The organism is Micromonospora sp. CNZ322 (assembly GCF_007827755.1).
Genome location: NZ_VITD01000005.1, coordinates 1 through 111,190, shown reverse-complemented (window position 1 = coordinate 111,190; position 111,190 = coordinate 1). Strand labels below are relative to the sequence as shown.

The 111,190-nt window shown below is 72.4% G+C and carries 113 protein-coding genes and 4 pseudogenes (1 of these 117 cut by a window edge); 60 read left to right on the top strand and 57 right to left on the bottom strand.

Annotated features, from left to right (window positions below; all coding sequences use genetic code 11):
* Nucleotides 1-1,785 carry the 3' portion of a molecular chaperone HtpG gene (gene htpG, locus FB453_RS14455; RefSeq protein WP_145790571.1) on the top strand. It extends 144 nt beyond the left edge of the window, so 1,785 of the gene's 1,929 nt are visible here — the last part of the coding sequence; its start codon lies off the left edge, out of view; it ends in the stop codon at nt 1,783-1,785.
* Between the two features lie 55 nt (nt 1,786-1,840).
* Here the strand turns inward: htpG and FB453_RS14450 are convergent, their stop codons facing one another.
* Nucleotides 1,841-2,494, bottom strand: a complete 654-nt coding sequence (locus FB453_RS14450) for a response regulator transcription factor (protein ID WP_145790569.1) — start codon at nt 2,492-2,494, stop codon at nt 1,841-1,843.
* Nucleotides 2,494-3,612 carry a sensor histidine kinase gene (locus FB453_RS14445; protein WP_486480266.1) on the bottom strand — a complete coding sequence of 373 codons (1,119 nt, stop codon included), beginning with the start codon at nt 3,610-3,612 and terminating at the stop codon, nt 2,494-2,496. Before FB453_RS14445 ends, FB453_RS14450 begins: the two co-directional genes overlap by 1 nt.
* A gap of 109 nt (nt 3,613-3,721) precedes the next feature.
* Here FB453_RS14445 and FB453_RS14440 point away from each other — a divergent pair, with 109 nt between their 5' ends.
* Entirely contained in the window at nt 3,722-5,134 is a 1,413-nt protein-coding gene (locus FB453_RS14440; protein ID WP_145790564.1) for a nitrilase-related carbon-nitrogen hydrolase, read from the top strand.
* On the opposite strand, the gene FB453_RS34590 is transcribed toward FB453_RS14440, so the two are convergent.
* Nucleotides 5,079-5,405, bottom strand: a complete 327-nt coding sequence (locus FB453_RS34590; RefSeq protein WP_486480290.1) for a nitroreductase family protein — start codon at nt 5,403-5,405, stop codon at nt 5,079-5,081. The two genes, FB453_RS14440 and FB453_RS34590, sit on opposite strands and share 56 nt — an antisense overlap.
* 139 nt (nt 5,406-5,544) lie before the next feature.
* Nucleotides 5,545-5,769 (bottom strand): annotated as a pseudogene (locus FB453_RS34860) (nitroreductase family protein); the annotation flags it as partial.
* Between FB453_RS34860 and FB453_RS14430 the strand changes: the two are divergent.
* Nucleotides 5,754-6,464, top strand: a complete 711-nt coding sequence (locus FB453_RS14430) for a ThuA domain-containing protein (RefSeq protein WP_145790562.1) — start codon at nt 5,754-5,756, stop codon at nt 6,462-6,464. The pseudogene FB453_RS34860 and the gene FB453_RS14430 sit on opposite strands and share 16 nt — an antisense overlap.
* A gap of 69 nt (nt 6,465-6,533) precedes the next feature.
* Here the strand turns inward: FB453_RS14430 and FB453_RS14425 are convergent, their stop codons facing one another.
* From FB453_RS14425 to FB453_RS14415, 3 genes are all read right to left on the bottom strand, one after another.
* A complete protein-coding gene (locus FB453_RS14425; protein WP_145790559.1) occupies nt 6,534-6,899 on the bottom strand; it encodes a hypothetical protein in 366 nt (121 codons plus the stop codon).
* A 122-nt stretch (nt 6,900-7,021) separates the two neighbouring features.
* Entirely contained in the window at nt 7,022-8,209 is a 1,188-nt protein-coding gene (gene dinB, locus FB453_RS14420; protein WP_145790557.1) for a DNA polymerase IV, read from the bottom strand.
* Between the two features lie 57 nt (nt 8,210-8,266).
* Nucleotides 8,267-8,737, bottom strand: coding sequence for a VOC family protein (locus FB453_RS14415; protein WP_222431350.1), 471 nt, complete (start codon nt 8,735-8,737; stop codon nt 8,267-8,269).
* 61 nt (nt 8,738-8,798) lie between these two features.
* On the opposite strand from FB453_RS14415, the gene FB453_RS14410 reads away from it, so the two are divergent.
* A complete protein-coding gene (locus tag FB453_RS14410) occupies nt 8,799-9,776 on the top strand; it encodes a helix-turn-helix transcriptional regulator (RefSeq protein WP_145790555.1) in 978 nt (325 codons plus the stop codon).
* Here the strand turns inward: FB453_RS14410 and FB453_RS14405 are convergent.
* From FB453_RS14405 to FB453_RS14390, 4 genes are all read right to left on the bottom strand, one after another.
* The gene (locus FB453_RS14405) at nt 9,668-10,264 is read right to left on the bottom strand and encodes a GNAT family N-acetyltransferase (protein WP_145790552.1); all 597 of its coding nucleotides are present in this window, start codon (nt 10,262-10,264) and stop codon (nt 9,668-9,670) included. The two genes, FB453_RS14410 and FB453_RS14405, sit on opposite strands and share 109 nt — an antisense overlap.
* A complete protein-coding gene (locus tag FB453_RS14400; RefSeq protein ID WP_145790550.1) occupies nt 10,261-10,785 on the bottom strand; it encodes a GNAT family N-acetyltransferase in 525 nt (174 codons plus the stop codon). The genes FB453_RS14405 and FB453_RS14400 overlap by 4 nt, the downstream gene beginning before the upstream one ends.
* A 225-nt stretch (nt 10,786-11,010) precedes the next feature.
* Nucleotides 11,011-12,585: an FMN-binding glutamate synthase family protein gene (locus FB453_RS14395; RefSeq protein ID WP_145790548.1), complete on the bottom strand. Its 1,575-nt coding sequence runs from the start codon at nt 12,583-12,585 to the stop codon at nt 11,011-11,013.
* A 90-nt stretch (nt 12,586-12,675) separates the two neighbouring features.
* Entirely contained in the window at nt 12,676-13,806 is a 1,131-nt protein-coding gene (locus tag FB453_RS14390) for a peptidoglycan recognition protein family protein (RefSeq protein ID WP_145790546.1), read from the bottom strand.
* Nucleotides 13,807-14,002: 196 nt separating this feature from the next.
* On the opposite strand from FB453_RS14390, the gene FB453_RS14385 reads away from it, so the two are divergent.
* Nucleotides 14,003-15,115 (top strand): mechanosensitive ion channel family protein, encoded by a 1,113-nt coding sequence (locus FB453_RS14385; RefSeq protein WP_145790544.1) that lies wholly within the window; start codon nt 14,003-14,005, stop codon nt 15,113-15,115.
* Between the two features lie 245 nt (nt 15,116-15,360).
* Nucleotides 15,361-16,698, top strand: a complete 1,338-nt coding sequence (locus tag FB453_RS14380) for an MFS transporter (protein WP_145790541.1) — start codon at nt 15,361-15,363, stop codon at nt 16,696-16,698.
* A gap of 46 nt (nt 16,699-16,744) precedes the next feature.
* On the opposite strand, the gene FB453_RS14375 is transcribed toward FB453_RS14380, so the two are convergent.
* From FB453_RS14375 to FB453_RS14360, 4 genes are all read right to left on the bottom strand, one after another.
* Complete coding sequence (locus FB453_RS14375) at nt 16,745-17,131, bottom strand: VOC family protein (protein WP_112602490.1); 387 nt, start codon at nt 17,129-17,131, stop codon at nt 16,745-16,747.
* Nucleotides 17,128-17,853, bottom strand: coding sequence for a hypothetical protein (locus FB453_RS14370; protein ID WP_145790539.1), 726 nt, complete (start codon nt 17,851-17,853; stop codon nt 17,128-17,130). The genes FB453_RS14375 and FB453_RS14370 overlap by 4 nt, the downstream gene beginning before the upstream one ends.
* Nucleotides 17,854-18,041: 188 nt before the next feature.
* Nucleotides 18,042-18,458, bottom strand: a complete 417-nt coding sequence (locus FB453_RS14365; protein ID WP_112676644.1) for a YchJ family protein — start codon at nt 18,456-18,458, stop codon at nt 18,042-18,044.
* A gap of 24 nt (nt 18,459-18,482) precedes the next feature.
* On the bottom strand, nt 18,483-19,250 hold the full coding sequence (locus FB453_RS14360; protein ID WP_145791053.1) for an SGNH/GDSL hydrolase family protein: 768 nt from the start codon (nt 19,248-19,250) through the stop codon (nt 18,483-18,485).
* Between the two features lie 89 nt (nt 19,251-19,339).
* Here FB453_RS14360 and FB453_RS14355 point away from each other — a divergent pair, with 89 nt between their 5' ends.
* The gene (locus FB453_RS14355) at nt 19,340-20,050 is read left to right on the top strand and encodes an MBL fold metallo-hydrolase (RefSeq protein ID WP_112587719.1); all 711 of its coding nucleotides are present in this window, start codon (nt 19,340-19,342) and stop codon (nt 20,048-20,050) included.
* Nucleotides 20,051-20,069: 19 nt separating this feature from the next.
* Here the strand turns inward: FB453_RS14355 and FB453_RS14350 are convergent, their stop codons facing one another.
* The 4 genes from FB453_RS14350 to FB453_RS14335 form a co-directional block, all read right to left on the bottom strand.
* The gene (locus tag FB453_RS14350) at nt 20,070-21,170 is read right to left on the bottom strand and encodes a magnesium and cobalt transport protein CorA (protein WP_145790537.1); all 1,101 of its coding nucleotides are present in this window, start codon (nt 21,168-21,170) and stop codon (nt 20,070-20,072) included.
* Nucleotides 21,171-21,349: 179 nt separating this feature from the next.
* The gene (locus FB453_RS14345) at nt 21,350-21,961 is read right to left on the bottom strand and encodes a class F sortase (RefSeq protein ID WP_145790535.1); all 612 of its coding nucleotides are present in this window, start codon (nt 21,959-21,961) and stop codon (nt 21,350-21,352) included.
* Between the two features lie 86 nt (nt 21,962-22,047).
* Nucleotides 22,048-22,533: a hypothetical protein gene (locus FB453_RS14340; RefSeq protein ID WP_091406610.1), complete on the bottom strand. Its 486-nt coding sequence runs from the start codon at nt 22,531-22,533 to the stop codon at nt 22,048-22,050.
* A gap of 310 nt (nt 22,534-22,843) precedes the next feature.
* Complete coding sequence (locus tag FB453_RS14335; protein ID WP_145790533.1) at nt 22,844-23,677, bottom strand: metalloregulator ArsR/SmtB family transcription factor; 834 nt, start codon at nt 23,675-23,677, stop codon at nt 22,844-22,846.
* Nucleotides 23,678-23,821: 144 nt separating this feature from the next.
* Here FB453_RS14335 and FB453_RS14330 point away from each other — a divergent pair, with 144 nt between their 5' ends.
* The 3 genes from FB453_RS14330 to rnhA are packed head-to-tail and all read left to right on the top strand — an operon-like array spanning nt 23,822 to nt 26,910.
* A complete protein-coding gene (locus FB453_RS14330; protein ID WP_486480265.1) occupies nt 23,822-25,090 on the top strand; it encodes an MFS transporter in 1,269 nt (422 codons plus the stop codon).
* 55 nt (nt 25,091-25,145) lie between these two features.
* The gene (locus FB453_RS14325; RefSeq protein WP_145790530.1) at nt 25,146-26,426 is read left to right on the top strand and encodes a lycopene cyclase family protein; all 1,281 of its coding nucleotides are present in this window, start codon (nt 25,146-25,148) and stop codon (nt 26,424-26,426) included.
* A gap of 10 nt (nt 26,427-26,436) precedes the next feature.
* Entirely contained in the window at nt 26,437-26,910 is a 474-nt protein-coding gene (rnhA, locus tag FB453_RS14320) for a ribonuclease HI (protein WP_091406604.1), read from the top strand.
* A gap of 7 nt (nt 26,911-26,917) precedes the next feature.
* On the opposite strand, the gene FB453_RS14315 is transcribed toward rnhA, so the two are convergent.
* On the bottom strand, nt 26,918-27,154 hold the full coding sequence (locus FB453_RS14315; protein WP_091406602.1) for a preprotein translocase YidC: 237 nt from the start codon (nt 27,152-27,154) through the stop codon (nt 26,918-26,920).
* 39 nt (nt 27,155-27,193) lie between these two features.
* Nucleotides 27,194-28,414: an MFS transporter gene (locus FB453_RS14310; RefSeq protein ID WP_145790528.1), complete on the bottom strand. Its 1,221-nt coding sequence runs from the start codon at nt 28,412-28,414 to the stop codon at nt 27,194-27,196.
* A 5-nt stretch (nt 28,415-28,419) separates the two neighbouring features.
* Between FB453_RS14310 and FB453_RS14305 the strand changes: the two genes are divergently transcribed.
* Nucleotides 28,420-29,019, top strand: a complete 600-nt coding sequence (locus tag FB453_RS14305; RefSeq protein WP_145790526.1) for a MarR family winged helix-turn-helix transcriptional regulator — start codon at nt 28,420-28,422, stop codon at nt 29,017-29,019.
* Here FB453_RS14305 and FB453_RS14300 read toward each other — a convergent pair.
* Complete coding sequence (locus FB453_RS14300; RefSeq protein ID WP_145790524.1) at nt 28,964-29,845, bottom strand: pentapeptide repeat-containing protein; 882 nt, start codon at nt 29,843-29,845, stop codon at nt 28,964-28,966. The two genes, FB453_RS14305 and FB453_RS14300, sit on opposite strands and share 56 nt — an antisense overlap.
* A 72-nt stretch (nt 29,846-29,917) precedes the next feature.
* Nucleotides 29,918-31,015 carry a DUF5919 domain-containing protein gene (locus FB453_RS14295; RefSeq protein WP_145790522.1) on the bottom strand — a complete coding sequence of 366 codons (1,098 nt, stop codon included), beginning with the start codon at nt 31,013-31,015 and terminating at the stop codon, nt 29,918-29,920.
* A 181-nt stretch (nt 31,016-31,196) separates the two neighbouring features.
* On the opposite strand from FB453_RS14295, the gene FB453_RS14290 reads away from it, so the two are divergent.
* Nucleotides 31,197-31,805 carry a hypothetical protein gene (locus FB453_RS14290; RefSeq protein ID WP_145790520.1) on the top strand — a complete coding sequence of 203 codons (609 nt, stop codon included), beginning with the start codon at nt 31,197-31,199 and terminating at the stop codon, nt 31,803-31,805.
* Between the two features lie 19 nt (nt 31,806-31,824).
* Here the strand turns inward: FB453_RS14290 and FB453_RS14285 are convergent, their stop codons facing one another.
* Nucleotides 31,825-32,631, bottom strand: a complete 807-nt coding sequence (locus FB453_RS14285; RefSeq protein WP_145790518.1) for an SDR family oxidoreductase — start codon at nt 32,629-32,631, stop codon at nt 31,825-31,827.
* 79 nt (nt 32,632-32,710) lie between these two features.
* On the opposite strand from FB453_RS14285, the gene FB453_RS14280 reads away from it, so the two are divergent.
* Nucleotides 32,711-33,313 carry an MBL fold metallo-hydrolase gene (locus FB453_RS14280; protein ID WP_145790516.1) on the top strand — a complete coding sequence of 201 codons (603 nt, stop codon included), beginning with the start codon at nt 32,711-32,713 and terminating at the stop codon, nt 33,311-33,313.
* Here the strand turns inward: FB453_RS14280 and FB453_RS14275 are convergent.
* Nucleotides 33,286-34,026 carry a B3/B4 domain-containing protein gene (locus FB453_RS14275; RefSeq protein WP_112726292.1) on the bottom strand — a complete coding sequence of 247 codons (741 nt, stop codon included), beginning with the start codon at nt 34,024-34,026 and terminating at the stop codon, nt 33,286-33,288. The genes FB453_RS14280 and FB453_RS14275 overlap by 28 nt on opposite strands.
* Before the next feature lie 7 nt (nt 34,027-34,033).
* A complete protein-coding gene (locus tag FB453_RS14270) occupies nt 34,034-34,645 on the bottom strand; it encodes a LysE family translocator (protein ID WP_145790514.1) in 612 nt (203 codons plus the stop codon).
* A 62-nt stretch (nt 34,646-34,707) separates the two neighbouring features.
* On the opposite strand from FB453_RS14270, the gene pdxR reads away from it, so the two are divergent.
* Entirely contained in the window at nt 34,708-36,180 is a 1,473-nt protein-coding gene (gene pdxR, locus FB453_RS14265; protein WP_145790512.1) for a MocR-like pyridoxine biosynthesis transcription factor PdxR, read from the top strand.
* A gap of 41 nt (nt 36,181-36,221) precedes the next feature.
* Nucleotides 36,222-36,932 (top strand): helix-turn-helix domain-containing protein, encoded by a 711-nt coding sequence (locus tag FB453_RS14260; protein WP_145790510.1) that lies wholly within the window; start codon nt 36,222-36,224, stop codon nt 36,930-36,932.
* On the opposite strand, the gene FB453_RS14255 is transcribed toward FB453_RS14260, so the two are convergent.
* From FB453_RS14255 to FB453_RS14220, 8 genes are all read right to left on the bottom strand, one after another.
* Nucleotides 36,914-37,492 carry a dihydrofolate reductase family protein gene (locus FB453_RS14255; protein WP_145790508.1) on the bottom strand — a complete coding sequence of 193 codons (579 nt, stop codon included), beginning with the start codon at nt 37,490-37,492 and terminating at the stop codon, nt 36,914-36,916. The two genes, FB453_RS14260 and FB453_RS14255, sit on opposite strands and share 19 nt — an antisense overlap.
* A gap of 131 nt (nt 37,493-37,623) precedes the next feature.
* Nucleotides 37,624-39,045: a DUF6297 family protein gene (locus FB453_RS14250; protein ID WP_145790506.1), complete on the bottom strand. Its 1,422-nt coding sequence runs from the start codon at nt 39,043-39,045 to the stop codon at nt 37,624-37,626.
* Complete coding sequence (locus FB453_RS14245; protein ID WP_112602474.1) at nt 39,042-39,665, bottom strand: ABC transporter ATP-binding protein; 624 nt, start codon at nt 39,663-39,665, stop codon at nt 39,042-39,044. Before FB453_RS14245 ends, FB453_RS14250 begins: the two co-directional genes overlap by 4 nt.
* Nucleotides 39,666-39,705: 40 nt before the next feature.
* Nucleotides 39,706-42,090, bottom strand: coding sequence for a tetratricopeptide repeat protein (locus tag FB453_RS14240; RefSeq protein ID WP_145790504.1), 2,385 nt, complete (start codon nt 42,088-42,090; stop codon nt 39,706-39,708).
* Nucleotides 42,087-43,853 carry an ABC transporter permease subunit gene (locus tag FB453_RS14235; protein ID WP_145790502.1) on the bottom strand — a complete coding sequence of 589 codons (1,767 nt, stop codon included), beginning with the start codon at nt 43,851-43,853 and terminating at the stop codon, nt 42,087-42,089. Before FB453_RS14235 ends, FB453_RS14240 begins: the two co-directional genes overlap by 4 nt.
* Nucleotides 43,850-45,127 carry an extracellular solute-binding protein gene (locus FB453_RS14230; RefSeq protein ID WP_145790500.1) on the bottom strand — a complete coding sequence of 426 codons (1,278 nt, stop codon included), beginning with the start codon at nt 45,125-45,127 and terminating at the stop codon, nt 43,850-43,852. The genes FB453_RS14235 and FB453_RS14230 overlap by 4 nt, the downstream gene beginning before the upstream one ends.
* Complete coding sequence (locus tag FB453_RS14225) at nt 45,124-45,756, bottom strand: ATP-binding cassette domain-containing protein (RefSeq protein WP_186718276.1); 633 nt, start codon at nt 45,754-45,756, stop codon at nt 45,124-45,126. Before FB453_RS14225 ends, FB453_RS14230 begins: the two co-directional genes overlap by 4 nt.
* Nucleotides 45,757-45,848: 92 nt before the next feature.
* Nucleotides 45,849-46,826, bottom strand: coding sequence for a WYL domain-containing protein (locus tag FB453_RS14220; protein ID WP_145790496.1), 978 nt, complete (start codon nt 46,824-46,826; stop codon nt 45,849-45,851).
* Between the two features lie 44 nt (nt 46,827-46,870).
* Here FB453_RS14220 and FB453_RS14215 point away from each other — a divergent pair, with 44 nt between their 5' ends.
* The 5 genes from FB453_RS14215 to FB453_RS14195 are packed head-to-tail and all read left to right on the top strand — an operon-like array spanning nt 46,871 to nt 50,854.
* The gene (locus FB453_RS14215) at nt 46,871-47,350 is read left to right on the top strand and encodes a hypothetical protein (RefSeq protein ID WP_145790494.1); all 480 of its coding nucleotides are present in this window, start codon (nt 46,871-46,873) and stop codon (nt 47,348-47,350) included.
* Nucleotides 47,350-47,811 carry a hypothetical protein gene (locus FB453_RS14210; RefSeq protein WP_145790492.1) on the top strand — a complete coding sequence of 154 codons (462 nt, stop codon included), beginning with the start codon at nt 47,350-47,352 and terminating at the stop codon, nt 47,809-47,811. The genes FB453_RS14215 and FB453_RS14210 overlap by 1 nt, the downstream gene beginning before the upstream one ends.
* A gap of 10 nt (nt 47,812-47,821) precedes the next feature.
* Nucleotides 47,822-48,352, top strand: coding sequence for an MATE family efflux transporter (locus FB453_RS14205; protein WP_145790490.1), 531 nt, complete (start codon nt 47,822-47,824; stop codon nt 48,350-48,352).
* 59 nt (nt 48,353-48,411) lie between these two features.
* Nucleotides 48,412-49,920, top strand: a complete 1,509-nt coding sequence (locus FB453_RS14200; protein WP_145790488.1) for a flavin-containing monooxygenase — start codon at nt 48,412-48,414, stop codon at nt 49,918-49,920.
* Nucleotides 49,921-49,942: 22 nt separating this feature from the next.
* The gene (locus FB453_RS14195) at nt 49,943-50,854 is read left to right on the top strand and encodes an SDR family NAD(P)-dependent oxidoreductase (protein ID WP_112587671.1); all 912 of its coding nucleotides are present in this window, start codon (nt 49,943-49,945) and stop codon (nt 50,852-50,854) included.
* 7 nt (nt 50,855-50,861) lie between these two features.
* On the opposite strand, the gene FB453_RS14190 is transcribed toward FB453_RS14195, so the two are convergent.
* Both FB453_RS14190 and FB453_RS14185 read right to left on the bottom strand, forming a co-directional pair.
* Nucleotides 50,862-52,043 (bottom strand): low temperature requirement protein A, encoded by a 1,182-nt coding sequence (locus FB453_RS14190; RefSeq protein WP_222431347.1) that lies wholly within the window; start codon nt 52,041-52,043, stop codon nt 50,862-50,864.
* 24 nt (nt 52,044-52,067) lie between these two features.
* Complete coding sequence (locus tag FB453_RS14185) at nt 52,068-52,487, bottom strand: DoxX family membrane protein (protein ID WP_145790486.1); 420 nt, start codon at nt 52,485-52,487, stop codon at nt 52,068-52,070.
* A gap of 185 nt (nt 52,488-52,672) precedes the next feature.
* On the opposite strand from FB453_RS14185, the gene FB453_RS14180 reads away from it, so the two are divergent.
* Together FB453_RS14180 and FB453_RS14175 are read left to right on the top strand one after the other, a co-directional pair.
* Nucleotides 52,673-53,761: an S-(hydroxymethyl)mycothiol dehydrogenase gene (locus FB453_RS14180; RefSeq protein ID WP_091406553.1), complete on the top strand. Its 1,089-nt coding sequence runs from the start codon at nt 52,673-52,675 to the stop codon at nt 53,759-53,761.
* A complete protein-coding gene (locus FB453_RS14175) occupies nt 53,758-54,387 on the top strand; it encodes an MBL fold metallo-hydrolase (RefSeq protein WP_091406551.1) in 630 nt (209 codons plus the stop codon). The genes FB453_RS14180 and FB453_RS14175 overlap by 4 nt, the downstream gene beginning before the upstream one ends.
* Before the next feature lie 96 nt (nt 54,388-54,483).
* Here the strand turns inward: FB453_RS14175 and tsaA are convergent, their stop codons facing one another.
* The gene (gene tsaA / locus FB453_RS14170) at nt 54,484-54,912 is read right to left on the bottom strand and encodes a tRNA (N6-threonylcarbamoyladenosine(37)-N6)-methyltransferase TrmO (RefSeq protein WP_145790484.1); all 429 of its coding nucleotides are present in this window, start codon (nt 54,910-54,912) and stop codon (nt 54,484-54,486) included.
* 59 nt (nt 54,913-54,971) lie between these two features.
* Here tsaA and FB453_RS14165 point away from each other — a divergent pair, with 59 nt between their 5' ends.
* The 3 genes and pseudogenes from FB453_RS14165 to FB453_RS34850 form a co-directional block, all read left to right on the top strand.
* Nucleotides 54,972-55,442, top strand: a complete 471-nt coding sequence (locus FB453_RS14165) for a VOC family protein (protein ID WP_145790482.1) — start codon at nt 54,972-54,974, stop codon at nt 55,440-55,442.
* Between the two features lie 347 nt (nt 55,443-55,789).
* Nucleotides 55,790-55,982: pseudogene (locus FB453_RS34855) on the top strand (hypothetical protein); the annotation flags it as partial.
* 80 nt (nt 55,983-56,062) lie between these two features.
* Nucleotides 56,063-56,503 (top strand): annotated as a pseudogene (locus FB453_RS34850) (hypothetical protein); the annotation flags it as partial.
* Between the two features lie 66 nt (nt 56,504-56,569).
* On the opposite strand, the gene FB453_RS14155 reads toward FB453_RS34850, so the two are convergent.
* Nucleotides 56,570-57,940: a hypothetical protein gene (locus FB453_RS14155; RefSeq protein WP_145790478.1), complete on the bottom strand. Its 1,371-nt coding sequence runs from the start codon at nt 57,938-57,940 to the stop codon at nt 56,570-56,572.
* A gap of 189 nt (nt 57,941-58,129) precedes the next feature.
* Here FB453_RS14155 and FB453_RS14150 point away from each other — a divergent pair, with 189 nt between their 5' ends.
* From FB453_RS14150 to FB453_RS14130, 5 genes are all read left to right on the top strand, one after another.
* Nucleotides 58,130-58,444 (top strand): MazG-like family protein, encoded by a 315-nt coding sequence (locus FB453_RS14150; RefSeq protein ID WP_145790476.1) that lies wholly within the window; start codon nt 58,130-58,132, stop codon nt 58,442-58,444.
* Nucleotides 58,445-59,193: 749 nt separating this feature from the next.
* Nucleotides 59,194-59,778, top strand: a complete 585-nt coding sequence (locus FB453_RS14145) for a hypothetical protein (protein ID WP_145790474.1) — start codon at nt 59,194-59,196, stop codon at nt 59,776-59,778.
* A 401-nt stretch (nt 59,779-60,179) separates the two neighbouring features.
* The gene (locus FB453_RS14140; protein WP_486480264.1) at nt 60,180-61,160 is read left to right on the top strand and encodes a hypothetical protein; all 981 of its coding nucleotides are present in this window, start codon (nt 60,180-60,182) and stop codon (nt 61,158-61,160) included.
* 148 nt (nt 61,161-61,308) lie between these two features.
* Nucleotides 61,309-62,283, top strand: coding sequence for a pirin family protein (locus FB453_RS14135; protein WP_112587655.1), 975 nt, complete (start codon nt 61,309-61,311; stop codon nt 62,281-62,283).
* Between the two features lie 49 nt (nt 62,284-62,332).
* A complete protein-coding gene (locus FB453_RS14130) occupies nt 62,333-63,001 on the top strand; it encodes a hypothetical protein (protein ID WP_112640477.1) in 669 nt (222 codons plus the stop codon).
* A gap of 268 nt (nt 63,002-63,269) precedes the next feature.
* Here the strand turns inward: FB453_RS14130 and FB453_RS14125 are convergent, their stop codons facing one another.
* Nucleotides 63,270-63,935 (bottom strand): DUF1345 domain-containing protein, encoded by a 666-nt coding sequence (locus FB453_RS14125; protein WP_112587653.1) that lies wholly within the window; start codon nt 63,933-63,935, stop codon nt 63,270-63,272.
* 42 nt (nt 63,936-63,977) lie between these two features.
* Complete coding sequence (locus tag FB453_RS14120) at nt 63,978-64,247, bottom strand: DUF2795 domain-containing protein (protein WP_112587651.1); 270 nt, start codon at nt 64,245-64,247, stop codon at nt 63,978-63,980.
* Between the two features lie 155 nt (nt 64,248-64,402).
* Between FB453_RS14120 and FB453_RS14115 the strand changes: the two genes are divergently transcribed.
* From FB453_RS14115 to FB453_RS14090, 6 genes are all read left to right on the top strand, one after another.
* Complete coding sequence (locus FB453_RS14115) at nt 64,403-64,813, top strand: DUF2267 domain-containing protein (RefSeq protein WP_112587649.1); 411 nt, start codon at nt 64,403-64,405, stop codon at nt 64,811-64,813.
* 217 nt (nt 64,814-65,030) lie between these two features.
* Nucleotides 65,031-66,056: a TerC/Alx family metal homeostasis membrane protein gene (locus FB453_RS14110; protein WP_112676498.1), complete on the top strand. Its 1,026-nt coding sequence runs from the start codon at nt 65,031-65,033 to the stop codon at nt 66,054-66,056.
* Nucleotides 66,057-66,131: 75 nt separating this feature from the next.
* Nucleotides 66,132-66,731 carry a sulfite oxidase-like oxidoreductase gene (locus tag FB453_RS14105; RefSeq protein WP_145790472.1) on the top strand — a complete coding sequence of 200 codons (600 nt, stop codon included), beginning with the start codon at nt 66,132-66,134 and terminating at the stop codon, nt 66,729-66,731.
* A gap of 7 nt (nt 66,732-66,738) precedes the next feature.
* Nucleotides 66,739-67,503: a ferredoxin reductase gene (locus FB453_RS14100; protein WP_145791042.1), complete on the top strand. Its 765-nt coding sequence runs from the start codon at nt 66,739-66,741 to the stop codon at nt 67,501-67,503.
* 35 nt (nt 67,504-67,538) lie between these two features.
* Entirely contained in the window at nt 67,539-67,832 is a 294-nt protein-coding gene (locus FB453_RS14095) for a DUF6510 family protein (protein WP_145790471.1), read from the top strand.
* A gap of 34 nt (nt 67,833-67,866) precedes the next feature.
* Entirely contained in the window at nt 67,867-68,286 is a 420-nt protein-coding gene (locus tag FB453_RS14090; RefSeq protein ID WP_145790469.1) for a hypothetical protein, read from the top strand.
* 9 nt (nt 68,287-68,295) lie between these two features.
* Here FB453_RS14090 and FB453_RS14085 read toward each other — a convergent pair whose 3' ends face one another.
* Genes FB453_RS14085 through FB453_RS14075 form a run of 4 tightly spaced genes read right to left on the bottom strand, consistent with a single transcriptional unit; the run spans nt 68,296 to nt 70,183 of the window.
* Nucleotides 68,296-69,225 (bottom strand): alpha/beta fold hydrolase, encoded by a 930-nt coding sequence (locus FB453_RS14085; RefSeq protein ID WP_145790467.1) that lies wholly within the window; start codon nt 69,223-69,225, stop codon nt 68,296-68,298.
* 12 nt (nt 69,226-69,237) lie between these two features.
* Nucleotides 69,238-69,414: a hypothetical protein gene (locus FB453_RS34210; protein WP_186718274.1), complete on the bottom strand. Its 177-nt coding sequence runs from the start codon at nt 69,412-69,414 to the stop codon at nt 69,238-69,240.
* A 23-nt stretch (nt 69,415-69,437) separates the two neighbouring features.
* A complete protein-coding gene (locus FB453_RS14080) occupies nt 69,438-69,845 on the bottom strand; it encodes a pyridoxamine 5'-phosphate oxidase family protein (RefSeq protein ID WP_145790465.1) in 408 nt (135 codons plus the stop codon).
* Nucleotides 69,842-70,183, bottom strand: coding sequence for a winged helix-turn-helix transcriptional regulator (locus FB453_RS14075; RefSeq protein ID WP_145790463.1), 342 nt, complete (start codon nt 70,181-70,183; stop codon nt 69,842-69,844). Before FB453_RS14075 ends, FB453_RS14080 begins: the two co-directional genes overlap by 4 nt.
* A gap of 71 nt (nt 70,184-70,254) precedes the next feature.
* Between FB453_RS14075 and FB453_RS14070 the strand changes: the two genes are divergently transcribed.
* The 5 genes from FB453_RS14070 to FB453_RS14050 all read left to right on the top strand — a co-directional run bounded on the left by FB453_RS14070 (nt 70,255) and on the right by FB453_RS14050 (nt 76,039).
* On the top strand, nt 70,255-71,019 hold the full coding sequence (locus FB453_RS14070; RefSeq protein ID WP_145790461.1) for a globin domain-containing protein: 765 nt from the start codon (nt 70,255-70,257) through the stop codon (nt 71,017-71,019).
* Nucleotides 71,020-71,116: 97 nt separating this feature from the next.
* The gene (locus tag FB453_RS14065) at nt 71,117-71,839 is read left to right on the top strand and encodes a VOC family protein (RefSeq protein ID WP_145790459.1); all 723 of its coding nucleotides are present in this window, start codon (nt 71,117-71,119) and stop codon (nt 71,837-71,839) included.
* Nucleotides 71,840-71,908: 69 nt separating this feature from the next.
* Nucleotides 71,909-72,436 (top strand): GNAT family N-acetyltransferase, encoded by a 528-nt coding sequence (locus FB453_RS14060; RefSeq protein WP_145790457.1) that lies wholly within the window; start codon nt 71,909-71,911, stop codon nt 72,434-72,436.
* Nucleotides 72,437-72,529: 93 nt separating this feature from the next.
* Nucleotides 72,530-74,683: a glycogen debranching N-terminal domain-containing protein gene (locus FB453_RS14055; protein WP_145790455.1), complete on the top strand. Its 2,154-nt coding sequence runs from the start codon at nt 72,530-72,532 to the stop codon at nt 74,681-74,683.
* Nucleotides 74,684-74,737: 54 nt separating this feature from the next.
* Nucleotides 74,738-76,039: an NAD(P)/FAD-dependent oxidoreductase gene (locus FB453_RS14050; RefSeq protein ID WP_091408141.1), complete on the top strand. Its 1,302-nt coding sequence runs from the start codon at nt 74,738-74,740 to the stop codon at nt 76,037-76,039.
* A gap of 59 nt (nt 76,040-76,098) precedes the next feature.
* Here the strand turns inward: FB453_RS14050 and FB453_RS14045 are convergent, their stop codons facing one another.
* The 3 genes from FB453_RS14045 to FB453_RS14035 form a co-directional block, all read right to left on the bottom strand.
* A complete protein-coding gene (locus FB453_RS14045; RefSeq protein WP_145790453.1) occupies nt 76,099-77,193 on the bottom strand; it encodes an AI-2E family transporter in 1,095 nt (364 codons plus the stop codon).
* A gap of 58 nt (nt 77,194-77,251) precedes the next feature.
* A complete protein-coding gene (locus FB453_RS14040) occupies nt 77,252-78,046 on the bottom strand; it encodes a fused MFS/spermidine synthase (protein ID WP_145790452.1) in 795 nt (264 codons plus the stop codon).
* Nucleotides 78,047-78,149: 103 nt separating this feature from the next.
* Nucleotides 78,150-79,127, bottom strand: a complete 978-nt coding sequence (locus tag FB453_RS14035) for a DUF2267 domain-containing protein (RefSeq protein ID WP_145790451.1) — start codon at nt 79,125-79,127, stop codon at nt 78,150-78,152.
* 200 nt (nt 79,128-79,327) lie between these two features.
* Here FB453_RS14035 and FB453_RS14030 point away from each other — a divergent pair, with 200 nt between their 5' ends.
* On the top strand, nt 79,328-79,642 hold the full coding sequence (locus FB453_RS14030) for a hypothetical protein (RefSeq protein ID WP_145790450.1): 315 nt from the start codon (nt 79,328-79,330) through the stop codon (nt 79,640-79,642).
* 73 nt (nt 79,643-79,715) lie between these two features.
* Here the strand turns inward: FB453_RS14030 and FB453_RS14025 are convergent, their stop codons facing one another.
* Nucleotides 79,716-80,048 (bottom strand): STAS domain-containing protein, encoded by a 333-nt coding sequence (locus FB453_RS14025; protein WP_145790449.1) that lies wholly within the window; start codon nt 80,046-80,048, stop codon nt 79,716-79,718.
* Between the two features lie 210 nt (nt 80,049-80,258).
* Between FB453_RS14025 and FB453_RS14020 the strand changes: the two genes are divergently transcribed.
* The 5 genes from FB453_RS14020 to FB453_RS14000 all read left to right on the top strand — a co-directional run bounded on the left by FB453_RS14020 (nt 80,259) and on the right by FB453_RS14000 (nt 84,682).
* Nucleotides 80,259-82,016 (top strand): PP2C family protein-serine/threonine phosphatase, encoded by a 1,758-nt coding sequence (locus FB453_RS14020; RefSeq protein WP_145790448.1) that lies wholly within the window; start codon nt 80,259-80,261, stop codon nt 82,014-82,016.
* Nucleotides 82,013-83,050, top strand: a complete 1,038-nt coding sequence (locus FB453_RS14015; protein ID WP_145790447.1) for a cobalamin-dependent protein — start codon at nt 82,013-82,015, stop codon at nt 83,048-83,050. Before FB453_RS14020 ends, FB453_RS14015 begins: the two co-directional genes overlap by 4 nt.
* Nucleotides 83,051-83,166: 116 nt before the next feature.
* Complete coding sequence (locus FB453_RS14010) at nt 83,167-83,514, top strand: STAS domain-containing protein (RefSeq protein WP_145790446.1); 348 nt, start codon at nt 83,167-83,169, stop codon at nt 83,512-83,514.
* A gap of 85 nt (nt 83,515-83,599) precedes the next feature.
* On the top strand, nt 83,600-84,046 hold the full coding sequence (locus FB453_RS14005) for a response regulator (RefSeq protein ID WP_112587610.1): 447 nt from the start codon (nt 83,600-83,602) through the stop codon (nt 84,044-84,046).
* 114 nt (nt 84,047-84,160) lie between these two features.
* The gene (locus tag FB453_RS14000) at nt 84,161-84,682 is read left to right on the top strand and encodes an ATPase (RefSeq protein WP_145790445.1); all 522 of its coding nucleotides are present in this window, start codon (nt 84,161-84,163) and stop codon (nt 84,680-84,682) included.
* A gap of 27 nt (nt 84,683-84,709) precedes the next feature.
* Here the strand turns inward: FB453_RS14000 and FB453_RS13995 are convergent, their stop codons facing one another.
* The 3 genes from FB453_RS13995 to FB453_RS13985 form a co-directional block, all read right to left on the bottom strand.
* The gene (locus FB453_RS13995; RefSeq protein ID WP_186718272.1) at nt 84,710-85,558 is read right to left on the bottom strand and encodes a hypothetical protein; all 849 of its coding nucleotides are present in this window, start codon (nt 85,556-85,558) and stop codon (nt 84,710-84,712) included.
* 359 nt (nt 85,559-85,917) lie between these two features.
* Nucleotides 85,918-86,343 (bottom strand): OsmC family protein, encoded by a 426-nt coding sequence (locus FB453_RS13990; protein WP_030332593.1) that lies wholly within the window; start codon nt 86,341-86,343, stop codon nt 85,918-85,920.
* A 70-nt stretch (nt 86,344-86,413) separates the two neighbouring features.
* A complete protein-coding gene (locus tag FB453_RS13985; RefSeq protein ID WP_145791038.1) occupies nt 86,414-87,361 on the bottom strand; it encodes a serine/threonine-protein kinase in 948 nt (315 codons plus the stop codon).
* Nucleotides 87,362-87,560: 199 nt separating this feature from the next.
* Here FB453_RS13985 and FB453_RS13980 point away from each other — a divergent pair, with 199 nt between their 5' ends.
* The 5 genes and pseudogenes from FB453_RS13980 to FB453_RS13960 all read left to right on the top strand — a co-directional run.
* Nucleotides 87,561-87,791 (top strand): hypothetical protein, encoded by a 231-nt coding sequence (locus FB453_RS13980; RefSeq protein ID WP_091408172.1) that lies wholly within the window; start codon nt 87,561-87,563, stop codon nt 87,789-87,791.
* Between the two features lie 119 nt (nt 87,792-87,910).
* The gene (locus FB453_RS13975; RefSeq protein ID WP_486480289.1) at nt 87,911-88,651 is read left to right on the top strand and encodes a response regulator transcription factor; all 741 of its coding nucleotides are present in this window, start codon (nt 87,911-87,913) and stop codon (nt 88,649-88,651) included.
* A complete protein-coding gene (locus FB453_RS13970; protein WP_145790442.1) occupies nt 88,629-90,134 on the top strand; it encodes a sensor histidine kinase in 1,506 nt (501 codons plus the stop codon). The genes FB453_RS13975 and FB453_RS13970 overlap by 23 nt, the downstream gene beginning before the upstream one ends.
* A gap of 45 nt (nt 90,135-90,179) precedes the next feature.
* Entirely contained in the window at nt 90,180-90,467 is a 288-nt protein-coding gene (locus FB453_RS13965; protein ID WP_145790440.1) for a hypothetical protein, read from the top strand.
* A pseudogene (locus tag FB453_RS13960) lies at nt 90,398-90,786 on the top strand (glycosyltransferase family 2 protein); the annotation flags it as partial. The gene FB453_RS13965 and the pseudogene FB453_RS13960, both read left to right, overlap by 70 nt.
* 8 nt (nt 90,787-90,794) lie before the next feature.
* Here FB453_RS13960 and FB453_RS13955 read toward each other — a convergent pair.
* The 3 genes from FB453_RS13955 to FB453_RS13945 are packed head-to-tail and all read right to left on the bottom strand — an operon-like array spanning nt 90,795 to nt 93,567.
* A complete protein-coding gene (locus tag FB453_RS13955; protein WP_145790437.1) occupies nt 90,795-91,922 on the bottom strand; it encodes an FUSC family protein in 1,128 nt (375 codons plus the stop codon).
* 56 nt (nt 91,923-91,978) lie between these two features.
* On the bottom strand, nt 91,979-92,353 hold the full coding sequence (locus FB453_RS13950) for a sensory rhodopsin transducer (RefSeq protein ID WP_145790435.1): 375 nt from the start codon (nt 92,351-92,353) through the stop codon (nt 91,979-91,981).
* Nucleotides 92,350-93,567: a D-arabinono-1,4-lactone oxidase gene (locus tag FB453_RS13945; protein ID WP_145790433.1), complete on the bottom strand. Its 1,218-nt coding sequence runs from the start codon at nt 93,565-93,567 to the stop codon at nt 92,350-92,352. Before FB453_RS13945 ends, FB453_RS13950 begins: the two co-directional genes overlap by 4 nt.
* Before the next feature lie 68 nt (nt 93,568-93,635).
* Between FB453_RS13945 and FB453_RS13940 the strand changes: the two genes are divergently transcribed.
* Nucleotides 93,636-95,477, top strand: coding sequence for a glycoside hydrolase family 15 protein (locus FB453_RS13940; protein ID WP_222431346.1), 1,842 nt, complete (start codon nt 93,636-93,638; stop codon nt 95,475-95,477).
* Between the two features lie 4 nt (nt 95,478-95,481).
* On the opposite strand, the gene FB453_RS13935 is transcribed toward FB453_RS13940, so the two are convergent.
* On the bottom strand, nt 95,482-96,330 hold the full coding sequence (locus FB453_RS13935; protein ID WP_486480288.1) for an arginase family protein: 849 nt from the start codon (nt 96,328-96,330) through the stop codon (nt 95,482-95,484).
* A gap of 201 nt (nt 96,331-96,531) precedes the next feature.
* On the opposite strand from FB453_RS13935, the gene FB453_RS34205 reads away from it, so the two are divergent.
* The 4 genes from FB453_RS34205 to FB453_RS13920 all read left to right on the top strand — a co-directional run bounded on the left by FB453_RS34205 (nt 96,532) and on the right by FB453_RS13920 (nt 101,712).
* Nucleotides 96,532-96,681 (top strand): hypothetical protein, encoded by a 150-nt coding sequence (locus tag FB453_RS34205; RefSeq protein ID WP_165947858.1) that lies wholly within the window; start codon nt 96,532-96,534, stop codon nt 96,679-96,681.
* A 17-nt stretch (nt 96,682-96,698) separates the two neighbouring features.
* A complete protein-coding gene (locus FB453_RS13930) occupies nt 96,699-98,129 on the top strand; it encodes a class I SAM-dependent methyltransferase (RefSeq protein ID WP_112698365.1) in 1,431 nt (476 codons plus the stop codon).
* Complete coding sequence (locus FB453_RS13925; RefSeq protein ID WP_145790429.1) at nt 98,122-100,173, top strand: sulfatase-like hydrolase/transferase; 2,052 nt, start codon at nt 98,122-98,124, stop codon at nt 100,171-100,173. The genes FB453_RS13930 and FB453_RS13925 overlap by 8 nt, the downstream gene beginning before the upstream one ends.
* 255 nt (nt 100,174-100,428) lie before the next feature.
* On the top strand, nt 100,429-101,712 hold the full coding sequence (locus FB453_RS13920) for a citrate synthase (protein WP_112587594.1): 1,284 nt from the start codon (nt 100,429-100,431) through the stop codon (nt 101,710-101,712).
* A 407-nt stretch (nt 101,713-102,119) separates the two neighbouring features.
* On the opposite strand, the gene FB453_RS13915 is transcribed toward FB453_RS13920, so the two are convergent.
* Nucleotides 102,120-102,764 (bottom strand): maleylpyruvate isomerase N-terminal domain-containing protein, encoded by a 645-nt coding sequence (locus FB453_RS13915; protein WP_145790427.1) that lies wholly within the window; start codon nt 102,762-102,764, stop codon nt 102,120-102,122.
* Nucleotides 102,765-102,978: 214 nt separating this feature from the next.
* Entirely contained in the window at nt 102,979-104,250 is a 1,272-nt protein-coding gene (locus tag FB453_RS13910) for a glycosyltransferase family 4 protein (RefSeq protein ID WP_486480287.1), read from the bottom strand.
* Nucleotides 104,251-104,730: 480 nt separating this feature from the next.
* Between FB453_RS13910 and glgX the strand changes: the two genes are divergently transcribed.
* Genes glgX through treZ form a run of 3 tightly spaced genes read left to right on the top strand, consistent with a single transcriptional unit; the run spans nt 104,731 to nt 110,877 of the window.
* The gene (gene glgX / locus FB453_RS13905) at nt 104,731-106,848 is read left to right on the top strand and encodes a glycogen debranching protein GlgX (protein WP_145790425.1); all 2,118 of its coding nucleotides are present in this window, start codon (nt 104,731-104,733) and stop codon (nt 106,846-106,848) included.
* Nucleotide 106,849: 1 nt separating this feature from the next.
* Nucleotides 106,850-109,153 carry a malto-oligosyltrehalose synthase gene (gene treY / locus FB453_RS13900; RefSeq protein WP_145790423.1) on the top strand — a complete coding sequence of 768 codons (2,304 nt, stop codon included), beginning with the start codon at nt 106,850-106,852 and terminating at the stop codon, nt 109,151-109,153.
* Complete coding sequence (gene treZ / locus FB453_RS13895) at nt 109,153-110,877, top strand: malto-oligosyltrehalose trehalohydrolase (RefSeq protein WP_145790420.1); 1,725 nt, start codon at nt 109,153-109,155, stop codon at nt 110,875-110,877. The genes treY and treZ overlap by 1 nt, the downstream gene beginning before the upstream one ends.
* Nucleotides 110,878-111,190: the final 313 nt, after the last annotated feature.

The following is a 111,190-nucleotide window of genomic DNA, read 5'->3' as shown; positions in this document are numbered from 1 at the left end:
GACAAGCTCCGGCTGGCCACCCTCGTCGACAAGGACCTCGTCGCCGACACCGACGACCTGCACGTCGCCCTGGAGATCGACCGCGACGCCCGCACCCTCACCGTGCGCGACAACGGCATCGGGATGACCCGCGACGAGGTCGTCCAGCTGATCGGCACGATCGCCAAGTCGGGCACCGCCGAGCTGCTGCGCCAACTGCGCGAGTCCGCCGAAGCCCACGCCAAGCAGGACCTCATCGGTCAGTTCGGCGTCGGCTTCTACGCCGCGTTCATGGTCGCCGACCGGGTCACCCTGCTGACCCGCAAGGCCGGCGAGACCGGCGGCACCCGCTGGGAGTCCACCGGCGAGGGCACCTACTCGATCGAGGCGGTCGACGAGGCGCCGCAGGGCACCACTGTGACGCTGCACCTCAAGCCGGCCGACACCGAGGACAATCTGCACGACTACACCGCCGAGTGGACCGTCCGCGAGATCGTCAAGCGCTACTCCGACTTCATCGCCTGGCCGATCCGGATGAGCGTCGAACGACCCGGCGCCGACGGTGAGGCCGCCACCCGCGAGGTGCAGACCCTCAACTCGATGAAGGCACTCTGGGCGCGGCCCCGCGACGAGGTCGACGCCGCCGAGTACAACGAGTTCTACAAGCACGTCAGCCACGACTGGGCCGACCCGCTCGAGGTCGTGCACATGAAGGGCGAGGGCACCTTCGAGTACGAGGCGCTGCTCTTCCTGCCCAGCCACGCCCCACTGGACCTGTTCTCCCCGCAGGGCCGCCGTGGTGTCCAGCTCTACGTCAAGCGCGTCTTCATCATGGACGACTGCGAGGCGCTGGTCCCGACCTACCTGCGCTTCGTCAAGGGCGTGGTCGACGCGCACGACCTGTCGCTGAACATCTCCCGGGAGATCCTCCAGCAGGACCGACAGATCCAGATCGTCCGCCGCCGCCTGGTCAAGAAGGTCCTCGCCACGGTCAAGGACCTCAAGGCCAACCACGCGGAGCGCTACCGCACCTTCTGGACCGAGTTCGGCGCGGTGGTTAAGGAAGGGCTGATCGACGACACCGACAACCGGGACACCCTGCTGGACATCCTGTCGGTGGCCTCCACCAACGACCCGGCCGAGCCCACCGACCTGGCCGGCTACGTGTCGCGGATGAAGGACGGCCAGAGCGACATCTGGTACGCCACCGGCGAGTCCCGGGCCGCCATCGAGAACTCTCCGCACCTGGAGGCGTTCCGGGCCAAGGGGCACGAGGTGCTGCTCCTCACCGACCAGGTCGACGAGGTGTGGGTCGAGCGGGTCGGCACGTACGACGGTCGGCCACTGCGCTCGATCGCCAAGGGTGAGATCGACCTGGACACCGACGAGGAGAAGCAGCAGGCCGAGGCCGAGCGCGAGCAGCAGCGACAGGAGTTCGCCGGGCTGCTCGACTGGCTGGGGACCACCCTCACCGACAGCGTCCGGGAGGTCCGCCTGTCGTCGCGGCTGACCACCTCACCGGCCTGCGTCGTCGGCGACGCCCACGACCTCACCCCGACCCTGGAGAAGATGTACCGGGCGATGGGGCACGAGATCCCCACGACCAAGCGGATCCTGGAGATCAACCCCGGTCACCCGCTCGTGTCCGGGCTGCGCAAGGCCCACGAGCAGGGCAGCGACACCGCCGCCCTGACCGAGACCGCCGAGCTGCTCTACGGCCTGGCGGTGCTCGCCGAAGGCGGTGAGCTGACCGACCCGGCCCGCTTCACCCGGACGCTCGCCGACCGGCTGGCCCGCACCCTGTAACTGGCGTACCCCCGGCCGGCGGGCCGCCCGAGCAGCGGGCCCGCCGGCCGATCCGTCACTGGCCGGGGATCACCAGACCCGACTCGTAGGCGACCATCACCGCCTGGGCGCGGTCGCGCAGGTGCAGTTTGGTGAACAGGTTGCCGACATGGGTCTTCACCGTGTGCTCGCTGAGGTGGTGGTGGGCGGCGATCTCGGCGTTGGACAGACCGGCCGCGATCAGGCGCAGCACGTCGGTCTCACGGGCGGTCAGGGCGGTCACCGCGGCGACCCGGGCGGGGTCCGGATGGCCGCGCCGGTGCAGTTCGCCGATCACCCGGGCGGTGACGGCGGGAGCGAGCAGCGCGTCCCCGGCGGCGACCACGCGGACCGCGTTCACCAGGTCGGCTCGAGGAGCGTCCTTGAGCAGGAAGCCGCTGGCCCCGGCGCGCAGGGCGGCGTACAGGTAGTCGTCGGTGTCGAACATGGTCAGGGCGAGAACCCGGCTCGTGGTGAGCGCGCAGACCTGTCGGGTCGCGGCGACGCCGTCGAGGACGGGCATGCGCATGTCCATCAGCACGACGTCGGGACGGTGTTCGCGGGCGGCCCGCACGGCCGCCGCGCCGTCGGGGGCCTCGGCGACCACCTCGATGTCCGGCTCGGCGCCGAGGATGGTGGCGAACCCCGCCCGGAACAGGTCCTGATCATCGGCGAGCACGACCCGCAGCATCAGAGCACCGCCGGTGCCGACAGCGGCAGGGTAGCGGTCACCGCAAAGCCGTGACCGTCGGAGACCGGGCCGGTGCGCAGGGTTCCCCCACAGGCGTGGGCGCGCTCGCGCATGCCGACGATCCCGTACCCGGGCAGGCCCGCGTCGGACGCGCGGTAACCGCGGCCGTCATCGGTGACCGACACGGTCAGCGAGTTCGCCGTGTAGTCCAGTCGGACGCGAACCGATCGTGCCCCGGCATGCCGCACCACGTTGGTCAGGGACTCCTGCACGATCCGGTAGGCGGCCACCCCGACGTCCGGGGGCGGCGCGAGCGTCGGCTCGACGACACCTCCGGACGGCGAGACGGTGAGCACGGCATCGAGGCCGGCGGCGCGGACCCGCTCGACGAGGACGGGAAGGTGGTCCAGATCCGGCTGGTCGAGTGGCTGGTCGGCGGGTTCGTGCAGGCTGCCGACCGCACGGCGGAGCTGGACGACAGCGTCCCTGCCGGTGGCGGCGATCGTGGCGAACGTGGCATCGGCGCGATCCGGTTGGTGGCGGACCAGCAGCGGACCCGCCTCCGCCTGGACGATCATGATGCCGACCGCGTGGGTGAGGATGTCGTGCAGGTCGCGGGCGATCCGGGTGCGTTCGCGCAGCACCGCCGCCGCACGTTCACCGGCGATACGACGATCGCGTTCGGCGAGGGCCGCGGCCTGGGTTCGGCGGGCCCGGGTGCTGGTGCCCAGCGCGTACGCGAAGAGGTAGGCGACCGACAGGTAACGCAGCACCTCCACGTCCGGGCGGGGATAGAGCAGCGAGACCAGCAGGCCGGCGGCGGTGAGCGCGATTCCGAGCAGGCGGATCAGCAGGGAGGCCCGCGCCGCGAACGTGTAGAGGCAGACGAGCGGTCCGACCGGTAGCAGTGGGGGAGAGCCGAGCGAGGCCGAGACGGTCGTGGCGACGCCCACGACGAGAGCGACCCGGAGCAGCGCCCGGTCCCGCCACAGCACCGGCACCGACGACGCGACAGCGAGCGGCAGCACCCACCAGGCACGTGACCCACCGACCAGGGCGGGCAGCACTGTCGCGGCGACGGCGGCCACTGTGACGGCGAGATTGACGTACCGCTTCACGTCGGCAGTATCGTCCGACCCGGCACGCCGACGCCTCCCTCCACGGGACCAGACCGATCCCGGCTCGCACGGCGATCCGTCCCGGCCGCCCGCGCCGCACGCTCGACCCATGATGACAATCCTCGCCACGCTCCTGAGTGGCCTGCTCTGGCTCGGTGGGACCGGGCTGCACCCGATCCCCGCGCTGACCTGGCTCGCCCCGCTCCCGTTGATCCTCGCCTCGACGCGGGTACGGCCGCGGACCGCGCTCTGCGCGACTGCCCTCGCCTGGTCGATCGGTCAGGGCGGCGTGCTCGGCTACTACCTCGGCACCCTGCGACTACCGGTCCCCGTGGTCGTCGGCGTGGTTCTGCTCGGCCTCGGGCTGGCGACCGGCACGGTCCTGCTCGCCCGCGGACTACTGCTGCGCGGACGAACCGTCCTCGCCGTGCTCGCGGTGCCCTCGTTCTGGGTACTTGGGGAGTACGCGGCGTCCCGCCTGCTGCCGCACGGCGCCTGGTGGAGCCTCGCCTACACCCAGGCCGATGTCCGCCCGGTCATCCAACTGACCGCGCTCACCGGAGTCTGGGGCGTCACCTACCTGCTGCTCGCCGTCCCGATCGCCCTCGCCGCCCTGCGCGCAAGCCCACGCCCCGCGCTCACCTGCCTGCTCGTCCTCCTGCTCGGCACCGGCGGATGGTCGGCCTGGTCACTGGGCCGTTCCCCCGACCCGGCCGCGCGGCTGACCGTCGGCCTGGTGGCCCTGCGCCAGCCCGAGGACGGGCTCCCGATCGACGAGCCGCCCGGCCGTGACCTGCTCGCCCGTTACGCCGCGCGGGTCGAGGGTCTGGTCGCCAGTGGGGCACGGATCGTCGTCCTGCCGGAGAAGGTGTTCGCCGTGTCGGACACGACGATGCCCGTGCTCGTGGCCGCGCTCCGGCAGACCGAGGCTCAGGTCGTCGTCGGCGCTGTGCGGCAACGGGCCGGCGGGGCGAGCAACGTCGCGCTGGTGCTCGACCCGGGTGGGACCGTCGCGACGTACGAGAAACAGCATCTCATCCCGGGCCTGGAGGACTGGCTGACGCCGGGTGACGGCGAGGTGCTCGTGGACGGGCGGTTCGGCGTCGCGATCTGCAAGGACCTCGACTATCCCGGCCTGGTCCGGCGGTATCGGGCGCGAGGCGTCTCGGTGCTGCTCGTCCCCGCCCTGGACTTCACCTCCGACGGCTGGTTGCACGGTCGGATGGCGCTGGTCCGGGGCGTGGAGAACGGGCTCGTCGTGGTCCGGGCCGCGGCGTTCGGCCGGCTGACGGTCACCGACCCCGGCGGCAGGATGGTGGGTGAGGCCACCGCCGGTGACGCGGAACTGCTGGTCGCCGCTCCGACGTCGGGCTGGGGCACTGTCTATTCGCGTACCGGAGATTGGTTTCCACTGTTGTCAGTGGCCCTGTTGGTCCTGGCCGTGGGTGGAGTGTGGTGGCGGCCGGTCACCACCGGTTCCAGTGGGCGAACGCGTCCGCGTCGGCCCGCGGGCCGGGCTTGAAGTCGGTGCCCAGGGTGTACGCCACCGGGGTGAGGGCGACCTGCACGACCGTGTCGTAGGGGATGCCGAGCAGTTCGGCCATCTCCCGCTCGTAGCTGAGGTGGCTGGTGGTCCAAGCGGTGCCGAGCCCGCGTTCCCGGGCGGCCAGCATGAAGCTCCAGAACGCCGGGATGACCGAACCCCAGGCCCCCGCTTGCCCGCGCGCGCTGGCCAGTTCGGCACGTGACTCGACGCGTAGACAGGGGATGAGCAGCAACGGCACCTCGTGCAGGTGGTCCGCCAGGTGCCAGACTGCCGGCGATCCGACCCCACTGCTCGGAGGCGAAGTCCATCCGACTGAAGGCCGGCCCGGTGCCGCCCGAGGCAGGTGGCGGCGCCATCAGGCCGAGTCGCCACAGCCGGGCGACGGCCGCCCGGGTCTCGGGGTCCTCGACGAAGATGAAGTCCCAGCGCTGCCTGTTGCGGCCGCTGGGTGCCTGAAGCGCGATACGCACACAATCCTCGATCACGTCGCGGGGGACCGGGCGTCCCAGGTCGAGGCGCTTGCGGACGGCGCGGGTCGTGCTCAGGACCTCGTCGGCGGACAGGCCCAGTGTGCTCGGCGGGTTCTTTCCGGCCGATGTGGCGTCGGTCATGCCGGCACTCCCACTCGCTCCGAAAGGTCAAGGTTGGCGATGATGGCGGAAAGGACGCCGGGGAGGGCCCGCACGCCGACCCCTGGCACCCGCTGGCCGAGACCAGTGCCACGCTGGCCCGGCTGATCGGCGACGAGGCTTCGGTCGCGGTCGTGACATCCGTCGACCAGCTCGAGGCTGCGCTCGACGGCGCGCGCCTGCTGGTGGTGAACGCGAGCGCGGACCGCACGGCCCCGATGGCCGAGGACGAGGACTTCGCCCGCATCCTCGACGGCTTCCTGGCCCGTGGCGGCAGCCTGCTCGCCATGCACAGTGCCACGATCGCGTTTCCCCAGCTGGCGAGCTGGCGTTCCACGGTCGGCGCCGCCTGGGCCCACGGCCGGACCTTCCACCCGCCGATCGGCTCGAGTCTCATCCGGCGCAGCGGTGTGGAACACCCGATCAGCGCCGGGCTCGGGGACTTCGAGGTGCACGACGAGCGCTACACCGAGCTGGAGCTGGTCGACGGCCTCGACATCGAGCCCCTCTACGTCCACGACGAGGGCGGCGACACCCACCCGCTGGTCTGGGCGCGCACCGTCGGGAGCAGCCGGATCGTCTACAACGCACTCGGCCACGACATCCGCTCGTACGAGTCGCCGGGGCATCGGGAGCTGCTGCGCCGCATCGTGGCCTGGCTCCGCCACGACAGCTGAACGCTCGGCCGGACAACCGGCCGAGCGTTCGCCTGTGCGGTGCGGATCAGTTCAGATGTTGGTGGCCCGTCACGCCGCGGAGGCGGTCTTCGCCCCTCGGTGCGACGCTGCGGGGCCGGCGTTCCAGCCCCAGCGCGCAGCTGGCACCGCTGCGTCGCGGCGCCCGTCCGTGTCGACGTCCTTGCTGTCAGTGCCGTCGATGGTCACCTCGACGGAGCTGGGAGTGCTGCGCGCCAGTCGCAGCGAGTGCTCGGCGCCGGTGCGGGCCGCGCACGGCCAGGACTGCCCGGCGCACTGGAGGTTGCGGCACTGGCCCTCGTCGTCCGGCTCGTGTGCGCTCAGCACGTCGATTGCCAACTGCCACAGCAGCGGGTCGGTCACGTCGTGCGGACGCTCGGCGGTGCGACTCGGTCGGTTGCTGGTGTCGTCGGACATGGTGGGCCCCCCTCGTCAGGCTGTACCCCTCAAGGGTCACCCGTCAGCCGCCGGCTAAACCGCCGACCTGCTGTGATGTGTCTCTGATCGCAGCTCGGCCGTGGACGCCGCACGCTTATCGGTCAGTCCGGCAGAAGTGGCATCTCCACGCCCGGCTCCCGGCCGAGCAATATCGCCCGCGTGAGCGCTGCTGATCCGAACCGGTCGCGGACCGCGTCGACCGCAGCGTCCAGATGGGACCCTGGGTCCGGCTGGAACGGCAGCTCAGGCTGGACCGGGTTGTCATCGAGGTTGCCCACGGAGACACCGATCAGGGTGATGCCACGGCGATCGATCTCGGGCAGCGCCGCGCGTAGCAACGCACGCGCGGCGGCGAGCAGTGGCGTCGTGTCCGCCGTCGCCTTACCCACCGTGTGCGAGCGGGTCGCCCGGGTGTAGTCGCCGAAGCGCAGCCGCAACACCACGGTGCGGCCGGACCGCCCGGCCGTCCGCATCCGCCGGCTGACCCGGTCCACCAGGCCGGCGAGGATGGCGTCCAGTTCCGTCGAAGCGTGCGGGCTGCGACTCAGCGCGTGCTGCGCGCCCATCGAACCGCGCCGCCGCCCCACCTGCACCGCCCGGGGGTCGCGATTGTGCGCCAGCGCGTGCAGGTGCCGGCCGGCGCCCGCACCGAGCAGCGACACCAGCGCCGCCTCACCGAGGCGGGCCACCTCCCCGACGGTACGGATCCGGCGTTCGCGCAGCTTCGCGGCCGTGACCGGGCCGACGCCCCAGAGCCGTTCCACCGGCAGCGGGTGCAGGAACGCCAGCTCGGCGTCCGGTGCGACGACCAGCATGCCGTCCGGTTTCGCCACGCCGCTGGCCACCTTGGCCAGGAACTTCGTGCGGGCCACCCCCACCGTGATCGGCAGGTGGACCCGGTCGCGGACCTCCCGGCGCAGTCGTTCGGCGATCTCGGCCGGTGGCCCGACCAGCCGCCGCAGACCACCCACGTCGAGGAACGCCTCGTCGATGGAGAGCCCCTCGACCAGCGGTGTGGTCTGCCGGAAGATCTCGAAGACCGCGCGGCTCGCCGCCGTGTACGCCGACATCCGCGGCGGCACGACGATCGCGTCCGGGCACAGCCTTCGCGCCTGCTGGCCGCCCATCGCGCTGCGGACGCCCCGCGCCTTCGCCTCGTAGCTGGCCGCGAGCACCACGCCGCCACCGACGATCACCGGCCGCCCACGCAGGCGCGGGTCGTCGCGCTGCTCGACCGACGCGTAGAACGCGTCCAGGTCGGCGTGCAGGATGCTGGCGCCGGGCGACACGTACACATGTTCGCATGGCGTCCGGCGAGTGCGGCAGTGAGCTGGGGGAACGCTCGATCAGTCGAGGCAGAACTCGTTGCCCTCGGGGTCGGCCATGATGAGATGACCGGCGCCCAACGGGGGAGCGGGCTCGTGCCGACTGAGCCGCTTGGCACCATGCGAGACGAGCCGTTCGGCTTCGGCCTCCAGGGCCGCCATCCGCTCGTCACCCTCCAGCCCGGGGGCCGCGCGTACGTCGAGGTGGACGCGGTTCTTCATCTGCTTGTGCTCCGGCACCCGTTGAAAGAACAGCCGTGGCCGCGTGCCCTCGGGGTCGACCACCGCCGACGCGTCGTTGCGGTTCTCCGGCGGGACACCCATCGCCTCCAGCGCCTGGTCCCACGACTCGAAGTCTCCGGGTGGCGCCTGCACCTGGTAACCGAGCGCCTCGGCCCAGAACGTGGCCAACCGCGCCGGGTCGGCGCAGTCGAACGTGATCTGGACGTCGCGGGTCACGGCGGATCCCTGCTTCCTGTTCTGATCGGTCATGCTCCCAGCCTCTCGCGGATAGCGGACAGGGTTGTTCCGCTATCCGTGCAACGATCGACGGGTGACCGTCGAGGCGACGACCGAGCGGGTGCTGCGCCTGCTGGCGCTGCTGCAACGACGACTGTCCTGGACGGCCGCCGAACTCGCCGCCGAGCTGGGGGTCACCGGCCGGTGCGTGCGCCGCGACGTGCAGCGTCTGCGGACGCTCGGCTACCCGGTGCGCGCGGTGTCGGGCGTCGGCGGTGGCTACCAACTCGGTGCGGGCAGCCGGCTGCCGCCGTTGCTTCTCGACGACGAGGAGGCGATCGCCACGGCGGTGTCTCTGCGCCTCGCCTCCGGGGGGACGATCGCCGGGGCGAGCGAGGCGGCGCTGCGGGCACTCGCGAAGCTCGACCAGGTGATGCCGTCGCGGCTCCGCGCCGAGGTACGGGCGGTGCACGGCTCCACCGACACCCTCATCGGCCCGGTCGCCGAGATCGACGCGGAGTTGCTGGTGACACTCGCCCGGGCCTGTCGGGACGGGGTACGCGTTGGATTCCACTATCCCGGCCAAGACGCTGGTGAGCGGGAACGGACGGTCGAGCCGATCCGGATGGTCACGACCGGCCGCCGCTGGTATCTGATGGCCTGGGACGTCGACCGCGCCGACTGGCGGACGTTCCGGCTGGATCGGATGCGGGCTGCGGTGGCGACGACCTGGCGTTTCCCGGCGCGCCAGCACCCGGATCCGGTCGCCTTCGTGCAGCGGGCCGTGACCGGGGCGCCGTACCGCTACCTCGCCCGGGTGCGGGTGCACGCCCCACCGGAGCGGCTGCGGGAGGTGGTCCCACCACAGGTGGGGCGGGTCGAGGACGACCGCGACGGATGGTCCGTGCTGGTCGTCGGCGGCGACAACCTGGACTGGCTCGCCGCGCACCTCGCCCGACTGGATCACGAGATGGAGGTACTGGAGCCTCCCGAGCTGCGCGAGGCCGCAGGCCGGCTCGCCCGTCGCCTGGCGGTGCTGGCCGGTGCGACGTCGGAGCCCGGCGCGCGGTGACGCAGCGTGTAGTGCCGCAGCGACACCGGGCTGCCGTCGGGAGCGGCCCATGGTGCCGTGCTGGTGCCGACGCACCGCCATCCTGCGCGCTCGTACAGCGCGGCGGCCGCGGTGCCATTGGCGGCCAACTCCAGCACCAGGTCCGTTGCGCGTTTGTCCGCCCACTGGCGGGCCCGGTTCAGCAGCGCGCTGCCCAGCGCCAACCCACGGGCTTTCGGCACCACGAAGAGACGAGCCACCTCGGCCGTCGGCCGGCCGGGCGGCCCGTCCACCTTATCGGGGATCCGATGCACCGCGACGTGTCCGACAACGGCCGCGTCGGCATCGACGGCGACCCAGGCTCGCGCCGGGTGCGGCTCGCGCAGCCAGCGGTGCGGGTCGGCGGGCCAGTTCAGCGGGTACCCGTCGGCCCGGTGAACCTCGGCGAGCGCCGCGACGCAGCCGTCCAGGTCGGTGGCGCGCCGCCGACGGATAGCGGGTCGGTTCACAGGTCGTCGAACGGGCCGGCGTAGCGGAACTCGCCCTGGATCGACTCGCGCCACGCGTGCAACGGGCGAGCCATGAAGTACTGCGGCCCCCACGGCTGCGGAGGGGTGACGCCCAGCTCGACGGCCGGCCGGAACCCGAAGCGCGGGTAGTAGTCGGGATGCCCGAGCAGCACCACCAGCGGTTCGTCCCGCGCGTCGGCCGCGCCGAGCACGGCGTGCATCAACGCACTGCCGACCCCGCGCCGCTGCCAGTCGGGCAGCACGCCCAGCGGCCCCAGCCCGAGCGCCACCGGCGCATCACCCACCCGGCCGCGGGTGGCCACCACGTGACCGACGATCTGGCCGTCCGAATCGGTCGCCACCAGGGAGTACGCGGGCAGCCAGCCCTCGTCGGCGCGCAGCGCGTCGACAAGGGTCGCCTCGACCGGTACGCCGTCACCGCCGTCGGCCTTGGCGAAGGCTGCGGAGTGCACCGCCCGAATGGCGTCGACGTCAGCGGGTGTCTCGCGTCTGATCAGCACCGCGCCACCATAGACGCGGCGTGTCACCAGCTCCACGCGTTTATCGCGGCGCTTCGCGGACATGGCGGGAGAACGCGTGATGTCTGTGAGTCATCAAGATGCCGCACAGTCATCAAGCCGATCCGCGATCGGGGCTTGCGCCCGAGCGACAGTGGCCCAGCCGCAGCATGCAGGCTGCCCCCCGGGCCTGGGACCCCTGTCCGCGCTGGCTGGGCGGGCGTGGTTTCAGCCGACGGCGGTGGCGGAGGGTGGGGCGCTGCCGCCCTGGGGTGCCTCCGGGATCATCAGCCGGATGATCTCCGCCTGGTCGGCGGGCGAGGGCAGTCCCCATTCGGGCCGGTAGCCGTACACCTGGTGCAGTGGGGTGGAGCCGGTGCGGCCGTCCAGGATCTCCACGGCGTCGGTGCCGATCAGGCCGGGGTGTTCGACGCCGCAGGCCTCGGCGACCTTGGTCAGGTCGCGGCGCAGCGTCCGCAGGTAGTTGGCCGCCCGGACCGACTTCAGCGTCGGGTCCAGGCCCCGGGCGAGCCACGTGTTCTGGGTGGCGACGCCGGTGGGGCAGGTGTCGGTGTGGCACTTCTGCGCCTGGATGCAGCCGATCGCCAGCATCGCCTCCCGACCGACGTTGACCAGGTCGCAGCCGAGCGCGAACGCCACGATGGCGTTGTCCGGCAGGCCGAGCTTGCCGCCGCCGACGAAGACCACCTGTTCGTGCAGATCGTGCTCGCCGAAGATCTTGTATACCCGGGAGAAGCCCTGTTGGAACGGGAGCGACACCGAGTCGGTGAAGATCAGTGGCGCGGCCCCGGTGCCGCCCTCGCCGCCGTCGATCGTCACGAAGTCCACACCCCGGCCGGTGTCCCGCATCAGGGTGGCCAACTCCTGCCAGAAGCCCAGGTCACCGACCGCCGACTTGATGCCGACCGGCAGTCCTGTCTCGGCGGCCAGCAACTCCACCCAGTCGAGCAGGCTGTCGCAGTCGGAGAACTCGGCGTGCCGGGACGGGCTGACGCAGTCCTGACCGGCCGGGATGCCCCGGGTGGCGGCGATCTCGGCGGACACCTTCGCCCCGGGCAGCAGCCCACCGAGGCTCGGCTTGGCGCCCTGGCTCAGCTTGATCTCCAGTGCCCGCACCGGTGCGCCGGCGACCAGGTCCTTCAGCCGGTCGAGGCTGAACCGGCCGTGCTCGTCGCGGCAGCCGAAGTACGCGGTGCCGAGTTGGAAGACCAGCTCACCACCGTTGCGGTGGTACGGCGACAGGCCGCCCTCGCCGGTGTTCTGCAGGCAGCCGGCGAGCGCCGCCCCCTTGTTGAGCGCGGTGATGGCGTTGCCGGAGAGCGAGCCGAAGCTCATCCCGGAGATGTTGACGACTGACTCCGGTCGGAACGCCCGGGCGCGTCCCCGTGCCGCGCCGAGCACCTTCGCGCAGGGCAACCGCACGTCGTGTCCGGCGGTCGGTGACGACGGCGGCACGGCACGGCCGAACGTGCGGTGCTTGATGATCGGGTACCCGGGGGTGTACTCGATGTCGTTGTCAGTGCCGAAACCGAAGTAGTTGTTCTCCTGCTTGGCCGACGCGTACACCCAGCGGCGCTGGTCGCGGGTGAACGGCCGCTCCTCGTTGTTGCCGGCCACGATGTACTGCCGTAGCTCCGGCCCGATCGTCTCCAACAGGTAGCGGGCCCGGCCGAGGACCGGAAAGTTGCGCAGCAACGCGTGGTCGCGCTGGATCAGATCCCGCGCGGCGAGGGCCGCGACGGCGGCGGCGACAGCGGGTACGGCTCGACGGGCCCAGGTCATGCCCGGGACTCTTTCCGCCCGGGCGGCGGATCAAACCGGTGGGCTGGCTGGTGGCGGTGCGGGCGTGGGCTGCGCACCGCCACCACGCGCTCAGCGGTGCCGGAACGACTCGCGGACCGATCCGCCAACGACGGTGCACCACGTGCTCGTGCTGAGCTTGCCGTTGCGGGGCAGACCGTGCAGCGCCTGAAGGTCCTGCACCGCCCTCCGGGTGGCGTGGTCGTACGCCCCGGTGACGGTGACCGCGTACCCCTTGGTGGCGAGGATCTCCTGCACGGCCGTGACCGGCGCTCCGGCGGCGTGCTGGTCCAGCTCCGGCGCCAGCGTCTCCCAGGTCGGCGTGGTGAGTGTGGCGTCCACGTCCACCGCGATGCCGTTGCGGGCCTGCCAGTCCTGCACTGCCGCGACGGTCGCGGCGTCGAACGTGCCGCTGACGGTCACCGGGTAGCCCCGGTGGGCGAGCAGGTGCTGCACCACCCGGACCGAAGGGGAGTTGACGAAACGCCACAGGTCCGGCCAGCGACGCGCCGGCACGTCACCGAGCCTGGTGCCCAGGGCGGCGTGCACCCGCCGCCGCAGCTCGGGGAACTGCCGATAGAAGGCCGCGCCCGGGCACTGGGTGGTGCGGAAGTCCCAGTGGCCGAAGATGTCGTGCGCATGCAGCCCGTACTGTCGGCAGATCGCGACGCAGAGCTTGACCAGCGAGTCGGTCAACGCCTCGGGTGGCGTCTCGGTGACGTAGGTGCCCTCGTTCTCGATGCCGATGGCCCGGCCGTTCTCACCCGGACAGTGCGCCGAGATCATCTGCCGGTCGCCGGCTTCGAGGCGCTCCAGGCTGCCCCGGCGGCCCTCCAGCACGTACCCGCCACGGCTCACCGTGAAGTGCTGGCCGGTGTCCGACCAGCCGTTGCCGTCCATGTGCAGGTCCTGGCAGTCGTGGGCCAGCTTGACCGCCTGCTCGCGGGAGTAGTCGGTGACGTTCGGGAACGCCATGTGGTGCACGATGATCTTGTTGGTGGCGATGGCGCTCACCGACAGCGGGTCCTTCGGCGGGCGGGCGGCCCACTCGTCACAGCTGATGATCCAGTCCAGGTCGGTGCCCGGCGCGGCGTGCGCCACGCCCGGGAAGGCTAGTTCGCTCCCGACGACGGCGACCGTTGCGGCGCCGAGACCGGCCCGCAGCAGCGTCCGGCGATCCACTTCGGAATGGTCGACGTGCATTGCATCTCCTCCTGCGGCCGACGGCGGGGGGATGAAAAGTAGCTCCAGTGGCCGCACGTACTCCGGAGAATATTGCCAAGACTCGTCCGCGCGCTAGAGGTCCGGCAGACCAGGTGATCACTTGTGTTTCCGCGCGTCGGGTCGGGGGTAGGTCCGGGGCTGACCGTTCCGGCTGCCCCATTTAAGGAATGACCAGATGAGTGACAACGTCAGCGACGCGGTGGGCGACGCTCTTCGCTCGGTGATGCTCTTCCTGCCCAAGGCCGTCGCCTTCCTGGCGATCCTGGTGGCCGGATGGCTGATCGCCAAGGCCGTACTGAAGATCGTGGAGAAGGTCCTCGAACGGGTCGGCTTCGACCGCGCCGTCGAACGCGGCGGCATCCGCCGTGCGTTGAGCCGCTCCCGGTACGACGCCAGTGACATCGTCGCGAAGCTCGTCTACTACGCGGTGCTGCTGTTCACCCTTCAGCTCGCCTTCGGCATCTGGGGCCCGAACCCGATCTCCGATCTGCTCGGCGCGGTGATCTCGTGGCTGCCCCGCGCCTTCGTCGCGATCGTCATAGTCGTGGTCGCCGCCGCCATCGCCAACGCGGTCAAGGACATCATCAGTGGCGCGCTCGGCGGCCTGTCGTACGGCCGGGTGCTGGCCACCATCGCCTCGGTGTTCATCCTCGGCCTCGGTGTCATCGCGGCGCTGAACCAGATCGGTGTGGCCACCGCGGTCACCACTCCCGTGCTGATCGCCGTGCTGGCCACGATCGGCGGCATCCTCGTCGTCGGTGTCGGCGGCGGTCTGATCCGTCCGATGCAGAGCCGTTGGGAGTCGTGGCTGACCCGCGCCGAGCAGGAGTCGCAGCTGATCGCCGAGCACGCCCAGGCGTACCGGGCCGGTCGTCGCGACGCCGAGGCCGAGCTGGCCCGCCGGTCGGCCACCACCAGCGGCGCGGAGGCCACCCAGGTGGTGCCCCGGCCGGCCGACGCCGACGCCACCCAGGTGGTGACCCGGCCCACGGACCCGGAGGCCACCCAGGTCGTTCACTTCCCGGTCAGTTCCGACGCCACCCAGGTGGTCAATCGCAGCGCCGTCGACGACGTTACGCCGACGCCGGCCCGGCCCTCCGCGACCGAGGACACGACCCAGGTGGTCAGCGGCTCGGCCGATTCGGACGTCACGCAGGTGGTGGGCACCGGCGCCGACCCGGACGCCACCCAGGTGGTCACGGGCGGCACCGATCGCGCGGTGCCCGGGCAGCGCACCAGCGACGACAGTGAGACCACCACTGTCATTCCGCCGGTCGACCGGCGCTGACACCAGCGGTACGGCGGCGGGGCGGAATCGATCTGATCCCGCCCCGCCTCTCGTTGTCCGCCCCGCCTCGCTCACCCGCCAGGGTTCGCGCTCCGGCACGCCGAAAGCGCTGGCCGCGGCCGCGCGGGTTGTCTAGCATCGCGGGCATGACCTGGCGACATTGATCCAGCAGCGTCAGCCGATCCCGTGGGCCACCACGGGCACCGCACGTCCGGTGTCCGTCTCCACTCCCACGGGAAGGCCCCATGACCCCCATCGCTTCGCGTGTGCCCGAGCCGGCGGTCCGTCGGCTGACGGCGACCCTCTACGGGTACGCGTTCCTCAGTGACCTCGTCCTGCTCTACCCGCTGTACGTGGTGTTCTTCGCCGACACCGGGCTGTCGGTGGGGCAGATCGCGTCGCTCTTCGTCATCTGGTCCGCCGCCGGCATCCTGTTCGAGGTGCCCTCCGGCGCCTGGGCCGACGTGCTGTCCCGCCGGCTGCTGCTGTGCCTCGCCCCGCTGGTGGCCGCAGCCGGTTTCGCGCTCTGGGTGCTGCTGCCGTCGTACCCGGCCTTCGCAGTCGGCTTCCTGCTCTGGGGCGCCGGTGGCGCACTGGTCTCCGGTGCGCTGGAGGCGTTGGTCTGGACCGAGTTGGACCGGCTCGGCGCTGTCGGCCGGTACGCCCGGGTGCTCGGGCGGGCGCGGACGGCGGGCGTGCTGGGCGTGGTGGTCTCCGGAGTGCTCGCCGGCCCGGTGCTCGCCGTCGGCGGGTACCCGGTGGTCGGCGCGGCCAGCGTGCTCGCCTGCCTGCTCGCCACGATCGTCGCCACCCGCTTCCCGGAACACCGCGCGCCCGCCGCCGTACGCGTTCCGGTCGCGGAGCCGGCGCTGACCGCCCGGCCGGTGGGCGCCGCGCCGACGCGGCAGGACGAGCCGGAGGCTGCCCCGCCCGCGAGCCCGGACGACGATGGTGACCTGGGGTGGTGGGACACGCTGCGGGCCGGAGTGTCACAGGTCCGCACCCGTCCGCCGGTACGGGCGGCCGTGCTGCTGGTGGCCGTGGTCGCCGCCGACTGGGGTGCCCTGGACGAGTACACCCCGCTGCTCGCCCTGGACACCGGCGTCGGGGCGCAGGCCGTACCCCTGCTGCTCCTGCTGCTCTGGGCCGGAGTGGCCGTCGGCGGGCTGCTCGCCCCGGCAGGGGAGCGGCTGGGCAGCCGAGGCTACGCCGCGCTGCTGGCGCTGGTCGGCGTCGCGCTGGCCGCGGGTGCCCTGCTTCGGCATCCGGCGGGGTTCGTGCTGCTCGCGGTGGCCTTCGGCGCCGCGCAGTTGGCCATCGTGCTGGCCGACGCGCGGCTCCAGGCCCGGATCACCGGCACCAGCCGCGCCACCGTCACCTCCCTGGCCGGGATGGCCACCGACATGCTGATCATCGTGACGTACGCCGGCTACGGTCTGCTCGCCACGGCGGCCGGCAACGCGGTGGCGTTCGCGCTGACCGCCGGGGCGTACCTCGTGGTGGCGCTGGTGCTGCTGACCCGCCGGCGCCGGACGGCGGTGCCCGCCGGCGTGGTCGCGCCTGTGCCGGCCGGCCCGGACTGACCGGGGCCCGGCGGCGGCCTCCTCGGGCCGCCGCCGGGCCGCACTGTCAGCGGGCCATGTGCAGGAACGACCACTGGTGGCCGTCGAGGTCGCGGAAGCCGCGCATGTACATCGGCCCGTTGGCCATTCCCGGCCCGAGCGACTCCCCGCCGGCGACCGCCGCCTGGTCGACCAGTTCGTCGACCTGCCCTCGGCTCGACGCCGACAGCCCGACGATGACCTCCCGGCTGGTCGCCGTGTCCGTCGTGGCGACCCCGGTGTACGCCTCGAAGCCCGAGCGGAGGTGCAGCACCAGCCGGGTGGTGTCGGAGATGGTGAGCACCATGCTGTCGCCGTCCGGCTCGGCCTGGTCGCTGGTGAAGCCGATCGCCCGGTAGAACTCGGTCGCGGTGGTCAGGTCGCGCACCGGCAGGTTGATGAATGTCATGGTCATCGGTGGTCTCCGTCCGTTTCGAACAACACCTTCAGCGCGGCGAGCCGGTCCCGCCAGTACGCCTTCAACTCCGCGGCCTGCTCGGCTCCGGTCAGCTTCTCGTGCAGGACGTTGACCCGCGCCTTTGACTCGCCGACAGCGTCGATGCCGACGACGATCCGGGTGGGGCCACCGGCCCAGTCGGCCCGGAAGATGCGCGGCGCGGTGGCGGTGCGGACGCGCACCTCGACGTCGGGCAGCCAGCGGGCGCGTGCCGTCTCGTCGGCGAACGCCTGGAACAACCGCAGCGCCGGCACGGCCACCGTCCGGCTCGCGCTGGCCTCGAAGCCACCGCCGCGTCGTTGACCCGGCGCGCGCAGGCCGCGTGCCTGCTCGTACCCGACGGTGATGGTCTGCGCCCACCAGCCCGGCACCTCGTGTTCGGTGGCCAGGTGACGGGCGATCCGGGTGTGCGTCCACTCGGTGGCGGACACGGCGTCGAGCACTGCGAACCACTCGTCCCAGCCGTGGCCGGTCCGGGCGCGGATCAGATCGTCGGCGATCCGCTCGGTCTGGGCCGCGGCAGCCGCGGCGGTCGGTTCGGTAGGCGCTGGCGGGGACGCGGCGGTGGACGCCGGCTCGGCGGCCCGATTGATCAGGTGCCGGCGGGCGGTGGTGTAGCTCTCGCCGGTCTTCTCCATCCGGGCTCGAACCCGGGCCTTGAACGATCTCTGGGTGGTCATCACATGCTCCCGGTCAACGGCACGGTCACCGGGACTCACGCTCCCGCCGACCCCGCCGGAGTGGGGCATGTGGCACCACGTCCCGAGGGCTCAAGGCCCCCTTTGCCTCCGCGTTGCCGGCGGCGTGAGCGCCGGGAGGGAGGTGCGGCGCAGGACTACGCCGACGTCATCCTACGCCCAGGCAGCCGTCAGGGTTGGTCACCGTCGAGGTAGACCCACCGGCCGTCCTCGCGGACGAACCGGCTGTGTTCGGTCAACGTGCCGGGCCGGCCCGCGTCCCGGTAGTGGGCGTGGAAGGTCACCGTGCCGGCGGTGTCGAGCAGGCCGCCCCGCTCGGTCTCCACGATCTCCAGTCGGGTCCACCGTTGCCCCGGGTCGAGCTCCAGGGAGGCGGGCCGGGTCGAGGAGTGCCAGCTGCGCAGCAGGTAACCGGAGTCGCCGAGGGCGAAGGCGCTGAACCGGGAGCGCATCAACGCCTCGGCCGTCGCCGGGGCGTCGCCGCCGTGCGCCGGTGCGCAGCAGTCCGCGTACGCCCGGCCGGAGCCGCACGGGCACACCCGTCCCGTCGTCGCGTTCGCCCGCCGACGTCCCGCACCCTTACCCACGTCGCTAATCCTGCCGCACCCGACCTAGTCGAGCCGCACCGGCAGCGGCACCGGCCGCTTGGCCACCCGGTCGTCGCCCGACGAGCGGCCGCGTAGGTGCCGGGCGATCCAGGGCAGCAGGTGCCGGCGGGTCCAGGCCAGCTCGGCGCCGAACACCTCGCCGCGGCGGCGCCGGGGTGCCGGCGGCAACGGCCGCGTCCAGGAGTCGTCGAACCCGGGCAGACCCGCCGTGTACGCCAGTGCGGCGGCGATGCGCTCGTGCCCGGCGCTGTTGGCGTGCAGCCGGTCGTCGCTCCACAGCCGGGGATCGGAGGAGACCGGGTGGGCGCCCAGGTCGAGGAGGGTGGCGCCGGTCCGTGCGGTGGCGGCCCGCAGCGCCTCGTTGAGCGCCAGCATGCGACCACGGAGCGGCCGGGCCAGCGGCATGACGGGTGCCGGATCCGGCATCGTGAACGTCAGCACGGTGGCACCCTGCTCGACCAGTGCCTGCTGCATCGCCGCCACATCCCCGGCGACCTGGTCCGCGTCGAAGGAGGGGCGCAGCACGTCGTTCATGCCGGCGACCACGGTGGCCAGGTCGGGGGCCAGGTCGAGGGCGGGCTGGAGCTGCTCGGCGCGGATCAGCGCGGTGGTCCGGCCACGGATGGCCAGGTTCGCGTATTCCAGACCGCCCTGGGCACGGGCCACCGCCAGGGCGAACCGGTCGGCCCAGCCCCGGTAGCCGCCGGCGCCGTCCGGGTCGTCGAGCCCTTCGGTGGTGCTGTCGCCGATCGCCACGTACCGCTGCCACATCACCCGCGCGAGGTTAGCCCTCCCGTCAACCCAGGCGGGCCGCCGGTCGGTCGAGAACGACAGTTGACGATCGCTCCTAGACTCGCGACATGACGCGAGCCCCTGCGGTGCCACTGGCCCCGAACGTCTGGCGTATCCCGACGGTGGGCCGCTCGGCCGTCAACTCGTACGCCTTCGTCGACGACGACGGCAGTGTCACGCTTGTCGACTGCGGGCTGGCAAAGGCGCCGGCAAGGATCGTGCGCGGGCTCGCGGCGATCGGCAAGGCGCCGGCGGACGTCACCCGGATCGTGCTCACCCACGCGCACCCCGATCATGCCGGCGGAGCGGCGGAGCTGGCCCGCCGCACCGGCGCGCCGGTCGCGGCGCACGCCGCCGACCTGCCGTACGCGGAGGCGGGTCGCGCGCCGGTCAGCGATCCGACCGTGACCGGCGGGCGGCTCTTCGCCCGGCTCAACAGCGGCCGGTTTCCGGCGGTCGAGGTGGCGCAGCCGCTGGCCGACGGGGACCTGCTCGACGTCGGTGGTGGCCTGCGGGTGGTGCACACCCCCGGGCACTCGCCCGGGCATGTGTCGCTGCTGCACGAGCCGACCCGCCTGCTGATCACCGGGGACGCGTTGTTCAACGTGCTCGGCGTCCGGTGGCCGATGAAGTGGCTGTGCAGCGACTTCCAGATGACCCGGGAGACCGCGCACGTCCTCGGCGAGTTGGATTACGACCTGGCGGCCTTCACCCACGGTCCCGAGCTGACCGACAAACCCCGCGACCACATCCGCGCCTTTCTCTCCGCGCGCCGCTGAACAGCCCGTCGGCGGGGGTTCACAGCCAGCCGGAGCGGCGGAACAGCCGGTACAGGAACAGGGCCGCCGCCGCCATGAGAGTGAGGGCCCCGGCGTAGCCGTAGCGCCAGGCCAGCTCGGGCATGTGATTGAAGTTCATGCCGTAGATGCCGGCGATGCCGGTCTGGGTGGCCGCGATGGCAGCCCAGGCGGCGATCTTGCGCATGTCGTTGTTCTGTTCGACGGCGAGCTGCGCCAGTCGCGACTGGACGATCGAGGTGAGCAGGTCGTCGTACGCGGCCACCCGATCCACCGCCCGGCTCAGCCGGCCGTCGACGTCGACGAACCAGCGGTGCAGGGCGCGGGGCGGGCCGTCGGGTTCGAGCAGCGTACGCATCGGCGCCTGCAACGGCAGGACCGCCCGCTTGAACTCCACCACCTCGCGTTTGAGCTGGTAGATGTGCTGGATGTCGGTCGTGCGGTCGCGGGCGAACACCGCCTCCTCGACGCGCTCCAGGTCCCGTTCCACGTGCCCGGCCACCTCCAGGTAGGAGTCGACCATGCGGGCGCAGACCGCGTACGCCACCGCCCACGGTCCGGCGGCCAGCAGCGTGGGGCGGCGCTCGATGTCGGCGCGGACGCTGCGCAGCGCCCCGGCGGCGCCGTGTCGCACCGTGATGGCGAAGCGGTCACCGAGCAGCACCATGACGTCCCCGGTGTCGATCACCTCGGAGGTGTCGGTCAGCTCGTCGTGCTCCACGTACCCGGCGGTGCGCAGAACCAGCAGCGTGACCGGCCCGTGGCGCTGGACGGTGGGCCGGTGCCCGTCGGCGAGCGCCTGTTCGACGGTCAGCTCGTCGAGGCCGAAGGTCTGGCCGACCGCGGCGAGCACCGCCGGGCCGGGATCGTGCAGTCCCAGCCACACGAAGGCGTCGCGGCGGTGTCGCGCCCGGGCGTACGCGTCGGCGTAGTGCGGTTGACCGGGTTCTCGCCGGCCGTTGACGTAGACGGCGCAGTCGACCACGGCGTCCGGGTTGGACCGGCGGGGGGTGGGGGAGTCGCCCTCGACCCGTCCGAGCAGTCGCCGGGCCAGGGCGCGTACGCCTCGACCGGTCCGGTCCCGTACCGGTCGCTGATCCACCGCGTGCCTCCCCGTCGCCGGCGCACCGTCCCGATCAGGGGATGGTGCCACCGCATTCTGCCGAGCGGGGTCCGGCTCCCGACAGTGGGGAGGCGGCTCGGGCGGTGCGGGCGGCTGGGGCCTGCGGCGCGACTCAGGCGAGCGGTCCGGTTTCAGGCGGGCGGCGCGGACGGCGCGGCTCAGGCGGTGCGGGTGGCGAAGACGACGACGTTGTCGACGTAGTTGCTGGTGGCGGCGTCGAATCGGCCGCCGCAGGTGATGAGGCGCAGCCCGGCGGCGTCCGCCGGGCCGTAGACCAGGGTGGTCGGGAAGTGCTCCTTGGGGTACGCCCGGACGGCGTCCACTGTGAACGTGGCGACCCGTGCGTCGGCGCGGGTGACCTGTACCTGCTGCCCGGCGCGGAGCCGACCGAGGTCGAAGAAGACCGCCGGGCCGGACGGTGCGTCGACGTGTCCCACCAGGACGGCGTTGCCGGTCTCACCCGGGCTGACCCCGTGCCGGTACCAGCCGGCGAGGGTGGGCCGGTCCAGCGGTGGCACCTCCAGCACCCCGGCGGCGTCGGCGCCGACGGGGACGATGTCGGCGCGTACGTCGATGGCGGGGATCTGCACCCGGACCGGCGCGGCGGGTGGCAGCGGCGCCAGGTCCGGTGCGGGGTGGGTGCGGGCCGGCGCATCGGCCGACGGTCGTGGTGGCCGCGCCGGGTCGGCGGTGAGGCCGACGGTGATCAGCCCGAGCCCGGTCACGCCGAGCAGGGCGACCACTGCCGGTAGGGTCCGCCGCCACCGCACGTGTGCACCTCCGTACCGGATCGTCGGGGTGCCCGCACCGGTGTCACCGGCGCGGGCACCCGTCTCAGGGATGGAACGGTCGCCGATCAGGCGACAGTGGACACCGGACGGCGCCGGCGGATCAGGATCACCGCGCCGGCGAGGGCGGTGCCGAGCAGCGTGCCGCCGGCGGCGAGAGCGCCGGTGTCACGGTTGTCGCCGCCGGAGCCGGCCGGCGCGCCGCCGATCGGGGTGACGGCGAAGGTGGCGGTGCCGGCCGAGCTGCCGTCGCCGCAGGTCGCCGCCACCGTGTACGTGCCCAGGGTGAACCCGGCGGTGAAGAGCTCGGCGCTCAGCCCGCCGCCGGCGGCGGCCGTGGTGGATCGGACGTTCTGGTCGCGGTTGGGGCCGGTGACCCGGAAGAGGGCGTCACCCGACTTCGGGTTGCAGGTCGTCGCGGTGAGCACGACGGTCCCACCGACCGGAGTGGTGGCCGGTGACACAGTGGTGTCGGCCAGTGCGGCGCCTGGCAGCAGGAGCGTGCCGAGGCCCACGCCGAGCGCCGCCGAGCAGAGTGCTGTTGAGACCTTCATACGCGTCTTCCCTCACTTTTCGTCCGCTGACTGCGTGGGACGTCGTTCGGGTGGCCAACTCCGTGACTAGCACCGGTGTGCCCAACACTAGGTGGGTTGGGTCCTCGATCAGGTGAAAATGAGAAATCCTCGTTGCCGTCACGTGTCCACCCGAAGGCGGGGAGAGCTGCGGAAAGGCCCGGACGGCCCGACCGGCACCGGTGCTCCGATCGATGTCTGCTCCGGCCGGGCTGTCGCCGCTGGGCCGATGGCGAGGTATTGCCGACGACGGCGGATATGCACCACCTGGCCGGCGCGATCCGCGCTCGGGTCAGCGGGCCTGGACCTGGGTCGGGTCGGGCATCGGCTCGCCGGTCTCCAGCAGGCTCTTGAGGCTGGCCAGCAGCTCCGGCCAGCCGCCGCTGCCGTCGAGTTGGCCGCTGATCGCCCGGTGCATCTCACTGTCGGGGGAGAAGTCGTCGTGGATGACGGTCAGCCGGACGGTCGACCCGCTGTGCGGCTCGATCTCGAAGGTCACCTTCGACCGGTGCTCACCGAGCCGGGCGGCCAGCTCCTCGGCGGACCAGCCGAAGTGCAAGGCGTGTTCGGCCTGGAAGCCGTGCCAGCTGTAGGAGAGACGACGGTACGGCTCGGCGACGAGCACCCGCTGGCCGAGGTCGCGCGGCTCGGCGTCCGGTGCGTCCTGCCACAGCACGGGTGACCCGACCTGCCAGTCCGAAACCAGCGCGACTCCACCCCAGTAGCGACGGGTAAACGCCGGTTCGGTGAGCGCGGACCACAGTCGCTGCGCGGTGGTGGTGACGTAGGTGGTGTAGACGAAGGTCGGGCTCTCCATGGGTTGTCGCTCCAATGCGGTGGTCAGGTCGGCCAGGGTGGCGGCGCGCTCGCGGTCGTAGCGGCTGAGCCACCGGTCGGCGATGGCGTTGATCGGGGCGGCGTTGAGGTAGTGCAGCTTCTCCCGGCCGCGCCGCACGGTCGTGACGAGATCGGCCGCCTCCAGCACCGACAGGTGCTTGCTGACGGACTGTCGGGTGCCGGCCAGCCCGTCGCACAGCTCCCGCAGGGTCTGGCCGTTGCGTTCGTTGAGCCGGTCCAGCAGTCGACGCCGGCTGGGGTCGGCCAGTGCCCGAAACGCGTCGTCCATCGACCCTCCCCGCAACAGGCAACCATTCGGTTGCTTGTCAACTTAGGCAATCAATGGGTTGCCTGTCAACTGGCCGCCAGCGGTCTTCTGACGGCGGCATAAATCCCCGGGCGGCCGGGGGAGACGCTGGTAGGTTCGCTCGCCGTGACACGGAACGTGGGAGATGGCCTGGGAACGGTGTTCGCCAAACTCTGGGCGGCGAGCACGCTCTCGGCCCTGGGCAGCGGCCTGGCCACCGTCGCCGCGCCGCTCTTCGTCGCGTCGCGTACCGATGACCCGCTCGTGGTCGCCGGGGCGTCCGCCGTGGCGTGGCTGCCGTGGCTGCTCTTCGCCCTTCCCGGCGGGGTGCTGGTGGACCGGATGGACCGGCGCCGCCTGATGATCGTCATCGACCTGGTCCGGGTGGTCGCGCTCGCCGTTCTGGCCACGGCGATCCTCAGCGGCCGGGGCGGGGTGGTGCTGCTGTTCGCGGTGCTGTTCCTGGTCAACACCGGTGAGATCGTGTTCCGCGCGGCGAGCCAGGCCATGGTTCCGGTTGTGGTGCCGAGGCACCGCCTGGAGCGTGCCAACGGCTGGCTCAGCGGCGGCGCCACCCTCATGCACAGCATGCTCGCCGGCCCGCTCGGCGGCTTCCTGTTCGCGCTCTCGGCGGGCAGCCCGTTCCTGGTCAACGCCGTCACGTACGCCCTCAGCGCCGTACTGGTGGCGCTGATCGGCGGGGACTTCCGGGCCGCCATCGGAGACACGCAGGCACGCCGTACCCGATCGATGGGCGGCGAGATCGTCGAAGGACTGCGCTGGCTGGCCAACCAGCGGTTGCTGCGCACGATGGCCGTGCTGATCGGTCTGCTCAACGTGACCCTCACCGCCGCGCTCGCGGTGCTGGTGCTGCTCGCCGGCGAGCGGCTGGGACTCGGGTCCGTCGGCTACGGCCTCCTCTTCACCTGCATGGCCACCGGTGGGGTGCTCGGCGCCCTCCTCGGCGACCGGATCATCGCCCGGATCAGCGCCACCTGGACGATCCGGATCGGTCTGCTCGTCGAGGCGGGGCTGCACCTGGCGTTGGCCGCGTCCCGCAGCACCATCGTGGTCGGCTTCGCGCTGTTCGCCTTCGGCGTGCACGGCGGGCTGTGGAACATCGTGTCGAACTCACTGCGCCAACGACTCACCCCACCGAACCTGCAGGGCCGGGTGGCCAGCACGAACCTCTTCGTGGCGGCGGGCGGCAACTGCGTCGGCGCACTGCTGGGCGGGCTGCTCGCCGCCCGATTCGGCATCACCGCGCCGTACTGGGTCGGGTTGGTGGTGGCGATCGGCGTCTCCGCCGCCACCTGGCGGGTCTTCAACCGCGCCGCGGTGGCGCGCGCGTTCGCCGAGCCGCCCCCGGTCGAGTCGCCCGCCCCGGTGGCCTGAGCGCCGTTCCGGCCCATCCGGTGGTGACGCGCGACGGTGTGGCAGCGTGGTGCGGGTGACCGACTCCGCGCCGCTCGACGTCGACCTCGCGCTGCTCGGTGGTGGCGGCGCCGCGTCGTTGCTGCTCGCCGCACTGGACCGCCACGGTGTCCGGGATCTGCGGATCGCCATCGTCGACCCGGTGCGCCGACGCGGTCAGGACCGCACCTGGGCATTCTGGGGTCACCCGGACAGCGACCTGGACCCGCTGCTCAGCGCGAGCTGGCAGCAGGTCGAGGTGGCGACGGCGGCGCGACGCCGCGTCCTGGACCTCACCCCGCTGCGGTACGCCATGCTCCGCTCCGGCCCGGTCTACGACCGGGCTGCCGACGCCGAGCGTCGCCTCGACGCCACCCGGATCGTCGCGCCCGCCGAGACGGTGCGCGACGACGGCGACCGGGTGCTGGTGGGTACCGGCGACGGGCGCGGCGTACGGGCCGGCTGGGTGCTCGACTCCCGCCCCCGACCGCCGGCGCGAGCGGGGCGAACGACCTGGTTGCAGCACTTCCGGGGGTGGTGGCTGGAGGCGGACCGGCCGGTGTTCGACCCGACGCGTGCGGTGCTGATGGACTTCCGTACCCCGCAGCCGCCCCGGGGCGTCTCCTTCGGGTACGTGCTGCCGGTCAGCGACCGCTACGCCCTGGTCGAGTACACCGAGTTCTCGCCGGACCTGCTCACCGACGCCGGGTACGACGCGGCGCTGGCCGGCTACCGGGATCTACTCGGGCTGGATCCCACCGGGTTGCGGGTGCGCGAGGTGGAGAACGGGGTGATCCCGATGACCGACGCGCCGTTCCCGGCCCGGCCCACTCCCCGCGTGGTCCGGCTCGGTACGGCCGGTGGCGCGACCCGCCCCTCCACCGGCTTCACCTTCTCCGCCATGTACCGCCAGGCGGACCAGGTGGCCGGCGCCCTCGCCGCGGGCCGCGCGCCGGTGCCCGCGCCGGCGTACCCGCGCCGGCACCGTTGGATGGACGCGGTGGCGCTGCGCGCGCTGGACCGGGGCGGGGTGGGCGGTCCCGAGTTCTTCGACCGGCTCTTCGACCGCAACCCGGCCGAGCGGGTGCTGCGCTTCCTCGACGGCGGCACCACTCCGGCCGAGGAGGTCGCGATCATGAATTCGACCCGGCTGTGGCCGATGATTTCCGCGACCGCCGGTGACGCTGTCCACCGGGTCCGCGACCGGCTGCGCCCCACCCGGCCCGCGCCGGCCATCCCACCCGCGGTGGTGGGTTCAGCGCCGACGGCTCGGCGCGCCGGCCCCCCGAGCGGGGAGGACGACGTCCGCGCCCGGTAGGTTGCCGGGCATGGTGGACGCGGCGGCCGGCAGGGGCGTGCAGATCTGGACCGACGGGGCGTGCAGTGGCAACCCCGGTCCGGGTGGTTGGGGTGCGCTGCTGCGCTACGGCGATCACGAGCGGGAGCTGTGCGGCGGTGAGGCAACGCCCACCACGAACAACCGGATGGAGCTGATGGCGGCCATCCAGGCGTTGGAGAGCCTGAACCGGCCGGTCACAGTGGAGCTGCACACCGACAGCACGTACGTGCGCAACGGCATCACCAGTTGGCTGGCGTCGTGGAAGCGCAACGGTTGGCGGACCGCCGCGAAGCAGCCGGTGAAGAACGCCGACCTGTGGCAGCGGCTGGAGGCGGCCTGCGAGCGGCACGAGGTCACCTGGCTGTGGGTCAAGGGGCACAACGGCCACCCGGAGAACGAGCGGGCCGACGGGCTCGCCAACAAGGGCATGACCGAGGCGCGGGGTGCGCTGACCAGCCGCTGAGCCCGGATCAGCGGGTCGCGTCGGGGTGCCCCGGCATGCTCGACCCGCCGCCGCTGCTGCCCGACGAGCCACCGGCGACGCCCGAGTTGTCGGGCTCGGTCACGATGTCCGGCCGGACGTCGGTGTCCGCCGGTGCGGGGACCTCGGTGTCCGTCTCGACCTGCACCAGTGGCGTCTGGCCAACCTCGTCCTCGCTGTGCTGCGGGTCGCCCGGCTGCTCACCCTGGCGATTTCGGTAGCCCACGCCGTGCCCCCCGTCGATGCCGGTTCGCGTCGGCGCTGGCTACCCGGCGTCGTCCCGGCCGAAACCTGACCCACCGGCGGGGACCGCCGACCCGACCGTCTCGGCCTGCGGCGCGGCGGACGGCAGCCGCAGCGTCCGGCGGCGGCTGAGCGCGACGACCAGCGCCAACCCGAGCGCGCCGACCACCACCAGGAACGCCCAGGTGTTACCGAGGTGGTCGTTGACCACGCCACTGGTCGCGGAGCCGGCAGCGATGCCGAGCTGCCCGGCCGTCTGCAACCACCCGTACGTCTCGGGGAGCCGGACCGCCGGGGTGGACCGGGCGAGGATCTCGTCGGTGACGGCGAGGAAGGGTGCCAGCGCGAGACCGAAGACCGCCAGCGCGACGGCCATCTGCGGCACGTTGCGTGGCAGCAGCAGCGCCACCGAGGTGGCGGCCAAGGTGCCGAGCATCGTCAGGTACGCCGTCGCCGGGCTGCCGGGCCGCCCCCGGCTCGCCAGCAGCACGCCACCGGCCAGGCTGCCCACCGACCAGATGGTCACCAGCAGCCCGGCCTGGTCCGGGTGCCCGACAGTGGTGGCGAACGCGGGCACCAGCACCCACATCGCGCCGATGCCCATCATGTAGCCGATGTGGGTGCCGACGACGGTGCGGCGGGTGGCCTGGCCGGGCAGTGCGGATCCCTTCCCGCGAGGCTGCCGGTCGGCCTCGCGCGGTGGCAGCACGGCGACCATGCCGAGCAGCCCGGCGCTGCCGATCACCGCGAAGGCGAGCAGTGCGGCAGTGGGTCCACTGATCAGCAGGCTCAGTGTCACCGCGAGGGGGCCGCCCACGTAGAGCACCTCCTGCCCGACGGCGTTGACCGCGTACGCGCGGGCCAGCGCGGCGGGGGCGACGAGCCGGGCCAGTTGGGCGCGTCCGCTGCCGACCGCCGGTGGCGTGCTGAGCCCGGCCACGGTGGCCAGCGCCACGAACGCCACCGGTTCGGTGGTGACGGCCAGGCCGAGCAGGGCGAGCAGATGGGCGAGGCCGGTGGCGAGCAGCACCGGCCGGGCACCGAGCCGGCCCAGGAGCCGGCCGACCAGCGGCGCGGTGACCGCCAACCCGATCCCGCAGCCGGCGCTGGCCACGCCGGCGGTGGCGAAGCTGCCGGTGTTCTGGTGACCGAGCAGCACGACGAGCAGTTGCCGTAGTGCGACAGGTAGCTGCGCCACCGTCATCAACACGATGAGCAGCATCGCCCGACGGGGTACATTCACAACTTATGAATCTACCCGAGGACGGCTCGGCCAACCTGCTCGGCGCACTCGCCCTGCTCGTCGGCTCGCGGATGAGGGCGTCGGTCAGCGCGTCCGTCGGGGCCGGTGGCGCCCTCGCCGAGGCGCTCGTCGTCCTCAAGGACCAGCCGGGGGTGACCGCCGAGTGGTTGGGCCAGGTGCTGGGGCTGACCCAGCCCGGCGTCGCGCACCTGGTCCGGCGGCTCGGGGAACAGGGCTGGGTGGAGCGGCGTCCCGGCACCGACGCGCGCAGCCGCGCCCTGCACCTCACCACCGAGGGCACGGCGGTCGCCGCCCGGACCCTGCGCGCCCGGCAGGAGGAGCTGACCGCGCTGCTCGCCCCGCTGACCGTCGAGCAGCGCGCCCAGCTCGCCGACATCGCCCGCACTCTGCTGCACGACGAGGTGGCCGACGCCGGCAGCGTGGCCCACCTCTGCCGGCTCTGCGACCGCGCCCGCTGCCCACAGTGCCCGGTCCATGCCGGCTTCCAGGAGTTGACGGGAGCGTGCGGCGGACCGGGTCCGGCCGTTCCTAGCGGCGATGGCCCCGACGGGCGGGGGAGCGGGCCGGCTGACGGACCGGGGTGAGCGGCAGCGCCGTCCAGTGCGCCGGCCGGGTGAGCGTCTGCGGCAGCCCCGTGTGGGTGTCACCCCGGGCGGCGTCCAGCTGGGTCTGGTGCAGGAAGAGCGTGCGCCGCAGGTCCGCGCCCCGCAGGTCGGCGCCGCGCAGGTCCGCGCCGGTGACGTCGGCCAGGCCGAGGTCCGCTCCGCGCAGGTCGGCGCCGATGAGCAGCGCCCCGCGCAGGTTTGCCCGGCGGAGGTCGACGCGACGCAGGTCCACCCCGAGCAGGTGCGCGCCCCGCCGGTCGGCGCCGCCGGGGGCGCGGGCCACGTCGCTGGCCCGGGACAGCAGCGGGTTGATCCGGTTCCGGTGGTCGGCGACGTCCACCGCGCGAAGTTGCGTCGGGTCACCCTCGGTGACCGTCAGCGTCTCGGCGCGGGCGCGTTCCAGCTCGGCGCGCAGGTCGGCCGGCGGGCCCAGCGCCACCGCCTCGGTGAGGTACCAGAGCAGTTCGTGCAGCGGTCGCAGCACCGCGAAGGCCTCCGCCATCGCCGGTAACGTCTCTGGCGCGTCCCGCCAGTCCCGCCCGCCGAAGGTCACCTGGGCGACCTGCTGCCCGGCCCCGAAGCAGTCGAACACCGTGCAGCCGGGGAAACCACGCTGCCGCAGCTCGGTGTGGATGCCGCAGCGGTGGTCGGGGCGCAGGTTGGGGCAGGGCGAGCCGGCCGGCTTGTCGATGGCGAAGTCCGCCGACGCGGCGAAGGCGGGCACCACGCAGCACAGCCCGAAGCAGCGTCCGCAGTCGGCGCGCAGCTGCGCCGCCCCGGACGGCGGTGCGGTGCGGTGTGACACGCCGACGGTCCTCCTGGCGATGAGGGTGGACCACCATTGTTTCCTGTGCCGAACCCACGGGTCGGTCGGGGGTCACCGTGCGTGTGTGTCACCGGCCGTCGCGGGGCAGGGCGCCGGGGTACGGGCATCGCCCGGTGGCGGCACCAGTCGGCGGACGTTCCGCTCGCCGTCGTCGTGCCCGTACTTCTGGTCGAAGTGCCGTTTCACCACGGCGACCGGGGTGCGGTCCCCGTCGGCGGGCTCGGCCAGGGCGAACACGCCGGGCGCCGCCCCGGGCGCGCGGGGCGGCAGCACGGCTCGCACCGTCAGCGGCCCGGTCACCCGGAACCCCCGGCAGTCGACGTAGTGCTGCCCGTCCACCGTCACGAACGGCACGCGTACCTCGACCACGTCCGACTCGTCGTGGCGCAGTGTGACCGTGACCGACCAGTACCGCTCCAGGTCGAGGGTGGCCTGCTCGTGCTCCCACAGCTCCTCGAACCGGGCGTGTACGAACCCGCCCCACGGGCTGTCCATGTCCACCTCGAGCTGCGGCACGTTGAACGACAACTTCCCGATCGGGAAGAACGAGATCAGCGCCCGCCCGTCCCACTGGTAGAGCTGGATCGACGGGGACGCGTCGTAGAGCCGGACCTGCAGGCGGTGCCGCAGCCGCGAGTCGAGCGCGTCGGCGAAGGCGGCCAGGTGGCGCAGGTTGGTGCGGATCTGCCGGGGCACGTCCACCCGTTGCCGTTCCAGCTCCTCGGAGCGTTGCTGGGCGGCGGTGCAGTCGGGATCGAGCAGCAGCAACTGCACCTGGGCGCCGTTGGCGAGCGCCGCCCGCACCGCGCTCAACGTCTCCTCGCGGTGCCGTTGCTCCAGCAGGATCGTCCAGGTGTCGAGGATGCGCACCCGACGTCCGGAGCGGTGCAGCCGCGTCACGAACGCCTGCTGGTCGAAGCTGAGGTGCTCCTGCACCCGGGCCTTACGGGCCTCCTCGAACAACGGGTCGAAAATGACGTACGAGATGGCCGCGAGGACCACGCTGGCCCCGAGGTTGAGCAGCAGGTCGCTGAGGAAGCCGGTGCTGCGCCAGGCGGCCAGCAACATGACGACGGCGATCGCGAACAGGGCCCCACCGACGACGAAGGCGCGTCGTTGCCGCCCGCCCCGACCAGCCCACCCGGGCATCCGGTCCCCTTCCGCCGTCGGTCGGCCCCAGCGCCGCCTGCTGATCACCGGAGCTCGGAGGATACGTGCCCGCTTTGCTGGGCGCTGTCCCCTTCTCCGGGCGGCCGGTTCGCGGCTCGGACCCGGTGCGCCGCTCATAGGGTGACGGTAACGGAGTCGTGCGACCACGGAGGGTGGCGGGGTGGACGAGAGCGAACGTGAGCAGGCGCTTCTCACCGTCCTGACCACCGAGCACTACGCGTTGCAGACGTCCCGCGCCGGCACCATCGCCGAGGCCACCGGCCGCGCCACCATCTTCCTGTCCGTCCTGTCGGCGGCGCTGATCGGCCTCGGCTTCGTCGCCAGCAACGACAAGGTGGTCCGGCCGTACCTGGGCGCGGTGCTGCCGACCCTGGTCATCATCGGGGTGCTGACGTTCCTGCGGCTGGTGGAGACCACCGTGGAGAACTCGTTGGACCTGCTGCGGATCCAGCGCATCCGGGCCTACTACCAGCATCAGTTCGCCGGTGAGCACGACTTCTTCGCCGACGCGGTGATAGCCGACGACGCTATGAGCAAGGCATGGAACCTGGTCGGCATGCGTCCGGGGCGGTGGGAGTTCCTGCTGACCACGGCCGCACTCGTGGGGGCGGTCAACGCGGTGCTGAGCGGGCTCGGCGTCGCCCTGGTGGCCACGACCGTCGGGGTCGGGGTCGGGCTGACGGTCCTGGTCGGGGTGCTGGTCGCGGTGGTGGCGTTCGGTGTGCAGTTCGCGTACATCGTCCGGGCGTCGGCCGCGCCGATGCGTTGACGGCGCCCGCCGGTGCCGCTCAGACCGATCGCCAGTCGTCGTTCGTCAACGCCGCGGCCTGGGGACCCATCAGCAGCATGCCCCCGTCGACCGGCCAGGACGCTCCGGTGACGTAGCTGGCGGCGGGGGAGGCGAGCAACGCGACCACGGCGGCCACCTCACGCGCGTCGCCGGGCCGCCCCAGCGGCACGCCGGGCCGTTCCTGGGTGAACGGGTCGACATCCTCCTGACCGGTCATCGGCGTGGCGATCTCGCCCGGGGCGACGGCGTTGACGGTGATCCCGTCGGCGGCCAACTCCTGGGCCATCACCCGGGTCAGCAGCCCGAGCCCGCCCTTCGCGGCGCAGTACGCGGCGGAGCCCACCCGGGGCGCGTGCTCGTGCACGCTGGTGATGTTGATGATCCGCCCGCCGGCGCCGGCGGCCCGCATCCGTCGCGCGGCCCGCTGGGCGCACAGGAACGGCGCGTCCAGGTCGACGGCGAGCACCTCGCGCCACTGCTCCCACCCCGTGTCGACGAACGGCGTCGAGGCCCCGGTGCCGGCGTTGTTGACCAGCACCCCGATGCCGCCCAGCCGGTCGGCCAACTCGTCCACCACCGCCGCCGCGTCCGGCAGTCGGGTCAGGTCCACCTCGGCGACCTCGCAACGCCGTCCCGTCGCGCGGACCTCGGTGGCCGTCCGCTCCGCGCCGTCGGGGTCGCCGTACCAGGTGATGCCGATCTCGAAGCCGGCCTCGGCCAGCGCCACCGCGCAGGCCTTGCCGATGCCAGAGTCCGCGCCGGTGACGACGGCGATCCTCGGGTAGTTCTCGTATCGCTGTGGCATGCTGCCGCACTACCCCGGCAGGGCCGGCCCAACCGCCACGAGGACCACGGCTCATCTGCCGGCGGCGTACCGTCGCCTGATGCGGATCACCCGATTCACGCACGCCTGTGTCCGCGTCGAGCACGACGGTGGGGTGCTGGTCGTCGACCCGGGGACGTGGAGCGAGCCGCGGGCCCTGGTCGGCGCGGACGCCGTCCTGGTAACCCACGAGCACACCGACCACATAGACGTGTTGCGGCTCGCCGGTCTCGGTGTCCCCGTGTACGCGCCGGAGGGTGCCCGCCTGCCGGATCTCGCCCCGCTGCCGGTGACCCGGGTCGGTGCGGGCGAGCGGTTCACGGCGGCCGGCATTCCGGTCAGCGCGCACGGCGGCCGGCACGCCGCGATCCACGAGGGGCAGCCCGACTGCCCGAACCTCGGCTACCTGATCGGCGGCGAGCTCTACCACCCGGGCGACGCCCTGCACGTGCCGGACGAGCCGGTGCGCACCCTGCTCGTCCCGGCTCAGGGGTCCTGGCTGCGCCTCGACGAGGCGATCCGGTTCGCCGGCGCCGTGAGCGCGGCGGCGGCGTACCCGATCCACGACGCGCAGCTCAACGACCGCGGCCTGGCCAGTGTCGCGGGTTGGTTCGCCGAGACGATCCCCGGCTACCGTCACCTGCTGCCCGGCGACACCGCCTGACCCCGGTCGTCATCCGCCGCCGGGGTGCGGAAACGGGGCGCGGCGGCGGTGAGCACCGCGGCGGCCGTCGGAGCGGACCACCCCTCGGTCAGCTCCGTCACAAGGTCGGCGACCAGTCGGGTCACGGCCGGCCCGCCACCAGGGTGCAGCGCCTCGGCGACGATCAGCACCGACGAGGTGCCCGCCCGTACGGCCGACCAGCCGCTCTGCCGGTTCGTCCACCGTCGGGCGTGTGCCCGCCCGGCGGAGTCGACGAAGGTCACCTCGCCCGGCTCGGGATGCTCGGTGTCGCCCGCGAAACTCAGGTACGCCTCGTCGCCGTGTGCCGGCCGGACCACCAGGTCGCCGTCGACCCGGTCCAGGTCGAGCGCCGCGACCGGGATGGCGTACGCGGCCGAGATGGCGTTGCAGAGGTCGACGAGCGGGTGCACCCGGGGCAGTTCGCCGTCCAGGCGCAGCCGACGCAGCAGCGCCTCGGCGGCGCACCGGTACTTGGTGGGCCGCAGCCCCATCGCCGCGTACGCCCGCCGCCAGGCTTGGATCTCCGGGAACCCGCTCTCGGCCCCACCGGCCAACCGCCGCCGCGCCTCGGCGAGATGAGCGGCCGTGCGCGCCGCCACGTCGGCGGTGGCGGTGATCCCGGCGGCCTGCACCACACCGGCGACCAGGTCGGGGTACGCGTCGCGAAGCCGCGGAGAATGTTCGAACTGCACTGTGGTCCTATCGTTCGGTGAGGGCGAGGGTCACGCCGAGCGCGACGAACGTGCCGGCGGCGGATCGGCGCAGCCAGTCGGTGACCCGAGGTCGGGTCAGCACCCGGTCGCGTACCCGGGCCGCGAAAATGCCGTAGCCGCTGAACACCACGAAGGTGAGCAGCATGAACACCGCGCCGCAGCCGAGCATCGCCCGGGTCGAGCCGGGTGCCGTGGTGTCCACGAACTGCGGCAGGAACGCGACGAAGAACATCGTCGGCTTCGGGTTGAGCAGGTTGACCAGCACCCCGGAGACGATCACCCGGATCGCCGAGCGGGGTGGGGCGTCGGTGGTCACCGCGAAGGCGTCGCGGTCGCGGGCCATGGACCAGGCCAGGTAGAGCAGGTAGCCGACACCGAGGTAGCGGACGGTCTCGAACGCCGCCGCGCTGGTCTGCATCAGCGCGGCCAGCCCGGTCATCGCGGCCAGCAGATGCGGCAACGTTCCCAGCGTGCAGGCGAACGCGGCCAGCACCCCGGCCCGCGCACCCCGCGACAGGCCGGCGGAGAGCGTGAAGATCACCCCGGTGCCGGGGGTGACCACCACGATCAGCGTGGTGATCAGGAACGGGATGGTCACGGTCGTCCTCCGACGGAGTTGGCAGGTCTGGCTCCTGCTCACTCTGCTGCCACAATGGTCCGATGGGCAGAGCCAAAGCGACCGCGTCCGAGAGGTCCATATCGGCCGGGTCCGACTTCCTGCACCTGACCATCACCGACGCGACCCCGGGCGGGCGCGCCGCCTGGCTGACCGACCGGCTGCGGCAGGCCATCGCCGAAGGACGGGTGCCGGTCGGTGACCGGCTGCCCCCGACCCGGGTGCTCGCCGCCGACCTCGGTGTCTCCCGGGGCGTGGTCACCGAGGCGTACCAGCGCCTGACCGAGGAGGGGCACATCGCCGGTCGGGGCCGGGCCGGCACTGTCGTCGTCGCCGCGCCGGCCGCGCCCACACCCACAGCGGCCGCCGCACCGGCACCGGTCACGATCTTCCCGCCGGCACCGGGCACCGACATCTTCGACGCGGTACGCGCGGCGCACGCGACCATCGACCTGACGCCCGGCGTACCCGATCTGGCCGCCTTTCCCCGTGCGGACTGGCTGCGCGCCGAACGGAGCGTGCTGCGCCGCCTCGCCGCGGCCGACCTCGGCTACGGCGACCCCTGCGGCACGCCCGCGCTGCGACAGGCCGTCGCCGCCTGGCTGGCCCGTAACCGTGGCATCAGCGTCGACCCCGCCGAGGTGATCATCGTGGCCGGCGTCTCCCAGGCGCTCGGGCTGCTCGCCCAGGCACTCACCGCTGCCGGCGTCCACCGGATCGCCGTCGAGGACCCGGGCTCGCTCGGGGTGCGCCAGCACCTGAACAACTGGCGGATGGACACCCCGCCGATCAGCGTCGACGACGCCGGGCTGCGGGTCGAGGAGCTGACCGCCAGCGGCGTACCGGCCGTGATGCTCACCCCCGCGCACCAGTTCCCGACCGGTGTGGTGCTCGACGGCGACCGCCGCCGCCAACTCGTCGCCTGGGCGCGGGCCGGCGGTTTGATCATCGAGGACGACTACGACGCCGAGCACCGCTACGACCGTCCTCCGGTGCCGGCGCTGCGTGGCCTGCTGCCCGAGCAGGTCTGCTACGCGGGCAGCGTCTCCAAACTGCTCGCCCCCGCCCTGCGGGTCGGCTGGCTGCTCGTGCCGACGCGGCTGCGCGAGGCCGTGGTGGCCGCCAAGCGCAACGCCGACCTGGGCAACGCCGTGCTACCGCAACTGGTGCTGGCGGAGCTGATGACCTCCGGCGCCTTCGAGCGGCATCTGCGGCTGCTGCGCCGCCGACACATCCGCCGGCGGGACGCCATGATCGCCGCGCTGACCCGCGCGCTGCCGTCGGCGACGGTGCACGGCGCCGCCGCCGGCCTGCACCTGATGATCACGCTGGACGACACAGTGGTCGACACCGAACTGGCGGCGGCGGCGCTGGCGCGTGGGGTGAAGGTGCAACCGCTGTCCTGGCACTGCCAGCGGCCGTACCGGCCCGGCCTGGTGCTCGGCTACGCGGCCCGTACGCCCACCGAGATCGAGGACGGCGTCGCCGCTGTCGCCGCCGCGCTCGGCTCCGGCTAGGAGCACCCGGTCCATCGTGCTCGCCGGCGTATCCTTCGCCCGTGGGACTGCGGTTCGAGACGCGCGGGTCCGACTCGCCATGGGTCGACACCGTGTGGACCTGCACGAGCGAGCAGGTCACCACTATGACGTCCGTGGCAGGGGTGCGTTGGGGCCTGGTGTTCTGGGAGCAGGCTGGCCGGACGTACGCGAGCATCACCGGTCCCGAAACCCGGACCGGCACGGCGCCGGTGCCGGAGGGCGCGACCTTCACCGGCATCGAGTTCGCCGTCGGCACCTCGTTGCGGGCTCTGCCCACGCCGACGCTGGTCGACGGCGGCATCGAGCTCCCCGACACCACGCGCCGGACGTTCCGACTGGACGGCGCGTACTGGGAGATGCCCGGCCCCGACGACGCCGAGGCCCTGGTCGACAGCCTCGTCCGCGCCGGGACCGTGGTCCGTGACCTGCTCGTCGCCGAGCTGCTGCGCGGCCACCGTCCGGCCGTCTCGGGGCGTACCGTCGAACGCCGGTTCCGTGCCGCGACTGGCCTGACGCGCGGCGCGGTCCGCCAGATCGAGCGGGCCCGTACGGCGGCGGAGCTGCTGGCTACCGGCGACCCGGCCGCCGACGTGGTCGCCAAGCTCGACTACTTCGACGAGCCGCACCTGGCCCGGGCACTGCGCTCCTACGTCGGACGCACCGTCCGGCAGCTGCGGGAGGGCACCGGCGGCGCCATAGCCCTCGACCTGGATCAGCGCTTGACGTCGTAGATCACCTTGAGGATCCCGTTCGAGTAACTCTCCGACTCCCGCAGCGTCAGCATGTGCTTGTCGCGGTCGGCCCGGCCGAACAGGCTCTTGCCGGCACCGAGCAGCACGGGGAAGACGAGCAGGTTGTACTGGTCGATCAGCCCCTCATCGGACAGCCGCCGGGCCAGCTCCGCGCTGCCGTGGATGAAGATCGCCCCGCCCTCGCCCTGCTTGAGCGCGGCGACGTCCCCGGTCGAGCGCAGGATCGTCGTCGGCCCCCACCCGTCGACGAGCGCATCGTCGGACAGCGTGGTCGACACCACGTACTTGGGCAGGTCCTTGTAGTCGGCGTGGTCCTCCGAACCGGGCCAGACCGGCGCGAACGCCTCGTAGCTGCGACGGCCGAACATCAACGCCGTCGTGTCGGCGAGTTCCTCGCCCTTGAGCGACCAGGCCTCTGGGACGAACTCAAGATCCTTGAACACCCAACCGCCGCTGCGGTGCTCCTCACCCGGCCCGCCGCCGGGCGAGTCCACGACGCCGTCGAGCGACATGAAACCGGTGTAGACCAGGTCGCGCATTGTGTTGTCTCCTCATGCTCGGAGCGGGCTGCCGGGGTCCACGCTAGATCGCGGTCGCGGCGCTGTCTTGGACGGAAACGACAGCGGGTGTGCCGTGATCGGGCCCCGGTTCGACCGGCGGGTGAGCCGGCTCAGCCCAGGAACAGCTGGACGAGGACCAGCACGGCGAGCAGCGCCGGCCCCCGTGACCCCTGACGCATCAGGTCGATCGGGATCATCCCGAACGGTGTGTTGACCGTCGCGCCGCCGTAGTCGATCGGCGGGCGGGTGCCGGCCCGGAACGCGGCGGCCACCACCCCGAGCGCCAGCGTCGGCGCCAGCCAGGCCGGCCCCGGGTCGACGGTCGGCAGGGTCAGCAACCACCACAGGCCCGCGCCGACGGCCGGCACCACCACGTGGATCCCGCGCAGCAGGTTGTCGCTGCCACCGAGCGCCCGGCGCAGCCCGGGTGAGCGGCTGACCGACCGCAGACCGCCGGTCAGCCGGTTGACGGCGAGGTACGCGAACACCACCTGCGCGGCCCCGGCCAACCCGGGCAGGGCGAGCGCGGCAGCGTACTGCACCCCGATCAGCGCCGCCCAGATCAGCACGGCGCTCGGATGACGGCGCAGCCGGCGTACGTCGGCCTGGAGCAGCGCCCACCAGCCGGGGCCGGGCCGGAACCGGCGGCTGCGGACCCGGCCGATCCGGCGCCAGCGGCGGCTCTCCACCAGTCCGGCGAGCAGGCTCGGATCCAGCAGGATCGTGGCCGTGGCGGCGGCGTTGGCGAACTGCGCGCCGGTGGTCAGGGTGGCCCGGTCGACCCGGGGCAGCGCGCGTACCGCGAGGATCATGCCGACGCCCGCGAGGGGCACCGCGGCCGCGAACAACGCGACGGTCGGTGTCGTCGCCGGCCGGGGCAGCCCGTCGCCGAGGCGACCGACGAGCACCACCAGGGCGGTGATCACGGCCGCCGCCACCATCGGGACGGCCCCGACCACTGTCGGCCAGCGTCGCCCCGACCGGCTGCCCTGGGCGACGACGCTGAGCGCCAGCGCGGCCGCGCCCCACCCCGCGCCGGCCGCCGCCGCCCAGCCCAGGGCGGACGGTTCGCTGACCCCACCGAGCGCCGCCACTGCCACTCCCAGCGCCGCGGTGCCGGCCGCCGAACCCAGCAGCAACAGGACGAAGCGCGGCGCCAGCCAGGCCCGCCGGTCGATGGGCGCGCTGGTCGCCCAGCTCTGCGTCGCCGGGGTGACCAGCAGCGGGCCGAGCGCGCGCAGACCACGCCAGGCCAGCCCCGCGCCGGCCAGCAGCGCGGCGACCGCCAGCCACCACCGCACGCCCGGCTCGGCCTGCCCCACGGTGGGGGAGTCCAGCACGTCGCGGCTGGCGCTGATCGCGAACCAGCCGTACATGCCCACGAACAGGACCATGACGTACGCGTCGCCGAGCACGTCACCGAGGGAATGGTCGTGGTGCCGGCTGCGGGCCTTGCGCAGGTGTGTTCGCACCTGCCGGGCGGTCGGCACCCCGGCCGGGGTGTCCGCGATCGTGGCCGCCGCCGCGGTCACTTGCCGATCTCGATGCGCTCGTCGACCACCGCGTCGATCAGCTCCGGGTCGTGCGAGGCCAGCAGCACGGCCGTGCCCGCCGCCCGTTCCCGCAGGAGTCGGTCGGCGAGCCACTGTCGCCCGCGGACGTCCAGCCGCTGCTCGGGCTCGTCCAGGATCAGCACCCGGCGGGGCCGGACGAAACAGGACGCCAGCGCCAGTCGACGGCGCTGCCCGCTGGACAGCGTCACCGGCAGTTGGTCGCGGGCCGGCTCCAAACCCAGCTCGGCGAGGACCTCCTCGACCGGCTCGGCGTCACCCCCGTGGGCGTACGCGACCAACTCCAGGTGCTCGACCACCGACAGGTCGGGGAAGAAATCGATGTCGTCCAGGGCGGCCGCCACCAGCGCACGCACCTGAGGATCGGTCTCGTCGGCCCGGCGGCCCTGCACCAGCACCTCACCCGCGTCCGGCCGGTCAGCGCCGACGACACAGCGCAGCAGAGTCGTCTTGCCGCTGCCATTCGGGCCCAGCACCACAGCGATCCGGCCCGCCGGGAGCGTGAAGCTCACCTCGTCGAGCACGACCAGGTTGCCGAAGTTGCGACTGAGTCCCCGTACCGAGAGCGCGTCCACGATCACAGAGTCTCCCAGAGCCATGCCACCGACCAACCCGAGCGACCTACGTCACCCGGCTGTCGGCGTCGTCCTCCAGTCGGGCGTCGGCGGCGGCCAACCCCTGGGCGTCGGCGACCTCCTCGGCCACTGCCGCCGCGTCCGCCCAGTGCCGCCGCGCGTCGGCCCGGTCGCCCAGCGCGGCGCAGGCGTCACCCAGGTAGAGCAGGGTACGCGCCAGCCCGGCGGTCGGCCGGGTCTCCTCGCGCAGCCGGCGGCTCTCGGCCAGCAGCTCGTACGCCGTCCGCGCCTGCCCCGGGGTGCTGCTCAGCAGCGTCGCCCCGGCGTTGAGCAGCGCTGTCGCCCGGCTGGTCGGGTCGTTGACCGACTCGTACTCGCGCAGTGCGGCCCGCCACGCCTGGGCGGCGTCCAGGTGCTCGCCGAGCGCCGCGTGCACCAGCACCAGGTTCGTCAGCGCCGCCGCGTACCCGCGCGCGTCGCCCACCGACCGGAACGTGTTGGCCGCCCGCACCAGGTGGTGGTGCGCGGTGTCCGGTTCGCCCCGGGCCAGTTGGGCCGCGCCCAGGCCCAGCTCGGTGAGGGCGTGCCCGGCCCGGTCGGCGCCGGAGCGGTGTCGGCGGGACATCTCCAGGTGCTCCACCGCGTCGTCGAGCTGCCCCAGGTCGAGCAGGGCCAGGCCGAGGTTCATCCGCGCCTGGGCGTTGCCCCGCCGCCCCCGCTCGTTGACCGCGAGGGTGAGCGCGGCCGCCGCACCCTGCGGGTCGTGCCGGCGTCGACGCAGCACCCCCAGCTCGTTGTGCGCCCATCCGGCGATCTCCGGACGGTCATCAGCGGTCGGGGTGGCCAGCACGGTGCGGCAGACCTGCTCCCACTCGTCGAGCCGCTCGGCGTACGCCAGCCACCCACACAGCGCCACAGCCAACCGGAACCACCACCGACGGACCCGGCGGGGCAGTGTCTCCTTCGCGCCGGCCGGCACCCGCACCACCGCCAGCAGCAGCTCCTGGTGCAGGTCGAACCAGCCGTACGGGTCGTCGTCCAGCGGCAACGACCACTCCCGGTCCCCCGGGGAGCCGAGCACCGCCAGGTTGGCCACGTGCCGTTCGGCCCGGCGGGCCAGGTGCCGGGTCAGCCGGGCCTGCGCGGCGACCCGGGCCCGGACCGGATCCGCGTCCCGCAGGTGCAGTCGGGCGCTGCCGGCCAGCAGGGGCCGGATCTCGTACCGGTCGCCGGGCGCGCCGACCACGAACGCCGCCGCGGCCAACCGGTCGAGCAGTGCGGTCACCAGCTCGGGGTGCCGTCCGGCCAGCGCGGCGATGGTGGGCCGGTCCACCGGGGCGGGGACCAGCGACATCAACCGGTACAACCGTCGGGCCTGGCGGGGCAACACCCGGTACGCGATGTCCCGTTCGGTGACCAGGCGGGCCGCCGGTGAGACGGCGAGCCGCTGGTGCGGTGGCGTCTGCACGGCGCGGCGCAGCGCGTCCAGCACGTCGGAGTGCCGCCAGCCGTGCTGAGCGGTGCGGTAACCGAGCGCGCGGACGGTACGCGGTTGCCGCCCGCACAGGTCGACGATTTCGCGTACCGCCGGATCAGTGCGCGGGTCGGCGCGACGGACCCGGGCGGCGGGCGCGGCCCCGCCCGCCGTCGCGAACAGCTCCACCGCCTCGGACGTGCCCGGTTCGGCGATCCAGTGCGCGACCACACCCTCCAGACCGACCAGCGCCGGACCACCGGCGAGCAGCAGGCGGCAGGTGCGGGCGGTGGGCGGCAACAGTGGCCGGACCTGGTCGGGACGGTCCACGTTGTCCAGCACCAGCACGATCTTGCGACCATCGAGCTGACCGCGCAGCGCGTCGGCGGCGGCGGCGAGCGCGTCCGGCCGGCCGGAGGTTGGCGGGGCGGTGCCCAGGATCCGGGCCAGCGCGGTGAGCACCTGCCGGGCCGAGCGGGGTCGGCCGCGCCGCCGCAGGTCCAGGTAGTACTGCCCGTCGGGGAAGTCCTCCCGGCACTCGTTCGCGGCCTGCACCGCGCACGCGGAGGTGCCCACCGCGCGTCGGCCCAGAACCGCCACCGCGTGCTCCCGGCTGAGGAGACCGACAAGCGCGTCGACGTGCTCCTCACGACCGGTGAACTCGGCCGTGTAGGGCAGATTGGGCGCCCCGGCGGCGGGGGTGGTGAGCACCTCCGTCGGCTCGGGGTCGACCTCCCGGCCGGCGCGGCGGCGGCGCACCTCGTACACCACGTAACCGATGACGCCGCCGGAGGCCAGGACCATGGTCACCGGCCCGAGCACGCTGGCCGCCAGCTCGGAGAGGACATTGCCGGCCAGGTTGCTGGCCACGTTGGCGAGGACGCTGCCGACAACGCCGCCGATCGCGATCAGCGCCGGCCAGCGCGAGCCGCCACGCGAACCACCCGGCCCGGTCACCGCACACCCCCGGAGACGAGCCCGGCGACCAGGTGCCGCCGCGAGAGGACCACCAGCACCACCGGCAGCACCGAGGCGAGCACCGAGCTGGCGGCCAACGCCCCACTGTTGCTCACGAAGCTGCGGGTCTGCTCGGCCAGGAACGGCCCGAGCGGCGACGACCCCGGCCCCCCGAACAGCCGCCCCACCACCAGGTCGTTCCAGACCTGGACGAACTCCAGCACGGAGACCGCCACCACCGCCGACAGGTTGTGCCGGGCCAACCGGCGCAGGGTGTGCCACCACCGACGCCCGCCCAACCGGGCGTCGCGGACCTGCTCCACCGGCAGGTCGGCGAACGCGTTGCGCAGCACCAGCACCGCGAACGGCACGCCCAGCGCGATGTGCACCAGGGCCAGGCCCTGGGCCGTGCCGGAGGAGAGCACCAGGCCCAGCACCTCGTTGACCGGTCCGGCGATGACCTGGATCGGCACGACGCTGGCCGCCAGCAGCAGCAGCCCGGTGGCCTGCGCGGCCGGCCCGGTCAACCAGGCCAACGGGTACGCGGCCAGCAGCGCGACCACCAGCACCGTGGCGGTCACCGCGGTGGCCAGCAGCAGGGTGAAGCCCAGCGTGCGCCACAGCTCGGTGCCGGTGACCAGGTTGCGATAGGACTCGCCGTTCGGCGGCGCCGACCACCAGCCGCGCGCGGCGGCGTCCACCCGGCCGTGCGCCGACGTGGCGACCAGCACCGCCAGCGGCACCAGCCAGGCGATCGCGGCACCCGCCGCGAGCAGCCGGAACACCCGCCGGGGCGGGGCGACCGGGGCGGGCTCCGGTGCCGCCTCGACGCGCGGCGGGGGCCAGGCCTGCCGGACGAAGAGCGCGGCCACCATGATCCCGCCGATCACCGCCACCAGCCACACCACGCCGAGCGCGGCGCCGTCGCCGGTGGTGGTGCCCCCGGACGTCTGCCAGATCCGCAGCGCCAGCACCGAGGCCTCGTCGCGGACCGAACCGGGGGTCATCACCAGGATCAAATCGAACGTGCGGCTGGTGCCGACCGCCACCAACGCGAAGACCACAGCGGTCGTCCGCAGCAGCAGTGGGCGCCACTGCGCGTCCCACAGCACGTGGCGACGCGTACCGCCGTAGGCGCGGACCGCGTCGGCGAGGCTCGGCGGCACCGCGTCCAGCGCGGACCGGAAAACCAGCACCGCCAACCCCACCCAGGCCCAGACGAACGCCGACATCAACGCGACGGTGACCATCCCCGGCCCGAGCAACTGCGGCGCGTCCTCGACCGAGCGGCCGGTCAGTCGGGTCGCGACCAGTGTGGCCAGCCCCCGGCTCGGGTCCGGGTCGTACATCAGCCGGAAGGTGACCCCGGTGACGACCAGCGGCAACGCGACCGGCACCAGGAGGATCAACCGGACCAGGCCGCCCTCCTGGGAGCGGCGCGACGCGGCGGCGAGCAGATAGCCCAGTGCCGTCACCACCGCCGGCACCAGCAGAGCCCAGAGGACCGTCCTGCCGACCACCGCGCCGGTGCCCGGGGCGGCGAGCGCGGTCCGGAAGTGCGCCGCGCCGACCCAGCGACCGTCGGTGGTGACGCTGGCGTGCATGGTCCGCAGCACCGGCCACAGCACCAGCCCGCCGAGCAGCACCGCGGCCGGCAGCAGCAGGGCCGACGTGGCCCCCGCCGCCGGATAGGCCCGACCCCGCCGGGCTGGACCGACGTCGTCGAGAACCGCCAGCTCGCCGAGGACCCGCACCTGGCTCATCGGCCGCCCCCCGCGCTGCGGGCCGCCGCGGCGAGCAGGCCGGTGGCCCGGCGGATCGCCTCGCTGGCGCGGACCCCGTCGGTGACGTCGGCGAAGAAGCCCTGCATGATCCGCCAGATGCCGACCCCGTCGGAGCCGGTGAACGCGCCGGGCAACTGGTCGGAGAGGTCGAAACGCAGGGTGCCGGGCGCCCGCATCTCCTCGGCGAGACCCTGGCCGACGCGGTCCCGGTAGCTGCCGATTGCGACGTTGGTGTTGGGCGAGAGGTAGCCGCCGTCGCGCAGCCACGGCTGGAACGAGTCGGCCCTGGTGAGCCACTCGACCAGCTCGACCCCACCTCGGGCGTCGGCGAACGCCACGGCCGCGTCCCCACCGACGATCAGGGGGCCGCCGCCCGGCTGAGCGCCCGGGAACCGGAACGTGACAGGTGCCTCCGGGCCGCGCTGGAACGGGTCGGCGACGTCGGCGGTGAAGTCGGCCCCGACGAGCATCACCGCCCGCTTCGTGTGCACCACCTGGATCACCGACTCCTCGTACTGGGTGAGCAGGGCACGACGGCCGCCGCCGACGAACGCCCCGTTGATGCTCCAGAGCCCGGCGAGCCGGTCCAGCGCCTCGCGCACCGGTCTGCCCTGCCAGTCGGCGTCCGGCCGGGCCAGGGCGTTGTAGCTCTCGGGTGCCACGTCGGCCAGCACGTTCTCGAACCAGTCGGTGAGCACCCAGCCGTCCGCGGCGCCGATGGCCAGGGGCGCCGGCCCGCCTCCGCGCCGGGCCAGCGCGCCGAGCTCCTGGGTCTGCCGGACCAGCGCGTCCCAGTTGGCCGGCTGCACCGGCAGCATCGAGGGCAGGTGCCAGACCAGCGACTTGTGCGCCGCCTTGACCCAGACGCCGTAGCGCTGGCCCTCGGCCGTTAGCAGCTCACCCAACCCGGCGGGTACGGCGTACTCGGTGGACGCGCGCACCGGGCTCAGCCAGCCGCGCTGGGCGTACTCGGTGACCAGGCCGGGGCGCGGCAGGATCGCCACGTCCGGGCTGGTGCCGGCCAGGTGTCGGGCACGCAGGAACGCGTCGATGTCGTTGCCGGCGCTGATCACCTGCACCTGGGCGGGATAGCCGGCGACGACCTCGCGGAACCGGTCCAGCTCACTGGTGCTCCAGACCACCGCGACCTGCACCGACCGGGTTCCGCCGGAGCAGCCGGCGGCCAGGGCGGTGGCGCCCGCGGCGGCGGCGCGCAGCAGCGTACGGCGACTCACCCGGGCGGCCGGACTCATCGGGCCGCCTCACTCGGCTCGGTGACCAGCTCGTGCCGCACCGATATCTCGGCCAGGGTCGCCGGGTCGGCGGTGCAGACCAGCACCGCCACCCCCGGAGCGTCCGGCGGCGAGAGACGAGGCATCAGGTCACCGAGGCGGCTGTCGCCCGCCGAACCGGCCGGCAGGTCGACCACCAGCACCTCGGGCAGGCAGGCCGCCGCTCGAGCGAGCGCCACCCGGAAGCGCTGGGCGTCGGAGATCTGGTGCGGCAGCAGGGCGAGGGAGAGAGCCAACTCCAGCCGGTCGACCACTGTGGCCGTCCAGTCGTTCGCCACCTCGTGCACCCGTTCGCGTTTGCGCTGGCCGTACTCGATGTTGCGCCGCACGGTGAGCTGCGGCAGCAGCGCGCCACCGGCGGGCACGTAGCCGATCTGCCGGCGGGGCGGCGGCAGGCTGGTGACGTCCCGGTCGCCGACGAGGACGCGACCGGTCACCGGCGGGGCCAGCCCGGCCAGCACCCGGGCGACCGCCGTGCCGAACCGGGGCGGCGCCACCAGGGCGGCGAGTGTGCCGGCGGGAACGTCCAGGGTCACCGGCCCGGTGCCGGGGACGGCGACCAGTGCGCGTAGCCGTAACGTGACCCTCACCTCCGGTGACGATTGATGACCGTCCCAGGGTGGCACACCGTGACGACAATCGACGCCCCCGACCCTTCCACTGTAGAGACGGTCGGGGCTGTTCAGGCGGGGGAGTAGAGCGCGGCGAGCCCGGCCGCCGTGGCGGCCAGCCGTTCGCGCAGCGCCACCGGGGTCAGCACCTCGACGTCGGCACCGAGGCGCAGCAGGTCACCGTGGGCGTGGGTGAGCGACTCGATGGGCAGCACCGCGGTCACCCAGCCCCGCGCGTCCGGTGGCCCGGCGCTGCTGTCCATCGCGGTCACCACCGGGTCGCTGCCGACCTCGCGCAACCGCTCCCGCCCGGCGGGGGAGAGCCGGACGTGGGCCTCGTCGCGGTGCAGTCGGGCCCGGAACTGCACGACATGCGCCCGCCACCAGGACGGCAGGTCGAAGTCGGCGGGTCGGTCGAACTCCTGCGCCAGCGGCGTCAACGCGAGGATCTGGTTGACCCGGTAGGTCGCCGGCGCGCCCCGGCCGGGCTGGTCGGCCACCACATACCAACGGCCGCCCTTGAGCACCAGGCCGTACGGCTCCAGGACCCGGGTCACCTCGCCGTTCCAGCCCCGGTAGCGCACCTCCACGCGGTGCTGCCGCCACACCGCCTCGGCCGTGCGGGCCAGCTCGGGGGAGGCGTCGCCGTCGGCGTACCACCCGGGAGTGTCCAGGTGGAAGCGTTGTTGCAGTCGGGTCGCCCGGTCGCGCAGCGGCGCGGGCAGCGCGGCGTGCAGCTTGAGTTGCAGCGCCGCCACCACGTCGCCGTAGCCCAACTCGTCGGCGGGGCCGGGCAGCCCGGCGAAGAACAGCCGGTCGGCCTCCTCGGCGGTCAGCCCGGTCAGTCGGGTCCGCCAGCCGTCGACCAGTTGGTAGCCGCCGGCGTGCCCGGCCTCGCCGTAGAGCGGGATGCCGGCGGCGTGCAGCGACTCGACGTCCCGGTAGATGGTGCGGGCCGAGACGGCCAACCGCTCGGCGAGCTGCGCGGCGGTCAACCGCCCGTGCGACTGGAGCAGCAGCAGGACGGAGAGAAGTCGAGAAGCCCGCACTTCACTGACACTAGTTGTCAGGGGACCCGTCCTACCGTCCCGGCATGGCATTTCGTGACAAGGATTTACGAACGCCCGGACCAGTGTTGATCGGCGGCCGGCAACTCAAGCGCTACCACATAGACCAGCCGGAGCGACCCATCGAACCCGAGGTGGAGAAGGCCGCGTACGACCTGCTGCCGGACCTGCTGGCCGACATTGTCGACGACGGCACCCCGGCCGCCGGGTGGGTGGTGCTGCACCGGGGCGCGGACACCGGCGCCTATCTGCTGGCGTACACCTGGGTGTGGGACAACGCGGTGGAGGTCCGCGTCGCCGCGGCCGGGCAGCCGGCGCTGGACTGTCCCGACGACGACCCGGCACACTTCGTCCACGTGGGCCGCCCGGCGGTGGGCTGCGTCTGGGAGTTGGCGGTTCTGGAACACGAGCGGGCCGCCTGGGTCCGGCACATGCTGCTGCCGGAGAGTCCGAATCTGATCAATTATCTGCGTGACACGCGAGCGGAAGGGCCGGTGGGCCGCTGATGGGCGACTTCGACTTCTTTGTGGGCACCTGGAACGTCGTCAACCGCCGGCTGCGCAAGCGGCTGGTCGGGTCCGACGAGTGGGAGGAGTTCCCCGGGGTGTCGGTGGCGCACGGCTTCTTCGCCGGCGGCGGTCACTTCGACGAGATCACGTTCCCGACCAAGGGCTCCGCTGGCGCCACGATCCGGATCTTCGACCCGGTCCGGCAGGAGTGGTCGATCTACTGGATGAGCAGCGACACCGGTGTGCTGGGGCTCCCGCCGATGGTGGGCCGCTTCGTCGACGGGGTCGGCCACTTCTACGCCGACGACCAGCACGAGGGGCGCCCGGTCCGGTGCCGGTTCATCTGGTCAGGCATCAGCGCGACCACCGCCCGCTGGGAGCAGGCGTTCTCGGTCGACGGCGAGCAGACCTGGGAGACCAACTGGATCATGACCTTCACCCGAGCATCGGAGGACTAGCCTCCAGGCCATGCGGAGATGGCAGCGGATGGACCCGTGGGGCGCTCGGCAGGTGTTCACCGGGTTCATGCTGCTGGTCGGGTGCACAGTGGCCGCGACGACGTCGGTCCTGGCCGGGCGGGCGCTGATCCGGGGTGAGATCGACGTGCGGACCGCCCTGGGCATGGCCGGCATGTTCCTTGTCATGGGGGTGTGGCTGACCTTCGCCTTCCGGTTGCACCTGGCCGGGATCTACGTCAACGATCGGGGCGTCCGGCTCCGGCACGTGTTCTCCACCCGCACCCTGCTCTGGTCACGGGTGACCGGGTTCGAGGCGAGTCCGGCGCTGTTCCTCGGCGAACCCACGTCGCGCCTCGCCTGCTGGGTGCGCACGACCGACGGGGCGTTCGAGTCGGCGGTGCAGCGGAGGTCCCGGCGTGTGGGCTGGCGGAAGGAGAACGGGCCGGTGCTCGACGCGGCGGACTTCGACCAGTTGCTCGTCCGGCTCGCCGACCAACGTGCGCGAGCGCGACTCGACCGCGGGGGAGTGGTCTCGCGCTGACTTTCTGCCGTTCGGGTGCGGTGTTAGGGTCCGATCACCGCCCCGGATGGAGGAACGCGATGGCCTCCGACCACGTCGACGTGCTGATCATCGGCGCCGGCCTGTCCGGCATCGGCGCCGCCTGCCACCTCCGTCGTGACTGCCCGGACAAGACGTACGCGGTGCTGGAGGCGCGCGACGCCATAGGCGGCACCTGGGACCTGTTCCGCTACCCGGGCATCCGCTCCGACTCGGACATGTTCACCCTCGGCTACTCGTTCAAGCCGTGGACCGCGCCGAAGGCCATCGCCGACGGCACGACCATCCGGGAGTACGTGCGGGAGACCGCCCGGGAGTACGACGTGCCGCGGCACATCCGCTTCCGCCACCGGGTGCTGCGTGCCGAGTGGGACAGCGACACCGCCCGCTGGACGGTGCACGCCCAGCGCACCGACACCGCCGAGATCGTGGTGCTGACCTGCTCGTTCCTCTTCGCCTGCGCCGGCTACTACCGCTACGACGAGGGTTACACCCCGACCCTGCCCGGTGTCGAGGCGTACGCCGGGCGGCTGGTGCACCCGCAGCACTGGCCCGACGACCTCGACCACACCGGCAAGCGGGTGGTGGTGATCGGCAGCGGCGCCACAGCTGTCACAGTGGTGCCGGCGATGGCGCAGCGGGCCGCGCACGTGACAATGCTTCAGCGCTCACCGACGTACGTTCTGGCGCTGCCCGCCCGCGACCGCCTGGCCGACGCGTTGCGGCGTTGGCTGCCGGCGAAGGCCGCGTATCCGGTGGTGCGCTGGAAGAACGTGCTGCTGTCCACAGTCAACTTCCAGCTCAGCCGGCGTGCGCCCGGCCTGGTGAGGCGGGTGCTGCGCCGGGCCGCGCGGGGCCGGCTCCCGGTGGGGTACGACGTCGACAGGCACTTCTCGCCCCGCTACGACCCGTGGGACCAGCGGCTCTGCGTGGCACCCGACGGCGACCTGTTCACGGCGGTGCGCGACGGCACCGCGTCGGTGGTCACCGACACCATCGACACGTTCACCGCGACCGGTGTCCGACTGGCCTCCGGCGCGCAGCTGCCCGCCGACATCGTGGTCACCGCCACCGGGCTCAACCTGCTCGCCCTCGGTGGTCTGACGCTGCGGGTGGACGGCGTCGACGTCGACCTGCCGAACACCGTGGCCTACAAGGGCATGATGCTCTCCGGCGTGCCGAACTTCGCGCTGACCCTCGGCTACACCAACGCGTCGTGGACGCTCAAGGCCGACCTGGTCGCCGGCTACGTCTGCCGACTGCTGCGGCACCTGGACCGCACCGGCCAGCAGGTCGTCACCCCGCTCCCACCGCCCGACGCCGAGCGGGTGCCACTGATCGACCTGCGCTCCGGCTACGTGCTGCGCGCCGTCGACACGCTGCCCAAGCAGGGTGCGACCACGCCGTGGCGGCTGCACCAGAACTACGCCCGCGACGTGCTGTTGATGCGGCACGGCCGGCTCACCGACGAGGGGGTGCGGTTCTCACGAGCCGGCGGGGTGACCGCGCCCGACCGCACCCGACCTCCCGTCGCCTCCGAGCGTCGGTAACCGCCAGCAGAGGAGCAGAATCGTGCAGAGGTTCGACTTCGCCGGCGCGACCGCCGTGGTCACCGGGGCGGCCAGTGGCATCGGCGCCGCGCTGGCCCACGCGTTGGCCCGCCGAGGCAGCGATCTGGTCCTGCTGGACCGTGACGCCGAGCGGCTGGACGCGGTCACCACCGCGATCCGCGCCGACCACCCGGATCGTCAGCTCGCCACGTACCTGGTGGACCTCGCCGACCAGACCGCCACCGCCCAGGTGGCCGCGGAGATCGGCCAGCGGCACCCCCGGGTACGCCTGCTGATCAACAACGCCGGCGTGGGCCTCGGCGGTCGGTTCGACCAGGTGACGTTCGACGAGTTCAGCTGGGTGATCGACGTCAACTTCCGGGCCGTGGCGCAGCTGACCCACGCGCTGCTGCCCACCCTCCGGGCCGAGCCGGGCGCGCACCTGGTCAACATATCCAGCCTGTTCGGGCTGATCGCGCCGGCCGGGCAGACCGCGTACGCGGCGAGCAAGTTCGCCGTACGAGGCTTCACCGAGGCGCTGCGCCACGAGCTGGTCGACGACGGGATCGGGGTGACCTCGGTGCACCCTGGCGGCATCCGCACCCGGATCACCGAGAACGCCCGGATCGGCAGCGGCGTCTCCCACGACGAGTACGCGGCCGGTCGGGCGCAGTTCGAGAAGCTGCTGACCATCGCGCCGGAGCGGGCCGCCGAGGTGATCCTGCGCGGCGTCGAGCGGCGTCGGGGCCGGGTGTTGATCGGCTGGTCGGCGAAGCTGCCCGACCTGCTGGCCCGGGTCATGCCGGCCTCGTACAACCGGCTCCTGGTCACCGGCCTGAACCGGGGCGTGGTCCGCCCTGCGCCGCCCGCTCCCGCCGTCCCCGCGCAACGCCCCGCCGACACCCCCGTCGACCCGGCCCGCGAGGTGGCGTGAGCGCGGCTCAGGCCGGGTCGGTCACCGTCGCGCTCGATCCCACGTCGCGGCGGCGCCACAGGATGGTCAACGCCACGAGGGCGACCAGCAGCGCCGCCATCGCGTACACCGGTGCCGGACCGAGCGGTGCGAGCAGTGCCAGCAGCGCGACGACCGGGAAGGCGACGACCACCGCGCCGTGCTGCTGCCGACGTACGTGCAGGACCCAGACGGTGAGCAGGAAGACGGCGATCGGAACGGCCACCGCGTACCCGGCGGTCCTCTCCGAGATGTGCGCCAGGTGCCGCTCGTGGTCCACCGAAACGCTCAGACCCGCGCCGACCGCGGCTACCGCCGCGAAGATCAGGTAATGGCCGTAGCCCCAGACCAGCGAGTACGGCAGCCGGCCGGGCGCCTCGATGGGCCGATCGAAGTAAAGCCACCACAGGGCGAACACGATCACGGTGGCCGCCGCCGCCAGCGACCAGAGCTGACGGTCGCCGGCATCCACCCCGGTCTGGATGGCCACCGACGTCGCCAGCACCACGTCACCGAGCACGATCAGGGTGAACAGCCCGTACCGCTCGGTGATATGTCGCGGATGCCACGGGGTCATGCCCGGCCGCTCGGCCACCGCCGGCACCAGCAGGTCGGCCACGACCAGCAGCAGCAACGCCGCGGTTCCCCAACTCGGCGGCAGGGCCAGCCGGAGCAGCCAACCGAGCTGGACGACGGTGACGCCGATTGCGTACCGCCGGGCTGCCTGGCGGTGCGCCGGGTCACCGGCGGCGGCCCGGCACCACTGCACGACGAGCGCGATCCGCATCACCACGTAGCCGTACGTGATGACGCTGAAATCGCCGTCGGTGAACGCCCGTGGCACGCCGGCGGCGATGATCAACGCGCCGGCGATCTGGACCAGCGTCGCGATCCGGTAGAGGTCGTCGTCGGTGTCGTAGGCCGAGGCGAACCAGGTGAAGTTCATCCACGACCACCAGATCGCGAAGAAAACCGTCAGGTACCTGGTCAGCGCGTGGACGAGCTGGTCCTCGGAGACGGCGTGGTGCAGGTTGGTGGCGGCCTGCGACACGGCCACCACGAAGCACAGGTCGAAGAAGAGTTCCAGCGGCGTGGCCGCCCGGTGCGGCTCGTCACGACGACGTGGCCGCATCGGCCGGTAGAACGGCCGCACCGACCGAGGCTGGCTCACCGCAGCTCCTCAGGCCGCCCGCGGTCAGCCGCGCCGACGCCCGTGCGTCAGCCCCTCCAGCACCAGGGTCAGCCCCGCGCCCACCAGCCAGACGTCCTTGGCCAACCCCGCGCCCTGCTGGGTCGGGCGGATGCTGCCGGGCTCGCGCATCCCCGGCGTCTTCAGGTACAGCTGCACCAGACCCGCGCCGAACGCGGTCAGGCCGAGCCCGACCAGGGGCGCCGGGACGAACGGCGCGATCAACGCGGCCCCCAGGACAATCTCCGAGTACGACAGCAGCTTGGCGAAGCGCGCCGGCTCCAACTGACCGAGCTGGGGCATGGCGGCGACCGCCATCCCGTGCAAGCCCTCCGCGGCGGTGCCCTCCAGAGTGCGCTTACCAAGACCCGAGTTGAGAAAGTACGCGCCGATACTGACCCGCAGTGGCAGGTGCGCGGATTTCATTGTCACTCCCGTCGGCCGTTGTCGAATGCGGCCCGCGTACCCCGGACCGCCCGCGATAACCCGCCGGGCCGGCTGGGCTGGCCGTGGTGGTCGCGGTAGGTTCGCCGGGGGCCCACCGCCGAGCCCGTGGCACACCCGCCCACCCGGCGCCCGGCCCCTGCCGCAGACCACCAGCAGGAGGCGAAGTGAGCCAGGAAGTCCGGGGAGTTATCTCCCGCAGCAAGGGCGCGCCGGTCGAGGTCACCACCATCGTGGTGCCCGATCCCGGGCCCGGTGAGGCGATCGTCCGGATTCAGTCGTGCGGGGTCTGCCACACCGATCTGCACTACCGCGAGGGTGGCATCAACGACGACTACCCGTTCCTGCTCGGTCACGAGGCGGCGGGCATCGTGGAGCAGGTCGGCGAGGGCGTCACCGACGTCGCCCCGGGCGATTTCGTGGTGCTGAACTGGCGGGCGGTCTGCGGGGTGTGCCGCGCCTGCCGTCGGGGGCGGCCCTGGTACTGCTTCAACACCCACAACGCCACCCAGCGGATGACCCTCACCGACGGCACCGAACTCGCCCCGGCGCTGGGCATCGGCGCGTTCGCCGAGAAGACCCTGGTGCACGCCGGGCAGTGCACCAAGGTCGACCCGGCGGCCCGACCGGCCGCCGTGGGTCTACTGGGCTGCGGGGTGATGGCCGGGCTGGGTGCGGCGATGAACACCGGAAACGTCACCCGGGGCGACTCGGTCGCGGTGATCGGCTGCGGGGGCGTCGGGGACGCGGCGGTCGCCGGTGCGCTCCTCGCCGGCGCCACCACGATCGTCGCTGTGGACACCGACAGCCGCAAGCTCGACTGGGCCCGCAAGTTCGGTGCCACGCACACCGTGAACGCCTCAGAGACCGACCCGGTCGAGGCGATCCGTGCCGCCACCGGTGGCTTCGGCGCCGACGTGGTGATCGATGCGGTGGGCCGACCGGAGACGTGGAAGCAGGCGTTCTACGCTCGCGACCTGGCCGGCACTGTGGTGCTGGTCGGCGTACCGACCCCGCAGATGCAGATCGAGCTGCCGCTGCTGGACGTCTTCGGACGTGGCGGCGCCCTCAAGTCCAGTTGGTACGGCGACTGCCTGCCCAGCCGGGACTTCCCGATGCTCACCGAGCTGTACCTGCAGGGCCGGCTCGACCTGGACGCGTTCGTCACCGAGGAGATCGCCCTCGACCAGGTCGAGAACGCCTTCGACCGGATGCACCACGGCGACGTGCTCCGCTCGGTGGTGGTGTTCCCGTGACCGCCCGCGTCGACCACGCGGTCACCTCGGGCACGTTCTCCCTGGACGGGCAGACCTTCGACGTGGACAACAACGTCTGGGTGATCGGTGACGACCGCGAGTGCGTCGTCCTGGACGCGCCGCACGACGTGGCGGCGATCCTCGCCCTGGTGGGCGACCGGCAGGTCCGGGCGATCCTGGCCACCCACGCCCACGACGATCATGTCCGGGTGGCGCCCGAGCTGGCCGAGGCCACCGGCGCGCCGGTGCTGCTGCATGCCGCCGACCGGGTCCTCTGGGACATGGTCCACCCGCACCTGCCGCCCAACGGCGAGCTGCACGACGGGCAGAGCATCGAGGTGGGCGGCACCACGCTGCGGGTGCTGCACACACCCGGGCACAGCCCCGGCGCGTGCAGCTTCCACGCGCCGGAGCTGGGCGCGGTGTTCACCGGCGACACGCTCTTCGCCGGTGGCCCGGGCGCTACGGGCCGCTCGTACAGCGACTTCGACACCATCGTCCGGTCCATCCGCACCTGCCTGCTGACCCTTCCCGCGGAGACGGTCGTGCACACCGGCCACGGCGACGACACGACGATCGGCGCGGAGGCCCCGCACCTGCAGGAGTGGCTGGACCGCGGCCACTGACCCCTGCGGGCGTCTCAGGTCAGGCTGACGAGTCGGCCTGCTGACGTGCTGGCATTGGTTGACGGTCTGTTGGCGCTTTGGCGTGGTCGACGGGCTTCAGCGTTCGTCGGCCGCGCCCAGCACCGGTTTGACGTCCAGGATCGGGGTGCCGTCGAGGGCCTCCAGGTCGGCCACCTCGACGCGCAGCCCGTCCACCGCCAGGACTCGCACCCGGTGCAGCCCGATCGGGTTGGGCCGGTGCGGTGAGCGGGTGCTGAACACCCCGGTCTCCGGACGGTTCTCGTCGCCGCGTGGGTGCACCGCGAGCACGTCGCGCCGGGCACGGTCCAACCAGGTCAGCAGCAGCATTTCCGTGCCGACCCGCAGGTCACGCACGGCCCGCTCGACCTGCGGGTCGAAGACCAGCCACGCCGTCGGCGCGCCCTCGTCGCCCTGCCGTGGTGCGCTCGCCGCGTCGGTCAGCGACGAGGCGACCCGGCCGACCGGGTTCAGCAGGTACGCGTCGTCACTCACTGCCTCGACCATCCTCGCTCCCTCCTGGACGGTCCCAACCTAGCCCCGGTCGCGCCGCTAGGATCCCGTTCATGGCCGCCGACTCGCCCGCCCCCGCCGTCCGTCAGCTGCGCCTCGTGGTGGAGGCCGCCGACCACGAGGCCGCCGTCGCGTTCTTTCGCGACGCGCTGGGCCTGCCGGAGGAGGCGGCGTTCAGCGGCGAGGGGGATGCCCGGGTGGTGATCCTGGACGCCGGCCGCGCCACCCTGGAGATCGCCAACCCCGCCCAGAAACGCCTGATCGACGAGGTCGAGGTGGGTCGCCAGGTCGCGCCGCGGATCCGGGTGGCCTTCGAGGTGGACGACACGGAGGCGACGACCGCCCGACTGGTGGCCGCCGGTGCGAGCGAGATCGCGCCGCCGACGCGTACGCCGTGGCAGTCACTCAACTCCCGCCTCGACGCCCCCGCCGGGCTCCAGATCACCATCTTCCAGGAACTCCTCACTCCGGACGAGGGCGTCGGGACGCGAGATGCGGAGCCCGAAGGTGACGGCGACAGCTGAGTCTCGTCCGCTGGGGCGAGCCGCACGGCTACCTCAACCGACCGTGCTGGCCTGGACAGCCCGCTCACGGTAACCGCTAGCTGCCCGCCTCCCATCAGCCTGCCTGGCCCCTTTGCTCCCAAAACACCCTGCGTCACGGCTGTCTGGCCTGATGTCGGCAGGGCCGCCATGTCCGACCCTGCACGTGACCGGGACCGCACCGGGCCGAGCCTCGGGCAATTCCGGAATGTCCGACAGGTGAACCCGGTTGTGTCCCCCGTACCGCCGGAGCCCAAACCCTTTTCCGCGGTCATCTCCCGAGGAGCGTTCACCCCGGAGCGCTTCGCACGATCGAAAGGGCAACCATCGTGAAGGCCGACTTCACTCGATGGCTCCCCGCCATCGCTAAGGACTCGTACCGCAAGACCGCGCTGAGCGTGGCGGGTGTTGCCGCCCTCGGCGGTTTGGCGCTCGCGCCGACCGCAGCCGCCGCCCCGGTCACCTCCGGACCGCACCAGGGCGCCGTCGCCGCCATCGACCTCGCCACCGGCAAGGCCGCCACCTCGGCACGCCAGGATGAGCAGCCCGTCGAGTCGGGCCTGACCACCGGCTCCGCCACCGGCAAGCCGCCGGCCGGCAAGCCGAGTCGAGCCCAGCTGATCCCGCACGGCATCGAGGGCGCGCAGTCGCGCGTACCGCTCGACGACGCGCAGCTGGCCAACGCCCGGGCCATCGTCGACGCCGCCAAGAAGACCGGCGTCGGTGACCGGGGTGCGGTGATCGGCATCGCCACCTCGCTGCAGGAGTCGAAGCTGTACAACCTCGGCCACCTCGGCGCGTACAACGACCACGACTCGCAGGGCCTGTTCCAGCAGCGTCCGTCGTCCGGTTGGGGCACGCCCGACCAGATCACCGACCCGGAGTACGCCGCCACGGCGTTCTTCACCGCACTCAAGAACGTCGGCGGCTGGCAGGACCTGCCGCTGACCACCGCCGCGCAGACCGTGCAGGTCTCCGCCTTCCCGTACGCGTACGCGCAGTGGGAGGAGCAGGCGGCGGACATCGTCCAGCAGCTCTGGTGACACCCGCACACGAGACCGGCCGGCTCCCTTCGACGGGAGCCGGCCGGTTCTTCGTGTCCGCGTACCTCAGCAGGCCGGGTAGAGGCGGCGGGTACCGACCCCGGCCGCGTACGCGTCCCGGTCGCTGAACCGGCAGCCGTAGTCGGGCCGGGCCACCACCGCCGGGTCGGTCACGGTGTCGCCGGCCGGGCGCTTGCCGGTGCGTACCCAGGACACCAGGTCGTCCCAGGCGGCGCCGGCCTCCGCCGGGGTGAACTCGCAGTGCTGCGTGGCCCGGATCGCCCGCTGAACCACCAGCCTGCTGCGACCGTGCCGCGCCACGTCGGTGGCGTACGCCTGCTCCATGCTGAACGGTACGAACAGGTCGCCGAGGCCGTGCAGGCTGAGCACCGGCGCGGTCGGGCGGCCGACGATCTGCGGCACCTCGGTCAGCGTCGGCAGGAGCCGCTGCCGCAGGTTCTCCGGGGCGACCCGCTGCACTGTCGCGTTGACGTTCACCGGGCTGTTCGGGGTGTAGCGGGTGAGCAGGTTGGTGGACAGCTGACCGGGCCGCTGGGCGGGGGAGTTGCCGCTCCCGGTGGGCACGCTGATGGAGAAGAGGAAGTCCTTCCAAACCGCGAACGCGGCGTCGGCTCCCGGACGCGGCCCGCCCGAACGGTTCACCGTGATCGCCCGCAGCTGCTTGCCCCGCTCGGTGGTGGTGTCCGGCCCGGTGGGGGTCAGCCCGGCCAGGCCGAGCGCCACCTGGATGCGGGGCACCGCGTTGGTCAGATAGTCAGCCGGCGTGGGATAGGCCGGCACCCCGGCGAGCGCCTGGGCGACCAGGTTGTAGTCCAGGTAGAAGTCGAGCAGCGTCTGGTCACCGAGCACACCGCACATCGGCAACGCGCCGTCGTAGAAGCCGGGGTACTGCTCAAGTGAACGCCCGATGACGTACCCGCCCATCGACACCCCGGCGACGTACGTGTGCTGCGGCCGGCGGACCGTCCGCCCGAAGTGGTCGGCGAGATCCTTCGTCCCCAGCACCCCGGAGCGGATGTCGAAGCCGTTGCGGTCGTACGAGGACGACGCCCAGGCGTACCCCTGCTCCAACAGGCGCTGGCGCAGCCCGAACGCCGGCGGTTCCGGCGAGAGCACAGTGCCCTGGCCGCGGTAGCCGTGTGCCCACAGCACCAGGTCGCCGTTCCACCGGGCGGGGACCTCGATGAGGTACCCGGCGTGGCGGTGCACGCCCTGGCGTACCGTCGTCGGCTTGCCGCCCACGACCAGCGGCGCCAACGGCGGATTCTCGATGGTGTAGCCGGGCAGCGGCTCGCCGCCCCTCGCGTCGCGACCGGTGGCGCTGGCCGGCGCGGCACCGGCCAGTCCGACCGCGAGGGTCAGCGTCGCAGCGGCGGCGAGCAGGCGGCGGAGGGTACGAACGGGTGTGGACAGCATCGATGCTCCCCATCGGACGGTTGTCGCCCGGGGGCGACCAGCGGGACGGTTGCCTACCGGCCGGTAGCGTCCTGAACCTAGAACCGCCGTCGACCAGTGTCAATGGGTTCGCTGATCCGCCGGTCAACACGATTGTCCAGCCGTACCCGGTCGTTCGGGCCGGTGGGCCGATCGGGTTGACTGGTCGTCGTGGACGAGTCGATCTGGGCGGCGGCCCGAGCGTCACGCGGCTGGCTGGACGCGGCGAACGGCACCGGGCAGACCGAGCTGACCTGCCGCATCCTCAAGCTCACCGAGGAGGCGGGAGAGGCCTCGGCTGCCTGGATCGGTCTGCTCGGGCAGAATCCGCGCAAGGGTGTCACCCACACCCGCGAGGACGTCGCGGCGGAGTTGGCCGACGTCGCCTTCACCGCGTTGGTGGCCATCGAAAGCCTCGGGCTGGACGCGCAGACGGCTCTGGACGCCTGCGCCGAAAAGGTGCGCTCCCGCCTGACAGGCCAATAGCCGCCCCGTAGCGCCCGCTCGCCTCCGTCCGCCCTTCCCGCCGGCCGACCGGCGCGTGAACGTTGACGGCATTGGGTGTTGTGGGCCGGTCGCTTCATTCGTGATCGACTCGGGTTCCTGGATGTCGCGGTGTCCCGGAGTCCCGGATGCCCCGACTTCCGTGAACCCGAGTGGATCACCCGGTGAGGCCCGGTTCGGCCCTGCGAGCCCGGCGTTGCGTGGGTGGTTTGTCCGTTGGTGGGGGTTTGTGGGTGGTGACCGGGCGCACCCGTGGGCTGGAATCATGGCGGGGTCGGGGTCGTTACATACCCTGACGATCGCAGTACCACCGACCCGCCGCCCGACCCCTGAGGGCTGGTCGCGCAGGCCGGAATGCCAGCCTCCACCCGGTCGTTGCAGTCCCCACGAACGACCGCAGGCACCGCCACGATGAGGGTGCCGACGGGTGGGCCAACCCCGGAATGACCTCGGTCCCCCGGTCGTTACAACCCCCAGCAAACGACCGCAGGCACCGCCACGATGAGGGTGCCGGCAGATGGGCCAACCCCGGAATGCCCCCGGCCCCCCGGTCGTTACACAGGACCCGGCGCCACGAGCCCCCCGCTCGCTAGGTCGCCGCCCGGCGCCCGACAGGGCGTCACCCCCCCAAACTCTTTCCCCCTTTGTTTGTGCAGCGCCGGACGAGGTGCTCACACCCTGCCGCCGCCCCCTGGTGGTCGGGTGTCCTACCCCCGAAGGAGCTACCCCTGATGAACACGATCTTCCGTAAGAGCATGCTGTCCGTTGCTGGTCTCGCGTTCGCCGGTGGTGTCTTCGCCGGTCCGATCGCCCACGTGGCCAATCCGGTCGACGCCAAGCCCGTCGCGGTAGCGGTGCAGGCCGACAAGCCCGACACCAGCAAGCTGATCCCGCACGGCACCGAGGGCGAGCAGTCCCGGATCAGCCTGAACGATGAGCAGACCGCGAACGTGAAGGCGATCATCGCCGCCACGAAGAAGGCCGGTCTCCCGGAGCGGGCCGCGGTCATCTCGATCGCGACGAGCCTGCAGGAGTCGAAGCTGGAGAACCTGGGTCACCTGGGCGACAGGAACGACCATGACTCGCTGGGCCTGTTCCAGCAGCGCCCGAGCTCGGGTTGGGGTACGCCGGAGCAGATCACCGACCCGGAGTACTCGACGACCGCGTTCCTCAAGGGCTTGAAGCAGGTTGACGGGTGGCAGGACATGCCGCTGACCGACGCCGCGCAGACGGTGCAGGTGTCGGCGTACCCGGACGCCTACGCCCAGTGGGAGCAGCAGGCCGCCGACCTGGTCGGCCAGTACTGGAACAGCTGACCCGCGTCACAGCACCATCGCAGAACCAGCGCACTAAGCACCACCGCACGACACCGACCGCTGGCCGGCACCCGCAACCCGGGGTGCCGGCCAGCGGCCTTTCTGCTCTAGCCGGTCGCTGGTCGCCGTTCACCATTCACCAGTCGCCGTCCTCGTTCCTTGGTCGCTGGTCGTTGGCCGCCGGGCTGGGGGGATGCCGCCCTTCACAGGTCCTTGGCGGAGGCCAACGGCGTCGTCTGGTCGGCGGTTATTCGTAGATCTTGGACAGTTCCGTTCCGCGCGAACGGAAACTGTCCAAGATCTGCGTTGGCGACGTAGCGGAGTGACGTGATCGGCGCCGAGTGATCCGATCGGCCGGCGGGTACGTACCCCAGGACGGGGACCGGCGGAGGGACACAGGCATGGCCGCAGTGGGGTACGGCGCGGATCGCGAACCGGAGTCGGAGCCGTCCGGTGAGGCCGCACCGCGACGGTGGTCCACCGGTGCTCGCCTGTTGGTGGCTGCTGCCGCCGTCGTGTTGCTCCTGGGCGCGGTAGCGGTGGCCGTGATCGTTGCCGATCCCGACCACCTCGGCATGACCTACTCCGGCCAACCCGACGGCACTCGCCCGGACGGCACTCGCCCGGACGGCACTCGCCCCGATGACGGCGCCCGTCCGGGGGGCGTCGCTGATCCGGACGCGGCTGAGGGTCGCCGCGGTGGTGCCGGGGCTGCTGCCGAGCAAACGTTGACAGCGCCGCTGGCGGGTCGGCAGGAGGGCACCTTCGTGCTCGCGGACGGGCTGTCCTCGTTCGAGCTGCGGGTGGCCGAGTTGGGCGATGACCTGTACCGGATCAGTACCCCGGCCGGCTCGGGTGTGGCGGGCAGACCGGCGGTGCGGGGGGAGACCGTGCGGCTCGACCTCGTGGAGTCCGGGACGCGCGGGCCACGGGCGGTGCGGGTGTTGCTCAACGAGCGGGTCGCCTGGCGTCTGCACCTCGTCGGCGGGGTGAGCAGTCAGGTGTTGGATCTGACCCGGGCCCGGCTGCTGGGCGTGGAGCTCGCAGGTGGTTCCAGCCGTACCGAGATTCTCCTGCCACCGATCACCCCTGCCCGCCCAGGCGACCCCACCGGCCCGCGCTCAGACCGGCCCGGCAGCATCCTGACCGTACGACTCACCGGTGGGACCAGCCAGCTCGACGTCCGGGTCCCGGGGGAGACTCCGGTACGGGTTCGGGCGGGAGCTGGTGCCGGCTCGGTGGTGGTGCGCGACGACCGCTGGGATGGGGTGGCCGCGGGCTCGGTGCTGGGTACGCCGGGTTGGGACCGGTCGGCGGAGCGCCTGTACCTGGACCTGGTCGCCGGTGCCAACAGCGTGCTGGTCTCCTCCAGCCACCGGTGAACCCACGCCGGGCCAGCCCACGCCAGCCCAGCCCACGCGGACGCCACCCACGCCGGGCGCCAGCCCCCACAGCCACGAGCTGGTGAACCCCGGCCGCCCTGGTTGGAAGCACCGCGGTCGCGAATGGGCGTGCGCGTACAGTCGGGCGGTGGAGCGTACTGAATCAATGCTGGCGCAGACCCGACCGCCTGGCGTGGCCGACGTCGATCCCGGCAGTGTGTTGTTGCCCGGCCACGACGTGCCGTTGGGTCGGTACACCACGGTGCGACGGCTGCTTCCGCAGCGCGCCCGCCGGATGGTCGGCGCGTGGTGTTTCGTGGATCATTTCGGCCCGGACGATGTGGCGCAGCGGCCCGGTATGGAGGTGCCGCCGCACCCGCACACCGGGCTGCAGACGGTGACCTGGCTGCTCGACGGCGAGATTCTGCACCGGGACAGCCTCGGCAACGTGCAGCCGATCGTGCCCGGCCAGCTGAACGTGATGACCTCCGGGAACGGTATCGCCCACTCGGAGCGCTCGCCGGCCACTCATCCGCCGGTGATGCACGGTGTGCAGCTCTGGGTGGCTCTGCCGGACCCGGCGCGGGCCGGAGCGGCCGACTTCGCGCACCACGCCGACCTGCCGCGCTGGCGGGACGGCGATCTGGACGTCACAGTGCTGGTCGGCGAGTTCGCCGGGGAGCGGTCACCGGCGGTGGTGCACACCCCGCTGGTGGGGGTGCAGCTGGAGTTGGGCGGCGAGGCGCCGGCGACGATGGCGTTGCGGCCGGATTTCGAGTACGCCGTGCTGGCGATGTCCGGGTCCGCGGAGGCGGCCGGGGTCGGGTTCGAGCCGGGGGCGCTGCTGTATCTGGGCTCGGGCCGCCGGGAGCTGACAGTGCGTGGCGGGGCCGGGGCCCGGTTGCTGCTGCTGGGCGGTACGCCGTTCGAGGAGCCGTTGGTGATGTGGTGGAACTTCGTGGGCCGGTCGCACGAGGAGATCGCCGCAGCCCGGGAGGACTGGATGGCCGGCGACGGGCGCTTCGGTGTGGTCGCCGAGGATTCGGCGCCGCCGCTGCCGGCGCCCGCTCTGCCCACGACCCGCCTCAAGGCCCGCGACCGCACCGGCGGCCTGCACGGGTGACGGGCACGTGCGGCCGGTGTGACCCCCGGTGGCGCGGGTAGTCGCCGGCATGGCGACCAGTTTGATCACTCCCGTGGAGGACCGTAAACGCCTGGCGCGACGGCTCGCCGGTAGCGGCCGGGGCTTCGCCGAGCAGTACGGGTTCCGGGTGACCAACAACCCGGCGAGCCTGTTCCAGGTGCTGTACCTGTCGGTGCTGCTGGCCCGTCGTGGTGACTTCCGGCGGGCGTTGGACGGGGCACGGGCGGTGCGCGACGAGGGGTGGGACAGCGCGGCCCGGCTGGCGCGTTCGCTGCACGAGGACCGGGTCCGGGTGCTGCGCGCCAGCGGCCAGCGCGGTGACGTGGACGCGCTGGCCGCTGTGCTGGGTGACCTGGCTCGGACGGTGGTCGAGCGGTACCGGGGTGATCTGCGCCGGTTGCGGGCTGTGGCGCACCACGACCCGGTTCGGGAGCGGGCGCTGCTGGCCGAGCTTCCGGGCGTGGACGATCAGGTGGTCGACCTGTTTCTCCGCGAGGCGCAGGCGCTGTGGCGGGAGGTGGCCCCGGTCGCCGACCGGCGGGCGCTGGCTGCCGCGCGCCGGCTCGGGCTGGGCAGGTCGGCGGACGACCTGGCCGGCCTGGCCACCGGCGAGTCCGAGCAGTTGGCCTGGCTGGTCGGGGCCTTGGCCCGGGTCGACCTGGAGCATCGCTACGCGGAGGTGACCGGTCGGCCGTGACGTGCCCTGGCCCACACTTCCCCAAATTCTGACCAAACGGAGGATGTTCTGCCGTATGGTTGGACCCGGCAGTGCTGGCCGCTCGGTTCGGGCGGGCCTCCACCGCCTGGTGACCGCGACCGGTTCGGATGCGGTTCACCGCCTGGGCAGGCTTGCGTGGCGCCCTGGGTCGCGGTTCGTGACCAGGGGCGCCCGCCTGTCCCGGCCCTTCGATCGGCCCCGCCCCCGTGTCACGCTCCGGGGGACCGCGCGGCCGGCTGAGTCCCTCTCACCGCGCCAGGCCCGCCAGCAGGTTCACGGTCACGGCGATGATGAACGCGCCGAACAGGTACGACACCATCGAGTGGCGCAGTACCGTACGACGCATCTCGTTGCTGGTCAGGTTGGTGTCGGAGACCTGGAACGTCGTCCCGATGGTGAACGCGACGTACGCGAAGTCGGAGTAGCGCGGCGGTTCGGGCTGGTTGAAGTTCACCCCGCCGTCCGGGCCGGTGTAGTAGATCCGGGCGTACCGGGCGGCGAACACGGTGTGCACCACGAACCAGGAGAGCACCACGCTGAGCACGCCCACGCCGCTGTGCAGCTCCCGGGCGATCCCGGGGGGCGCGCTCTGCGCGCTGGCCACCACCAGCCCGACAGCCAGCAGACTGGCCAGGCAGGCGACGAGCAGCAGGACGTCCCGGATCGCCCGGTTCGGGTCCTCGTGGACGGCCAGTCGGGCGGTCCGCTCGGCGTCCATCGGCCAGATCTTGTGCCAGACCAGCACGAGCCAGCTCAGCGCGCCCACGTCCCAGCCGGCCAGCGCGGCGAGCGGCAGGGGCAGCAGCAGCGCGAAGACGCAGCCGGCGATGACGCCGACCACCGCCACCACGGCGAGCTGCTTCGCAGCCGGGAAACGCACGTCCGCTGGCCGGTCGGGGCCGGTCTGGGTCATTCGGGACGCTCCCGGGCCGGGGTGGTGGGCGCCACCGCCGGGTCAGATGCCGCGCAGGTGCTGCGAGACCCGGTTGTGCTTGTCCCGGGCCTGCTCGGCCCGCTGGGCGGGGCCGACCTCGGGCGCCGCCTCGATCCCGGCCGACCGGGCCACCTCGGTCCCGTTGGCGTAGTCGACCGGCGGCAGGGCGCGCAGCGCCTTCAACACGTCCGGCGGGGCACCCTCCCGTTCGGCCTCGCGGACCACGTCGTCCTTCTCGGCCGGGTAGTCCAGGCTCGACAGGTACTGCAGGACGTCGGCGTAGCTCGCCATGGCGTGGGCTCCCTCGGGCATCGATGTGGTGACGACCGGCGGCGGTTACCCGCCCGCCGGCCGGTCACGCCCGCCCGGCGGAGGAAACCGGCGCCGTTTCTCCTCGGCCGCCGCGGGTACTCGCAGACGCCGACGCGAGCCCAAGGGAGTACGCGATGAACTACGACACCTTCATCGACCAGGTTTCCCAGCGCACCGCCACGTCGTCCGAGCGGGCGGTCGAGCTGACCCGGGCCGTGTTGGAGACGTTCGCCGAGCGGTTGACCGGCGGTGAGGTCCTGGACCTGGCCGCCCAGTTGCCCCAACCGCTGCAACTCGTGCTCAAACCGAGCCCGAGCACCGAGCAGGCGGACCGGTTCGGCGCGGCGGAGTTCGTCGCCCGGGTCGCGTTGCGCGCCGGTGTGCGAGAGGCCGCCGCCGAGGACGCCAGCCGGGCGGTCTTCACCACCCTGCGCGAGGCGATCACCGGCGGTGAGTTCGATGACGTGGTGACCCAACTGCCACGTGACTATCGGGGCTTGATCGAGCAGGCGATGGCCCCGGGCGCGACGCTGCGCCGCGGCTGACAGCGCTCGTACCACGCACACACAGCGGTTTACCAGGGCAACCATCGATGTCCCGCTTGGCGTGGCGATTCCGCCTGGCCTAACCTTGTCGTGCGAGGGGAGTACTTCCCACGAACCATTCCGGTCAGTACGGCGCGCCCGGCGCGCCTCGGGTGGTTGCCCACCAGGTGGTGGGTGAAGGAGACCTCGAACATGACGGTGTTCGAGGAGACCCCACATGAGCCAAGTGTCGTATCTGTCCGCCGCCAGTGACCTGTCGTCGGTGGGCACGCCCACGCTGTGGGCGGTCACCATCATCGGGGTCCTCCTGCTGTTGGTGCTGGACTTCCTGGTCACCCGTCGCCCGCACGAGGTTTCCATGCGGGAGGCCATCGGCTGGTCGGCGTTCTACATAGCGCTGCCGCTGGCGTTCGGCGGCTGGATCTGGTCCCGCTTCGGCTCCCAGCAGGGCGTTGAATACCTGACCGGTTACCTGGTGGAAAAGTCCCTCTCGGTCGACAACCTCTTCGTCTTCATGTTGCTGTTGGCGGCGTTCGCGGTGCCGGCGGTGCTCGCCCAGCGGGTGCTGCTCTACGGCATCGCCGGCGCGCTGGTGCTGCGGGCCGTCTTCATCGCCCTCGGCGCGGCGGCGTTGCAGACCCTCGACTTCGCCTTCCTGCTCTTCGCGATCATCCTCATCGCCACCGCGGTGAAGCTGCTGCGTGATGCCATGTCCGGGCATCAGCAGGAAGTCGACATCAACAAGATGCGCTCGGTGAAGCTGCTGCGCAAGGTCATGCCGGTGGTCGACGACTACCACGGCACCAAGATGACCGTCCGGCAGGGCGCGAAGCGGGCCCTCACGCCGTTCGCCCTGGTGGTGGTCGCGGTGCTGGCCACCGACATCGTCTTCGCGGTCGACTCGGTGCCGGCGGTCTATGGCATCACCGAGGACCCGTACCTGGTGTTCGCCACCAACGCGTTCGCCCTGCTCGGCCTGCGGGCGCTCTACTTCGTCCTGCACGCGGCGCTGAGCCGGCTGGTGCACCTCAGCTACGGCCTGGCCATCATCCTGGCGTTCATCGGCCTCAAGCTGGGTCTGCACTGGGCGCACGGCATCTGGGACAGCGTGCCGCAGATCCCCACCCTGGCCTCGCTGGGCGTGATCATCGGTGTGCTGGTGGTGGTCACGGTGACCAGCCTGCGCGCCACCCGGGGCGGCGACCTGCCCGAGGATCGCAAGGTCGTCGCGGAGCGGCACTGACCGCGCCGCGCCGACTGACGACGGGGTACGCGGGAAAGCTCCCGCCCCCACCGGCGCGGGTGGTACGACTGTGCAATGGGAATCGTGTCACCGGGCTTTCAGGGTCGGCCCCGAACGCAGGAGCCGGCCCTGCCACCCGGCCAGTATCTGACCGAGGACTTTCCAGTGCTCTCGGCCGGCCCGACGCCCCGGGTGTCACTGGACACCTGGGAGTTCGTCATCTCCACCGAGAACGGCAGCGACCACCGGTGGTCGTGGCAGGAGCTGATGGCCCTGCCGCAGGAGACGCCGATGGTGGACATCCACTGCGTCACCCGCTGGTCCAAGCTCGGCACCAACTGGCAGGGCGTCTCACTGGACACGCTGCTCGCCGACGTCGACACGGGGGCGCACTTCGCGCTGGCGCACTCCTACGGCGGGTACACCACCAACCTGCCGCTCGACGACCTGCGCGGCGGCCAGGCCTGGGTAGTGCACACCTTCGACGGCGCACCGCTGCCCGCCGAGCACGGCGGGCCGGCGCGACTGCTGGTGCCGCACCTGTACTTCTGGAAGTCCGCCAAGTGGGTGCGCGGCCTCCGGCTCAAGACGATGGACGAGCCAGGGTTCTGGGAGACCGCCGGGTACCACGACTACGGCGACCCGTGGCGCGAACAGCGGTACCAGGGTGACTGAGCGCGCCGTGGCGACGAGCACCCAGCGCCGTACGCCCAACCGTTGGCAGGTCGGCCGGCTGGTGGAGCGCCGGGTGGAGACACCGACCGCGCAGACCCTGGTGCTGGAGGTGCCGGACTGGCCGGGGCACCTGCCCGGGCAGCACGTCGACCTGCGGCTCACCGCCCCGGACGGTTACCAGGCGGCCCGGTCGTACTCGATCGCCGGACCGGCCGTGGACGGGCCGGGAGGGCCGCGCATCGAGGTGACAGTGCAGCGCGTGCACGACGGCGAGGTGTCGCCGTACCTCATTGATGTCTTCGGGGCCGACGACCCGATCGAGGTACGCGGACCGCTCGGTGGCTGGTTCATCTGGCGGCCCGAGGAGACCGCGCCGGTGCAACTGGTCGCCGGCGGCTCCGGCGTCGTGCCGCTGATGGCGATGATCCGGGCGCGGCGGGCGGTGGGCAGCAAGGCGCCGTTCCGGCTGATCTACTCGGTACGCACCCCCGGTGACGTGATCTACGCCGACGAACTGCGCCGCCGGGTCCGCGACGACTTCGGGCTGGACGTCGCGTACGTCTACACCCGTGAGGCGCCCGAGGGCTGGCGCGGTGAGCCGCACCGGATCGGGCTCGCCGACGTCAACACGCACGGGTGGCCACCGGACCTGGAACCACTCACCTACGTCTGCGGCCCGACCGCGTTCGTGGAGACCGTGGCCGACCTGCTGGTGGGGCTGGGTCACCCGTCGCGCCGGGTCAAGACCGAACGCTTCGGCCCCACCGGCTGACCACCCGCTCACTCACGCAGTGTCGAGGAGATTCGATGACCGAGATGTCGTACGTGGACGGCAACATGCTCGACGGCCCGATGCGTGAGCTGTTCACCGTCGACCTGAGCAGCGCGATGGGCCGCTGTGAGAACTGCGGGACGACCGGGTCGATGGCCAGCCTGCACGTCTACTCGCACGCCCCGGGCCTCGTCGCCCGCTGCCCCACCTGCGAGGAGGTGATGGTGCGCCTGGTGCGCGGGCCGGACCGGGCCTGGCTGGACATGCGTGGCACCACCTACCTCCAGGTGCCGATGCCGATGGAGCAGACGTTCCCCGGCCCGCTCTGACGGAACGCTCGCCCGGCTGAGGCACTATGGCCGGATGAGCACCGGTCGATGGCGTGGTGTGCCGCTCGCGGTCCGGTGCGTGGTGGCTGTCGCCGTGCTGGTCTTCGCCTACGGCACCGCGGTGCACGTGGTGCAGTTGCTCCTGCCCCAGTTCGGTCCGCAGCTCGACCTGCCCGGGTGGCTGACGTTGTACTTCACGTCCCTGACGCTGTGGGACCCGTTGGCGGCGTTGCTGTTGGCCGCTCGACGGGTGCAGGGGCTCGTGCTGGGCTGCGCGGTCCTGGTGACGGACGCTGCCGCGAACGGGTACGCCAATTACGTGCTGGACCCGGCGGGCGGGGTCACCCCGGGTCGGATCGGGCAGGCCGTCATCACCAGCCTCGCCGTCGGTCTCGTCGCGCTCACCCCGTGGCTCGCACCGTGGTTCGCCCGGTCCGCGGTCCAGCGGCACTGACCCGGTCCGCTACCGCGTATCCCGGTCGACCTGGGCGAGGACAGCGCGCACTGCTTCGACCACGGCGGCCGGTTGGTCCTTGTGGATGTAGTGGCCGCTGTCGGGCACCACGACGTGGACGCCGCGTGCGAAGACCGCGGCGGTCTGGTCGGCGAGGGCACGGGAGCGATGTCGGAGGGCCGCGGGCTTGCCGCGGGTCGCGGTCAGGATTCTCATCGGTACGTCGGGGGCGGTCGACGTCGCGCGCGCGGCGCGCACCTCCCGGGTGCAGGTGTTGGCGAGGCGGTTCTCCGCCCGAATGGTCGTGACCTGACCGAACGTGCGATAGCTGGCCCGGTACGCCTCGTTGATCAATGCCCGGATCTCCAGGTCGTCGGTGCAGCGCTCAGCGAGCGTGCGGCCCATGTTCGCCGCGATCCGATCGAAGAGCCCGATGGTCTTGAGCACCGGAATGGCGTTGAGCAGGAGATTCGATGAGACACGGAGAGCCAGTGGTACCTCTGCCGTGCTGTCCTCGTGGAACGGATCGAGCAGGACCAGGCCAAGCGTCCGGTCGGGACTGGCGAAAGCGGCTAGTTGGGCGAGCAGCCCGCCCCAGCTGTGACCAACCAGCACGGCGGGGCCGACGTCGTCCAGGAGTGCCACGAGGTCGCGCACCTGGGAGTCCAGTGTCAGCCGCGAGGTGGGGTCGCTGGCACCCAGACCGGCTCGGTCGTAGGCGATGACGCGGGACGTCTCGGCCAGCGAGGGGAGGACGACGGCCCAGTCCAGCCCCACTTCGCCGGCCCCGGAGACCAGGACGACCGGTGGCGTGGCGCTGCCGGCTGCCACCCACCGCAACTGTCGGCCGGACTCCCGGGTCAGCCGGCCACTGTCGACACCAGCCGGCACCAGGCTGGACAGCGCGACGACGACGGGGTCCTGCGACTCGGTATCCATTCGGCCTCCTCGTCACGGCGCTTCTGATCGACGTCGGCTCGGTCGGGTGCACGTGGTCCGGTCGCGAATCGAGGGGAAGTTGAGTGTGGCGACCGTCTCGGCCAGGTGACCGTCGAGCACCGAACGGCGCGGATACCGGGCGAACGCGTCCCGTACACCCGCCAGGGCCGTCGTCAGCTCGTCCTCCACCGGCCGATTCTCGCATCGACGGCTCACTGGGCGGTGCCCGCGAGCAGCCACCGCCGGACAGGGATCTCCAGCAGCACCCGCTCGCCGTCCGGGCCGACCTGCCGGCCGACGTCCCAGCCGTCGTACTTGCGCGCGAACGCCTCCACGACCGGGCTCGGGAATCCACTTCGGTGCACGTGGGCAGCGCCCTCCGCCACCACCGGCGCGTTGCCGTTCTCCAGAGCCAGGGACACCCGTGGGTCGGCCACGACGTTGCGGGCCTTCACGCTGCGGCTCTCGCAGCCGACCCAGAACGTCGCGGAGAGGTGGACGAACCAGACCGGCGTCAGGTGCGGGGACCCGTCGGGCCGCACCGTGCACAGCCAGACGTTCAGCTCTCGCGACAGTCGCTCCTGGAAGTCGGCCGGGGGGATCGAGGTAGTTTGGCTCACCGGCCCAGTGGATCACAAGGGGTACCGGTACGTGCGGCCCGCGCAGCGCCCCAGTCGTACAGGGCCTGCAACACCGGGGCCAGGCTGAGTCCTTCCTCGGTGAGCCGGTACTCGACATGAGGTGGTGTGGTCTCGTGGTCGTGCCGCAGGACGAGCCCGTCGACCTCCAACTCGCGCAGACGCTGGGTCAGCATCTTCTCGCTGATCCCCGGCATCCGGCGGCGCAGTTCGCCATAGCGGTGTACGCCCTCCTTGAGATGGGCCAGGATCACCGGTCGCCATTTTCCGCCGACAACGTCGACGGCGAGCTCCACCGGGCAGTGGTATCGCTTGGGCATCGTGGCCTCCATCGGCACGTACCAAATAGTGCGTACTTGATCATCGCCGCTGCGGGTGCTGAGCTGTAGCCATGGTGGTCGAGTACATCAGGTACCGCGTCCCGCAGGAACGGCTGGATGGTTTCGAGGCGGCGTACCAGCGGGCCGCTGGCGCGTTACGTGCCGCGCCGCAGTGTGTGGACTACGAGTTGAGCCGCTGCCTGGACGACCCCGCCAGCTACCTGCTGCGCATCACCTGGACATCGGCGGACGAGCACCTGAAAGGGTTTCGGGGTGGGCCGGTGTTCGGGCAGTTCTTCGCCGCGATCAAGCCGTACGTCGAGGACATCCAGGAGATGCGGCACTACGCCCGAACGTCGGTTGCCGGCAGTGGTGGTGCCGCGCCGCCGAGCCTGTACGAGTGGGCCGGCGGCACCGACGCGTTCATGAAGCTCTGCGATGCCTTCTACCGCCTGGTCCGCTCCGACGACCTGCTCGCGCCGATGTTCGCGCACATGGACCCCGACCACGCCCGGCATGTAGCGGTCTGGCTTGCCGAGGTCTTCGGCGGACCGGCCACCTACACGATGGAACGCGGCGGCTACCGCCACATGCTCGGCCAGCACCTGGGCAGGGCGATCAGCGAGGCGCAGCGCCGGCGGTGGGTCAACGTGATGATGGACGCTGCCGACGAGGTCGGCCTACCCGATGATCCTGAGTTTCGCGCCGCCTTCACGAGCTACCTCGAGTGGGGCACCCGGTTGGCGGTGGGCAATTCCCAACCGGACGCGGACCCGATCCGGCAGGCACCGGTCCCGCGCTGGGGCTGGGGGGTGGCCCCGCCCTTCCGGGGTTGACCCCGCCGAAACTCGGATGCGGTCGACTTGGCGCAGCCCTAGGCTCCCGCTCCGACGGCTGTCACGGCGTCCGGTCCGATGGGAGATGAGCGCAGCGATGACTGCACACCTGTTCGCGATCAGCTTCGACGCGAGCGAGCCCCTGCGGCTCGCGCAGTTCTGGTCCGGGCTCTTGGGGCGGGAGATCGTCGACGATCCCCACGACGGCGTCCTGCTGCTACCCGCCAACGACAACGGGTACCACATCCGCTTCGCTCCGGACCAGCAGCCGAAGGTGGTCCAGAATCGGATGCACTTCGATCTGACCAGCAGTTCGCTGGAGGATCAGCGGCAGACGGTGGCCAGGGCACTGGAGCTCGGTGCGCGGCACACCGACATCGGGCAGGGCCCGGAGATCGATCATGTCGTGCTCGCCGACCCCGAGGGCAACGAGTTCGACGTCATCGCACCGGGCAACAAGTTCCTCGCCGGCTGCGGCTTCGTCGGTGCGCTGGCCTGCGACGGGTCGCAGGCGGTCGGCTACTTCTGGAGTGCCGCGCTGGGCTGGCCGCTGGTCTGGGATCAGGACGAAGAGACCGCGATCCAGTCGCCGCGCGGCGGCACGAAGATCAGCTGGGGTGGCCCACCGCTGATGCCGAACGGCGGCAGGGACCGGGTGCGTTTCGACCTCGCCCCGCCTGTCGACGGCGACTGGCAGGCGGAGGTCGACCGTCTGCTCTCGCTCGGGGCGACCCGGGTCGACACCGACCAGGATGGGGCAGGCCGACTGGTACTGGCCGACCCCGATGGTCAGGAGTTCAGCCTGTTGACGTCCCGCTAGCCCGGCCGACGCCCACCCACCCGGCGGCGGTTGGACAACGGCGGCACCCGTCGGTCAGAGTGATCCGCCGTGAGATACCTGCGTACCGGTGGTCCCGCCGCGATCCGGCGACCCCGGCCCACCGACTCGGACGAGTTCATCGCCGCCGCGCGGCGCAGTCGGGACCTGCACCACCCCTGGTTGGCCGCGCCGGCCAACCCGGAGGAGTACGAGAACTATCTGCGCCGGATCCGTCGCCGCGACAGCGCCGGCTACCTGATCTGCGACCGGGCCAGCGGCGAGATCGCCGGCTACGTGAACATCAGCGGGATCGTGCTCGGCGCGCTGCGTGGTGGCTTCCTGGGGTACGCGGCGTTCCTGCCGTACAGCGGGACCGGGCACGCCTCGGCGGGCGTCGCCCTGGTGATCGACCACGCGTTCACCTCGGTCGGGTTGCACCGGCTGGAGGCGAACATCCAGCCGGGCAACGAGCCGTCTCGGCGGGTGGCCCGCAAGCTGGGTTTCCGGTTGGAGGGTTTCTCCCCGGACTACCTGTTCATCGACGGCGCCTGGCGCGATCACGAGCGTTGGGCGATCACCGCGCCAACCCCGGCCTGACCGTCGGCCGGCCGTGCCGTGCGGAAGGAGTACCGGACCTTTCACCCGGAGCGGGTGATGACACTCCGTGCCCTGCTTCCTACGGTGGGTGTCATGGCTGCCGTTCGCGCGACCCCTGCCAACCCCTTGCCCGGTCTGTCCGTCGCGGAGACGGACAGCGCCGACCAGCGCGCCATCCCGCCCGAGTTGGGCCCCGACTCGCTCGCGGTGCTCAGCGGGCCCACGTTTCTGTACTCCAACGCGTGCGGGGACGTGCCGACGGGCAGTATCGGTGGGCTCGTCCACCTGGACACTCGCCTGATCAGCGGTTGGAGCCTGACCGTCAACGGCGGCGAACTGCTGGTGCTGCGCGCCGAGACGATCGACCACTACTCGGCGCAGTACGTGCTCACCAATCCGGAGTTGCCCGGGCTGCCACCGAACGCCCTGGCCCTGCGGCGGTTGCGCTACGTCGGCGACGGGTTTCACGAGCGCGTGGAACTGGTCTCCTTCCGGCTGGAGCCGGTCCGGGTGGAGCTGCGGTTGGCCGTCGCCGCCGACTTCGCCGACCTGTTCGAGGTCAAGTCCAGGGTCCGGGACCGCTCCGCCGAGATCAGCCGTGACCACGCCGACGACGGGTCCGAGCTGTGCTTTTCCTACCAGCGCGGCGACTTCTCCGCGCAGACCCGGGTGTGCTGCGCGAAGCCAGCCGACCGTATCGAGGGTGACGACCTGGTCTGGGAGCTGGAGCTGAGCCCTCGCGAGGAGTGGAAGGTCGACCTGCACGTGCCACTCCCGCCCGGGATGGGGGTGGTCGAGCCGGTCCGGGGCGACATCGCCGACGTCATCCACGGCCGGGCAGACGACCCGCTGCGCCGGTGGCTGGAGGACCGGGCGGTGCTGCGCAGCGACAGCGCCGCGTTGGAGCGCACCGTGCGGCAGTCCCGCAACGACCTGGCGGCGTTGCGGCTCGACCTGGAGGTCAAGGGCCAGCGGATTCTGCTCCCCGGCGCCGGGCTGCCCTGGTTCCTCGCCGTCTTCGGCCGGGACACCCTGATCACCGCCTATCAGACCCTGGTCGCCGGGCCGGCGCTGGCGAAGGGCACGCTCCTCGCCCTGGCCCGGCTCCAGGGTGAGACGTGCGACGACTTCACCGACGAGGAGCCCGGCAAGATCCTGCACGAGGTGCGCAGCGGCGAGTTGACCCGCAGTGGCGAGAAACCGTTCGGGCCGTACTACGGCAGCGCTGACGCCACCCAACTCTGGTTGATCCTGCTCTCCGAGTACTGGCGCTGGACCGGCGACGACGACACCGTCCGGCACCTGCGGGACAACGCGGTGGCCGCGTTGCGCTGGATCGACGAGTACGGCGACCGGGACGGTGACGGCTACGTCGAGTACGCCACCCGCTCGCCCGAAGGGCTGGGCAACCAATGCTGGCGGGACTCCCCGGACGGCGTCTGCTTCGCCGACGGACGGATCCCCGTGCTCCCGCTGGCCACCTGCGACCTGCAGGGCTACACCTACGACGCCAAGATGCGGCTGGCCGAACTGTTCGACGGGCCGTTGGACAATCCCACGTTGGCGCGCCGGCTGCGCGACGAGGCCAACACCCTGCACGAGCGTTTCAACCAGGACTTCTGGATCGAGGAACGGGGCGGCTACTACGCGGTCGCCCTGGACGGCGACAAGAACCGCGTCGATTCCAAGACCTCGAACATGGGTCACCTGCTGTGGAGTGGAATCGTTCCGCCGGAGCGGGCCGACGCGGTGGTGCGACAACTCATGTCGCCGGAGATGTTCTCCGGTTGGGGCGTCCGCACGCTGTCCCGGGAGGAGCGGCTCTACAACGCCCTCGGCTACCACCTGGGCACGGTCTGGCCGCACGACAACTCGATCGCCGCGCTCGGCCTCGCCCGGTACGGCTACCGGGCCGAGTCGAACCGGATCAGCCTGGCGATGATCGAGGCGGCCGAGCAGTTCGGTCACCGGCTGCCGGAGGCGCTCAGCGGGTTCGATCGGGAGCGACTGCTCTTCGCCGTGCCGTTCCCGACCGCCTGCAGCCCGCAGGCCTGGGCGGCCGGCACGCCGCTGGCCCTGATCCGCGCCATGCTCGGCGTCAACCCGGTCGACGGCCGGCTGGTCCTCGATCCGGACGTGCCGTCGGAACTGGGCCGGATCACCGCCGAGCGGGTCCGGGCGTTCGGCCAACAGTGGGAGTTGGAGGCGGTGGGCCGCAGCGGCCACGTCCGGCTTCAGCCGAGCTGAGCACGGCTGGCGCGCAGGACGTTTGTCGCGGCCTTCGACGGGAAACGGCCCGCAATGACGAAACCTCGTGTGGTGATCGTGGGGGCCGGGTTCGCCGGTTACCACGCGGCGAAGACGTTGAGCCGGATCGCCCGGGACCGGGCCGAGATCGTGGTGCTGAACTCCACCGACTACTTCCTGTACCTGCCGCTGCTGCCCGAGGTGGCGGCCGGGGTGGTCGAGCCCAAACGGATCGCCGTGCCGCTGACCGGGACGCTCAAGGGCGTACGGGTGGTGGTCGGCGAGGCGGACCACGTCGACCTGCAGAACCGCTGGGTCGGCTTCACCCAGGCCGAGGGGGAGAAGAACCGGCTGGCGTACGACCGGCTCGTGCTCGCCGTGGGCAGCGTCAACAAGCTGCTGCCCATCCCTGGGGTGACCGAGTACGCGCACGGCTTCCGTGGCCTCCCCGAGGCCGTCTACCTGCATGATCACATCGTCCGGCAGCTCGAGCTGGCCGAGCAGGCCGAGGACCCGGCCGAGCAGCAGGCCCGGTCAACGTTCGTGGTGGTCGGGGCGGGCTACACCGGCACCGAGGTCGCGGCACACGGGCAGCTGTTCACCGACGCGTTGCACGCCCAGCGGCCCCGGCTCACCGTCCGGCCCCGCTGGATGCTGCTCGACGTGGCGTCCCGGGTGCTGCCGGAGTTGGACAAGCGGATGTCGGACACGTCGCACAAGGTGCTCAACCGGCGCGGGGTGGACGTGCGGATGGGTACCTCGGTGGCTGAGGCGACCTGCGACGGGGTGAAGCTCACCGACGGCGAGTACATCCCGACCTGCACCCTGGTGTGGTGTGTGGGGGTGCGCCCCGACCCGTTCGTCAACGAGCTGGGCCTGCGGACCGACCGGGGTCGACTGGTCACCGACGAGTTCCTCAACGTTCCCGGCTATCCGGAGGTGTACGCGTGCGGTGACGCCGCCGCGGTGCCCGACCTCGTCAATCCGGGCAAGGTGTGCGGGATGACCGCCCAGCACGCGCAGCGGCAGGGCAAGCGCGCGGCGTACAACATCGCCGCGTCGTACGGTTTCGGCCGCCGCAAGCCGTACAAGCACCACGACCTGGGCTGGGTCGTCGACCTGGGTGGCAAGGATGCGGCGGCGAACCCGTTGCAGGTCAACCTGGCCGGGTTGCCGGCCAAGGCGGTCACCCGGGCGTATCACCTGATGGCGATGCCGGGAAACCGCACGCGGGTCAGCGCCGACTGGGCGTTGGACGCCGCGTTGACCCGGTCCGCGGTCCAGTTGGGGCTGGTGCCGGCCAACGCGGTGCCGCTGGAGAGCACCACACCCGAGGTCGCGACCCGGTCCCGCTGAGCGGGCCGCCTGGTCGTCGCGGGGCAGGCCGGTGGCGGCACCGACCACATGCGCGACGGTCAGTCGGTGGTGCCGGCCGGTCGCGCGGACCGCGCAGCCGGGCCGGCCGGCGGGGCGGGCCGCAGCCGGCGCGGGCCGTACTCGCGCAGCAGGGTCTGGACGATGCCGGCGGCGGGGATGGCCAGCAGCGCGCCGAGCAAGCCGGCCAGCTCCGCCGCGAGCAGCACACTGACCAGCACCGTCAACGGGTTCAGCCGGACCGCGCGGGACAGGATCAGCGGCTGGAGCAGGTGGTTCTCCAGCTGTTGGTAGACAACGAAGAAGACCAGCACCACCACCCCGGCGGTGGGGGAGTGCAGGAAACCGGCACCGGCCGCGATCACCGCGCCGAGGGTCGCCCCGACCAGCGGTATCAGGTCGGCCACCGCCACCAGCAGGGCGATCACCGCCGCGAAGGGCACCCCGGTGAGGGTCAGCACCACGAAGGTCAACGCCCCGCAGATCACGCTGATCAGCAGGTTCCCGGTGAGATAGCCGGTGACGGTGCGCGACACCTCCCGGCCCACCCGGCGCAGCCGCTCGCCCTGACCGTCCCCGGCCGCCGCGAGCAGGCCGCTGGTGAGCCGCGGAGCCTCCAACACCATGAGGTACGCGAGCACGATGACCGTGACCAGCCCGGCGACCGACTCGACGACGCCACGCAGCACACCGACCGCGGGCTGGCGCAGCCGGCCGCCGAGGTCGCGTAGCTGCTCGGAGTGCTCGCTGACGTAGCGGCGTGCCCCGGTGCGCTCCAGCGCCTGCCCCACCGGGCCCTGTCCGGCGCGGGCCTCCCGCAGCAGCTCGGGTGCGCGGTCGGCGAAGCGGCCCAGCTCGCGGAACAGCGGAACCAGGATGAGCGCGGCCAGGATCGCCAGCAGTACGAACGCGGCGAGGAACACCAGCAGGGTGGCCAGCGCCCGACGCCGGACGAAGCGGCGTTGCAGCCGGTCGACGAGGGGTTTGAGCGCGACGGCGAAGAACGCGGCGACCACCGCCCAGACCAGCACCCGCCGGGTCGCGTACACGAAGCCCAGCGCGAGCGCTGTCGCCAGCACCAGACCGATCACGATCAGAGTCCGGCGGCCGGTCGCCCGATCGTCGACGTCGCTCATCCGGCGGGCCTTCCCCGCGCGCGCCGTCGGAAACCCGGCATTGCGGGCACAACGGCGATCAGTGGCGGGAGTTGTCGTCCGTGTCGGTGACGGGATGCGCGCCGGCGACGAACGTGTCGAGCGCGGCGGCGTGCAGCAGCCCGCCGGGCACCGGGTCGCGCAGGGCGGCCACCGCCAGCCGGGCCACCGGCAGCCCGCCGGGGCGGGAGGTCGCGGCCAGCACCAGGTTGCCGTACCTGCGGCCGCGCAACATCCGCCGGTCGCCGACCACGCACACGTCGGCGAAGACCGCCCGCAAGGTGGCCACCTGCACCCGGGTACCGACCAGCGGCGGCAGGTCGGTGACGTTGACCAGATACAACCCGTCGGGGCGCAGGACGCGGGCCACCTCGGCGGCGAACTCGACGGTGCGTACGTGCCGGGGCATCCGGGCCGCCCGGTAGATGTCGGCGATCACCAGGTCGTACCGGCCGTCCGGAGTGTCGGTCAGGGCGTCCCGGGCGTCGGCGACCTCCGCCCGTACCTCCGGCGGCAGCGGCGGCAACTCCCGGGCCACCAGCTCGACCACCGCCGCGTCCCGCTCGACGACCCGTTGCGAGGAGCCCGGCCGGGTCGCGGCCAGCCAGCGGGGCAACGTCAACGCGCCGCCACCCAAGTGCAGGACGTTCAGCGGGGCGCCGGCCGGGGCCGCCACCTCCACCGCCGAGGCGATCCGCCGGACGTACTCGAAGTGCAGGTGCCGGGGATCCTCGACATCCACGTACGACTGCTCGACCCCGGCGGACAGCAGTGTCCGCCCGGTCCGGCGGACCGGGTCGGCGACCAGTTCCAGCCGGTCGGCAGCGCGGTTCATGTCCGGCACGCTAGCCGAGCCCACCGTGCGCCCGGCACGCCGGACGGGCCGGCGGAGCGGGGTCGCCCCCGGTCCGCCGGCCCGACGGCGTCGTGGTGGCCGGTCAGCCGCCGGCCATCCCGGCCCCCACCTCGTCGATCGCGTCGTCGATCTGACGGGCGAGGTCCACGTCGAGCGCGGTGACCCCGTTGGCCTGGCTGGTCCGCACTGTCAACACGGCGGCGGTGTCGCCCGGACGCCCGATGCTCGGGCCGCGGCCGTTGTCCTGGCGCAGCCGGTCGAGCCGGGCGAGCACCCGGTCCAGGTTGTCGGGCGGCAGTGCGACCACCCGGTAGAGGCCCTGGCTGTCGCCGGACCAGTAGGGCAGGTCGTCCAGCGCAGCGCTGATCTCGTCGGCGTCCAGGGTGGGTGTGGTGGTGGAGGCGCCCACCAGGCCGCCGCCGGCCTCCGGCGGGTTCAGCAGGTCGCGCAACCCGTCGGGTACGTGCAACGACTCGACCAGGTCACCGTCCTGCTCGGCGAGCGCGGCGATCGTCGCCTCGGCCTGGTAACGGGCCTGCTCCGGGGTGTTACCGCTGATCCGGCCCACCTCGGCCAGGAAGCCGGGCAGGTCCTGGTGCCGTTCGATGCCGTCGACCGGCAGCACGTCGTGCAGCGACGCCGGCACCGCAGCGAGCAGCCGCTGCCGCTCGGCGGCCTCCAGGGCGAACGCGAGGACCAACACGGTCGCCTCGGTGCCCACCTTGGCGGTCTTGAAGTCGACCCCGGCGCGACGCCGGACCTCGTCGACCAGGTCGTGGTAGCCCATGCTGTTCACACCGGCCGCGCCGCTCGCCGGGGACGGCTGCGGTCGCGGGTTGTCGGCGCTACCGACCGGCGGCGGTGCCGGCCCGCCGCGCGTGCTGTCCGACTTGTGCACTCCGGCCGCTGGTGGGCCGGCCCGCTTACCCGCATCGAGGCTCGTGAGCTGCTTGGACGCGCTCAGGCTGGCACCGATCTCGCTGGGCTGGCGATTCTGCTCCCGGGCCTGCCGGGCCAGTGCCCGGCGCCTCTGGTTGTCGCCCTCCATCTGCTTGCGCATGGTGGCATCCCTTCCGCTGGGGATCGTGGCTGCGCCAGTCGCCTTCCCGCCGTCCGGGAGAAGGAAACGGAGGCCGCCGGCCGGGTCGGACCGGCCTGCGCCACGCTTCATCCGGCGGGGGTGAGGGGCGCTCACCCGCACGGCCCGCACGATCGGGTCAGGACCGGAGTTCTTCCGAGGTACGCGGAAGGAAGGTCGTCATGAAGGAAGTTGTCGAGATCGTCCCCGCTCGACCCGGCTGGTACGCCCGCTGGCAGCTCGCACCCGAGGTCACCAGGTGTTACCCGGTGAGCCTGTGGGCGTTACTGGAGGAGGCCGACGGGACGGGCCGCGAGGTGATCGGGATGGACTGCATCGGTCAGTGGCCCGGCGCGGACGACAACGAGGCGGGTGGGCAGTTCGTCCGCTACCTGTACCAGACGCCCGATTCGGGGGAGCCCGAGGACGTGGACGCGACCCCGATCGGCGAGCTGCGTGAGGACGGCCCCCGACTCCAGCCGATGACGGCACCCTAGACATTCCTCCGGCCCCCGACCCCAGGTCCCAGGGTCGGGGGCCACCCCGTTCGGCTCGGGGGTGGCCTACGGATCAGCCGATGGCGCGCACGTCGTCGTCGTACGCCACGGCCAGCAACTCACTCAGGCCCGTGCGGTCCAGCATCCGCTGAAGCTGCGGGCTGACCCCGACCAGTCGGATCGCCCCGGCGGCCCGGTGCACCACCAGCAGCGCGCTGAGCCCGGAGGAGTCGCAGAGGGTCACCCCGGTCAGGTCGACCAGCACCGGGGCGTCGTCGTCGCACAGCTCGGCTGCCGCGGCGACCAGATCGGGCGCGGTGTCGTAGTCGAGTTCGCCGGCCAGCCGGAGTCGGACGTTCCCGGCGGCGAGCCGGGTTGTCTCGATGGTCAACAGCTGGTCGGGCATCCCACCATTTTCCTTGTCGAGCGACAAAACGCAAAGCGGAGGCGGCGAAGCGCCCCCGCGTCCCTCGTCCGACATCCCGCCGTGGCGGTGCCCCTCACATGTCGTGAGATGCCGCTTTCCGGGTTCCGGCGTAGGGTGGCTGGAGAGTTTTGACAGTGGACGCCGGTCCCGGCACGGGTTCGGTGAACGACAAGGAGTGAGGCTCAGCTGGTGACTGCTTCCGACGTCAGGGACTGGGACCCGGGCGACGGACGGCTCTCCACGCCGAGCACGACTCGACCCTCGGCGTGGTCCGCCGACGTTCGCCGCCCCACCGCGGCCCTGCCGCCGCTGGCCACCGACCGGGGGCAGGCCACGCCCGACTGGTTAGAGGTCGTCGAGCACTTCCGGGAAGGGCTGGTGGTCTGCGACGCCGATGGCGTCGTGCGGCACGTCAGCCCGGTGGCTGAGCGGTTGCTGCCCGAGGTGACGTCGGGCGAGCTGCTCAGCGCGGCCGGTGTGCCCGGGTTGAGCGAAGGCGTCCCCGGGAGCTTCACCCATCGCGGGCGCCGGCTCACCGCGCGCCAGGTGCCGCTCTCCGGTGACCGCTGCTGCTGGTACGTCGAGGACGTCACCGACAGCGTCGGCCGCGCCGACGCGCTGCTCGCCGAGCGGGCCCGCTCGGCATTCCTGGCCGTGGTCGGCGACAAGCTGGGCAACCCACTGCACCCCGACCGGGCGGCCGCCGCGGTCGTCCGACTCGCCGTGCCGACCCTGGCCGAGGTGGCGGTGCTGGTGATCGCGCCGAGGGCCGGGCGCGCCCGCTGGTGGCGGGCCTCCCGCACCGACGACGAGGTGCCGACGGTCGACAGCGGCGTGCTGGCCGGCGGCGAGCTGCCGACCGCCATCGCCGACGGGTTGACCGGGGCCGAGCCGCACGCGGTGGACTGGCTGGTCGAGCAGGCGGTCGACGCCGGTTGGCTGCCGGGACTGGCCGGCACCGACAGCGCCGTCCGGGTCGTCCCGCTGCCGGGCCGGGACGCGCCGGTCGGTGTGCTGCTGGTGGCCCGTCGCGCCACTCGCTGGTACGACGAGGACGACGTGGAGCTGGTCCGCGCGTTCGCGGCCCGCGCTGGCGCCGCGTTGACCACCGCGCTGCTCTACCGCGACCAGGCGGAAGTGGCCGACACCCTCCAGGCCAGCCTGGTGCCGGTCGAGCCGGTCGAGGCCGTCGGTGTGCAGTGGGGCACCGCGTACCGCCCCGCCCAGGCGGGGCTACGCATCGGCGGCGACTTCTACGGTTCGCACCGGCTCACCGACGGTGGTTCGGTGTTCTTCCTCGGCGACGTGTCGGGCAAGGGCGTCGAAGCCGCCGTCTTCACCGGCCAACTGCGCCAGTGCCTCCAGGCGCTGCACCGGTTGGAGTCGAACCCGGCGCGGTTGCTGCGGCTGCTCAACGACGCGTTGCTGGAGACGACCCAGGCGCACGGCCAGGGCCGCTTCGCCACGATCGTGCTGGGTGTGGCCCGCCCGGATCGCGACGGTGGCCTCACCCTCACCATGGCCGGCGGCGGGCACCTGCCACCGCTGGTGCTGCGCGCCTCCGGTGAGGTGGAGACGGTGCCGTTGCGCGGCATGCTGATCGGGGTGGTGCCCGACCCCCGTGTCGGGGAGGTGACCGTGCGGCTGGCGCCGGGCGAGACCTGTCTGCTCTACAGCGACGGCGTGACCGAGGCGCGGGGCGGCCGGCGCCGAGACGAGCAGTTCGGCCCCGAGCGGCTGGTCACGGCGCTGACCGGCTGCCAGCGGATGCCCGCGCAGGCCCTGGCCGAACGGGTCGAGCAGGTCACCTGCGACTGGTTGGCACAGGGCGACCACGATGACATCGCCGTGCTGGCGCTGCGGGCGGCCGGCCTGAGCGGGCGCGGGGCGCGGCACCTGCACTCGGTGCCCACCGGCATCGACCAGACAGAGGGGACTGAGGCGTGACCGCCGCCACGGCCACCACCGATCTCGGCGAGGCGTACTCCGGGTACCTGGACCACCTCGCCGACGCCGACGAGTACGCCGCGACCGACCTGGCGATCGGCCTGCTCGACGCGGGCTTCCCGGCGGAGCGGGTGCTGCTCGACCTGGTCGCGCCCGCTCAGGCTGAGGTGGGCGAGCGGTGGGCGCGCAACGAGTGGAGCGTCGCCCAGGAGCACGCGGCCACCCACATCAGCGAGCAGGTGGTGGCGGCGGTCTCCGCGCACGTCAAGGCGCGGCCGACCGGCGGCCGGGTCGTGGTCGCCTGCATGGACGGCGAGTGGCACGCGCTACCACCCCGGCTGGTGGCCGAGGTGCTGCGGTTACGCGGGTGGCAGGTGACCTTCCTGGGCGCCAGCGTCCCCGCGGCGCACCTCGTGTCGTACCTGCACCGCTACGACGCGCACGCGGTCGCGCTGGCGTGCGCGCTGCCGATGCGCCTGCCGTACGCCCACCGGATGATCGAGGCCTGCCGCCGCTCGGACGTGCCGGTGGTGGTCGGCGGGCGTGGGTTCGGCACGGATGGCCGGTGGGCGCGCCGGCTCGGGGCGGCCTGGGCGCCGGACGCGCCCTCGGCGGCCGAGCTGATCGCCGACGAGCGGGCGCTACGCGGGGCGCCGCCGGCGCGGCTGGCCCACCTTGCTGACGACGAGTACGCCAGCCTGGCGCGCCGTCGCGGTGAGCTGATCGACAGCGCGTTGGCGGAGCTGCGGGAGCGGGTGCCGGCGGCGCGGGCGTACACCGCCGCGCAGCTCGACGCGACAGTGAGCGACCTGGGCCACATTGTGGACTTCCTGGCCGCGGCGGTCTACGTCGACGACTCCTCGTTGTTCACGGAGTTCGTGGAGTGGCTTTCGGGGATTCTGGGCAGTCGTGGGGTGCCCGCCGGGGCGGTCGTCCTGCCGCTGGAGCACTACGCCGCCGCATTGCGGGACTTCCCCCGGGCGGCGCGGGCGCTGGCGCTGGGATGCGCGGCGCTGCCCGCCACCGCCCGCTGACCGACCCGCCGGTGGCACCCGGATGGATCACCGCGCTCGGCGGCGGACGAGGCAGCTCTGCGTATACTTGCCGGACTGCAAACGTCCCACCCGAGGGTGGAGCGAGGGGGAGAACGGTGACGTTCAGCGTCAACTACGTCGAGCGCGACGGTGGTGGCGCCTGCCTGCGGCTCGTGGGCGAGCTGGACCTGAGCACCGCCCCCGAGCTGACCGCCGCGATAGACCAGCTCACCGCGGCGGGCGAGACCCGGGTGCTGCTCGACCTGTCCGGCCTCACGTTCTGCGACTCCACCGGAATGGCCGTGTTCGTCCGGGGCGACAATCGGGCGGCGGCCGACGGGGGGTGGCTCCGGCTCACCGGCGCCCACGGGAGGGTCGAGCGGGTGCTGCGCGTCACCGGCCTCGCCGACGTGTTGCGCTACGAACCGGAGTCGGTCGACCCCGCGTCCCGCAGTGCTTCATGATGGGCTAGATTTCCCCGCCAGCATTTCCCCCGCCAACGCGGTGACCGTCAGGGTCCCGTCCCCGCCGACTTCGAGGCAGGTAGTGATGGGCGTAGACAGCCCGCAGCCGGTACGCATCCTGGTGGTCGACGACGACCCGGGTGATGTGCTGATGATCGAGGAGGCGCTGGCGGACTCCGACGTCGACAAGATCATCGACGTCGTGAGCGACGGCGAGGAGGCGATGGAGTTTCTCCGCGCCGAGGGCCGGCACGAGCAGGCCCGCCGACCGGACGTGATCCTGCTGGATCTGAACATGCCGCGGATGGACGGTCGGCAGGTGCTCGGGGCGGTCAAGCAGGACGAGGATCTGCGGACCATCCCGATCGTCGTGCTGACCACCTCGAACGCCGACACCGACATCGTCGGCAGTTACACGTTGCAGGCCAACGCGTACGTCACCAAGCCGATCGACCTGGACGACTTCAACGACGTGGTTCGCCGCATCGACGAGTTCTTCGGCCGGGTCGTCGTGCTGCCCAAGCGCACCTGAGGCCCGCGCCACCCGCGCGCATGCTGAACATTTTTCCCGAACCCCCTCGGCGTGCGCGGTCGCGGCCGAGGATCCAGGTGGGGAAGTAACAGCAGCTGCCTGGGGGGCGACAGTATGAGGTTCTCCGTCGTTGAGACCGGTTACGACCAGCGACAGGTGGATTACTGCCTGGACGAGTTGGGAATCCGGCTGTCCCGGCTCGCGGCGCGGGCCGAGGGCGCGGCCGGGGCGGCCCGGGAGTGGGACGAGATCCGCCAGGAGGCAGCCTGGCTCAGTGGGCTCCTGCAGCGACTCGATCTGGGCGACGTCGCCGCCCCCCGGTACGCCGGTGAGGCGGTGCGGCGCGAGGCCGCCGAGATTCGGGCCCAGGCCCGCGCCGAGCTGGACGAGGCCCGCGAGGAGGCCCGACGGGTGCGGGAGCGGGCGTACGCGGAGGCCGTGCAGGCCCGACGTGACTTCGAGGCGGCGCTGGACGCTCGCCGACGGCGCGAGGTGCGGGTGGACGAGATCCTCAGTCAGGTGACGGTCGACCAGGTGCCCGCCGACACTCCCACCGCAGCCGCCGGGGTGCCGGGCAGCCGGGTCGGGGTCGGCGGCGCGGACGCGGGCGCGGAGCCACCGCCGGGCCGTCGCTGAGACGCGCGGGCGTGGTGCCCTTCTGGCTCAGGCGGTGAGCGCCGCCGCGACGGTGGTCGCCCGGTCCTCGTGCTGGGCGTACGCGTCGGGGTAGGCGGAGATCTGCACGGCCTGGGCGGCGGCGGTGACGCTCATGTCCTGCCAGCCGGGGATCTCGTTGAGCGCCGTGTAGAAGGCCCGCGCGGCGTACGACGGGCGCATCAGCTGGGCCACAGTGCCCCAGCCGCTGCTGGGCCGCTGCTGGAACAGCCCGACCGAGTCGTGGTCGGAGCCGCTGCCCTGGTTCGGGTACTCCGCCGACTCCGGCAGGACGTCGCTGGCCAGGTTGTAGAGGTTGCTCTCCTGCATGGCGGTGGACAGCGCCACCACCAGGGCGCGGCGCGGCATTTTCATCTCCAGGCCGACGTCCACGATGATCTTCGCGTTGTCCATCTGTGCCTGGTCGAGGCCGGCGACCGGCCGGGGGCGGCGGGGCTTGACCGGCTTCTTGGGCGCCTTGCGGACGGCGGTGGGAGTGGGCGTGGGCTTCGCCGTCGGGCTGGGCAGGATTCGGGCGGGGGCGGCGTCGCGATCCAGTGACCGGGAGGCGCGCTCGTCGGCGATGGCGGCGCGGTCGGCCACCGCCTCGGCGAGCGGCTCGACCGTACGGGGGGTGTCGTCGTTGCCTCGCGCGGTCGCGACCGCGACGAGGCTGAGGCAGCAGGTGACACCGGTGGCCAGCGCCACCCGGACCGGGGTCGAGCGCAGCAGGGCACGCCGCGACTGGTCGGGAGCGCGGTGACGGCCGATCGTCCGTTCGGTTGATGCGGCGTCGTCCGAGGGGGTGCTCGGGCGCGCGTCGGTCAGCTTCTGGGCGGAGGGGTCGTCGGGATGCACCTGACGAGGCTAAAGAGCTGAATGCCCGATGCCATCAGCCCGTACGGTGGCATGCGCCACAATTTGCCCTGATCATGGCGACTTTATTGGGCAAAACGCGAGCGAAGTAGATCAACCTCGCGGATCACTCCAGACGGTTATTCCCGACTTGCCGGGTGAATGCGGTCGCCCCGCCACTCCGCCGGCCGCACCTCCGGCAAACTTCATGACTGAGCCGAACAGCCGAGCCATGCCTCCACCAACCAGCCCCCGTACCCCCCACCTACGGCGATCTTGCGCTTGCTGTCGCGACATAGGGGACAGGCCCCTCATATCGACGACCGAAAGTGCAAGATCGGCGCGATGGGGTGTGCGTGGAGTCAGTGTCGGCCGTTCTCGGCTGGGGTGACGGTCAGGCGGTGTCGGCTGGCGTCGCCGCTGGAGAACGGCCAGAGCCGGTCGGCGTACTCGACCAGGTCGGCCAGTTGATCTCGGCTCAGCCCGGCTGAGGAGATCTCCGCGTGCACGTCGGCCCGGTATCGGCCGTCGTTGTCCCGTCCCAGCTTCGCCTCCGCGCGGACCTGCACGGTGTGCGCCTCGTCGGTGATCTCCCCGGCCACCTCCACCGCCGCATGATGCAGGCAGGAGGCGAAGGCCGCGGCCAGCAACTGTTCCGGGGTCAGCCCGGTGCAGTGCGGCGCCAGCGGTGAGGCCAGCGCGGTGGAGAGCCCGCCATCGTCGGTGCGTACGTGACCGCCCTCGGCGGTCGCTGTGGCCTCACGCAGCCAGGAACTCTGATCCGGCATCGCGTTTCTCCCGTCGCTCACCAGGCCGGCTACCCCTTCGCCGCCCAGCGAAACGCCGCCTGTCGTCCGGTCAGCGCCCGGCGGGCAGGTGCTGCTCGTCCACCAGCACCACCGCCTCGGTGGCCTCCGCGGCGGCCCGTTCGGTCCACGGCGACGTCGGGGCCGGCCGGCGGGTCGTCGGGATCGTCATCGGCACGTACACCCGGGCGTCCACCGCCTCGGCCAGCAGCAGCGCGGCGACCAGGCTGGTCGGACGCTGCTCGGGGTCGTCGGCGAGGCAGGAGTGGCACAGCTCGGCGACCTCCGGCGGGAGCCCGGCGATGTCGGGCAGCGGCTCCGGTGGCCGGCGGCGGCGGACGAGCAGCAGTTCGCTGGCGGTCGCCGCGCGGTAAGGCAGGCGGGCGGTGAGGCTGTAGTAGAGCAGCACGCCGAGGGCGTACATGTCGGCGGCGGGGGTGGCCGGTGCCTCGTCCAGCTGTTCGGGCGCCAGGTACGCCGGGGTCCCCAGCACCATCCCGGTCGGCATCGGGTCCGGCGCGCCGGCGGCAATGGCGATGCCGAAGTCGAGCACCTTCACCCCGGCCGGGGTGAGCATGACGTTGGCCGGCTTGACGTCCCGGTGCACGATGCCCTCGGCGTGCGCGGCGGCCAGCGCCGCGGCGACCTCCGCGCAGACCCGCACCGCGATCTGCCAGTCCAGCGGCCCGGCGCGCAGGTGCACGGCGAGCGTCTCACCCTCGGCCAGCTCCATGACGATGTAGGGCACCGGTCGGCCGGGCCACGTCGAGGAGGTGCCGAAGTCGTGCACGCTGGCCACGTTGGGGTGTTCCAGCCGGGCCGCCGACCGGGCCTCGGCCCGGATCCGGTCCACCGGGCCGTCCCGATCGTCGCGGCCGGGCGAGAGGAGCTTCACCGCGACCGGCCGGTCCAGTACCTGGTCGTAGGCCCGCCACACCTCGGACATCCCGCCCACACCGATGCGCTGTTCGAGCCGGTACCGCCCGTCCAGCATCCGCATCGACCGCTCCTCGTCCTCGCCCCGCCGACGGCGGGTGCTGAGGTGCCGGTACCCGAGCGCCGAGCTGGGCAAACCGGAGCCCGATTCGGTGCGGACGGCCCCGCGCACCTCGCTGCGCCACGGCGGTGGGTGCGGTAGCTTGCGAGCCAGAGCCGGTGTCACCGATTGTGCCGGCACGGTCACCCGAGGGGACGCCGCGATGAGCGAGGTCACCGTACGCTTCGTCGGCGGGCCCGCGGACGGCCTGGTCCGGCTGCTGCCGGCCGGGTCGGACGGCGCCCCACCCCAACGTTGGATCATGCGGCACCCGGACGGCACGGGCCCGGTGCAGCCCGGCCCCGACCACCTTTACGAACGCGACCGGCCCGACGAGGCCGGCGGCTGGAGCATGCGGTTCGTGCGCACCGACGCGTACGGGGTGTCCGAGTGACCACGAGGCGGGGCTGACCGGTGGTGTCGCCGGCGTCGCGTCGGCCCGGCCGCACAGCTCGCGCACAGCTTCCGCAGGGGCGCGGCACAGGCGTCGCGTCCACCATGGGGCCCATGGTCATGAACGGGCAGGCCGCGCCGAGCCGGATCGAGCTGCGTCGCCCCGACGGTGAACCCGTCCGGGTGCTGGTGGTCGACGACGAACCCACGCTCACCGACCTGCTGTCGATGGCCCTGCGCTACGAGGGTTGGCAGGTCCGCACCGCCGGCAACGGCATGGCGGCGTTGAGCACCGCCCGGCAGTTCCAGCCGGACGCCGTGGTGCTCGACGTGATGCTGCCCGACCTGGACGGCTTCCAGGTGCTGCGCCGGCTGCGCGAGCACGCCCCCACCGTGCCCGTGCTCTTCCTGACCGCGCGCGACGCGGTCGAGGAACGCATCGCCGGGTTGACCGTCGGCGGCGACGACTACGTCACCAAACCGTTCAGCCTGGAGGAGGTGATCGCCCGGCTGCGCGCGCTGCTGCGCCGTTCCGGGCTGGCGATCGCCGCCCGGGAGGAGGCGGTGCTGACCGTCGGTGACCTCAGCCTCGACGAGGACAGCCACGAGGTCCGCCGGTCCGGCCAGCTCGTCACCCTCACCGCGACCGAGTTCGAGCTGCTGCGTTACCTGATGCGCAACCCGCGCCGGGTGCTCAGCAAGGCGCAGATCCTCGACCGGGTGTGGAACTACGACTTCGGTGGCCAGGCCAACGTGGTGGAGCTGTACATCTCGTACCTGCGCAAGAAGATCGACGCCGGCCGGGCGCCGATGATCCACACGCTGCGCGGCGCGGGTTATGTACTCAAACCCGCCGAGTAGACGCCGCCCGCTGCGCGCCGCCCGAGGGTGGCTGGCTGGGCGCTCCCTGCGTACCCGACTGGTGTTCGCCCTGCTCGCGCTGCTGGCGTTGGTCAGCGTCGCGATCGGTGGCCTGACCACTGTGGCGCTGCGGCACTTCCTGATCGACCGGCTCGACGCCCAGTTGGCCCCCGCGACGGCCATGCGGGGCGACCGTCCGGGACGGCCGGCCTTCCCCGGCAACGGACCGGGTATCCCGCCCGGGTTGCCGTCCGGCGCTGTCGTCGCCGAGATCAACGACGGCCGGGTGGCCAGCGCCCGGACCCTTACCAACAGCGCCTCCAGCGCCGATCCGTTCCCCGACGAGCAGTCCGTCCCGGTGGGGGAGGTCACCGCGCTGGCGGACCTGCCGGTCGACGCCCGACCGCGCACCGTCGACCTCGGCGATCGCGGTGACTACCGGGCCGTGGCCCGGCAGTACTGGGACGGCCGGGTACGCGTCGTCGCGATCCCCCTCTCCGGCGTCCAGGAGACCATCTGGGCGCTGGTCGCCGCGCAGGCCGGGGTGGCCGCGGTCGGGCTGCTGCTCGCCGGTGTGGCGGGCGCGCTGATAGTGCGGGCGGCCCTGCGACCGCTCAACCGGGTGGCCGCCACCGCCACCCGCGTCACCGAACTGCCCCTGGACCGGGGGGAGGTGGCGCTCGCCGTCCGGGTCCCGGCCGCCGACACCGACCCGCGCACCGAGGTCGGTCAGGTCGGCGCGGCGCTGAACCGGATGCTGGGCCACGTCGCCGACGCGCTCTCCGCCCGGCAGGCCAGCGAGACCCGGGTACGCCAGTTCGTCGCCGACGCCAGCCACGAGCTGCGGACGCCTCTCGCGGCGATTCGCGGCTATGCCGAGGTGGCCCGGCGTGGCCGTGACGAGGTTCCCGCCGACGTGGCGCACGCGCTGCGCCGGGTGGAGTCGGAGAGCACCAGGATGACCAGCCTCGTCGACGACCTGCTGCTGCTGGCCCGCCTCGACACCGGCCGGCCGCTCGTGGTCGAACCGGTGGACCTGACCGCCCTGGTGGTGGACGCGGTCAGTGACGCGCACGTCGCCGGCCCCGAACACCGCTGGCAGCTCGAACTGCCCGAGGTGGCGATCCGGGTGCCGGGCGACGCCGCCCGGCTGCACCAGGTGGTCGCGAACCTGCTCACCAACGCCCGGGTGCACACCCCGCCCGGCAGCACTGTCACCACCACACTGGCCGTCGACACCGCCAGCGCCGTGCTGACCGTCGCGGACGACGGGCCGGGGGTGCCGGCGGAGCTGCAACCGGAGATGTTCGAGCGGTTCGCCCGGGGCGACAGCTCCCGATCCCGAGCGCGCGGCAGCACCGGCCTCGGTCTCGCGATCGTCGCGGCGGTGGTGGAGGCCCACCACGGCACGGTCGGGGTGGACAGCCGTCCAGGTCGGACAATGTTCACCGTCCGGCTGCCGAATCCCACAGCTGACGCATAGTCGGCGCACGGGGTCGCGCCAGCCCGGCCGTCGAGGCTGGCGCGCATGGACAGAACAAAGACCCTGCTGACGGCACCCGCCGCACCCGAGCCGCCGCCGGCCGCCCGCCCCGACCGGCACTCGCCGCCGACGCGCCGCTCGCCGGCCTGGGCCCGGCCCGCGCTGGCGATCCTGCTGCTCGCCACCGGCCTGCTCTACCTGTGGGGCCTGGGCGCGTCCGACTGGGCGAACTCGTTCTACGCGGCGGCCGTGCAGGCCGGCTCCGCGTCGACATCGTCGCCACCGCCCTGGCCGACCTGCGCGGCGTGGGCCGGCTGGTCCGGGCGCTGCTGACCGGCGCACTGCCCCTGGCCGACCTGCGCGCACAGCTCGGCCGGACGCCGCTCACCGCGCCGCGCGCACAGCCCGGTCAGGCGCGGCCCAGTCAGGTGCTGCCCGGTCAGGCGCTGCCGGGGCAGGTGCCGGTCGGGTTGCCTTGCTGGCCTTCGCCCTCGGTCTGGCGTTGACCAGTGGCGCCTTGGCCGCGCTGCACGTCGTCACGGTCGTGCCGGCTCGGCCGGTGGAGTTGGCCGTGCTGGTGGCCGCGAACCTGGCCGCCACGGTGCTGCGGTTCGTGCTGCTGCGCCTGGGCATGCACCACCGCCGCACCTGAGTCACCGGTCAGCCGGCGGCGGCCTCGCGGACCAGCCGGCGTGCCTCGTCCCGGGGCACGCCGGTGGCTCGCAGGAGGTCGTTGGCGGCGGTACGCAGCTGGGAGACCACGATCGTCCCGGAGAAGCCGAGGTCCTGCCGGCACGCCACGCCCGCCTCCCGGACCGCGTGCAGCACCCGCTCCCGGGCCTGCACCGGCTCCTGCCCGGCGACGAACTCCCGGTGCAGTAGCCGGACCGCCTCACCGAGGTGCTCCACCGCCGCGGGCAGGGCCGCCGGCACCGGTTCCTCGTCGCGAAGGGCGGTGCCGATCCGACGGACCAGACCCCGGCTGTTGCGGAAGGCCCGTTCCATGTGCGTCACCCCGCGCCGGTACGCGGCGATCGCCCGGCGTCGTCGCCAGCGCACCGGGGAGAGCCGGACCACCTCGTCGGCGGCGGTCGTCACGGCGACGAGCTGTCGCAGTTGCGAGTCGGCGTCGCGCATCCGGTCCAGTACCGCCCGCGCGCGGTCCCCGTCCGCCTCGGCCAGCGCCTCCGCGGAGGCGGTCATCTCCCGAGCGAACAGGTCCAGGGCGGGCTCGGCGGAGCGGCGCACCATCCGCATCGGGTTGAGGGGCAGCAGGACGAGCATCACGAACAGTCCTGCGGCCCCGCCGACCAGCGCGTTGACAGTTCGGGGCAGTTCCAGGTCCGGCGCGGTCGGGGTCAGCGTGGCGATGAGCACGGCGGTACCACCGGCCTGGGTCATCAGCGCGCCGGTGCCGCGTACCAGCACCGACGCCGCGATCGCCAGGAAGACGATCACACCGGTCTGCCACGGGCCGGTGCCGAACAGGCTGATCAGCAGGTCACCCACGCCGATGCCGAGCACCACCCCGGCGACCAGCTCCAGGGCGCGGTGAGTACGTTTGCCCAGCGACGCCGCGATGACGCCGACCGCCGCGGCCGGCGCGAACGTCGGCTCCGGGTTACCGAGCAGCTCGCTGGCCACCAGCCAGGCCAGGGCGGCGGCCAGGCCGGCCTGGAGCGCCACGATCAGGTAGAGCCGGATCCGCTGACCGCTCTGCCGGCCGGCCCGCCCGACGCGTGCCCGCAGGTTGCCCGCCGTCGCTCGCGCCCCGCTCGCCCCGGCCATTGGCTTCATGGCGGGGGGTACCCGGCCCGGCCCACGAGCGAACCTGCGCCGAACGGTTACGCCGGGTACGCCATGGCCGCGGCGAGAGCGACGACCCCCGGCAGCCGGGTGTCCTGGCGCAGGAACTGCACCACCACCGGCACCGTGGAGCGCAACACACAGCCGTACGGTCGGTCGAGCCGTACCGCTTCCGGGTCGATCAGGTCGTTCAGCCGAACATGTCGTACCCGGTGGGCGTCGACGGTGATGGCGTACGGGCCGACCGGCTCGGTGTCCTCGTAGTAGAGGTGCAGCTCGGCGTCGGCGCGGGTGCCGGTGGCGTTGAGGACGCAGATCTGGTCGAAGCTCGTGAACTCGGGTTCGGGCCCGTTGCTGGGGAACGGGATGTGCCCGCCCGGAACGACCCACACGCGGGCGCCGATCTCGGTCATCGGCTCTCCTCCAGCAGCCGGGCGAGGTCGGGGCTGAGGAACACCCCGTCCGGGTCGAGTCGGCGGCGGGCTTCCCGGAAGTCGTCCCAGCGCGGATAGAGGGGCCGCAGGTCACCGGCGGTCAACCAGTGCTTCTTGCCCCAGTGCGGCCGGCCACCGTACTGCCGGAAGACCGCCTCCATGTCCCGGAAGTAGTCCTCGTACGGCAGCGAGGTGTTCTGCAGGCAGGCGATGGTCGTGGTCGGCCGGCCGTACGCGTTGCTCAACCAGATGTCGTCGGCGGCGATGCTGCGCACCAGTACGCGCCAGCCGACAACAGTGCGGTGCCGTTGCAGGATCCGCCGCCGGACCTCGGCGAAGCAGGCGGGGAACGCCTCCGACGGCAACATGTACTCGATCTCCTCGAACCGCAGGTCCCGCTCCTGCGGGATGGTGCGGTGGATCGGACCGGACCGGATCTCGCGGGGTGCGCCCCACGGGCCGGAGTCCGGCACCCGCGGCGCGGCCCACACCCGCACGTCGGGGCCCCCTTCGGTGCGGTTCAGGGTGCGGATCTGGGTCTGGTCGCTGCGCGGGTACCAGTAGAAGTCCATGTTGCGGTTGGTGTGCTGGAGTTCGGCGAGGTGGTCGAGGGTCCAGTCGACGTGCGCGCACCACGCCCGGCGGTGCAACTCGTAGTGCGGTTGCACGTCCAGGGTGACCTGGGTGACCACCCCGAGAGCACCCAGCGACAGCTGGGCCGCCGGGAGCAGGTCCGCGTTGTCGTCGGCCGAGATGTCGAGAACCTCGCCGGTCCCGGTGACCAGGCGAACGCCGGTCACCTGGGTGCACAGGTTGCCGAAACCGATGCCGGTGCCGTGCGTGCCGGTGGCGGTCGCGCCGGCTATCGACTGGTAGTCCACGTCGCCGAGGTTGTCCATGGCCAGCCCGGCGTCGTACAAACCCTCACCGAGGGCCTTGAGCTTGGTGCCCGCCCACACCCGCGCCCGATCGGCGTCCTCGGTGATGACACCGGCCAGCCGATCCACGCTGAGCAGGATGTCGTCGGTGCGCGCCAGTGGGCTCGACGAGTGGCCGGATCCCACCGGGCGGATCGTCCGACCGTCCTGTCGTGCCCGCGTCACCAGCTCCCGTACCGCGTCCTCGTCGGCCGGCTCGGCCAACTCCCTCGGGGTGAACGAGAGACTGCCGGACCAGTTGACGAACTGCCGCATCCGGCGGACTACCCATCGGGGCGACCGGTAGTCGCGTTTCCGTCCCGGCCCGCCGGGTAAGGAGGCGCGTGCCGTCCTTCGGCTTTGTGAACACGCCGCCGATCGACTCGTACGCGTTCCTCTCCGACACCCACACCGGAGCGTTCGTCGGGGCGGACGGCACGGTCGAGTGGTTCTGCGTGCCGCACTTCGACGGCGACGCGGTCTTCGCGCGGCTGCTGGACCGTCGCGTCGGTGGCGCGTTCACCCTCTCCGTCGCCGCTGACGCCGCGCCGGTCCGCCGGTACCTGCCCGGCACCCTGGTCGTGGAGAGCGTGTACCGCGCCGCCGGTGGCAGCGCGGTCGGTCAGGACTTCCTCGCCGTACAGGCCGGTGATGCCGCACAGCCGTTCCGCGCGGACAAGCTGCTGGTGCGCCGCCTACACGTGCGTGCCGGGTCGGTGCGGGTGCGTGTCGAGGTGACGCCGCGCCCGGGGTACGGCTCGCGTCCGGCCGAGTGGCACCGCGACGACGATCAGTGGGTGGCCGGCGACGCCGGGCTGCGGCTGGTCTCGGAGCTGCCGTTCCGCGTCGACGGTGCGACCGCACGGGCCGAGGCGGTGCTGCACGAGGGGCAGACGGTCGACGTGCTGCTCGGCTACGGCCCGGGCCGCATCGACGCGGTCGACCCAACCGACCTGCTGAAGCAGACCTGCCGCGTCTGGCGGGAGTGGTCGGACCGCGCCGACTACACCGGCTACGGCCGCGAGCAGGTGCGGCACAGCGCGGCCGTCCTGCGGGGCTTGTCCTTCGACGAGACCGGCGCGTTGCTCGCCGCGCCCACCTCCTCGCTGCCCGAGGAGATCGGCGGGGTGCGCAACTGGGACTACCGCTACACCTGGCACCGCGACGCCGCGTTGCTGCTGCTCGCCCTGTTCCGGTTGGGTCACGCCGAGGAGGGCCGTCGCTACCTGCACTTTCTGCTCACCACGTGCGGCGGGGCGGGCGACGTCCTCAGCCCACTCGTCGGGATCCACGGGGTGACCCGCGAGGAGGAGATCCTCGATCACCTCGACGGGTACGTCGGCTCGCGGCCGGTGCGCATCGGCAACGAGGCCGCCCACCAGCTCCAGTTCGACACGTACGGGCACGTGCTCGACGCCGCGCTGTCGTACCAGCAGCTCACCGGAGAGTTGACCGGCACGCAGTGGCAGGTGCTGCGCCGGCACGTCGATACCATGGCCGCCCGGTGGCGGGAGCCGGACCATGGCATCTGGGAAATCCGGGGGCCACTGCGGCACTACGTCAACTCGAAGATGATGGCCTGGGTCTGCCTCGACCGGGGTGTCCGCCTCGCCGACCTGGTCGGGGACCACGACGCACCGATCGAGCGGTGGCGCGGCGAACGCGACGCCGTCCATGCCGAGGTCCTTGAGCGTGGGTTTGACCGTGGCGTCGGCAGCTTCGTGCTGGCGTACGACTCGACCGAACTCGACGCGTCGTTGCTCCGGATGCCCCTGGTCGGGTTCCTCGCCGGTGGCGATCCGCTGGTGGTGGCCACCATCGACAGCATCCGGCGGGATCTCGCCATCGCCCCGGCGCTCATCTGCCGGTACACGGCCGACGACGGGTTGCCCGGCGAGGAGGGCGCGTTCCTGCTCTGCTCCTTCGAGCTGGTCTCCGCCCTGGTCCTGGCCGGGCGACGCGAGCAGGCTGCCGAGCTGTTCGACCGGCTCCGCGCGTACGCCGGGCCGCTCGGCCTGTACGCCGAACAGCTCGACGGCGACGGCACCGCGCTGGGAAACTACCCGCAGGCCTTCACCCACCTAGCGTTGATCGAGGCGGCGCTGAACCTCGATGGCGCTGGCGACCGCGACGCGTTGCACGCGTGGGCGGAGCGAACCGCGCGACAGGGAACGGCCGGCGGCTGACTGGTCAGCCGACCAGCACCTCGGTGAGGACCTCGACGACGCGTCGGGTGTGCCGCCCGTCGGGGTCCTCGTCGGGGTTCAGGTCGGTCACGCTCATCCCGAGCAGCCGATCGGCGCGGGCCAACGGCGTGACCAGCGCGATCAGATCCGCCCAGCGCGGCCCGTCCGGCTCGGGGTAGGTCACCGCGGGCAGGTCTCGCGGGTCCACCACGTCCAGGTCGAGGTGCAGCCAGGCCGGTCCGTCCCCGTCGGCGGCGAGACTCGCGCCGACCGTCGCCGCGCCCCGGCGCCGCAACTCGGCGGCGTTGATCTGCCGGATCGCCGGGTCGATCCGGGCCGCCTCGACCCGGCTGCTCTCGTCGGTGGCCGGGCGGTGCCCGAGCAGGTGGACGCGGCCGGGCTCGATCAGCGCGCCGCCGGGGCCGACAGCGGCGGCGGGGCCGTGCCCGGTGACCACCGAGAGATCCATGTCGGCGGCCTCACCGGTCGGTGAGGTCGTGCCGTCGAGGAAATCCGGGTGGGCGTCGACGAACCACAGGTCGGTCGCCGAGGGCAGGGCCCGGCAGACGCCGGGCAGGATCGCGCAGTCGCCGCCGAGCACAAGTGGCCGGTGGCCGTCCGCGATCAACGCGCCGATCCGCGCGGCGATGGCGCCGCCGGCCCGGACCAGGCCCGCCGCGCCGATCACCCCGCTGTCCGGGTCGCGGTTCGGGTCGCGCAACCGTGCCTCGTCGATCTGCCCGTCGTCGTCGGCGGCCAGGGCCTCGCGCAGGCCGGCGCGGCGCAGCGCGGCCGGGGCCCGCTCCTCGCCGCGCCCGGCTCCGGAGGAGTCCAGCGGCGCGTCCACGATCATCCAGGGCACGTCCGCAGCGTACCGGCGTGGACGGCCGTCCCGGCCGCATTCTGTGGTGCGGCTGGGAGTACGCCGATGTGCCCGCGACAGCGACGACGACCGGCGTACGGTGAGGGACAAGTCCGGCTTTCTGGGTCAAAAGCCTCATCGGTGTACGCCCTGGGACGCCGGTGTCGAGGCGGCGAGGGCAAGGAGCGATCGGTGGAACATCTGGCCTACCTGGACGCGGGGTCCGGCAGCCTGATCGTGCAGGCGGTCGTCGGTGGGGTGGCTGGCGCCGCGGTCGCCGCGAAACTCTACTGGCGACGGCTGGTCGACCGGTTCCGCCGGCAACCCACCGACCAGCGCTGAGCGGGCCAACCCCGACGATGGCGATCTCACCCACCGAGGTACGGCCGGAGCCGGCCTCCTTCCGCGACCCCGCCAACCGGGTCTTCCACGTCGGCGACGAGGTGCTGCGCGGGCTGGACCCGCAGGCCGCCGAGCACTGGCGGGCACTGACCGGCAGCACGTTCTTCCCGGCGCTCGTCGCCGCGCGCAAGGTCTGCGCCACCGAGGACGCCCCGCCCGCCCTGGTTCCGGCCGCGACCGGAACGCCGTGGGCGGCCGTGCTGCGCCACGAGCGCATCCCGTTCGTCTCCCACCCGTACGAGTGGTCGTTCAGCATGCTGCGCGACGCCGCCCTGCTGCACCTGGAGATCCTGACCGCCGCGCTCGGCGAGGGTTTCACCACGAAGGACGGCTCGGCGTACAACCTCCAGTGGCGCGGCGCCCAGCCGGTCTTCATCGACATCGGCTCCTTCGAGCCGGTCCGGGACGGCGAACCGTGGGCCGGCTACCGGCAGTTCTGCCAGACCGTGCTCTACCCGCTGATGCTCACCGCCCACCTGGGCGTCGACTTCCAACCGTGGCTGCGCGCCCGGGTCGACGGCATCGAGGCCGACGAGTTGCGGCCACTGTTCAACGGCGCGCGCCGGCTGCGCCCCGGCGTGCTGACCCACCTGCACCTGCATGGCGCCATGCAGCAGAGCAACGCCGCCGCCAGCACCACCGACGTACGCGACCAACTGCGGGCCGCCGGCTTCTCCCGGGAGTTGCTGCTCGCCACCGTACGCGGCATCGAGAAACTGGTCCGCAAGCTGGACCGCCGCCCGCCCGAGAGCCACTGGTCGGACTACCAACGCACGTGCGGCTACTCGGCCCGCGACCGGGTGGCGAAGGAACAGTTCGTGGCCGTCGCGGTCGCCGCCGGCACCCGCCCCCGCCTGGTGCTCGACCTCGGCGCCAACGACGGCCGGTACTCCCGGCTCGCAGCCGGGCATGCCGACTACGTGGTCGCCGTCGAGCAGGACCCCACAGTCGTCGACGAGCTGTACCGACAGCTGCGCTCCGAGGGGCAGCGCCGCATCCTGCCGCTGGTGCTGGACCTGGCCGACCCCTCGCCGGGTGGCGGCTGGCGGGGCGTCGAGCGGGCCGGCTTCGCCGAGCGGGCGTCCGCCGACGTGGTGCTCGCCCTGGCCGTGGTGCACCACCTCGCGATCGGGCGCAACGTGCCGCTGCCGGAGGTCATCGACTGGCTGGCCGGGCTGACCGCGCCGGGCGGCGCGGTGGTGGTGGAGTTCGTCCACCCGGAGGACCCGATGGCGACGCGGCTGCTGGCCAACAAGCCCGCCGGTCTCTTCCCGGACTACCGACGCGACACCTTCGAGACGTTGCTCGCCGCCCGAGGGCGGATCACCGACCGGCTGGAACTGCCCTCGGGCACCCGCACGCTCTACCGGACGGTGATGGGTGGCTGAACCGGCCTCCGTCGACCCGCCGGCCCCGGACCGCCGGCCGCCGGCCCCCGGACGGTGGGACCGGGGCTGGCGAGGTGAGCTGGGCCGGCTGCTGGAGATCGTCGCGCTGGTCGGTCTCGTGGTCACCCAGCCACTGCTGGACGTGCTCGGCCGCAGCCCCGACTTCTTCCTCTTCCACCGCGCCGACCCGGCCCAGATCCTGCTGCTGCTCGCCCTGGTGACGGTGCTCCCCACAGTCGCGGTGGCAGTGCTCGGCGCGCTCAGCCGACTGGCCGGCCGGACCGCCCGCGCCCTCACCCACACCGCGCTGGTCGGGCTGCTGGTCGCCGCCCTCGCCGTGCAGGTGGGCCGACACGTCACACCACTTCGGGGCGTACCGCTGCTGCTGGTGGCCGTGCTGGCCGGAGCCGCCGGCGCGGCCGCGCACCGGCGGTGGCGGGCGCCGGGCCGGGTGCTGCGACTGGCCGCCGCCGGCCCGGTGGCCTTCGTGGCACTCTTCCTGCTCGCCTCGCCCACCTCGGCGGTGGTCCTGCCGCGCGGCGACGGCGGCGCGGCCGGCACGGCGCAGGGCTCGGCAGTGCACCCGCCGGTGGTCATGCTGATCCTCGACGAGCTGCCACTGGTCAGCCTGCTCGGCGCGGACGGGAAGATCGACGCCGGGCGGTACCCGCACTTCGCCGAGCTGGCCGGCAGCTCCACCTGGTACCGCAACTCCACCGGCGTCAGCGGGTGGACGCCCAACGCACTGCCGGCGATGCTCACCGGCCGCTACCCGGCCAAGCCGGTCGCCCCGCACTACTCGCAGTACCCGGACAACATCTTCACCGCCTTCGGCGGCCTGTACGACATCCGCGCCGAGGAGAGCATCACCCGGCTCTGCCCGCCCAGTCGCTGCGAGCAGCCGGTCACCCCGGAGCAGGGGCTCGGCGTGCTGGTCCGGGAGACCGGCAAGCTCCTCGGTCGGGTCGCCGGGCCGACGGAGAGCGCTGTCGACCCGGAGGACTCCTACCGCGAGCAGACCCGCACTGAGGCCGGCCTGGACGCCGCCGAACCGGTGCCGGCCGACCCGAAGTTCCGCTGGGACAGCCTGGACGACAACCAGCCGGCCCGGTTCACCAGCTTCCTGGCCGGGCTGAAGCCGTCGACCCGGCCCACCCTGCACTTCCTGCACCTGCTGATGCCGCACTCACCGTGGGCGTACCTGCCGTCCGGGGCGCGCTACGACGCCCCCGAGGACCTGCCCAACGACGGCGCCGGGTGGGTCGACCTGGCCCGGCAGCGGCACCTCGCCCAACTCGGCTACACCGACCGGCTGATCGGCGAGACGCTGCGGACGCTGCGCGCCAACGGCCTCTACGACCAGGCCCTCGTCGTGGTGACCGCCGACCACGGGGTCAGCTTCCGCGCCGGCGCGCAGGGCCGGGGCATGGACGCCATCAAGGCCGCCGCCGGCGAGGTCGCCTGGGTGCCGACGTTCGTCAAGGAACCCCGGCAGCAGACCGGCCGGGTGGACGACCGCAACTGGGAACACGTCGACCTGCTGCCGACCGTGGCCGACGAGGCCGGCGTCCGGTTGCCCTGGCGGGTCGACGGGCGCTCCGCCCGGCAGGCCCCCCGCTCCGACGGTACGAAGCACTTCTACGACCGCCCCGGCGAACCGATCACCTTCCCCGGTGGCGTGCCCGCCCCGCCACCCCTGCCGACACCCCACCCCCTGGTCGGCACCGAGGTACGCGCCGGCCCGGCCGCCGGCAGCGCCCGGGTCGCCGACCTGGCCGCGTTCACCGCCACGGACCCGGACACCGGCACCCTCCCGGCACTCGTCTGGGGCGACGTCCCGGACCGGATCCCGGACGGCACCCTCCTCGCCGTCGCCGTCAACGGCCGCATCGGGGCCGTCGTCCCGGTGGTGCCCGCCGACCCCGGCGGACGCCGGTTCGCCGCGCTGCTCGCCGACGACAAGCTGTTCCACGCCGGCACCAACCAGCTCGACGTCTTCCAGGTCGCGACGGACGGTACGCTGCGACGCCTCACCCTGTCGTGACCTGGCTTCCGGGGTCGGTCCGGCCTGGCTCCCAGGGTCGGTCCGGCCTGGCTCCCGGAGTCGTCAGGTCTGGCTTACCAGGGTCGGTGCGGTCCGGTCCCGTCTGACGGGATACCGGGTTTCCCGGCCGCCCGGTCGGGAATCGGGTGACGCATACCTCACCGCCGAACCACGGCGGGCGTTGTCCCCCGAGCCGCAATTACGGTAGAAGCGAAGGCAATTCAACGTAGATCTGCCGGCGAAGCGAGGAACCACATGACGGAAGTCAAGCTCGATCACCCCGGTGGGCAGCTGTCGATGCCGGTGCATCCTGCGGTCGAGGGCCCCGCCGGTATCGGGGTGAGCAAGCTGCTGAAGGAAACCGGGATGACCACGTACGACCCCGGTTTCGTCAACACCGCCGCTGCCTCATCCGCGATCACCTACATTGACGGCGACGCGGGCATCCTGCGTTACCGGGGGTACCCGATCGAGCAGCTGGCCGAGAAGTCCTCCTTCCTGGAGGTCTCCTACCTGCTCATCTACGGTGAGCTGCCGACCGAGCAGCAGCTGACCGAGTTCACCGAGTGGATTCGGCGGCACTCGCTGCTGCACGAGGAGATGCGCCGCTTCTTCGACGGCTTCCCCCGGGACGCCCACCCGATGGCGGTGCTCTCGTCCGCGGTGAGCGCCCTGTCCACCTTCTACCAGGACAGCCTGGACCCGTTCGACTCCGAGCACGTGGAGATCTCCACGGTCCGGCTGATGGCGAAGGTCCCCACCATCGCCTCGTACGCGTACAAGAAGTCCATCGGTCAGCCGCTGCTGTACCCGGACAACTCGCTGGGGTACGTGGACAACCTGCTGCGGATGACGTTCGGCGTGCCGGCGGAGCCGTACGAGGTCGACCCGGTGATGTCGAAGGTGCTGGACATGCTCTTCGTCCTGCACGCCGACCACGAGCAGAACTGCTCCACGTCGACCGTCCGCCTGGTCGGCTCCAGCAACGCCAACCTGTTCGCCTCGGTCTCGGCCGGCGTGAACGCGCTGTTCGGCCCCCTGCACGGTGGCGCGAACCAGGCGGTGCTGGAGATGCTCCAGCAGATCCACGCCGGCGACGACGACGTCCGGTCCTTCGTCCGCAAGGTCAAGGACAAGCAGGACGGCGTGAAGCTGATGGGCTTCGGCCACCGGGTCTACAAGAACTACGACCCGCGGGCGGCGATCGTCAAGAAGGCCGCGCAGGACGTGCTGGGCCGGATGGCCAAGCCCGACCCGCTGCTGGACATCGCCATGGAGCTGGAGGAGATCGCCCTCGCTGACGACTTCTTCGTCTCCCGTCGGCTCTACCCGAACGTGGACTTCTACACCGGCCTGATCTACAAGGCCATGGGTTTCCCGACCAAGATGTTCACGGTGCTCTTCGCGCTCGGCCGGCTCCCCGGCTGGATCGCCCAGTGGCGCGAGATGATCAACGACCCGGAGACCAAGATCGGTCGTCCGCGGCAGGTCTACGTCGGCTCCGCCGAGCGGGACTACGTCCCCTTCGGCGAGCGCTGACCCGCTCCTCGCTTCGCCAGCAGGCCGTCGACCCTCCGGGTCGGCGGCCTGCCGCTTTTCCGGACTCCGAGCTGCCCCGTCCCGCCCGTGATCGACTCGCTTTCCTTGAAGGCGCGGTGTTCCTCGGGCCGGGACACCCCGACTTTCAGGAAGCCGAGTCGATCACGGGCGGGGTGACGCCGGGGCAGGCCCGTGGTGCCCTGGCAGGCCCCGAGCCCTGGGGCCGGGCGGCCCCGAGCCCCGAGCCCTCGGGCCGGGCGGCCCCGAGCCCCGAGCCCTGGGGCCGGGCGGCCCCGAGCCCCGAGCCCTGGGGCCGGGCGGCCCCGGGCATCGAGCGGCCCCGGGCATCGAGCGGCCCCGGGCATCGAGCGGCCCCGGGCCCGGCTGGTCGGCGACGGGGCGGGCGGTCAGAAGGCGGAGATGTTCCGGGCTCGCTCGCTGCGACTCAGTGCGCTGATCAGCGCGGACTGGCCGTTGCGACGCACGGCCAGGCGGACCAGCAGGTCGCGTACCGGGTCGAAGACGTCCGCCGGGAACTCCGGCGTGGGCACGCCGATGCTCACCGCGAGGTCGTCGGAGTGGACCACGATCTCCAACTGACGGGTGAGCAGGAACTCGCTGCGCGGGAGGGCCCAGCCCTGCCACGGGATCGGCACGACGTCACGGGCGGCACGCCGGGAGAGCAGGCCGCTGACCTCTTCCAGCGCCTGGGCGGAACGGGCGTGCAGGTCGGCCGGCCCGCGTGCGGCGTCGGCCTCGTCGGGGCCGGAGGCGACGGAGGCCTCGTCCGGGGAACCCTCGGTGACCCAGGCGGCCCGCTCGTAGTGGTTGTCGGCCGACTCCAGGGTGGGCAGATCGCTCGGGGCCGGCAGCAGCTCCGCGGCACGGACCGCCTGACGCCCCAGGTGACACGCCAGGCCACCCACCGACAGGTGCGGCAGCGCGCTCGGGCTCGACCACTGCTCGGTCACCTCGGGGCGTCGGATCAGGTCCAGCGCGATTGCGGCGGCGATCGGAAAGCTGGCATCCAGGGCGTCGACAGGACGAGACATCCGCACATTCTGGCAGGCCCGACCGGTCCCCGCCGGGCAGCGCGGCGCGCTCGCCACAACATGATCGACTCGGCTTTCAGGAAGTCGGGGGGTCCCCAGCGCCGCAACACCCCGATTTCAAGAAGGCCGAGTCGATCAACCCCGCCCGGGCCCGCCCGAGCCCGAGCCAGGCCCGAGTCCGGGCCGAGCCGGGATCGGGCCTGGCCGGCGAGGGTCAGCGCAGGCCGGCGGCGGCGAGCAGGTTGCCCGCGGGCAGCGCCGGGAGAGCGCGACCCTGCGACATCCGCTGCTCGGCGCGCTCGGCGGTGAACGCGGCGTCGTGGTGGATGGCGGCGGCGTAGCTGGCGGCGGTGCGCTGGGCGATCGCGGCCCAGCCGTACTGGTCGTGGACCATCCGGCGGGCGCGGCGGGCCATGACGCGGGAACGGTCGGCATCCGACAGCAGCGCGTCCACGGCGTCGGTCAGGCTGTCCGGGTCGTGTGGGCGGAAGGTCATCCCGGTGACGCCTGGCTCCACGATCTCGCCGAGGCCACCGGTGGCGGCGACTGCCAGGGGAGCGCCGGCCGCGGCGCCTTCCAGGGCGACCATGCCGAACGGCTCGTAGATGCTCGGCACGGCGAAGCAGTCCGACGCGGCCATCAGCGCCGGCAGGTCGGTGCCGCCCAGGAAGCCCGGCATGGTGACCATGCCGCCGAGGCCGCGGCGGTGCACCTCGGCCTCCAACTCGGCGCGGTACGGGCCGTCACCCGCGATCACGGCACGCAGCCCGGGGTGCCGCTCGCGCAGCCGGGGGAGCGCGGCGATCAGGTGCTGGACGCCCTTCTCGTACACCAGGCGCCCGGCGAAGGTGACCAGCGGGCCGTTCCCGGCGAAGCGGGCGCGGGCGGCGGCCACGGCACGCGCGGGCACCCGCCAGCGGTGCGGCTCCACGCCGTTGGCGACCACGTCGACCCGCCCGGCCGGTACGCCGAAGAGTGCGTTCACCTCGTCGCGCATGTACCCGGAGCAGACGATCACCCGGTTGGACTCGCTGCTGAGCCACTGCTCGACGCCGTGGATGGTGCGGTTCATCTCCTCCGGCAGCCAGCCCTGGTGCCGACCGGCCTCGGTGGCGTGGATCGTGCTGACCAGCGGGATGTCCAGGTGGTCGCGCAACGTCATCGCGGTGTGCGCGACGAGCCAGTCGTGGGCGTGGATGACGTCGTACGAGCCGGCCTGGGTGGCGCGCAGCGCGGTGCGGGTGAGGGTGTGGTTGAAGGCCATCGTCCAGGCCAGCAGCGAGCCGGTGGCGAGGGGGAAGGTGACGGGGTCCTCGGGGGCGCGCAGGATGCGTACGCCGTCGGCGTACTCCTCCAGGGGTGCGCCCTCGGAGTGGCGGGTGACGACGGTGACCTCGTGGCCGGCGGCGGCCAGCGCGACGGAGAGGGCGTGCACGTGTCGACCGAGGCCACCGACGAGCACCGGCGGGTACTCCCAGGACAGCATGAGGATGCGGCGGGTCTGCGGGGGCACCCCGGGGCCGGACTGCGCCGGCACGGGCGTGCCGGGCTGCGCGGTGGGACCGGGCTGCGCGGGGGGCCGGGAGGTCAGGGTGGGCCGGTGGGCCCGGTCCTTGGTGGCAGCGAGCTGCTCGTCGACCCGCACTGTCACATCTATCTCCGTCCATGCATGGTGGCGCGCGCCGGCGTCAGTGGCGGCGGAGCGGGAGGTGTAAGGGGTGGCCGAGGGCCTGGCGGGCACGCGCGAACGCTTGTCCCCGGTCAAGGAAAGTGCATCGGACCCAAGAACGCATCTCGAAAAGGGCCATCGTGACGGAGGACACCCGATCGGTGTAGGGCGCATCAGACGGGCGGTTTTCGCCCATCGCCTGAAAGGATGGATTGGCGCGTCCGGGCCGGGGGCACTACCTGCGTGCGCGCGGGCGATCTCGGCCGGTGCGCACATAACCATGGTCTAAGGAGCGACATGCAGGTCTGGCCGGGCGAGCGGTACCCCCTGGGCGCCACCTACGACGGGATGGGCACCAACTTCGCCATCTTCTCCGAGGTGGCCGAGCGGATCGAGCTGTGCCTCTTCGACGAGTGGGACACCGGCGCGGAGCGCCGCGTCGAGCTGCGCGAGGTCGACGCCTACGTGTGGCACGCGTACCTGCCGGGCATCGAGCCGGGCCAGCGTTACGGCTACCGGGTGTACGGCCCGTACGACCAGGCGAACGGGCTGCGCTGCAACCCGCACAAGCTGCTGATCGACCCGTACGCGAAGGCCATCGACGGTGACGTGGAGTGGGACCCGGCGGTCTACGACTACGACCTGGACGAGCCGGAGCGGATGTCGGAGACCGACTCGGCCCCGTTCATGCCGAAGTCGGTGGTGGTCAACCCGTACTTCGACTGGGGCAACGACAAGCCGCCGCGCACCCCTTACCACCACTCGGTGATCTACGAGGCGCACGTGCGCGGGCTGACCATGCGCCACCCGGACATCCCGGAGGAGCTGCGCGGCACGTACGCGGGCATCGCCTCCCCACCGATGATCGACTACCTGACCCGGCTCGGGGTGACAGCGATCGAGCTGATGCCGGTGCACCAGTTCATCCACGACAACCGCCTCGCCGACCTGGGGCTGCGCAACTACTGGGGTTACAACACCATCGGCTTCTTCGCCCCGCACCACGGCTACTCGGCGCTGGGCCGGACCGGCCAGCAGGTGCAGGAGTTCCGGGGCATGGTGAAGGCCCTGCACGCCGCCGGCATCGAGGTCATCCTCGACGTGGTCTACAACCACACCGCCGAGGGCAACCACCTCGGGCCGACGCTGAGCTTCAAGGGCGTGGACGCCCCGAGCTACTACCGGCTCAGCGAGGAGGACCGCCGCTACTTCGTCGACTACACCGGCACCGGCAACAGCCTCAACGTGCGCAGCCCGCACTCGCTGCAACTGATCATGGATTCGCTGCGTTACTGGGTGACCGAGATGCACGTCGACGGCTTCCGGTTCGACCTGGCCGCCACCCTGGCCCGCGAGTTCTACGAGGTGGACCGGCTGTCCACCTTCTTCGAGGTGGTGCAGCAGGACCCGGTGGTCAGCCAGGTGAAGCTGATCGCCGAACCGTGGGACGTCGGCCCCGGCGGTTACCAGGTGGGCAACTTCCCGCCGCTGTGGACGGAGTGGAACGGCAAGTACCGCGACACCGTGCGCGACTTCTGGCGCGGCGAGCCGGCCACCCTCGCCGAGTTCGCGTCCCGGATCTCCGGCTCCGCCGACCTCTACCAGGACGACGGCCGCCGACCGTTCCACAGCATCAACTTCGTCACCGTGCACGACGGGTTCACCCTCAACGACCTGGTGTCCTACAACGACAAGCACAACGAGGCCAACGGCGAGGAGAACCGCGACGGCGAGAGCCACAACCGGTCCTGGAACTGCGGGGTCGAGGGCGACACCGACGACGAGGCGGTCCTCGCGCTGCGGGCCAAGCAGCGGCGCAACTTCCTGGCCACCCTGATGCTGTCGCAGGGCGTGCCGATGATCGGCCACGGTGACGAGCTGGGCCGCACCCAGCACGGCAACAACAACGTCTACTGCCAGGACAGCGAGCTGGCCTGGGTCGACTGGGACAACGCCGACGAGCAACTGCTGGAGTTCGTGCAGACGCTCACCGCGTTCCGCAAACGACACCAGGTGTTCCGCCGTCGCCGGTTCTTCACCGGGCTGCCGGTGAACGGGCGCGGCATCGACGAGCCGCTGCCCGACCTGGCCTGGTACACGCCGGACGGGCGTGAGATGACCGGCGAGGACTGGGGCAACGACTTCGGCCGCTCGGTGGCGCTCTTCGTCAACGGCGAGGGCATCCGCGAGCGCGGCCAGTACGGCCAGAAGCACCACGACGCGTCGTTCCTGCTGTGCTTCAACGCCCACGACGCGCCGTTGGACTTCGTCATGCCCGGCAGCGAGTACGGCCAGAAGTGGGAACGGGTGATCAGCACTGCCGAACCCGAGCCGGACGACGCCACGGTGATCAGCGCGGGCGGCACCATCCGGGTGCCGGACCGTTCCCTCGTCGTGCTGGAGAGGACGATCTGACATGCCGGCCACCCCTCCCACTGCCACCTACCGGGTCCAGGTCCGCCCCGGCTTCGACCTGGACGCCACCGCCGCGATCGTCGACTACCTGGACGACCTCGGCGTCAGCCACCTCTACACCGCCCCGCTACTGACCGCCACCCCCGGCTCGCAGCACGGCTACGACGTCGTCGACCACCGGGCCGTCAACCCGGAGCTGGGCGGGGAGGCCGCCCGCCAGCGGCTGCTGGCCGCCCTGCGCGACAAGCAGATCGGCCTGGTCGTCGACATCGTGCCCAACCACGCCGGGGTCGCCGTACCGGCCGCCAACCCGCCCTGGTGGGACGTGCTGCGCCGGGGGCGCGACTCGGCGTACGCCGACTGGTTCGACATCGACTGGGACCGGGGCCGGCTGCTGCTGCCGGTGCTGGGCGACGACCCGGCCGCCCTGGACGACCTCAAGGTGGTCGACGGGGAGCTGCGCTACCACGAGCACCGCTTCCCGGTCGCCGACGGCACCGGCGACGGCAGCGCCCGGGAGGTGCACGACCGGCAGCACTACGAGCTGGTCTCCTGGCGGCGCGGCGACGCCGAGCTGACGTACCGCCGGTTCTTCGCCATCGCGGGCCTGGCGGGTCTGCGCGTGGAGGACCCGGCGGTCTTCGCCGCCACCCACGAGCTGATCCTGCGCTGGGCCGCCGCCGGGGAGGTCGACGGCATCCGCGTCGACCACCCGGACGGCCTGCGCGACCCGGCCGGCTACCTGGCCCGGTTACGGGCCGCCGCGCCCGACGCCTGGCTCGTGGTGGAGAAGATCCTGGAGTACGGCGAGGAGCTGCCGGACTGGCCGGTGGACGGCACCACCGGCTACGACGCCCTGGCCGCTGTCGGCGGGCTGTTCGTCGACACCGACGCCGAGGGTGACTTCACCGCGCTGGACAACCGCCTCACCGGGCAGCACACCTCCTGGGAGGACCTGACCCACACCACCAAACTGGCCGCGGCCACCCAACTGCTCGCCGCCGAGCTGACCCGGCTGGCCGCCCTCGCCCCCGAGGTGCCCACCGAGCAGGCCCGCGCGGCGCTCGCCGAGCTGGCCGCCGCGTTCGCCGTCTACCGGGGCTACCCGCCGCACGGCGCCCGGCACCTCGCCGCCGCCCGCTCCGAGGCCGGCCGTCGCCGCCCCGACCTGGCCGGTGCCCTGGACGCGATCACCCGCCGACTGCGCACCCCCGACGACGAGCTGGCCCAACGGTTCCCGCAGCTCACCGGCGCGGTGATGGCCAAGGGCGTGGAGGACACCGCGTTCTACCGCTGGACCCGGTTCGTGGCGCTCAACGAGGTCGGCGACAACCCCGCCCACTTCGGGGTGCCGCCGGCGGAGTTCCACCGCTTCGCCGCCGCCCAACAGGTCCGCTGGCCGGCCAGCATGACCACCCTCTCCACCCACGACACCAAACGCGGCGAGGACGTCCGCGCCCGCCTCGCCGTGCTCAGTGAACTGCCGGGCCGCTGGGCCGAGCAGGTCAAGACCTGGATGGAGTACGCGCCGCTGCCGGACCCGGCGTTCGCCCACCTGCTCTGGCAGACCGCCGTCGGCGCGTGGCCGATCGAACGGGAACGGCTGCACGCGTACGTCGAGAAGGCCGCCCGCGAGGCCGGGGCCTCGACCAGTTGGGCGGACCCCGACCCGGCCTTCGAGCAGGCAGTGCACGCCGTGGTGGACCAGATGTACGACGACCCGAGCCTGCACGACGAGCTGACCGAACTCGCCGCCGCCATCGCCCCGGCCGGCTGGTGCAACTCGCTCGGGCAGAAGCTCATCCAACTCACCATGCCCGGAGTGCCGGACACCTACCAGGGCACCGAGCTGTGGGACAACTCCCTCGTCGACCCGGACAACCGCCGCCCGGTCGACTTCGACGTACGCCGAGAGTTGCTGGCACGCATCGACGGCGGCTGGCGTCCCCCGGTCGACACCGACGGAGCGGCGAAGCTGCTCGTCGTGTCGCGGACCCTGCGGTTGCGGCGGGCGCACCCGGAGCTGTTCACCACCTACCGGCCGGTCCCGGCGCACGGGCGGGTGGGCCGTCACGTGGTGGCGTTCGACCGGGGCGGCGTGATCGCCGTGGCGACCCGGCTGCCGCTGGGCCTGGCACGCGCCGGTGGGTGGTGTGACACAGCTCTGTCACTTCCCGTTCACGAGATGAAGGACCTGTTCACCGGCCGGGTCTACAGTGGCGGGGAGACCCCCCTGGACGACCTTCTGGCCGACTATCCCGTGGCTCTGCTGGCTCCTTCCACCACTTCCGTGGAGGCTGCGTGATGACCGAATTCAGCGTGTGGGCGCCGGACGCCGAGCGGGTGCGGCTGCGCCTGGCCGGCGACGCCGACCACGAGATGCGCGCCGCCGCAGACGGCTGGTGGCGGGTCGAGGTGCCCGACGCCGGCCTCGACTACTCCTTTCTGCTGAACGACGACGAAACCCCACTGCCCGACCCCCGCTCACCGTGGCAACCTGCGGGGGTGCACGGGCCGAGCCGCCGCTACGACCATTTTGCGTTCCAGTGGAGTGATTCCTCGTGGACGGGCCGGCAACTGCCCGGCAGCATCCTCTACGAGCTGCACATCGGCACCTTCACCCCGGAAGGCACCTTCGACGCGGCCATCGACCGACTCGACCACCTGGTGTCCCTGGGCGTCGACCTGATCGAGCTGCTCCCGGTCAACGCCTTCAACGGCGAACACAACTGGGGGTACGACGGCGTCTGCTGGTACGCCCCACACGAGCCCTACGGCGGCCCCGACGGCCTGAAACGGTTCGTCGACGCCGCCCACGCTCGCGGTCTGGGGGTGATCCTCGACGTTGTCTACAACCATTTCGGGCCCTCCGGGGCCTACGCGCCGCGGTTCGGGCCCTACCTCGCCGAGCAGAGCAACAGTTGGGGCCGCTCGATCAACCTGGACGGCCCGCACTCCGACGAGGTACGCCGCTACATCATCGACAGCGTGCTCATGTGGTTGCGCGACTACCACGTCGACGGGCTGCGTTTGGATGCTGTGCACGCGCTGCCCGACTCGCGGGCTGTTCCTCTGCTCGAAGAGCTGGCGGTTTCCGTCGAATCGCTGTCGACGCACCTCGGGCGGCCGCTGTCGCTCATCGCCGAATCGGACCTCAACGATCCGCGGCTCATCACCCCGCGGGAGGCCGGTGGGTTCGGGCTGCACGCGCAGTGGAACGACGACGCGCACCACGCGCTGCACACGTTGCTGACGGGGGAGCGGCAGGGCTACTACGGGGACTTCGGGTCCTTGGAGACGCTGTCTGACGTGCTGACCGGCGGGTTCTTCCACGCGGGGACCTGGTCGAGCTTCCGGAATCGGCACCATGGGCGGCCTGTTGATCCCCGGGTGCCGGGGCATCGGTTCGTGGCCTACCTACAGAATCACGACCAGATCGGGAACCGGGCTACCGGGGATCGGATCTCGGCCTCGCTGTCGCCTTCGCTGCTCCGGGTTGGGGCTACGTTGCTGCTGACGGCGCCGTTCACTCCGATGCTGTTCATGGGGGAGGAGTGGGCGGCATCTACGCCGTGGCAGTTCTTCACCTCGCACCCAGAGCCGGAGTTGGCCTCTGCGGTGCGGACCGGGCGGCGGCGGGAGTTCGCCTCGCACGGGTGGCCGGAGGGGGACGTGCCCGACCCGCAAAACCCGGAGACGTTCGTGCGGTCGCGATTGGACTGGGCGGAGCTGGACAAGCCTGAGCATGCATCGATGTTGTCGTTTTATCGGCGGTTGATCGGGCTGCGTCGGTCTGTGCCTGACCTGTCGGATCCTCGGATGCACGCGGTGTCGGTGCAGCATGGGGACCAGTTTCTGCTGATGCGGCGGGGGGACACGCTGGTGGTGGCCAACTTTGCTGGGCGAGGGCAGGGGGTGTCGCTGCCTGGGGTGGCTCGGCGGGTGCTGCTGGCCACGGGGGAGGGGGTCACGGTGATGCGGGACCGGATTGAGTTGCCTGCGGAGACTGCGGCGATCGTGGCGCTGTGAAGTGCCTGCACACGGCAGTCGGCCTGACGCGTTGACGTGACTGTCTACCCTGCGCCGGTTGTCGCCACCCTCAGCGCGGTGGCCGAACTCTTCCTCACCAGCCTGTTGCTGACGCCTCGCCAAGAACACCATGGCAGAGGGCGCCGCGTGCAACAGCTGCAGTACCGATGGGCTCTCACCTCTCTGCCGCCAACTCGTCCCAACTTCGCGAGGCACTACTAAGGCGTGTTTCAGAAGTCGTGGTGGCCGATGAAGGTCCCGGCGTGGCGGTGATCGACAACTGAAGAGGTCTCCGGTATTTGGTTCTGCGACC

What these genes read in the sequence shown, in the direction of transcription:
- FB453_RS14450 (WP_145790569.1), bottom strand. Translation starts at nt 2,494, where the DNA reads ATGCTGCGGGTCGTGCTCGCCGATGATCAGGACCTGTTCCGGGCGGGG.
- FB453_RS14440 (WP_145790564.1), top strand. Translation starts at nt 3,722, where the DNA reads ATGATGACAATCCTCGCCACGCTCCTGAGTGGCCTGCTCTGGCTCGGT.
- FB453_RS14430 (WP_145790562.1), top strand. Translation starts at nt 5,754, where the DNA reads ATGTGGCGTCGGTCATGCCGGCACTCCCACTCGCTCCGAAAGGTCAAG.
- FB453_RS14425 (WP_145790559.1), bottom strand. Translation starts at nt 6,899, where the DNA reads ATGTCCGACGACACCAGCAACCGACCGAGTCGCACCGCCGAGCGTCCG.
- FB453_RS14415 (WP_222431350.1), bottom strand. Translation starts at nt 8,737, where the DNA reads ATGACCGATCAGAACAGGAAGCAGGGATCCGCCGTGACCCGCGACGTC.
- FB453_RS14395 (WP_145790548.1), bottom strand. Translation starts at nt 12,585, where the DNA reads ATGACCTGGGCCCGTCGAGCCGTACCCGCTGTCGCCGCCGCCGTCGCG.
- FB453_RS14390 (WP_145790546.1), bottom strand. Translation starts at nt 13,806, where the DNA reads ATGCACGTCGACCATTCCGAAGTGGATCGCCGGACGCTGCTGCGGGCC.
- FB453_RS14385 (WP_145790544.1), top strand. Translation starts at nt 14,003, where the DNA reads ATGAGTGACAACGTCAGCGACGCGGTGGGCGACGCTCTTCGCTCGGTG.
- FB453_RS14380 (WP_145790541.1), top strand. Translation starts at nt 15,361, where the DNA reads ATGACCCCCATCGCTTCGCGTGTGCCCGAGCCGGCGGTCCGTCGGCTG.
- FB453_RS14375 (WP_112602490.1), bottom strand. Translation starts at nt 17,131, where the DNA reads ATGACCATGACATTCATCAACCTGCCGGTGCGCGACCTGACCACCGCG.
- FB453_RS14370 (WP_145790539.1), bottom strand. Translation starts at nt 17,853, where the DNA reads ATGACCACCCAGAGATCGTTCAAGGCCCGGGTTCGAGCCCGGATGGAG.
- FB453_RS14360 (WP_145791053.1), bottom strand. Translation starts at nt 19,250, where the DNA reads ATGTGGCAGCGGTACGTGGCGATCGGCGACAGCACCACCGAAGGGCTC.
- FB453_RS14355 (WP_112587719.1), top strand. Translation starts at nt 19,340, where the DNA reads ATGACGCGAGCCCCTGCGGTGCCACTGGCCCCGAACGTCTGGCGTATC.
- FB453_RS14340 (WP_091406610.1), bottom strand. Translation starts at nt 22,533, where the DNA reads ATGAAGGTCTCAACAGCACTCTGCTCGGCGGCGCTCGGCGTGGGCCTC.
- FB453_RS14335 (WP_145790533.1), bottom strand. Translation starts at nt 23,677, where the DNA reads ATGGACGACGCGTTTCGGGCACTGGCCGACCCCAGCCGGCGTCGACTG.
- rnhA (WP_091406604.1), top strand. Translation starts at nt 26,437, where the DNA reads ATGGTGGACGCGGCGGCCGGCAGGGGCGTGCAGATCTGGACCGACGGG.
- FB453_RS14305 (WP_145790526.1), top strand. Translation starts at nt 28,420, where the DNA reads ATGAATCTACCCGAGGACGGCTCGGCCAACCTGCTCGGCGCACTCGCC.
- FB453_RS14295 (WP_145790522.1), bottom strand. Translation starts at nt 31,015, where the DNA reads ATGCCCGGGTGGGCTGGTCGGGGCGGGCGGCAACGACGCGCCTTCGTC.
- FB453_RS14285 (WP_145790518.1), bottom strand. Translation starts at nt 32,631, where the DNA reads ATGCCACAGCGATACGAGAACTACCCGAGGATCGCCGTCGTCACCGGC.
- FB453_RS14280 (WP_145790516.1), top strand. Translation starts at nt 32,711, where the DNA reads ATGCGGATCACCCGATTCACGCACGCCTGTGTCCGCGTCGAGCACGAC.
- pdxR (WP_145790512.1), top strand. Translation starts at nt 34,708, where the DNA reads ATGGGCAGAGCCAAAGCGACCGCGTCCGAGAGGTCCATATCGGCCGGG.
- FB453_RS14255 (WP_145790508.1), bottom strand. Translation starts at nt 37,492, where the DNA reads ATGCGCGACCTGGTCTACACCGGTTTCATGTCGCTCGACGGCGTCGTG.
- FB453_RS14235 (WP_145790502.1), bottom strand. Translation starts at nt 43,853, where the DNA reads ATGAGCCAGGTGCGGGTCCTCGGCGAGCTGGCGGTTCTCGACGACGTC.
- FB453_RS14230 (WP_145790500.1), bottom strand. Translation starts at nt 45,127, where the DNA reads ATGAGTCCGGCCGCCCGGGTGAGTCGCCGTACGCTGCTGCGCGCCGCC.
- FB453_RS14215 (WP_145790494.1), top strand. Translation starts at nt 46,871, where the DNA reads ATGGCATTTCGTGACAAGGATTTACGAACGCCCGGACCAGTGTTGATC.
- FB453_RS14210 (WP_145790492.1), top strand. Translation starts at nt 47,350, where the DNA reads ATGGGCGACTTCGACTTCTTTGTGGGCACCTGGAACGTCGTCAACCGC.
- FB453_RS14205 (WP_145790490.1), top strand. Translation starts at nt 47,822, where the DNA reads ATGCGGAGATGGCAGCGGATGGACCCGTGGGGCGCTCGGCAGGTGTTC.
- FB453_RS14200 (WP_145790488.1), top strand. Translation starts at nt 48,412, where the DNA reads ATGGCCTCCGACCACGTCGACGTGCTGATCATCGGCGCCGGCCTGTCC.
- FB453_RS14185 (WP_145790486.1), bottom strand. Translation starts at nt 52,487, where the DNA reads ATGAAATCCGCGCACCTGCCACTGCGGGTCAGTATCGGCGCGTACTTT.
- tsaA (WP_145790484.1), bottom strand. Translation starts at nt 54,912, where the DNA reads ATGGTCGAGGCAGTGAGTGACGACGCGTACCTGCTGAACCCGGTCGGC.
- FB453_RS14165 (WP_145790482.1), top strand. Translation starts at nt 54,972, where the DNA reads ATGGCCGCCGACTCGCCCGCCCCCGCCGTCCGTCAGCTGCGCCTCGTG.
- FB453_RS14155 (WP_145790478.1), bottom strand. Translation starts at nt 57,940, where the DNA reads ATGCTGTCCACACCCGTTCGTACCCTCCGCCGCCTGCTCGCCGCCGCT.
- FB453_RS14145 (WP_145790474.1), top strand. Translation starts at nt 59,194, where the DNA reads ATGAACACGATCTTCCGTAAGAGCATGCTGTCCGTTGCTGGTCTCGCG.
- FB453_RS14140 (WP_486480264.1), top strand. Translation starts at nt 60,180, where the DNA reads ATGGCCGCAGTGGGGTACGGCGCGGATCGCGAACCGGAGTCGGAGCCG.
- FB453_RS14130 (WP_112640477.1), top strand. Translation starts at nt 62,333, where the DNA reads ATGGCGACCAGTTTGATCACTCCCGTGGAGGACCGTAAACGCCTGGCG.
- FB453_RS14125 (WP_112587653.1), bottom strand. Translation starts at nt 63,935, where the DNA reads ATGACCCAGACCGGCCCCGACCGGCCAGCGGACGTGCGTTTCCCGGCT.
- FB453_RS14120 (WP_112587651.1), bottom strand. Translation starts at nt 64,247, where the DNA reads ATGGCGAGCTACGCCGACGTCCTGCAGTACCTGTCGAGCCTGGACTAC.
- FB453_RS14115 (WP_112587649.1), top strand. Translation starts at nt 64,403, where the DNA reads ATGAACTACGACACCTTCATCGACCAGGTTTCCCAGCGCACCGCCACG.
- FB453_RS14110 (WP_112676498.1), top strand. Translation starts at nt 65,031, where the DNA reads ATGAGCCAAGTGTCGTATCTGTCCGCCGCCAGTGACCTGTCGTCGGTG.
- FB453_RS14105 (WP_145790472.1), top strand. Translation starts at nt 66,132, where the DNA reads ATGGGAATCGTGTCACCGGGCTTTCAGGGTCGGCCCCGAACGCAGGAG.
- FB453_RS14095 (WP_145790471.1), top strand. Translation starts at nt 67,539, where the DNA reads ATGACCGAGATGTCGTACGTGGACGGCAACATGCTCGACGGCCCGATG.
- FB453_RS14090 (WP_145790469.1), top strand. Translation starts at nt 67,867, where the DNA reads ATGAGCACCGGTCGATGGCGTGGTGTGCCGCTCGCGGTCCGGTGCGTG.
- FB453_RS14085 (WP_145790467.1), bottom strand. Translation starts at nt 69,225, where the DNA reads ATGGATACCGAGTCGCAGGACCCCGTCGTCGTCGCGCTGTCCAGCCTG.
- FB453_RS14075 (WP_145790463.1), bottom strand. Translation starts at nt 70,183, where the DNA reads ATGCCCAAGCGATACCACTGCCCGGTGGAGCTCGCCGTCGACGTTGTC.
- FB453_RS14070 (WP_145790461.1), top strand. Translation starts at nt 70,255, where the DNA reads ATGGTGGTCGAGTACATCAGGTACCGCGTCCCGCAGGAACGGCTGGAT.
- FB453_RS14065 (WP_145790459.1), top strand. Translation starts at nt 71,117, where the DNA reads ATGACTGCACACCTGTTCGCGATCAGCTTCGACGCGAGCGAGCCCCTG.
- FB453_RS14055 (WP_145790455.1), top strand. Translation starts at nt 72,530, where the DNA reads ATGGCTGCCGTTCGCGCGACCCCTGCCAACCCCTTGCCCGGTCTGTCC.
- FB453_RS14050 (WP_091408141.1), top strand. Translation starts at nt 74,738, where the DNA reads ATGACGAAACCTCGTGTGGTGATCGTGGGGGCCGGGTTCGCCGGTTAC.
- FB453_RS14045 (WP_145790453.1), bottom strand. Translation starts at nt 77,193, where the DNA reads ATGAGCGACGTCGACGATCGGGCGACCGGCCGCCGGACTCTGATCGTG.
- FB453_RS14040 (WP_145790452.1), bottom strand. Translation starts at nt 78,046, where the DNA reads ATGAACCGCGCTGCCGACCGGCTGGAACTGGTCGCCGACCCGGTCCGC.
- FB453_RS14035 (WP_145790451.1), bottom strand. Translation starts at nt 79,127, where the DNA reads ATGCGCAAGCAGATGGAGGGCGACAACCAGAGGCGCCGGGCACTGGCC.
- FB453_RS14030 (WP_145790450.1), top strand. Translation starts at nt 79,328, where the DNA reads ATGAAGGAAGTTGTCGAGATCGTCCCCGCTCGACCCGGCTGGTACGCC.
- FB453_RS14025 (WP_145790449.1), bottom strand. Translation starts at nt 80,048, where the DNA reads ATGCCCGACCAGCTGTTGACCATCGAGACAACCCGGCTCGCCGCCGGG.
- FB453_RS14005 (WP_112587610.1), top strand. Translation starts at nt 83,600, where the DNA reads ATGGGCGTAGACAGCCCGCAGCCGGTACGCATCCTGGTGGTCGACGAC.
- FB453_RS14000 (WP_145790445.1), top strand. Translation starts at nt 84,161, where the DNA reads ATGAGGTTCTCCGTCGTTGAGACCGGTTACGACCAGCGACAGGTGGAT.
- FB453_RS13990 (WP_030332593.1), bottom strand. Translation starts at nt 86,343, where the DNA reads ATGCCGGATCAGAGTTCCTGGCTGCGTGAGGCCACAGCGACCGCCGAG.
- FB453_RS13985 (WP_145791038.1), bottom strand. Translation starts at nt 87,361, where the DNA reads ATGCGGATGCTGGACGGGCGGTACCGGCTCGAACAGCGCATCGGTGTG.
- FB453_RS13980 (WP_091408172.1), top strand. Translation starts at nt 87,561, where the DNA reads ATGAGCGAGGTCACCGTACGCTTCGTCGGCGGGCCCGCGGACGGCCTG.
- FB453_RS13975 (WP_486480289.1), top strand. Translation starts at nt 87,911, where the DNA reads ATGAACGGGCAGGCCGCGCCGAGCCGGATCGAGCTGCGTCGCCCCGAC.
- FB453_RS13970 (WP_145790442.1), top strand. Translation starts at nt 88,629, where the DNA reads ATGTACTCAAACCCGCCGAGTAGACGCCGCCCGCTGCGCGCCGCCCGA.
- FB453_RS13965 (WP_145790440.1), top strand. Translation starts at nt 90,180, where the DNA reads ATGGACAGAACAAAGACCCTGCTGACGGCACCCGCCGCACCCGAGCCG.
- FB453_RS13955 (WP_145790437.1), bottom strand. Translation starts at nt 91,922, where the DNA reads ATGGCCGGGGCGAGCGGGGCGCGAGCGACGGCGGGCAACCTGCGGGCA.
- FB453_RS13950 (WP_145790435.1), bottom strand. Translation starts at nt 92,353, where the DNA reads ATGACCGAGATCGGCGCCCGCGTGTGGGTCGTTCCGGGCGGGCACATC.
- FB453_RS13945 (WP_145790433.1), bottom strand. Translation starts at nt 93,567, where the DNA reads ATGCGGCAGTTCGTCAACTGGTCCGGCAGTCTCTCGTTCACCCCGAGG.
- FB453_RS13935 (WP_486480288.1), bottom strand. Translation starts at nt 96,330, where the DNA reads ATGATCGTGGACGCGCCGCTGGACTCCTCCGGAGCCGGGCGCGGCGAG.
- FB453_RS13930 (WP_112698365.1), top strand. Translation starts at nt 96,699, where the DNA reads ATGGCGATCTCACCCACCGAGGTACGGCCGGAGCCGGCCTCCTTCCGC.
- FB453_RS13920 (WP_112587594.1), top strand. Translation starts at nt 100,429, where the DNA reads ATGACGGAAGTCAAGCTCGATCACCCCGGTGGGCAGCTGTCGATGCCG.
- FB453_RS13915 (WP_145790427.1), bottom strand. Translation starts at nt 102,764, where the DNA reads ATGTCTCGTCCTGTCGACGCCCTGGATGCCAGCTTTCCGATCGCCGCC.
- FB453_RS13910 (WP_486480287.1), bottom strand. Translation starts at nt 104,250, where the DNA reads ATGCTGTCCTGGGAGTACCCGCCGGTGCTCGTCGGTGGCCTCGGTCGA.
- glgX (WP_145790425.1), top strand. Translation starts at nt 104,731, where the DNA reads ATGCAGGTCTGGCCGGGCGAGCGGTACCCCCTGGGCGCCACCTACGAC.
- treY (WP_145790423.1), top strand. Translation starts at nt 106,850, where the DNA reads ATGCCGGCCACCCCTCCCACTGCCACCTACCGGGTCCAGGTCCGCCCC.
- treZ (WP_145790420.1), top strand. Translation starts at nt 109,153, where the DNA reads ATGACCGAATTCAGCGTGTGGGCGCCGGACGCCGAGCGGGTGCGGCTG.